Raw genomic sequence first — 110,904 nt, 5'->3', positions numbered from 1 at the left:
CTTCGCACTCGGCCTCGACGCCTATGTCACCGCAGGCCTCCTGCCCTCCATAGCCGCCGACTTCGACTCCTCCGTCTCCGCCACCGGCCAGATGGTCACCGCCTTCACCCTCGCGTACGCCCTCGCCTCCCCGGTCTTCGCGACCCTCCTCCCCGCCTCCCGCGTACGCAGCGGACTGCTCGCCTCCCTGGCGGTCTTCGCCCTCGCCAACGCGGGCTCCGCGCTGGCCACTTCACTGCCCGTGCTCCTGGTCACCCGCGCCTTCGCCGGTGTCGGCGCCGGTCTCTACCTCGCGCTCGCGGCCTCCGCCGCCGCCTCGCTCGTCGACCGCGAGCGACGGGGCCGCGCCCTCGCCGTGATCATGGGCGGGATGAGCTCGGGCACCGTCATCGGCGTGCCCGCCGGGGTCTACATCGCCCAGCACACCGGCTGGCGCGCCACCCTGTGGCTGGTCACCGCCATCGGCCTCGCCGCCCTCGCCGGACTTCTCGTACGGCTGCCGCGCCTCCCGGCCACCGAGACCGTGAGTCTCCGCAGGCGCGCCCAGGTGGTGACCGATCCGCGCGTCGCCTCCGTCGTCGGAGTCTCGCTCCTCGCGGCCGTCGCCAGCCTCGGCCTCTACACGTACTTCGTCCCCGTCATGGCCACCGGCACCATGGGCGGCGTCGAGAACATCACGCCGTACCTCTGGGCCTGGGGCCTCGGCGGCGTCATCGGCTCCATCGCCATCGGCTCGCTCGTCGACCGCGTCCGCCGCCCCGCCACCCTGGTCGTCGGCATCCTCGCGATCCTGGTGGTGTCCCTGCTGGCCTTCCGCCTCGCCGCGCCGATCGCCCCGCTGCTGGCCCTCGTCCCCATCGCCGTCTGGGGTGCGGTCGGCTGGGCCCTCCAAGTACCGCAGCAGAACGACCTGCTGGCGGCGCGCGGCGAACGGGGCGGCCCGGTCGCCGTCGCCCTCAACGAGTCCGCGCTCTACCTCGGCAGCGCCATCGGCTCCGGCCTCGGCGGCGCCGCGTTCGCCTTCGGCTGGAGCGGGTCCGTACTCCCGCTCTGGGCCGCCGGATTCGCGGCGGCGGCGCTGCTGCTCCAGCTCACGGCCGTACGCGCTGCCACCAAGCGGGCGGCCGCAGGCTACTCGGACGCTGCCCGAGTCCCCGTACGGCCTTGAACCAGCAGGCTCCCCAACGGCGTCCGCCGGTGGAGCACCGCCCGCCCGGCGCGGACCGAGGTGATCAGCCCGGCGCCGCGCAGTGCCGTCGCGTGGGCCGAAGCGGTGGCGTTGCTGACGCCCAGCCGCCGGGCGAGCCCGCTGGTGGTGTGCTCCTCCGCGAGCCGGAACAGGATGTCGAGGCGGGTCCGGCCGAGCACCGCCGCCAACGCCTCGTCCGTACGGCCCGCCCCGTCCGGCGCGAGCGGCAGGCCGGGGCCTGCCGGACAGGTCACGACCAGCGGGTGGCCCGGCAGGTCGGCGACGGTGGGCCGGCCGGTCCAGTGGAAGGTGGGCAGCAGCAGCACACCGCGCCCGTGCAGTACGAAGTCACCCGGCGGTCCGTCGAACTCCCAGACGTCGTCGTGCAACCGGGCGCCGGGGACGAGCGCGGTCAGCGCGGCTCCGATGCCGTGTTCGGCGACGGTCACCGCATGGCGGGTGAACTCCGTCTGGTGCAGGTCCTGCACCAGACCCCACACGGGGCGTACGACCGTGTCGAAGGCCGCGCGCTGGGCACGGCGCAGGACCTGCCAGGCATCGGCGTCACCACGGTGGAGGTTCCGCGTCCACAACGGTGCCGGGGCCGCGCTCCGGGAGTACACCCGCTCGATCTCGGTACGGACCAGCTCCGGCCGCGAGGCCCGTACGGTGTCAAGACCCTCTTCCAGGGTGTCGCTGAAGACGTCGAGGAAGAGCGGAGCCTCGGCGGCGGGGACCAGGTCGCCCAGCGGCTCGGCGGTGACGGGCAGGGACCGGAGCACCCGCCGCCTCCAGCGGCCGAAGAGCAGCTCCTGATCGGGGCGGCACATCGTCATCAGCGCCGCGTTCAGCTCTTGCAGCGGGGCCGGCCGGGGTGCGAAACGGACCTGGGCGAAGTCGGCGGCCGTGAAGTGGATCCGGGTCACCGGCTTCCTGCCTTCCCTGAGTTCACCGCGGGCGCCGCGCCATCGTTTCGGGCAGAGCCTCAACCTTCGACTGTTCCCCCGCCGCGCACCAGCATTCAGGGGCGGCATTGAACAGCGCAAGGAGCGGCGTCACAGGACGCCGTGGCGGAGAAGGGAAACACTCATGTCAGCGATGTCCCACAAGAAGACGGATACCGGCGACGAGACCGCAGGAGTGAACCGGCGGGCCGTCATCACCTCGGCCGTGCTGGCCGCCTCGACACTGCTCGTCGGCACCGGCGGCATCAGCACCGGCACCGCACACGCACGGACCGCGGGCGGCGTTGCCGTCCGGCTGCCCGCGCCGACCGGGCCGTACCGGACCGGGGCCGTCGACCTGCACCTGGTCGACCGGCGGCGGCGTGACCCGTGGGACGAGGCCGGATCCGCAAGGGAGTTGATGGTCACGGTCTTCTATCCGGCCCGTGCCGCGCACGGCATTCCGGTGGCGCCGCAGATGACGCCCGGCACGGCGGCGGCGTTCACGGCCTTCGACCCCCTGGTGGGGCACAAGGAGCTGCCGGACAGCGGGGTGGACTGGGCCGCCACCGCGACCCACTCCCGCAGGGCCGTACCCGCGCTACCGGGGCGGCGGCCGGTGCTGCTCTATACACCGGGCGGTGCGGATCCCCGTACCGTCGGGACCTCACTGGCCGAGGACCTGGCGAGTCACGGGTACGTGGTGGTGACGGTCGACCACCCCGGGGAGCCGGGCGGCGTCGAGTTCCCTGATGGGTCGATACGGGAGTACGCGCTGCCGGGGACCCCCGATGTTCCGCAGGTGTTCCGGGCGATGATCGCCGCACGGCTCGCCGATCTCCGCTTCGTACTCGACGAGTTGACGGCGCTGGCGGACGCCGGGCGGAACCCGGACGCCGGGGGCCGACGGCTGCCCGCCGGACTGGGGCAGGCCCTGGACCTGCGGCGGGTGGGCGTGTACGGGCACTCGGCGGGCGGAACCGCAGCGTCCGAGGCGCTGTACGAGGACCGGCGGATCGGTGCCGCGGTCAATCTGGAGGGCTATCTGGACTGGCCCGCGGAGCGGCCCGGCGAGGCGGGGGAGCTGCTTCCGGTCACCCGGCACGGCGTGGACCGTCCCCTGCTGCTGTTCGGGACGGACGGATTCCGCAACGCGCGCTTTGACCGCTCCTGGTCCGCGATGCTCGGCCACCCGCAGGGCCGGACGGCCGTGCGCCGGCTGGTCGGCGCGAACCACTGGGTGTTCACCGACTACGCCTCTCTCGTACCGCAGTTGCAGTCCGCCGGGCTGATGACGGGGGAGGAGCGGCGCGCGATGGTAGGTGCGATCCGGCCGGAGCAGTCGGTTCCGGTGGTGCGGGGCCAGCTGCGCGCGTTCTTCGCCCGGCACGTGCCGATGGGCTGCGAGTAGTTACGATGCCCGGATGTCCGCCGGACAAAAGGTCAGCGGGAGGCGGGAGGGAAGGGAGCCGGGCATGGCAGACCGTTCGGACGGTGGGGGCGGTGCAGTCGGTGGGGGCGGCGGCGCTGATGGCGGGGCCGGGGCGGAGGGCGCGCGTCCGCGTGACCGTCGGCGTGGGCAGGGTGAGCTGGAGACGCAGGTGCTGTCCGTGCTCGGGGCCGCGCCGGGTCCGGTGACGGCCGCGTGGGTACAGGAACAGCTCGGCGGCGGTCTCGCGTACACCACCGTCATCACCATCCTGACCAGGCTGTACGACAAGGGCGCTGTGACCCGTACCCGGTCCGGGCGGTCCTTCGAGTGGACGCCGGTGGCCGACGGGGCCGGGCTGGTCGCGCTGCGGATGCGCAAGCTGCTCGACAAGGAGGACGACCGTGACGCCGTGCTCTCCAGCTTCGTGTCGGCGCTCTCGCCGGACGACGAGCGGCTGTTGCGCAACCTGCTCGGCGAGAGCGGGCTCGGCGGGTCAGACGGGTCAGACGGGTCCGGTGCGTCCGACGGGTCCGGTGGGCTCGGCGGTTCCGGTGAGTCCGAAGGTCCGGAGCGCTGATCGATGGGTGTCTTCGTCTATCTGCCGCTGATTCTTCCGCTCACCGCTCTCCCCATGGCCCGCCTCGCCGAACAGCACCTCCACCCGCGTACCGCCGCCCGGCTCCTCACGGCCGTGGCCGCGATCCTCGCCGTCTGCAGCACGGTCTGCCTCGGACTCCTCGTCGTCGTCGGCACCGCACAGCTCCCCGGCAACCCGCTGCCCGACAGCTGGTCGGACCCGGAGGTGCGCGAGGCGGTTCCCTACGACGAGATCGCGGGAACGGTGTCCATCGGCGCACTCGCGCTGGTCCTGCTGGCCTGCGCGTTCACCGTCCATCGGCACTACCGCTACCGGGCCAGGGCGCACCGGGCCCTGGCCGGGCTTCGTACCTCGTCCGAGGTCGCGGTCCTCACGGACGACGAGCCGTACGCGTACGCGCTTCCCGGCGGGCTCGGTGCGTCCGGTGCGTCCGGTGCGTCCGGTGCGTCCGGTGCGTCCGGCAGGCGGCGCGGCCGCATCCTCGTCTCCACCGGCATGATGGCGGCCCTCACCGACACCGAGCGCCACGCCCTTCTCGCCCACGAACGCGCCCATCTCACCGGACGCCACCACCGGCTGCTGCTCGCCGTCCAGTTGGCCGGGTGTGCGAACCCCCTGCTGCGCCCGCTACGCAGAGCGGTCGGCTACTGCACCGAGCGGTGGGCCGACGAAGAGGCCGCGCAGGCGACAGGGGACCGCCGTGCGACGGCCCGCGCGGTGGGCAAGGCCGCCCTCCTGGCCGTGCGCCCAGCCACCGGGAGCACCGCTTTTCCCGGGCTCGCGGCCTTCGCCGAGGCGGGCCCGGTGCCCCGGCGGGTGGCGGCCCTGCTCGGCCCGGTCCCGCCCGCCAACGGCTGGCCCTCCGCACTCACTTCGGCCGGAGTCGCGGCGATCGTCGCGGCGGCGGGGACGGCGGCGTCCACCCTGTCGGCGCTCAACGCGGCCGTCGGGCTGTTCGTGGTGCTGGAGGCGGCGAGCTTCGGGTGAGGTGCGGGCGGGGAGGGGCTGCGTTCCTCGTGGCAGGCAGAATCGAGGCATGGTTGATTCTCCAGGCCCTGCCGATCTTGCCGATCCTGCCGAGGCGCCCGTCATCCGGTGCGACGAGCCCGGATCCTTCGCCCGCAGCGTGCTCGCCGAGCGGCACCCCGCGCTCATCGAGCGGGTGCGCAAGGCGTTTCCGTACGGGCCGGGGCAGCACCGGGCGCTCGACGCGCTCCCTGAGGAGACGGCGCACGGCGTGATCGAGCCGCCCCCGCCCGGCGACGACCGGGACCGGGAGCAGTGGGAAGTGTGGGGGAAGGGGCATCTGGGGCGGTCGTGGTTCGACGCGCCGTTCCTGTGGGCGGAGAGCTACTTCTACCGGCGGCTGCTGGGGGCCGTCGGGTACTTCGAAGCGGGGCCCTGGCAGGGGGTCGACCCGTTCGGCCCGTTCAAGCGCGCGGAACTCAGCACCCCTGAGACGGAGGGGGAGTTGGCCGCAGTGGGGCAGCTCGCGTCGAAGCCGGAGGCGGAACGTGCGCGGGCACTGCTGCTCGGCTCGCTCTGGGGAAACCGGGCGGACCTGGGCTTCCTGATGGGGGCAGGCGCGGCCGGGCAACGTACCGACGAAGCGCTCGTGGCGGACGACTCCGCAGCACTCTGGGCGCTGCTGCCCGCCGGGATGCCGCACGCCGGTACCGCAAGCACCGCCGGTACCGCAAGCACCGTCGCCCGTACCGCCGGTACCACGCGCACCGTCTGCCTCGTCGCCGACAACGCAGGCCGTGAGCTGCTCCCCGACCTCCTCCTCGTCGACCACCTCCTGCGGTACGGCCACGCCGAGCGCGTCGTCCTGCACGTCAAGCCGTACCCCTACTTCGTCTCCGACGCGACGACCGCCGACGTCGTGGACTGCCTGCGGCACCTGAGGGGAGCCGACGGAGCGGCGGGCGCGGCCGGACACCGGCTGTGGGACGACATGGCGAGCGGCCGGATCGAGGTGCGGGCGCACCCCTTCTCCTGTGCGCCGCTGCCGTACGAGGACATGCCCGACGATCTGCGGCAGGACTTCGCCGAAGCCACCGTGACGCTGATGAAGGGCGACCTGAACTACCGGCGCCTGGTCGGCGACCGGATGTGGCCCGCGACGACCCCGTTCGCGGACCGCACCGCGTACTTCCCCGGCCCGGTGGCCGCGCTGCGCACGCTGAAGTCGGACGTACTGGTGGGGCTGGCGGAGGGCGCCGAGGAGGTGCTCGTGGCGGAGCACGGACAGCGCTGGCGGACCGGCGGTACGCATGCCCTGATCCAGGTCAGGGACTGACCCGCGCGTCCGCCGGACGGCCCCGCGCGTCCGGCGGACGGGGCCGCGCGTCCGGCGGACGGCCCCGCGCGTCCGGCGGACGGGGCCGCGCGTCCGGCGGACGGCCCCGCGCGTCCGGCGGACGGGGCCGCGCGACCGGCCGACGGGGCCGCGCGATGACCGGCAGACGGGGCCGCGCGGCGTCCGTCGGGCGGGGGCGCGCCGCTCCCGACCGCCCCGCCCCCATCCCCGCAGCGACTATCGACGCGGCTTGCCGCGCTTGGCGGCGCCGCCCTTGTTGCTGTTGCTCTTGCTGTTCTTGGCGGTGGCCTTGCCGCCGCCGGTCTTGCTTCCGCCCGCCTTCGCGCCTCCGGCGCCGCCCCTGGTGCTCTTGGCCGCGGGCTTCCGCGCCCCGCCCTTCGCGGCTCCCTTGCCGGCCGCGCCCTTGCCCTTCGGCTGGCCGGTCGGAGGCAGGGCCGGGCCGCGGGTGCTGTTGACCGTTCGGCCTCGTACGATCCCGATGAAGTGCTCGACCAGCTCGGGCGGCTCACCCGAATCGGTCTGTGCCCACGACAGTGCGACACGCGATTCGGGGACGCCCGTGACCGTCCGGTACGTGAGGTCCTTGCGGTGGTGCAGGCGGGCCAGCGACTGCGGCACGACGAGCACGCCGACGCCCGCCGCGACCAGTTCGATCGCGTCCGCGGTGGTCTCGGGACGCTCGTTCGCGGCCCGGCCCGGGAGCTGCTCCCAGTCGAGGGTGTCGTCGAGGGGGTGCAGGACCAGTTCGTCGGCGAGGTCCTCCGCCGCGATCTCCTCGACGGCCGCGATGACGTGGTCCTTGGGGATCACGACGACCGTGGTCTCGGTGTAGAGGGGGATCGCGCTGAGGTCCGTACGGTCCACCGGCAGCCGTACGAAACCGGCGTCGGCCCCGCCGCCGCGCAGTACGTCGAACGCCTCTGCGGGGGACGCCGCGACCAGGGTCAGCGGGATGTAGGGCAGCCGCTCGCGCCAGATCCTCACCCACTTGGTGGGCGTCACGCCCGGGACGTACGCGAGCCGGAACGAGGGCGCGGGGGACGCCGGGGAGGTGGGGGAGGAGGGTGCTTCCGAGCCTGTCACGCGGGCCAGGTTACCGGCCGTGGTCAGCGGTAGCGCACATGCTCGATACCCTTGGGCTCATGACGTCGCACCAGAGCACCCAGACCATGAAGCCCGCCACCGCGGCGAAGAAGCTGGGTGTGTACCTTGAGGCCACCCCCGCCGAGTTCCAGGAGGGCGTCGTCTCGCGCGCCGAGCTGAACACGCTCCAGACCGAGCCGCCCCAGTGGCTCCAGGACCTGCGCGCCAACGGCCCGCACCCCCGCCCGGTCGTTGCGAACAAGCTCGGCATCTCCATCTCCGGCCTCGCCCGCGGCGGAGTCACCGACGCGCTCACCACCGAGCAGATCGACGCGCTCAAGGACGAGAACCCCGAGTGGCTCCAGAAGGAGCGCGCCACGCAGGCCGAGGTCCGCAAGGAGACGGTGCGGATCAAGGAGATGAAGGCCGAGAAGGGCAAGTAGGAACCTCTCGCTGTACGAAGCCCTCGGCGCACGGTCCTCGGCGCCCGAGGGCTTCGGCGTTACTGGGCTTCGGCGCACCGGCTCCAGCGCACCGGCTCCAGCGCACCGGGCTCCAGCGCCCGAGGGCTTCGGCGTACCAGGACGAGGGCTTCGGTGCACTGGGCGTACGAAGTGCCTGGTCAGAGCTGATCCGGCAGCCAGTCGGCACGGCGACCTGTCGACGCCAGCAGCTCCTCGAAGGGCGTCGCCCCCTCCACCACCGGGCACGGCTCGGCGAGCACCTTCATCTGCCTGGCCGTCGGGCCCATCTGCGTCACCAGCGCGCCGAGCGCCCGGAGGCCCTCCTCGTCGGGTGTGAAGTCCTGGCCGGTCGCGCGGGCGAGGTCCCAGGCGTGCACGGTCAGGTCGAGGAGCGCCATCGAGCCGACCGTACGGGCCGGGAGGTTCATGCTGCCCTTGGTGCCCTCGTCGGCGCCGGGCGCCGCCCAGGCCGTGACGAGCAGCGCGGTCTCCGCGCCGAAGCGGTCGCGCCAGTTCCCCTTCAGGTAGTCCGGGGTGGTGGAGAAGTCCGCTTCCTTTCCGGCCGCGAGCGACTGGAAGCCGACCACGACATGGAACAGGTGGTTGAGCAGGTCCCGTACGTCGTAGTCGGCGCACGGTGTACGGGCGCCGAGCTGTCCGTCGGCCACGCCGCGCACCACGGGTTCCGCACGTGCGGCGGCCACTGCGAGCATGTCGCTGATCTTGTCGTTCATGCGTCTGACGGTAGAGCTGCCGGGCCCCCGGTGGCTTGAAGAAACGCGACATAGGATCGGGCCCATGCCAGGGCCACGTCGCGACACCCGGGGCATCGTCGCCGCCTCGGAACTCTTCACGCACGTCCGCTTCCGCCGCCGGGAGCCCGCCGAGCCGCTGCGACCGTACGTCGAGCACTACTGGCTGATCGACTGGGACCTGGCGGAGCCGTACCTGACGCATGTCGTCCCGCACCCCTCCGTGAACATCGTCTTCCAGCGGTACGGGCAGACCGAGGACTCCGCTGCCATGGGCTTCGGCGAGGTCGCAGGCATCGGGCTGGAACTCTTCACCCAGAAGCTGGAGGGGTGCGGCCGGGTGTGCGGGATCCAGTTCAGGCCGGGCGGCTTCCGGCCGTTCCTGCCGGGCCGGCCGGTGTCGGAGCTGACCGGCCGACGGGTGCCACTCGCCGAAACGTTCCCGGGTTTCGCCGCCACACCTCCCGCGGTTCTCGGGCCGCAGGAGGAGGACGCCCGTGTTGCCGCGCTCGACGACTTCCTCCTCGCCCTCGGCCCGGCAGCCGACCCGCAGGCCGAACGGGCCATGGCGCTGGCCGACCGCATCCGCAGGGACCGGTCGATCCGCCGCGTCGACGAGGTCGCCGGGACGGCGGGCGTATCGGTGCGCCAGGTCCAGCGGCTGTTCGCCGCGTACGTGGGCGTCAGCCCGAAGTGGGTCATCCTGCGCCACCGCATCCACGAAGCCCTGGAACGGGCGGGCACCGGTGCCACGACGGACTGGGCCGGCCTGGCAGCCGAACTCGGCTACAGCGACCAGGCCCATCTCGTCCGCGATTTCACGACCCGGATCGGGGTGCCGCCCACGGCGTACGCAGCCGCTACTTCTGCAGCACCGCCTCCATCACCGCCTTCGCGATAGGCGCCCCCAGCCGGCCGCCCGCGATGTCCGCCCTGGAGATGTCCATATCCTCCGGGTCGACCAGCACCGCGACCGCCACCGGTGACGTGCCGTCCGGCTGTTTCGCGTACGACACGAACCATGCGTACGGGCGCTCGTCGCGCACATCCGCGCCGTGCTGTGCCGTGCCGGGCTTGCCGCCGACCGTGACTCCTTCGACGGCGACCTTGCTGCCGGTGCCGTCGGTGACCGTGTACTCCATCATTTCCTGCACCTTCTTCGCGGTGGCGGCGGAGACCGCCTGGTGGAGGACCTCGGGCTCGTACTTCTGCAGTGTCGACTGGTCGGCGCCGCGCAACTCGTCGACCAGGTACGGCTTCATCACCTTGCCGTCGTTGGCGAGGCCCGCCGTCACCATGGCCATCTGGAGCGGTGTCGTCGTCACGCTGCCCTGGCCCATGCCGGTCAGCGCGGTCTGGGGCTTGTCCAGCGCGCTCGGGTAACCGCTCGCGGCGGTGCGTACCGGCGTGAACTGCTCCTTGTTGAAGCCGAACTTCTCGGCCGTCTCCCGCATCTTGTCCTTCCCGGTGCGCAGTGCCGCGTCGAGGAAGACGTTGTTGCAGGACCACTGCATGGCGGTCCGCATCGAGACCTTGTCGCACTGGGAGTCGGGGACGACATTGCCGATCTCGGTGGTGCTGAGCGGGAGGCGGTAGGGCGCCGGGGCGTCGGAGGGGGTGTCGATGTTGGTCACCGTGCCGTGTTCGATGGCCGCTGCCGCCGTGAGGATCTTGAAGGTGGAGCCGGGCGGATAGATCTCCCGGATCGCCCGGTTGCTGAGCGGCTTGCGCTTGTCCTCGGCCAGTCTCTGGAACTCCCGGCCCTCCTTGTGGGAGATCCCGGCGAAGCGGGACGGGTCGTACGAGGGCGTGCTCGCCATCGCGAGGATCCTGCCGGTGCGCGGGTCGAGCGCGACCACCGCGCCCGTGGCCTTCAGGTCGGTCAGGCCCTTGTACGCGGCCTTCTGCGCGGCGGGGTTGATGGTCGTGAGCACATCACCGCCGTCCGGGCGCTTGCCGGTCAGCGGGGCGAGCGGGCCGGACAGGAGACGGCTGTCCTTGCCGGAGAGCACGTCGTTGTGCACGCCCTCCAGCAGGGTCGACCCCTGGGCCTGGGAGAAGTAGCCGGTGACCGGGGCGTACATCGGGCCGTCCTGGAGGACGCGCTTGTACTTGAGGTCAGAGCCGGGCGTCGCGACGGAACCGGTGATCGGCTTGCCGCCGACGATGATGTCGCCGCGCGGCTGCGCGAAGTTCTTGACGGTCACGCGGCGGTTGTCGGGGTGCTCGGCGAGGGTCTCGGCCTGGTGGAACTGGACCCAGGTCACCTGGCCGAGCAGGGCCGTCATCAGCACTCCGCAGAAGACGGCTATGTGGCGGAGGGGCTTGTTCATGGGGTCCCGCTTCCGGTTCCGGTTCCGGTCCCGATTCCGGTTTTGCTGAGGAAGTCGAGGACGGTGTTCGTCGCGTTCAGTGAGGTGCTGGTGCGGCCGAAGTGGGGCGGCGGGGAGGCGGTCGAACCGGGCCAGGTGTGGCCGGCGCCGTGCATGACGAGGAGTTCCACGGGGGCGTTGCCCGGTGTGCCCGGTGCCCAGAGAGTGCGGTCGTAGCCCGACCGCTTTTCCGTGACGGGCGGCTTCGCCCTGGCCGCCCGTGCGAACGCCTCGGCACTGGCCCGCGTCGAGACGGTCGCGGTCATGGGCTCCTGGCCCGGCGCGGGCGGGGGCGGGTTCGGTACGCCCGCCATGGGACGGACCCGGTCGTCCGCCCCGTAAACGATCATCACGGGGACTGGCCCGGACGGTCCCGTCCGCGCGGATCCGGCCGCCAGTTGGCCGGCGACGGAGGCCGCCCCGGCCACCGTGCGGGGGCGTTCCGCCGCGAGCCGCAGCGCCATCGAACCGCCGTTGGAGAAGCCGACTGCGTACACCCGCTTCGGATCGGCCGCACCGTCTCGTACGAGCGTGGAGATCAGCTGCTCGGCGAAGCGGAGGTCCACGTTCGGGTCGGGGCGCTGCGCGGTGGGGGCGGTGTCGGCGCTCCACATCTTGCGTACGGCTTCGAGATGCGCGACGAGCATGCCGCGCGCGCCCGCCGCCTTGTCGAGGTGAGCACGCTCCCGCATGTCCTCGGCGGTCTCGCCACGGCCGTGGAACGCGAGGAGGAGGGGGCGGGGGCGATCCGGCTTGTCTCCTTTGTCACCACCCGGGCGGTGCAGGAGGTACGAGCGGGTGGTGGAGCCGACGCGGAGGCGTTCGTGGGTGTCGGAGGCGGGAGCCTGGGTGGTGGTGGAGGTGGTGGCAGCGGGTGCGGCGGCGGCACTGGTGGGGGCGGGCCGCTCCGGTGGCGTACTGCCGCAGCCCGCGAGGGACAGGGCGAGCAATGTGGTCAGAACTACCGGCGCCGTGCGCCTGCCTGAGGTGTGCCTGCTTGGTGAGCGAGGGAGGGAGGACATGCGGGGAGGAGACCAGCACTCCGCCTCGTATGTCCAAGATGGATATCGATCTGAGATCAATGCATCTGCGATATCGTTGCTGGCTGTGGACCTGATCCGGCACCTGGAGTGCTTCGTGGCTGTTGCAGAAGAGTCACACTTCGGGCGGGCGGCCATCCGCCTGGGCATGGCTCAGCCACCCCTCTCGCAGCGCGTCCAGCGGCTGGAGCGCGAGCTGGGGGTGCGACTCTTCGAGCGCACCAGCCGGCAGGTGACGATCACCCGGGCCGGGGCACTGCTCCTCGACGACGCCCGCGAACTGCTCGCCCGCTCCGAAGCGCTGAGGGCCACCGCCCGCCGGGTCAGGGACGGCGAGAGCGGGCTGCTGCGGGCGGCGCTGCCGCCCGACATCGCGGGCGGGACCCTGGCCGCGATCCTGGCGGGCTTCCGCGCGAGCCACGCCGACGTGGAACTCGAACTCCACGAGGTGTCCACCACCCAGCAGCTCGCCCAGTTCGCCACGCACGATCTGGACGTCGGGCTCATCCACCACCCCTGCGACGTCTCCGGTCTTGAACTGGGCCCGGTGCTCCGCCGCGAACTGGGCGTGCTGCTGCCGCGCGACGCACCGGCGGCGGCGCTGGACGAGGTCCCGCTGTCGGCGCTCGGCGGCTACGACCTGGTCATGTTCCACCGGGCCGACGCGCCGGCCCTCTTCGACGACCTGCTGACGACCTGCGCGCGCAACGGCTACACCCCGCCCGCCGTCCGGCACGGGCAGGGTGTCACCTTCGTGCACGGCCTGATCATGGCGGCGAGGGCCGTCGCCTTCAGCCCGAAGGACGTCGCTCCCGCTCAGGGCCCGGACGGGGAAGGCCGGTTGGTGTGGCGTCCGCTGGCCGGGTCCCCGCTCGCCTGGCGGCACTCGGTCGCCTGGCCACGGGGGCGCAGTGACAAGGCGGTCGCGACGTTCGCCGACGTGGTGACGCGGGCGCTGCGGAGCAGTGAGACCGTGAGCGCGGACCTGCCGGCGCGTCCGCTGCACCTGCGACCGGCGGCGGAGTACTGGCTGTGACCGCTGCGACGACGACCGCCGTGACTACGACTACGACAACCGGCATGACTACGACTACGACGACCGCCGTGACCACGACTACGGAGAATTCCCTGTGAGCACCACTCCTCATCGGCGCCGCATCGAGGCCGCCTTCGCCGAGGCGGGTGTCACCGGCAGGCTGCACGCCCTCGACATCGACTCCGGTGCGGAGGTCGACGTGGGCGCGGACGACCCCGTCGTCACCGCCAGTGTGCACAAGCTCTGCCTGCTCGTCGCCCTCCACGACCTTGCCGCGGCAGGGGATCTGGTGCTCACCGAGCCGATCGAGTGCGCCCCGGCCGACCGGGTGGCGGGCCCCACCGGACTCGCCGCGATGCTCGACCCGGTCCGCATGTCGGTGCGGGACCTCGCGTACCTGATGATGTCGGTGAGCGACAACACCGCCGCCGACGTCCTCCTGCAGCGCGTGGGCCTGGCCGCCGTCAACCGGACCACCGGCCGCCTCGGCCTCCGGCACACCCACGCCGTGCACACCTTCGGCCAACTCCTCGCCACCGTACGGGAGGACGCGGGCCCGGACGGGGCGCAGGCGCTGGCCGACCCGTACGTCACCCGGCGGCTGCGCGCCCTCGACCCGGCCCGTACCAACCGCAGCACCCCCCGCGACATGACCCGTCTCCTGGCCGCGCTCTGGCGCGACGAGGCGAGCACCCCGGCACACGGGGCCGCGATGCGCCGCCTCCTCGGCCTGCAGGTCTGGCCGCACCGGATGGCCTCCGGCTTCCCCTTCGACGACGTCCACGTGGCCGGCAAGACGGGCAGCCTCCCGACCGTGCGCAACGAGGTCGGCGTCATCGAGTACCCGGACGGCGGCCGCTACGCCGTCGCCGTCTTCACCCGCGCCGCCAGTACGGCGGCGACGCTGCCCCCGGCGGACGCGGTGATCGGAACGGCTGCACGGTTCGCGGTGGACGCGCTACGGGCGGGCTGACGGCCCCTGCCGGAGGGATGCGGGCCCGGTCCCGATGCGGTCGAGGACCACCACCGGAATGGTCCGCCGGCTCCTGGCCTCGTACGTGCGGTAAACGGGGGCCAGTTCGGTCATCAGCAGCCACAGCCGCTCCCGCTCCGCACCTTCGGCGGTGCGCGCTCGGGCGTCGAACCGGTCGGCGAGGATCTGGATCTGCACCTCCGGATCGGCCGCCAGGTTCAGGTACCACTGGGGGTGGGTGTGGGTGATGACCGAGCCCGAGGCGACGAGGACGTAGCGCCCGGCGTCTTCCCCGTAGAAGAGGCCGGTTCGGTGGCGCCTGCCGGTCTTCCGGCCCCGATGGGTGAGGACGAGATTGGTCATCCCGCCTTCCCGGTGGCCGCTGGCGCCGTCGGTTGCGACATACCGGCGTACGTGCTCAGCCACCGAGGGGTCGGAGCTCTCGATCACCGCGTCCTGCGCCGAGAGGGGACTCTCCGGGTGCATGGGACTCTTCAGGGGCATGGGGCTCTCCAGATGAGGGGCCGGGCAGGGGCCGGGCAAGGGCACGGGCTGGGGCAGGGGCAGGGCTGTTCAGTGGGGGGCGGGGACGGCTCAGTGAGCGGCGACGAGGCCCTGGGCGAAGCCGCCGTCGACGGCGAACTCGACATTGGTGGTGAAGGTCGCGTCGGCCGCCAGGAAGAGCGAGGCCGCGGCGACCTCCTCGACCGTGCCGTTGCGCTTGAGCGGCGTGGTCTCGTCGCCCTGCCGCTCGAATTCCCTGCGCTGCTCCTCCGTCAGACCGGGCACTCCCATCGTCGGCGTCTTGATGAACCCCGGAGCGACCGAGTTCACCCGGATCCTCCGGGGCAGCAACTCGGCGGCCAGTACGTGCGCGAGGGCGCGCATGGCCTCCTTCGACGCGGAGTACGCGCTCAGTCCGGGGAAGACGACGTCGTTGGCGACCGTGGTGAAGACGATCGAACCGCCGTCCTCGATCAGCGGTGCCAGCGCCTGGACGGTGAAGAAGGAACCCTTGGCGTTGACGGCGAACTGCCGGTCCCAGGACGCCTCGGTGACCTCCGCCAGCTCGGCGAACTCCGCGATGCCGTGGTTGACGAAGAGATGGTCGATGCGGCCGAGCTTCTCCTGTGCGAGGTCGGCGAGGGCGGAGATGTCCGCCATGCTGGCGGCGTCGGAGCGTACGACGTGTGCTGCCTCGCCCTTCAGCTCCGACCGCGCCTCTTCGAGGGTCTTCTCGCTGCGGCCCGTCAGGACGACCTCCGCGCCTTCGGCCAGCAGTGCCTTGACGATGGCAAGGCCCATGCCGTGCGTTCCACCGGTGACGAGGGCCTTCTTGCCCGTGAACCTGCTCATGATGACTCCCTGTTGGGTGATGGTGCGACTGGTTGCTGGTGCTGGTTGCGGTGGCGAGAACGACTCTGCGGGAGGGGGCTTTCGGTCTGCCCGCGGTCCGCATTCGGTCCGTACTCGGTCCGCCGACAGGCGCTTTCGGTCCCCTGACGGGCGCCCGCTGCCGGTGACGGGCGCCCGCTGCCGGCCCGCGTGCTGCCCGTACGCTGAACCGATGCGCTTCGGGGTACTGGGACCACTGGCCGTATGGACGGCGGACGGCGAACTCACGGCCGTACCCGAGGCCAAGGTGCGCTTCCTGCTCGCCGACCTGCTGGTCACACCAGGACAGGTCGTTCCGGCGGACCGGCTGGTTGAGGACCTCTGGGGCGAGACGCCGCCGGTCCGCCCGGCCGCAGCGCTGCAGACCCTGGTGTCCCGGCTGCGCAAGGCCCTGCTGGCGGCAGGGGGAGACGGGACGGTGGTGCACCGCCCGCCCGGGTACCAACTGCGGGTGACCGGCGACGCGGTGGACGCGGAGCGATTCCTCGCGCTGGCCGACCGGGCCCGTCGCGCCGCCGACCCCCGCGAGCGGGCCACTGGGTTCGCCGGGGCGCTCGCCCAGTGGCGGGGGCCCGCCTTCGCCGGTTTCGCGGACGAGCCGTTCGCCCGGGCGGCGGCAGCACTGCTTGAAGAACAGCGGCTCCTCGTCCGGGAGGAACAGGCCGAGGCCCGGATCCAACTCGGCGAACACGGCCCGCTGGCCGGCGAGCTCGGGGAACTGACCGAACGTCACCCCTTGCGCGAACGGCTGCGCGCGGCCCACATGCGCGCTCTGTACGGGGCCGGTCGGCCGAGCGAAGCGCTAGAGGTCTACCAGGAGGTACGTCGCCTGCTGGCAGAGGATCTGGGCCTGGAGCCGGGCCCCGAACTGGTCGCACTCCAGCGGGAGATCCTCAGCCGGACCGGCCACACTGGCCCTACCAGCCACGCCGGCCTTACCCGCCATGCCAGCTCTACCCGCCATGCCAGCCCTACCCGCCACACCGGCCGGACTCCGCCTGTCGCCGCCAAGCTGCCCGTCCCGGTCACCGGTCTGATCGGCCGGTCGCGGTCCGTCGCCGAGGTACGGGCGCTGCTTGCGGCTGAGCGCCTGGTGACGTTGACCGGGCCCGGCGGGGTCGGGAAGACCCGCCTCGCGCTGGAGATCGCGGGTGGGGAGACCGCGGTGCTGTTCCCGGACGGCGTACGGCTGGTGGAACTCGCCGGTACGGCACGTTCGGCCGGGGCGTCCGGTGAAGCGGTGGACGAGCTGGCGGAAGTGGCGGCCGTGGCGCTGGGCATCAGGGACGACGCCCGTCCCGGCTCACTGCCGCCGTCGGCGGCCGGTGGCCCGCACCCCCTGGCGGACCGGTTGGCCGATGCGTTGCGGGACCGGCGGCTCCTGCTCGTCCTGGACAACTGCGAGCACGTGATCGAGGCGGTGGCGGCCCTGGCGCGGCTGTTGTTGCAGGCCGCGCCAGGAGTACGGTTGCTGGCCACCAGCCGCGAACCGTTGGGCATCGCGGGCGAACAGCTGTGGCCGGTACCGCCGTTGGACGTTCCGAAGCCGGGAGCAGCGCCCGCGGAGGTGATGCGGTCGGGCGCGGTCCGGCTCTTCGTGGCGCGGGCCGTTGCCGCCTCGCCCGGCTTCACCCTCTCCGAGGGCAACGCCGAGACGGTCGCCACCATCTGCCGCCGTATGGACGGCATTCCGCTGGCCGTCGAGCTGGCGGCCACCCGGCTCCGCGTCCTGGGCCCGGCAGCGCTGGCCGAGCGGCTCGACGACCGGTTCGGGCTCCTGACGAGCGGGCGGCGGGACGCCCCGGCGCGCCAGCAGACGCTGCGAGCGGTGATCGACTGGAGCTGGGAGCTGCTGACCGCCGCCGAGCGCGCGGTGCTGCGGCGCTTGGCCGTCCACTCCGACGGCTGCACCCTGGACTCCGCCGAGGCGCTCTGCTCCGGGAGCGGTGTGAAGCCCGGCGAGGTCGTCGACCTGCTGGCCCGTCTGGTGGACCGGTCGCTGGTCGTGGTCACCGACGGCGCGGTCCTTACCGAGGGCGCGGTTCTCTCCGACGGTCCGGACGGCCCCGGGGCCTTCGAAGGACAGCATCCGCGCTATCGGTTGCTGGAGTCGGTGGCGGCGTACTGCCTCGAACAGCTGCGGGCGACGAGGGCGGACCTGGCGCACGGACCCGCGACCGAGTACGACCACCTCCGCCGTGCCCACCTCCGCCACTACACCCAGCTCGCCGAGCAGGCCGAAAGCCGGCTGCGCGGCGGCGACCAGCAGCGTTGGCTGCGCCGTCTCGACGCCGAGGCGGCCAACATGCGTACCGCACTCGACACCGCGGCCGCCACGGGCGAAGCCCCGCTCGCCCGGCGCCTCGTACGGGCCATGGCCTGGTACTGGTTCCTGCGCGGCCGGCTCACGGAGGCGAAGCGCTCGATGGCCACGGCGCTGGCCGTCGCGGAGTCACCCGCGGCGGACCGGCGGGCCGGGACGTCCGGCGGCGACCGCGCCCATGTGGCCGCGTGGCACGCGGGAATGACCCTGCTGTCGGGGGATCCGCTGGGTACCCGGGAGGTGAGCCGCTTGCCGCTGCGGCTGTACGAGGGCATGGCCGGGCCCGGGCCCGAGGACATGGCCGGACCCGGGCCCGAGGAGACGGCCGGACCCGGGCCCGAGGAGACGGCCGGGGCCGATGAGACCGGCGGTCGGGGCCGCCCGGGTTGGTTCCTCGCCCATGCCGCGACGATGTTCGGCGCCATGGAGGTCGGTGCGGAGCTGGTGCGCCGGACTCTGGCCGACGTCCGGACGCAGGGCGACCGCTGGGGCGTCGCGGCGGCTCTGAGCGTACGGGGCGTGCAGCGGTACGTACGTGGCGATCTGGTGGCCTCCCGGTCCGACGCCGAGGAGAGCCTCGCCCTCTTTCGCGAACTCGGCGACCGATGGGGCCAGTTGCAGGCCTTCGGTGTACTGGGCAGGCTGGCGGAGATCGAGGGCGACTACCGGTCCGCGGAGGCCGCGCACCGCAACGGCCTGCGCATCGCCGAGGACCTGGGCCTGTGGACCGAGGCATCCGTCCGCTGGTCCGAACTGGGCCGGATCGCCCTCCTCGAAGGCGACCACGCGAGAGCCGAGCGACTGCACCACAACGGTCGGCGGCTCGCCGTCGAGCATGCCGACCGCCGCGCCCAGGAGTTCGCCGAGGTCGGTCTCGCTCTCGGTGCCCGGCAGCAGGGACGACTGGAGGAGGCCGAGCCCCACCTGCGTACCTGGCTCACCTGGAACCGCCGCTTCGAGGCCGCGAACGGCGCCGCCCTCATCCTCGCCGAACTCGGCTTCATCGCCGAACTCCGCGGCGACCACGACGCTGCCCTGACCCTCCACACCGAGGGACTGACGGCCGCCCGTACCACCGGAGACCCGCGAGCGGTCGCCCTCGCCCTGGAGGGTCTGGCCGGCGCCCACCAGCTGGCCGGCCGCCCCGAACTCGCCGCCCGACTCCTCGGCACCGCCACCCGCTCCCGCACGTCCGTACAAGCACCCCTGCCACCGGCCGAACGCGGCGACGTCGACCGCATCACGTCCGCCGTCCGTGCGGCCCTGGGCGATCCCGGCTTCGCCGCGGAGTTCGCGCGGGACGAGTCGCCGCGTCATGACCCAGCCTGAGGAATCGCCCCGGGCGCGCAGCTCCCCGACACACCCACGGGCTCCCCTGCACCCCCGCTGGCTCCGCTACGTCCCCGTCCACCTGTTGGGACGACGGCTGTACGAGACGATGCCGTACTGGGAGACCGCCGACCAGGATCCCTCGCTCAGCGACGCGGACCGGGAGTGGACTGCGCTCTGGAAGCCGCTTCCCAAGGTGGTGTTCTCCACGACGCTGTCGGCGGTGCAGGGCAATGCCCGCCTGGCCTCCGGCGGCCTGGCGGAGGAGATCGAGCGGTTGCGGGCCGAGCCGGGTGAGGGCGATATCGCGATCGGCGGCGCGACTCTCGCCGCCGAGGCGGCCGCGCTGGGTCTGATCGACGAGTACCGCGCCGTGGTCCACCCGGTGCTGGTTGGCGGTGGCATTCCGTTCTTTCCCCGGCACGAGCGCCGGGTGGATCTCGAACTCGTCGAGACCCGCACCTTTGCCTCCAAGGTCGTCTACCTCCGCCACCGCGTGGCGCGTTAGCCCCGGGCAGAAGGGGAGCAGGCTCACCCAGACAGCCGGAGCGAGCCGTTCCCACCCATGCCTCGTGCCGGTGATCGTGCCGGGGCCTCAGCCCAGGAAGCACGCCGAGACGTAGCCGACCACGCCGGTGCGCTTGTTCTGGACGAGCTGCCAGGCGACGGTGTTGCCGCCGCCCGGGCACTGGACGCGCGGACCTGAGTCGGTCTGGTACCAGTACGCGCAGTCGCCCTGATTGGCCCAGCCGACGTGGTTGCCGCCTGGCTTGTTGCGCATGTGGATGCTGGTGCCCTTGAAGTCGGTGTGGGGACCGCCGATCTCGCAGGCGGCGGGGGCCTGGGCGGCGGCCGGGGCGGTGGGTGCCGCTGCGGCCGCGTGCCCGGTGGCGAACGGGGACATGAGCAGCGCGGTACCGGCCACTGCCAGGGCGGCCGTCCGCTTGGTTCGCTTCATCATGAACGCAAGGATTCCGAACCGGGGCGAGCCCGACAAGAGGGCGTGGCCCCGCACCCACCTGCCCGTGGGAGCGACCCGCCGCCGCGCGCCCCCGTCCGGCCCGTCCGGCCCGTCCGTACTCCCGCGCCCCGCGCCCCTAGTTCCGGGTGCTCCGATGGTGTTCGGCGATCTCGTCCGACGTGGTCACCCACACCCCCGGGTGGTTCACCACGTACTCCAGGGCCTGGTCCAGGTACTTGGCGCGGAACGCCTGGCCGATGACGAAGGGGTGCAGGGCCAGGGCCATCACCCGGCCGCTGTCCGCCGCCTCCGCGTCGGCGTGCAGCTGGTCGAGCTGGTCCTTGACGATCTGCACGAAGTCGGGGCCGGTCATGCTGTGGCCGACGAAGAGGTTGATGTCGTTGAGCTCGACGGAGTACGGGACACCGAACATGCCGGGGACGTTCAGGTCGAAGGGCTGGTCGTCGTTGGTCCAGTCCAGGACGTAGTCGAGGCCGAGTTCCTTGATCAGGTGCGGGGTACGGAAGGTCTCCGTGAGGGCGGGCCCCATCCAGCCGCGCGGCCGGGTCCCCGTCGTCCGCTCGATCGTCTCGACGACGTCCGTCAGGTACTTCCGCTCCTCGTCCTCCGTCATGTCGGCCTGGAAGATCGAGTTGTTCTTGCCGTGCGCGAGCCACGCCCAGTCGCGCTCCCGGCCCGCCTGGACGATCTGCGGGTAGCGGTCGCCCACATCGGAGTTGAGCAGCACGCTGGCCCGGACCCGGTGCCGGTCGAGGGTCTCCAGCGTGCGCCAGAAGCCCACGCGCGGGCCGTAGTCCCGCCAGCCGTAGTTCAGCGGGTCAGGGGTGAGGTGCGCGGTGCCGGGGAACGTCGACGTCGACGGCCGGTCGACCTCGTAGTGCTCGATGTTGAGACCCACGTAGAACGCGACCTTCGCACCGCCCGGCCACTGGATCGGCTCGCGCCCGACTATGGGGCTGTAGTCGTAGAGTCGGTTGTCCATCACACTCACCTCGGAACTCTCGCGGCGGTCTGTTGTCCGCCGTGTGCGGGGGTGTCCCGCCCACGGCACACATCCTCGAACATTCACACTGGTGTGAGGGTCAAGTGGCCGCCGCCGATTGCCTTGCGCATTGCCTTCCGCGCCTGCGCGTGACCCCTCAATCACCCCGGAGGTCCCGGTCGAGGCGCAGCCTTGGAAGAGCTGCGCCCGCCGGGCGAGCTGTGCCCGTTGCCCGCTGGCTACTTCTTGCAGAAGGCGGTGTCCAGCAGTGCCTGTGTGTTCTCCGGGCCCTGCACGGTGGGTGCCGCGTTCGCGGTGGCGGCGATTGCGGCCGCGCGGCCGTCGTCCGTGACGCCGGTGCGGGTGGCGTGGCCCGGGATGTCGCCGCCGTGGCCCCACATCCGGCCGCCGCAGCTCAGCGGGACGCTCGTCACGCCGAGTCCGTAGCGGGACCCGGGCTTCATGCTCCACGAGTCGGGCACCGGGACGGTGGTGCGCAGTTGGGCCACCTGTGCGGGCTTGAGGAGCTTGCCGTCGAACAGGGCCTTGAAGAAGCGGTTCAGGTCGCTCGGGGTGGAGACGATCTGTCCGGCGGCCCAGCCCCAGGACGGGTCCATCTCGGTGACGTCGACCAGCGGCGCCCCGGGCTTCGGCGCGTGGTACGCCTTGGGGTGCACGCCCCGGATGCGCTCCTCGCCCACGGCCGGGAAGTAGGTCTTCTTCAGCCCGGCGGGCTCGATGACGCGGCGGGTGATCTGCTCGTCCAGCGGGCGGCCGGTGACCTTCTCGATGAGCAGGCCCGCGAGTACGTAATTGGTGTTGCTGTACGCCCAGCCGGCACCGGGAGCGAACTGCGCCTTGTGCTCCAGGGCGATGTCGAGGAGGGTGCGGGGCTGGTAGTAGGTGTGGGGGGATTCGAACAGATCCTTCATCATGAACTCGGTGTAGTTGGGCAGCCCGCTGGTGTGGTTGAGGAGCTGACGGACCTTGATCTTGTTGCCGTCGATGCCCTCGCCGCGCACCAGATTCGGCAGGTACTTCTCTATGGGGGCGTCGAGGTCGACCTTGCCCTCGCCGACCAGTTGCAGGACGACGGCGGCCGTGAACGTCTTGGTGTTGCTCCCCGCCCGTACCTGCCCGTCGACCGGGACCTTCTTCCCGGTCTTCAAGTCGGCCACGCCGGCTGCGTAGTTACGGGTACGGCCGTCGCGGTCGACGGTGGCGGCCAGGGCGGCGGGGTACTTGTCGTCCGTCACGAGACGGTTCAGGCCCTTGCGCAGGGCGGCGTTCTCGCGGGCGCCGGAGGCCTTCTGCGGGGTGGACGCGTGGGCGGCGGCTTCTGCGTCGAGAGCCGTGGTGGGGGTGGCCGACGCGGGCAGTGTGCTGCCCACGGCCAGGGTGGCGGCCAGGGCGGCCACCGCGATGAGACCCCGCTTCGGCTTGAGCGACGAGGAGACGGTCATGAAGGCCCTCCTTGGGCGACGTGCCGATTGCACCCGACAACCGGACGTCTCCAGCCTGCTCGTCCAAGATCCACCGGCCCATCCGGGCAGCAGGCGCATGCGGTGTGGGGCCAGCCCCCCGGGCAGGGTGTGGTCAGCTGCACCCGTGCTTGTCCGGGGCGCTTGTCCGTGGCCGGTGGCAGGTATTCTCCGATTTCGGGCAGTGCGGAAGGACAGTGCGGAAAGGGTGGGGGCGGGAAACAGGGTGGGGGAAATATCCGTAGAACGGCATTTGCGTGCCGAGGAGTTGGACACGCGGCCCGACAGCGGGGGCATCGGGGGCATCGGGGGCATTGACGGTGCTGAAGCACCGGGCCGTTCTGCGCGTACAACGCAGCGGCGTGGAACGCGCAGAAGAGGAGGGGCGGTCCTCGCCCTCACCTTCCTCTGTTTCGCCGTGGGACTGGCCCTGTCGCTCCAGCAGTACGAGCGGCTGAGACTCGGCGGATTCGACTTCGGCCTCTTCGACCAGGCGATGCGCGCCTACTCACGATTCGAATTGCCACGCTCCCCGATCAAGAGCGTGCACCACGAATACCCCCCGGAATTCTCCCTCCTGGGCGACCACTTCTCCCCGCTCATCGCGCTCGCCGCCCCCTTCTACTGGCTGTGGAACGACCCGAGAGTTCTTCTCCTCGTGCAAGCGGTGCTCTTCGCGCTGGGCGTTCCGCTGGTCGCCCGACTTGCCAGGGCGGAAGTGGCTCCCTTGCTTTCCCCGCGCTTCGCCCGCCGATTCACCTGGGCGGCCTGTCTCGTCTACGCCCTCGGTGCTCCGCTGCTCTTCGCAGCCAGGGCCGGATTCCACGAAGTGGCCTTTGCCGTACCGCTGTTCCTGCTGCTCTTCGAACGCGCACGGGCACGCGCGTACCACCACATGCTCTGGGCGGGAGCGCTGCTCTGCCTCACCAAGGAGGACCTGGGGCTCGTGGTGGGAGTCTTCGGGGCGGTCGTGGCCGCCCGCGCGCGAAGATCCGGCGACAGTACGGGCTTCCGCGCGGGCCTCGTGCTCTTCTTCGCCGGATTCCTGGCCTCGCTGCTGGCCGTATCGGTGGCGATTCCCGCGATGGGCGGAAGCGCCGGATTCTATTGGCAGTACAGCCGACTTGGCGACGGTCCCGTGGAAGCGCTCCGTTTCGTCGTACTCCATCCTCTCGACACCCTTGTGGTCGCACTCACTCCGGTGACCAAGTCCTATCTCCTCCTGTGGACATTCGGCAGTCTGCTGTTCCTGCCGCTGGGTTCACCGCTCGCCCTGTGCGCTCTCCCGCTCCTCGCCGAACGCCTCTTCTCGGACAACGAGAACCACTGGCAGGCGGTGCACCACTACGGCGCGTTCCTGTGGCCCATTCTCGTCGCGGCCTCCCTCGAAACGACCGGCTCCCTCCTGCGCCGTACGAGAAGGGAGAAGGGGAGAGACCCCCTCTCTCCTTCCCTCTTCCTTTTCCCCTTCCTCGCGTCGCGTCGGACGGCCATGGCGGGAATCATCGGGGTGGCCGGAATTACCCTGGCCGGATTCGTACTCGCCGGGGCGTGCGACCTCTTCGACATACGGAAATGGAAACCGGACGAACCGTCCCGGGCACTCGTCCGCGCCGCCGAGAAAATACCCGACCGCTCCACGGTCGAGGCGGACAACTACGCGGCACCCCGCCTCACCGGCCGTACGCACGTCATGCTCCTGGACCGGGTGCCGCGCAATGCGGAATGGGTGCTCATCAGCACCGGGAAGCGCGTGTTCCCGTTCGGCGACGTCCAGCAACAGCGCGACCGCGTCTCGCTGTTGGAGTCCTCCGGCTACCAGAAGGTGTACGAGGAGCAGGGCGTGCACCTGATGCGGCGGACCTCACCGCACACGACGGTCCCCGGCAGCCGAATACCCGGCCCCGACAGCACCCCGGTCAACGACGACGTACCCAAGGGGATCGGTCGCAGGCTCTTCGGCTGATCGCAGCCGTGGCTGACCGTACCCGTGGCTGGCCGTACCCGCGGCTGACCGCATCTGCGGCCGGGCGAGTCAGGCCCGGTGGTGCTTGAGGGTCTTTCGGATCCAGTCCGCGTACGCGGGCACATTGCTGTAGAGGCCCGGTCCCGCCGAGCACGCGACCCCCGGGGCGCCGGGGCCCGAGGTGGTCCCGACGAGTTCCCACCGCCCGTGCCTGCCCTTCTGGAGCTGGGGCCCGCCGGAGTCCCCGAAGCACGCCATCGCCTGCGGCACGCGGCTGATCGTGCACAGCCGGGTCCGGTCGGCGTAGCCCGGGGCGCACTCGGTGGCGGCACCCCTGCGCGTGTTGAGCTCCTGCAGCCGCTCCGCGAACCTCAGCTCGGTGTCGAGGGTGGTGCCGAAGCCCAGGATCCGGGTGGGAGTGCCGGGGCGCGCGGTCCGCTCCGCGATGCGGATGGGCTTCTCGGTGACCGGGCGGTCGAGGCGGACCAGGGCGATGTCGTCCTTGTTGGCGGCGCTCCCCGCGCCGTTCACATAGCCGGGGTGGACGAAGGTCCGGTCGATGTTCCGGACGGTTCCCCCGGACTTGCGGTGGCTGCTGCCGATCCGGACGGTCCCTTCCAGTTCAAGGCCGTCGCCCTGTACGCAGTGGGCCGCCGTGAGCACCCACTGCGGATCGATCAGCGACGCCCCGCAGGTGCCGTCGTACAGCCCCTGGCTCGGGGCCGACTCCGGGATCGTCGCCATGAACGGGTAGTGCGCGGTGGATTCGGTCCCGTTGACGATCGCTCCGGCGCTGCCGGTCATCAGGGTGGCGCACGCCGCGACGGCGAGGGCGCCGACGGCAGTGGTGCGTGAGGCGCGGCGGCGCACCGACTTCAAGCACATGGACCTGAGGCGCACCGACTTCAAGCTGAGCACAGAGAGTTCCTTTCGCGGAACGCGGAGAACTGGACGTGCTCAGCCTGCTCGTTCAAGATCCACCGGGCCATCCGGGCAGCAGGCCCGAGCACGGTGGGGCTAGCCTCACGCGGCCGGGCGCAGCACCGGCAGTTCGACCCGTACCGTGAGGCCGCCGCCCGGGTTCGCGGTGGCCGTGACCGTGCCGTGGTGGGCCGAGACGATCGACCGGACGATGGCCAGGCCGAGACCGTGGCCGGAGAGGTCGCTGCCGACCCGGGGCTGCGCCCGGTAGAAGGGCTCGAAGAGCCGGTCCGCCACAGCGGCTTCGACGTGCGGTCCGGTGTTCTCGATCTCCAGGACCACCGCCTTCTCCCGGAAGACGGCCAGCTGGACCGAGCCCGCCACCGGCACGTTGTGGGCGAGGGCGTTGTCGAGGAGGTTGAGGACCAGCTGCCGCAGCAGGGTGGCGTTTCCGGCGATGTCGCAGTCGAGTTCGGTCTCGGTGTCCACGTCGAGGCGGATGCCGTACGTCAGGGCCTGCCCGGCGCGTTCGGCGACGGCCCGTTCCGCGAGCTCGGCGAGGTCCACCGGGTTGGGGTCGAAGGGGGTGTGCTCCGCACTCGCCAGGTCGAGCAGGGCCCGTACGACGCTGATGTTGCGCTCGTTGATCTCCCGCAGCATCGGGGTGAGTTCCGCGAACTCCTCACCCGTGGGGTCGGCGGCGGCGACCTGGAGGACGGCCCGGGTGGTGGCCAGCGGGGTGAGCAGCTCGTGCGAGGCGTTCGCGGCGAACCGCTGGTGCGCGGCGAAGGACTCCTCCAGCCGGGCCAGCATCGTGTCGAAGGTGTCGGCGAGCCGCTTGAGCTCGTCCTCGGGGCCCTCGGCTTCGATACGTTCCCCCAGATTGCCCTCGGCGGCCTTCGCCGCGGCGGCGCTGATGGTGTGCAGGGGCGCGAGCAACCGTTGGGAGAGGAGCCAGCCGGCGCCGAGGCCGACCGCCATCACCAGGAGCACACCGCCGACGGACACCGCCAGGACGGTGCTCCAGACGTCTTCCTTGGTGGAGATGCCACGGGAGGAATCGGCCTCCTCGCCGCGCAGCAACTCCGGTTCCACTGCATGAGGGAACTGCCCTGCGGGCTCCGAAGCGGACGCGGACGGAACAGGGTGTCCGGGCCGGAAGGAGCCCTCGGGTGCGATCACGGTCGTACTGAAGTCGTACGTCGGCAGGAAGCGCATCCCGACGTAGATGATCGCGACCATCAGCGCCGCGCACACTCCGAGCGCGGCACCGAAACCGAGGAAGAGACGGCCGTGGATGCTCAGCGTCCGCCGCCGCGGCGCACGCAACCGGAACGGCGACCCGGGCCGGAACCAGACCCGCGACCCGGGCCGGAACCAGACCCGCGACCCGGGCCGGAACCGGAACCACGGCCGGAACCATGACCGGACCCGCGACACGCCCGCGGGCCGCTTCACTCGGTGCCCAGGTAGTAGCCCGCGCTGATCGCCGTCCGCACCAGCGGCGGTTCGCCGAGCTTCTTGCGCAGGGTGTGCACCACCAGACGTACCGCGTTGGTGAAGGGGTCCGTGTGCGCGTCCCAGGCCTTGTCCAGGAGGTACTCGGCGCTCAGCACCCCGCCGTCGGCGCGCATCAGGAGTTCCAGGACGGCGAGTTCCTTGGGCGTGAGCCGGATCTCGGTGCCCGCCCGGTCGACCCGGCGGCGGTGCGTGTCGAAGGTGACGTCGGCGAAGGTGAGGACGGGGGAGTGGGCCATGGGGCTGCGGCGGTACAGGGCCCGCAGCCGGGCGACCAGTTCGGGGAAGTCGAAGGGTTTGGGGAGGTAGTCGTCGGCGCCGAGGCCGAGCCCCTCGACCTTGTCGCCGAGCCGTCCCGCGGCGGTCAGCATGAGGATGCGGCAGCCGAGGTCCATGGCGACGATCCGGCGGCACACCTCGTCGCCGTGCACACCGGGCAGGTCCCGGTCGAGGACCACCGCGTCGTAGTCGTGGACGGCGACCCGCTCCAGGGCCGTCGCCCCGTCGTGCACGACGTCGACCGCGATGGCCTCCCGGCGCAGCCCGATCTCCAGGACCCGCGCCATGTACTGCTCGTCCTCGACCACCAGTACGCGCACGCCCGACAACCTTTTCTTTTCATTAATTCGCTGGGTATTTCCGGTACGCCGCCACCGGAATCGGGCACGTACCGGAACCGTCTTATCAAACGGCGCATTTGAACCGTGTATGAGACGCCCGGTGCGGGCGCCATTCGCAAACGTCCCGCAAAAGTCCGCCCTCCTAGCGTGGCGTTCATGAATCTCTTCAAACGAGCCTGGTGGCGGCTGCGCGGCCACCTCGGCAAAACAGTGATGCTCGTCGGCCTGTTCTTCGTCATCTGCGCCCTGGTCCTGTCCGGCTTCCTGATCCAGTCCGCGGCGGCCCGTGCCGCTGAGACGGCCAAGCACAGCGTGGGCGTCGTGGCCACGATGCAGCTGGATCTGAACGCGCTGATCAGCTCGGGAAAGATGAAGAAGCCGGAAGGGGGCCAGGGCGGCATGATCGGTGCCGAGGCCGATCTGTCCCGCGGCCTGGTGGACAAGGTCTGCGAATCGTCCGTCGTGGAGAAGTGCAATTACACGAAGGACGGTGTCGCGGCCCCCACGGATCAGGTCAAGCTCCATCAGCCGGTTCCGCCGCCCGCCGGCCAGGACAGTGGCGGTGTGGACTTCTTCAAGGCCGACGGCATCCGCGACCTGAACGCCGTCTCGGCATTCCGCAACGGCGAATCGAAGCTCGTTTCAGGCTCGGCGATCAAGCCGGACAGCAAGAGCGACATGGTCGTCATCGAGGAGCGGGTGGCCAAGGACAACGGACTGAAGGTCGGCGACAAGATCAAGCTGAACGCCAACATCCAGCAGCCCGACGGCAGGCTTGGCACCAAGGAGACCGGCTTCACCGTCGGTGGCATCTACCGGAGCAGCAGCGCCGATCCCGGCTCGTACGTCCCGCCGATGGCAGCGCCCTCGAACCAGATCTACGTCACCCCGGACGGCGCGACCCGCCTCGACGGCAAGGAGCTGAAGGCCGGCGGCGGGGTCGTCAAGCAGGCCACCTTCACCCTGCGCGACCCCTCCGACCTGGGCCGGCTCAAGAAGGACGCCGAGGCGGCCGGGATCGACCTCAAGATCTTCCCGCTGGCCGTCAACGACAAGCAGTACCAGGCCCTGGTCGGACCGATCAGCAAGACGGCCGACTTCGCCTCCGTCACGGTCTGGCTGGTCGCCGTGGCCGGCACCGTCATCCTCGCCCTGATCATCGCCTCGAACATGCGCGAACGCCGCAAGGAGCTGGGCATTCTGCTCTCGCTCGGCGAGAAGAAGCCCAGACTGCTCGGCCAGCACCTGGTGGAGGTGGTCGCCTGCGCGGTCCTGGCGGTCGGTTTCGCCGCCGCGGGGAGCCAGTTGCTCTCCCAGGCCATCGGCAACCAGCTGCTCGCGGGAGAGGTTTCCGCCGCCAACGAGTCCGCCGCGAACGAGGCCAACAAGCCCGACCCCTCCGACCCCACCGGCGGTGCCAACAAGGAGAACACCCCGAAGGTCGCCCCGATCGACGAGATGGACATCCGGCTGGGCGCGGCGGACATCACCAAGGTCGGCCTCACCGGCCTCGGCATCGCGGCCCTGGCCACGATCGTCCCCGGCACCCGGATCCTCCGCCTCAATCCGCGCGACATCCTCACGAAGGGCGAGTGACGTGAGTACTCCGATACGAAGGACGAGTGACGTGAGCACCCCGACCGCTCCCGGAACGACCACCAACACCGCCAACACCGCCAACACCACCACCACTCCGATCCTCCAGCTCACCGGCCTCAGCCGCACTTACCCGTCGGGCAGTGGCCGCCGCACCGTGCTCAAGGACGTCAACCACTCCTTCGAGGAGGGCCGGATGTACTCCGTCATCGGCCCCTCCGGCAGCGGCAAGACCACCCTCCTCTCGCTCGCCAGCGGACTCGACTCGCCGACCAGCGGCAGTGTCCGCTTCCGTGGCGCCGACGTCGCCGAGATCGGCCTCGGCCGGTACCGCAACCGCCATGTGGCCACGGTCTTCCAGTCGTTGAACCTGCTCACGTACATGACGGCCGTCCAGAACATCACCTCCGCGATGGAGATCACCGGCGTGCGGGGCGTCCACAGGAAGCAGCGCGCCGTGGAACTCCTCGGCCTGCTCGGCGTGGACGAGGAGGACCGGCACCGCAAGACGCTGGAACTCTCCGGCGGCCAGCAGCAGCGCGTCGCGATCGCCCGCGCCCTCGCCTGCGAGGTCGACATCCTCTTCGCCGACGAGCCCACCGGCAGCCTCGACCAGGACACCGCCGACGGAATCATCGAGGTGTTCCGCAAGCTGGCGCACGACGAGGGCAAGTGCGTGATCCTGGTGACCCACTCGCGCGAGGTGGCGGACGCGTCGGACGAAGTGGTCCGCCTCAAGCGGGGCAGGCTCATGACGACATAGGCGGCGACACGGTCAATCCGGGCGGGAACGGCGGTACGAGCGGTAAGGGCGAGGGCGCTTGAGTCTCCAGTAGGTGGAGACACCAAGCTGATCCGCATGAACAGCCACAGCCACAGCCACAGTCACGGCAACGGCCACAGCAACGGCACGACGACCGCCGCTCCCGCCCTCTACCCGATCGGCGAACTGGCCCGCCGCACCGGGCTCTCGGTCAGGACCATCCGGTTCTACTCCGACGCCGGGATCGTCACGCCCACCAGCCGCAGCCCGAGCGGCTACCGGCTCTACGGAACCGACGCCGTCGCCCGTCTCGACCTCGTACGGACCCTGCGCGAACTGGGCCTCGATCTGCCGACCGTCCGCAAGGTCGTGGACCGGGAAGTCGCGTTGCCCGAGGTCGCGGCGGCGCACGTGGAAGCACTCGACGTACAGATCCGCGCCCTGCGCCTGCGCCGGGCGGTGCTCACCGCCGTGGCCAGGCGCGGGCCGTCACCCGAGGAGTTGGATCTCATGCACCGGCTGGCCAAGCTCTCCGAGGACGAACGCCGCCGCCTGATCGGCGAGTTCCTCGACACCGTCTTCGACGGTCTGCACGCCCACCCCGCCTTCACGGCCGTCATCCGTTCGATGACCCCGGAACTGCCCGACGACCCCTCCACGGAGCAGGTCGAGGCCTGGGTGGAACTCGCCGAGCTGTTCCAGGACCCCGCCTTCCGCACCAGCGTCCAGGGCATGGCCCAGGACCTGGCGGTCGACCGCGCGCCCGACGACGCCACGGGCCTGCCCCGCATCCTCGCCGAAGCCGTACGCTCGCTGGCCGAACCTGCCCTGGCGGACGGCGTCGACCCGGCATCCCCGCAGGCCGCCCGGATCGTCGACGCCCTCGCCGCCCACTACGCGCGCATGGTCGCCCGCCCCGACGACGCGGCCCTGCGCACCCGGTTGATCGACCGGCTGACCAGCATGAACGACCCCCGCAGGGACCGCTATCTGCACCTTCTCGCGATCGTGAACGGCTGGATCGCCCCGGAAAGCCTCACTCCTGCCCTCGCCTGGACCGTCCGCGCGATGCATGCACAAGGCGGCGGTGACGGTGACGGCGAGGCCGAGACCGGGAGCAGCAGCACCTCCACCGGCTGACCGACTGCCTGACCGCCACTGCCATGCCCTCCTCCCGGACCGAGGAAGCGAACCCATGCCCACCACTCCGCCGTTCCGGCCCCCCGCCCACCACTCCGCCCAGCCCTCTGCCCCGCCCTCGCCACCTCGCGTGCGCTCCCGTCAACTCCCCGCGACGTACCGGCATTTGATGAGCATCCCCGGCTTCTGGCGGATCGCCCTCCTCGGCCTCGCCTCCAAGCTGCCCGCCGGGATGCTGAGCCTGAGCCTTCTGCTGCTGGTCGTCCGCCACTATTCGTACGGCACCGCAGGGCTGGCGGTGGGCGGCCTCGCGGTCGGGCAGAGCCTGACCGGACCTCTGCGTGGGCGTCTCGTCGACCGGCATTCCCCGCGTACCGTCCTGCTGAGCTGCCTCGGCGGCCACCTGGCCGCCCTCGCCCTCCTGCTCCTGGCGGTGTACGGACGCGGCGCCGTGCTCACGGTCCTGGCCCTGGCCACGCTGGCCGGGGCCACCGCGCCTCCCGTCGCCGTCATGATGCGTACGGTCTGGCACCCCCTGACCGGCCCCCGCACGCTGGCGACCGCGATGGCGCTGGACTCGGCCATGATGGGCGCCGCGCTCATCGCCGGGCCCGTGCTGGCGAGTTGGCTCAGTCTGTCCTTCTCGGCTGCCGTGCCGTTCCTCGTCGTCGCGGTGCTGTCCACCTGCGTCGTCGTACGCCTGGGCAACGTGCCTCTGGGGCAAGGGAGTTCACGCAGCTCCAGCACCGAAAGCGGACGTCGATCCGGTCGGCTCCCCTCCGGTCGGCTTCCCTCCGGTCCGCTCCGACGCCTCCTCGCCGCGAACGGCCTCTTCGTCGCGGCCGTGACCGCCGTCGACGTCGTCCTGCCGATGTACGCGAAGGAGCACGGCGCGGCCCCGTACACCGGCCTCTACCTGGCGACCCTCTCCGTGGGGAGCGTCCTCGGCAGCCTCCTTCTGGGCGCGGTGCCCCGGCTGCTGTCCCGGAGACGCCAGATTCCCTTACTGCTCTGTGCCTTCGCCGTCGGAACGGGCGTGGTCGCAGCGGCCTCCCTCCTCTCCCCGCTCGCGGTCCTGCTGCTCTGCCCACTGGCCGGCCTGGCCATCGGTTCTGCCTTCGGAGCGCTGCGCACGGTCGGCGGAGAGCTCGCGCCGCCGGGGCGCAGCACCGAGACGATGTCCTGGCTCGCGAGCTTCGACACGGCCGGGGGCGCGGTGGGCGCGGCGGTGTTCGCGCAACTCGCCGATACGGGCGGAAGCCGGACGGCACTCGGGCTGGTGCCGCTGGTCGTGGTACTGGCGGGCGTGATCGGATGGAGCGTTGTCCGCACAGGCACTGCCACGAGCTGAAGGCCAGGCGTCGACCGGCTGCGCCTACTTCTCCGTCCCCCGCCCGAACGAGATCTCCACCCGTCGGTTCTTCTTCCGGCCCTCCTCGGTGGAGTTGTCCGCGATGGGGTCGTCCTCGCTCTTGCCGACCACCTCGTAGGCGATCCCGGACGCACCCAACTCCGCGGCGAGCGCCTTGTGCACGGCCTCGGCGCGCTGTGTGGAGAGGGTCTTGCCGTGGGCGTACGTCCCGAGGTTGTCGGTGAAGCCGCGGACCGTGACCTTTCGGGGGGCGTTCTCCCCGATCTCCTTGGCGACCTCGGTGATCCGGGCGTCGGCGCGGACGTTCAGTTTCGCGCTGTCCTTGGCGAAGAGGACCTCGGACTGGAGGGTCAGTTTGATGTCGTCGTTCGATTCCTGGCGCCCCGAGTCGCCGGACAGGTCCTCGGAGACCGAGAGGATGTCGACCACCACCGGAGGGGCCAGTTCCGCGCCCTCCTTCAGTTCCAGGACCTCGGCGTGCGGATCGACCGGGACCGGCGGCGGCTCGGGCGAGGCGCTGGGAGAGGGGGCGGCGCTGGGCGAGGGGGCGGCGCGGGCCGCGGGGGCGTCGTGCAGGCCGAGGTAAGTCGTCAGGCACACGGCGGTGAGTGCGCAGGCCGTGAGTCGGGCGGCAGCGGTGCGTGCCGTCGTCGCCGGCCTCACTGCGCGGCCGTGATCTTGACGGGGACGGTGCCGAAGGTCGGCATGGCGAAGTCGACCTCCGTGGTGCCCTCCGGCGGCGCCGGGAACTGGACGAAGACCGGGGCCTTGTCGCCGGGCTGGAAGACCGTGTGGAACTGGTTGCACAGGCAGTTGCCCTGGGTGTCCCGGAGCGGGTAGTAGCGCTTCTTGCCCTTGAGGTCCGCCAGGGAGGCGCCCGACGAGGAGTAGCCGTTCTTCAACGACAGATCATTGCCGCCGGTCCAGTGGTCGGTGTTCAGCGCCGTCTTGCCGTCGTTGCGCATCTCGCCGCGGACGGTCACCACACCGCCCTCGTACCGCTGTACGGAGTCGATGGTGAGCACCGCGCCGTTCGCGCCCTTCATCTCCAGGCCCATGCTCTTGGGGTTCGCGGCGGCCGGCTTTCCGGCACCGGACTCTTCGGTACCCGCCTTCTCGGTACCCGCCTTTTCGGCGGCCGGGTTCTTGCCGTTCGGCGCACCACCCGGGTCGCCAGCCCCGCATGCGCTCAGCGAAAGCGTTACGACCGCAACGAGACCGACGGCGGCCACCTTCGCCCCGACTTGCGCCATACCGTGCCGACTTCGGTGCCCACGGGCGGTCCAGGCCTGTATCTCACGCATCATGCTTCCCCCTTGTTCCCCGTTCACTGCAACGCGTTGCACAGTAGCGTATGCGAACGCTCTGGGGCAGGGGAGTTGGACCATCAGTGCTCTCAGTGCTCTCAGTGCTCTCAGTACCGTCAGTTCCCTCAGCGCCGTCAGTGCCCTCAGAGCTCACAGGCCTAGTACGCCCCACCTCGGAAGTACAGGTTCCGCTGTGGCTGCGGCCGTTCCCCCTGTTCGTACGCCGCATCCGAGCGGTCCGCCGGAGCCGACCGTTCCGCCAGTTCCCGCAAGCGCTCAAGACCGGCCAGTACCTCCGACCGGTTCTCGGCCCGTTTCAGCCAGGCCGCCAGGCGCGGAACCATCGCGCTCGTCGAACCACCTGCCCGGCCCCGCTCGCGCAGCCGCGCCCCCACGTAGGCGGTCAGCTCTGCCACGTGCTCCTCGTTGTACGCCCACAGCACCCGCCCCGCGCAGCGGGTCTGCAACCACAACGGCCGCCGGAAGAACGGATCCTCGGTGCCGCCCACATCCACCCCGCGCAGCGCCCTTCCCTCCGTCTCCGCCTCCCACTCGGCGACCGTTCCGCATCCGGCGCAGGCCAGTCGGCGCGGCCGGAACAGCAGCTCGGTGGAGTACTTCAGTACGGGCAGGCCCGGCCGGGGCACGACGGCCGCACGCCCGCCGCAGCCCGGACACACCACGTACAACCGCTCCGTGAACCGCACCAGCCACACGCCGGATTCGCGATGACGGACGGGACCGGCGGCGGAGGGGGTGTCAATCCCCGTAGGGGTGCTGGAATCGGAGTTCATCCGGCACACGATGCCAGCCGCAACCAAAGAGACACCTGCCCGTATCCATCGGAGGATGTGCCCGCGCGACCCGGAGTCCAGGCTGCTGGTCATGCCCATACGCACTCGGATACGCACGCAGAACACGTCCGCTTCCACGCACGGCTCGTCGCAGACTCCTGCCCACGTCCACCGCAACGCCTGGTTCCCGGGAAGGAGCATCGGAGGAGCGAGTCTCGTTCTCGGCTCCCTCGTGTGGTGCGCCGGGCTGCTGCTGCGGTACCTGGCCTTCAGGACCGCGGGCTTCACACCGGAGCAACTGGCGTGGTTCGACCAGCAGCCGTTCGCCGCTCCCGGCCAACTGGCGGCGTACGAAGCCAATCCCGCTCTGGTCACGGCCGGTTACGGCTGCTTCGCCGCGGGAGCCGTCCTGCTGTGCCCCGCCTTCGTCACACTCGCCCGGATCGTCGCCGTACGTGCCCCGAAGCTCGCGTGCGTCGGTGGCACGCTCGTCGTGGTGGGCCTGTTCTCCCGCCTGTACTGGGCCGGGGTCGACCACACCGCCTTCCAGCTGGTCGAACAGCTGGGGCTCGACCGGGCCACCACGATGGTGATGGACACCTACGCGGACATCTCCTACGGGCCCTGGCGGGTCCCCATCACGGCCGCCTTCGGCCTGTACATCGGCACGTTCGTACTCGTCGTCGGGGCCTACCGGTCGGGAACGTTCGGTACGGGTCGGCTGTTGCTGTTCCTCCTCGCGGGAACGCTGTGGACCGGCGCGCTCAAGGAGAGCCACCTCTTCGGCGTCGCCGTGTCCGGTCTGCTGTGCCTGGTGTTCGTACCCCTGGGTGTGCGGGTGCTCCGTGGCACCGTGCCCGAGCTGCTCGCTCAGGGGCCGCCCGCGACCGGCCGCAGGCCGTTGGGGATCCTGAGCTGGTGAGACAACGCGCTTGTGACCGTGGCCGTCCGCCATCGGTACTGACCTGGCTGTTCGGGCCGACCTGGCTGTTCGGGCCGACCTGGCTGTTCGGGCCGACCCGGCTGCCGCGCCGCCTGCACGTCTGGCTGGCTCCCGCCGTCGCGTTCGGCAGTGCCTTCCTCCCGGCGGCTCTCCCCGGTTCGTACGGATCGTACGGGCCCGAGTGGTCGGGGCTCGCCGCGGTGCCCGGCCCTGTCCAGGCCACCGTGGTGGGCGCGTTGGCCGCGGTGGCGATCAGGAGTGTGCCGAAGCGGCTCTGGCCGCTGCTCCTGGTCGCGGCAGTCGATTCCGTGCTCCGGTCGCCGGGGCTGCTGGTCGTGGTCACCTCCTTCGTCGCCGCGACCACGTGTCGACGCCCCCGCCACCTGGTGGTCTTCACCCTGGCCGCGAGCCTGCTGGTCGCGGTGCCGCGGCCGGGCGTCGAGGTCGTCTCCGCGCTCGGCGGCGTGGCGCTGTTCGTCTGGCTTCCGGTCATGGGCGCGCTGTGGAGGGGCGCCCGCAAGCAGGTGGTGGCCGGGCTGCGCGAGCGGGCCGAGCGGCTGGAGCGTGAGCAGGCCGTACGGACCGAGCAGGCCCGTGCCCAGGAACGCGCCCGCATCGCCCGGGACATGCACGACGTGGTGGCCCACCGGGTCTCGCTGATGGTGCTGCGCGCAGGAGCGTTGGAGATCACCGCCACCGAGGAGAAGACCGCGGCGGAGGCGGAGCTCATCCGGACCACGGGCAAGGAGGTGCTCACCCAACTCCGGGCTGTACTGGGAGTATTGACCGAGACGGACGGGGAGGAGCCCTTCCAGCCACGACCGACGCTCGCCGACCTCGAACGGCTGCTCGACCAGTCGAGGTCCGCGGGCGTCCCCGTCGAACGGCGGGACGAGGGCACCGCGAGCGGCGTTCCCACCATGGTGGAGCACGCCGCCTACCGGGTCGTACAGGAAGCACTCACCAACATCCACAAACATGCCGGCCGGGCCGCCACCCAGGTCGTGGTCCGGTACCTGCCCTCGGCGTTGGAGGTCACGATCAGAAACACCGCTGCGAGCGCCGCTTCGAGCAGCCACGCCCCGTCCATGCCCGGCAGCGGACTGGGACTCATCGGCCTGCGGGAGCGTGTCGAGCTGCTCGGCGGGCGCTTCACGGCCGCCCCGGACCCGGCCGGTGGCTTCGTCGTGTCCGCGAAACTGCCGACATGATCCGAGACCTGGCCGACATGATCCGCGTACTGATCGTCGACGACGAAGCCCTCGTCAGGACCGGGCTGCGCATGATCCTCGAAGCCGCCGACGACATCGAGGTGGTCGCCGAGGCGGAGACCGGGGCGGCGGCCGTCACCGCCGTCACCGCACACCGGCCGCGTGTGGTCCTGATGGATGTACGGATGCCAGGCATCGACGGCGTGGCCGCGCTGAAGGAGATCAACCGGCTGTCCGACCCGCCGGCCGTGATCATGCTCACCACCTTCGACCGCGACGAGTACGTGCACAGCGCCCTGCGTGCGAGGGCCGCCGGCTTCCTGCTGAAGGACACCGCACCACGCGACCTGATCGCTGCGGTCCGCGCGGTCGCCGACGGCAGCGCCATGCTCTCGCCGACGGTGACCAGGCGGCTGATCGACGCCTACGCCGAGCAACAGTCCCCGGACTCCCACGCGGCCAGGGAACGGCTGTCGGTACTCACCGAACGCGAACGCACGGTCGTCGACGCGGTCGCCCGCGGACTGGCCAATGCCGAGATCGGCCGCGAGCTGGGCATGGCCGAGACGACCGTCAAAGTCCATGTGAGCCGTTCGCTCACCAAGCTCGGGCTGTCCAACCGGGTGCAGATCGCACTCCTGGTACGCGACTCAGGCTGATGGGGGGTGGACGGCCGGAGCTCCCGCTTCCCGTCCCCACTTCCCGTCCCCACTTCCCGTCCCCACCTCCCGTCCCCGCTTCCCGCCTCCTGTCCCCGCCCCGCTCCTGCTCAACGGACTCAGACGACCCACTGCCCGTCGCCCATCACGTTCCGCCCCCGCAGTTCGTGCTCCCCGTGCCAGGCCTGCACGGCCCGGGGCAGCACCCTGAAGTACGCGTACGGCTTGGCGCTCCGGGCGCTGCGGCGCGGGTCCCACCCCCACTTCGCCGCATAGGCGTCCGCAGCCTCGACGGGCACCTCGTCGGCGCTGAAGGTCTCCACCGCCCCGTCGAAGATCACCACGTCGTCGGTGTTCCCGAACGAGAGTCGGGCCCGCCCGAGCCGGCTCAGATTGCGGCCGGTGGGATTGGTGATCCGGGTCGCCAGCCAGATCGCCTCCCCGTCCCAGCGGAACCACAGCGGCACGAGGTAGGGGATCCCGTCCGCGTCCGCCGTGGCGACCCAGATGTCCGACTCCTTCTCCAGCCGTGCCAGTACGTCGTGCTTGCGCTGCCCCGCGGTTCGGGGCGAGTTGTCGATCTTCATGCCACGGACGCTACCGACCCCCGGAACCCCGCAGGGCGGGACGCCTGGAGTCGCCAGTGCTTCTTGGCCTTCAGCGCTTCTTGGTCTTCTTCTGCTGCGGACGTGTCCACTCGCCACGGTGCAGCTGACACCGCGAATACCCGACCATCGCGGGGTTCTGGCACGGCTTCCCCGTCTTGGTCCTGGTCGACTTGCACTTGACCTGCTTGCCCATGTGTCCTCCCACGGCGCCGGTACGGCGAACGCACCACATGGTCGGGGCAGGGCGGGCGCGGCGCTACGGAATCCGCTTATTTCGACCGATTCACGGCCCGGAGCGGCCGAATCCGTACAGGAGTCGTTGGGCGTCGGCGAAGTACGGCGGCTCGCGGCCGGGCTCGTCGAGGCACTGCGCGGACAGGCGGGAGTTGCGCGGACCGGCGGGAGTTGCGCTGGCAGGCGGGAGCTGCGCTAGCCGGCGGACGCTTCCGTCAGAGCGAGCGCGAGCGAGGCGGCGGCCAGTCCGAAGTAGGTCCCCGGGAAAGCGATGTTGTGGAAGACCCGGGCCCTGACGTGGGCGATCAGTGCGCCGGTGAAGAAGAGCGTGAGGCCGGCCGCGGCGGCGATGCCCAGCGGGCGTACGCCCACCAGGCCGAGCACCAGTCCCACGGCCCCCGCGGCCTTCAGCGTGGCGAGCCAGGGGATCCAGGACCCGGGAACGTGTACCGATGCCGCGTTGGCCTGCACGGACTTCGCCCCGGAGAGGTCGAAGGCCGCCACGCAGACGTTCGCGACGATCGTGAGGACGGTGACGATGACGTAGGCGGTGGACATGGTGGTGGACATGGCGGTGCCTCCGAGCGTGAGCAGGGGAGAGGAGTAGGTCCAACCACCTTCCACCCCAGCTGAGTTGGCGTCCAATACCTGCATCTATAACCTCGTGGAATGGTGATGACCGATGTGGACACCCGCCTGCTGCGCTGTTTCGTCGCCGTGGCGGAGGAGGGCACGCTCACCCGGGCCGCCGAGCGGCTGTACGTCTCGCAGCCCGCGCTGACCAAGCAGGTCAAGCAGCTGGAGGCGCAGCTGGGAGTGGTGCTGTTCGTCCGGTCCCGGGCCGGGATGGCGCTCACCGATGCGGGCCGGGCGCTGGCCGGGCGGGCGCCCGGTCTGCTGGGCGAGTGGGACGAGGTGGTGCGCGCGACCAGGGCCGCGGCGGGCCGGTCGGCGCGGGTGCTGCGGGTCGGATTCGTCGCCAGCGCGGCCAACGAGGCCACGGAGGGGATCGTCGCGGAGTTCGCCCGGCTGCGGCCGGGCTGGCGGGTCGACCTGCGGCAGGCCGGGTGGTCCCGGCCTGCCGCGGGGCTCGCCGAGGGAGAGGTGGACGTGGCGCTGCTGCGACTGCCATTCCCCGGGCAGGAGTCGCTGCGGGTGGAGGAGCTGTTCAGCGAGGACCGGTGGGTCGTGCTCGCGGCCGGTCATCCGCTCGCCGTACGGGACGAGATCGCGTTCCGGGAGCTGTGGGACGAGCCGTTCGTGGCGGCACCGGCCGAGACGGGGGCCTGGCGGGACCACTGGCTGGGCGCCGACGAGCGGGACGGGCGGCCGGTCCGCATCGGCGCGGTCACCGACCAGCCCGACGAATGGCTCAGCGCGATCGCCAACGGTTACGGAATCGCCCTCGCCCCCGAATCCGCCGCCCGCTACTACGCCCGCCCCGGCATCGTCTACCGCCCGGTCAGCGGGGTGGGGCCCACGCGGGTGGGGGTCGTGTGGGCGCCGTCCGACGACGACAACCCGGTGGTCCGGGACTTCGTACGGTGCTGCCTGGCCAGCCGCACGTAGCCGAGGTCGGCACCCCTTCCCTTTCGCTGTAGTGACACTCTAAAGTGTGACTCCAGCGAAAGAGAGAAGGGAGCGGTCATGTCGGCGACCGTGCTGAACGGCAAGAGAGGTGTGCTCCTCCTGCTCACCTCGGTGGAACTCGTGGTCTTCCTGGACGTCTCGATCGTCAACGTCGCCCTGCCCGCCATGGGTGCGGCCCTGGGCCTCGGCGTCGTCGGCCTCGCCTGGATCGGTACGGCCTACCAAGTCACCTTCGGCGGCTTCCAGTTGGGCGCGGGCAGGGCGACCGATCTGCTGGGACGGCGTCGGCTGTTCCGGGCCGGGCTGCTGCTGTTCACCCTCGGGTCGCTACTCGCGGGGCTCGCCGCCTGGCCGTGGCTGCTCATCGCGGCCCGCGCCCTGCAAGGTGTCGGCGCCGCCATCCTCGTACCCGCCGAACTCTCCCTCCTCACCAGCGTGTTCAGCGAACCGGCGGCCTACCGCAGGGCGATGGGCTGGTGGAGCGCGATGGGTGCGGTCGGTGCCGCGGGCGGGGTCGTGCTGGGCGGGTTCATCGTCTCCGTCCTCACCTGGCACTGGATCTTCCTCATCAACGTGCCGATCGGGATCGCCGCCCTGCTGCTCAGCGGTCGGCTGCTGCCGGCCGACGGGCCCCTCGATCCGGCTGCCCGGTCCCGGATGGACCTGCCCGGCATCGCTACCGGCACCGGCGCGCTGCTCCTCGTCGTGTACGCCGTCACGGTGGCGGCGGAGGGCGACACCGGTCCGCGCATGCTCGGCACCGGTGCGGCGGGACTGCTGCTCGCCGCCGCTTTCGTACGGAGGGAGATGCGCACGCGCGAGCCGCTGCTGCCCTTCCGTCTCTTCCGCGACCCGGACGTCACCGGGTCCACCCTGGCCAGCTTCGTCGTGGGCGCCGCGCACGTTCCCGCGTTCGTCTTCCTCGCCCTCTACTTCCAGGAAGTACGCGGCTACAGCCCGCTGGCGAGCGGTCTCGCCGTCCTTCCCGTGGCCGTCGTGAACCTCGTCGTCTCACGTACGGTCATCCCGCCCGCGCTGGCGAAATGGGGGCCACGGGCCGTCCTGACCGGTGGCATGGCCCTGCTCTGCGCCGGGTTGCTGCTGCTCGGCAGGCTGCCCGTGGACGCCTCGTTCGCCGTCGACTACCTCCCGGGTGCGGTGATCTTCGCCGCCGGTCTGCCCGCCGTGTTCGTCGGAGCGACGATGCCCGCGGTGAAGGCGGTCGCCGCACACGAGACCGGGGTGATGTCCGCGGTCGTCAACACCGCTCAACGCATCGGCGCGGGCCTGGGGGTCGCGGTCCTCGCCGCCCTGGCCGCCGACCGTACGGACGCGTCGAGCGCGGGCGGCGCCGCCCACCGGGTCGCCCTCAACGAGGGCTACCGGCTCACCTTCCTCGGCGCGGCAGGACTCGCCGCCCTCGGCGTCCTCGTCGGCATCTGGCTGATCCGGCGCGGCCGCCGGGCCGACGAGGCAGCGGAGCCGGCCGACCGCCGGGGCCACGCACCGCATCCCGGGCGCACGGACCGTACCGACGGCAAGGGCCGCCCGCGCCGCACCGCCGACGACCTCAGCGAGTGAGCACGAGGCTCACGTTGTGCCCGCCGAAGCCGAAGGAATTGGCCAGTACGGCATCCCAGTGGCCCGTCCTGTTCTCACCCCGCACCACGTCCAACTCCACTCGCGGGTCGAGCTGTTCGAGGTTGCGCACGGCGGGCGCGACCCCGTCCCGCAGCGCGAGGAGCGCGGCCATCGCGCCCACCGCGCCGGACGCGCCCAGCATGTGGCCGGTCATCGACTTGGTCGCGGTGACCGACGCGTGCGTACCGACGGCCCGGCGGATCGCCTCCGCCTCCGCCAGGTCGCCGGACTCGGTGGACGTGGCGTGCGCGTGGACGTGCCCGATGTCCCGCGCCGCCACCCCCGCGTCCCGCAACGCCCCCTCGATCGCCTGCACTTGACCGTCCGCGTCCGACGCGGTGATGTGCTCGGCGCTGGACGTCACCGCGCTGCCCGCGAGTGTTCCGTACGTACGGGGGTTACGGCGCGCCCGCGCGAAGTCGGCCCGCTCAAGCACCGCGATCCCCACCCCCTCGCCCATCACGAACCCGCTGCGGTCCACGTCGAACGGCCGGGACACCGCCTCGGGGTCGTCGGAACGCGTCGACAGCGCCTTCATCTGCGCGAACGCGGCCAGTGTGAACGGGTGCAGACACGCCTCCGTGCCGCCCGCCACCACCACGTCCGCCCGGCCCGCCCGGATCAGATCGAGCCCCATCGACAGTGCCTCCGCGCCCGAGGCGCAGGCGCTGACGGGCGTCCTGGCCCCGCCCTTCGCGCCCAGGTCCATGCTGACCCAGGCGGCCGGACCGTTCGGCATCAGCATCGGCACCGTGAACGGAGACAGCCGCCGCGGCCCCGACTCCTCGAACACGTCGTCCTGCCCGAGGGTGGTGAGCACCCCGCCGGTCCCCGTACCGATCACCACCGCCAGCCGCTCGGGCTCCACCTCGGGCGCCCCCGCGTCCTGCCATGCCTCCCGCGCGCCGAGCAGCGCCAACTGCTCGCCCCGGTCCAGCTTCCGTGCCTGCGGGCGCGGCAGCAGCGTGGCCGGATCCACGGTCAGCCCGGCCGCTATCCCTACGGGAAGGTCCGCGGCCCACTTCTCCTCCAGCGCCCGCACCCCCGACCGGCCGGCCAGCATGCCGGCCCAGGTCGACCCGGCGTCCGCGCCCAGCGGTGTCATCGCCCCGATTCCGGTCACCCACACCTGGCTGTCCATTTCGTGCTCCCTCGGCATTGCGTCGTTCACGTCGTTGGAACCGCACAAGATTCCCTGTGGGCTCACGACGATCCTTTCAATGATGTGCCTGAGAGGCATGGGTCATGCCTGTCGATTCACCTCCGGCTCTTTTGTTGGGTGTTCACAAAGTTGGGCGAAGGGGGGAGTGGCTGCCGTCACCTGACGCGCCACTGGTGGTCGGGCAGGAAGCGCACGTCGAACCGGTCCGGCACGGCCTTGAACCTGTGCGGCTCCGGTATCACCGGCTCGCGCGGCAGGCCCAGTTCCTCGGCCGGTGCGCCGAGGTTCTCGAAGAACCGCTCGAAGGTCCCGCCGGGTCCGGCCGCGACGCCGACGACCTGGCTGTGGTTGCGCTCCATGCGGTACGCGTGCTTGCAGTTCTTCGGTACGAAGCCGAAGTCGCCCGGCGTGAGGAGCTTCTCCTGCTGCTCGCCCGCCGTGTCCTCGACGAACAGTCGGACCGCGCCCTGCGTGATGTAGAAGACCTCGTGGGTGTCGGCGTGCAGGTGCGCCGGGATGATGTCGCCCTTGGGGCCCTCGACCGTGAAGAAGTTGAAGGTGTTCTCGGTCTGCTCGCCGCCCGCGTAGACGGTGATCAGATCGCCGAAGAGATGGGCCCGGTCCCCCTCGCCCTTCTCGATGAAGTACGGCTTCGTGGGGTCGGGGGGTATCCGCGAGGTGGTGCGGTAGCGGGTGGCGTACTCGATGGTCATGGGTGCCTTCCGTCCGTGGAGCGTCTGAGAAACGTCAGGCAGCCTGACATGGGGACTGGGTGACGGGCAACCCACGGGCAGGAGTCGATACGATTCGGGCCTGCCGCCCCCGCTCTCCCGAGGCCTCCCATGTACCCGCACCCCACCCGCCGCCGCGCCTTCCCCCAGCTCCTCGGCGACGCCCGGCGCTGGTTCGAGGAAGGGCTGCTGGTCGCGCTGGAGGAGGCCGGTGTCGCGCCCGTATCCCCGGCCCAGCTCCAGCTCTTCGCCGTACTCGACGAGAACGGGACGACGGTCTCGGAGCTGGCCCGCCGGATGGGCGTCACCCGGCAGACCGCCCACCAGGCGGTGCACGGCCTGATCGCCGCCGGCCTGCTCGAACAGCTCCCCGACCCCGCCTCCGCCCGGCAGCGGCTGGTGCGGCGCACGGAGGAGGGCGAGCGCACGCACCGCAGGGCCGAGGCAGTCCTCGCCCGGCTGGAGGACCGGCTCGCCGAACGCATCGGACGGGACGCGGTCGGCGCGCTGCGGACCGCGCTGGAGATGCCGTGGGGCCGACCGCCGGGCCTTGCCGGTGAGCAGCCGGGTTCCGCCGGTGAGCAGCCGGATTCCGACAGCGGGCGCCAGTAGCGGCCGCGGCGGCCTCGGCCTTCCGGCTCACCTGTCCGCGGGGCCGATTTGGCCTGCCCTGCCCGGGTACGGTCCGGGCATGACCACCTACGTCGTGACGCTCCCCGGCACCCTTCTCGGCAGGCTCGACACCGCCGCGCACGCGGAACTCCTGCGCGAGCTCAGCCCCGCCGACCCCCGGCACACCACCCTCGGAGAGGTCGAGCAGCTGGACCGTCTCACGCTCGACGACGAGAACTCGACCTTCGTCATCCGCCTCGAAGTGCACGCGGCCACCAGCAAGGAGGCCGAGGCCCAGGCCCGCCGGATCGCCGTCGCGGCACTGCGCTCGGTGGGCCTGGGCGAGGCCGACGCGCCGATCGGGCCCGCCGCGATCTCCGGAATCGACACCGCGTGAACAGGGGTTCGGCGAAGGGGAGCGCCGGATTCGACCCCACCGTGCGCGACATGATGCGGGCCAACCAGTCCAACTGGGACGCCCGTACCCCCGTCCACCTCGCCAGCCGCTTCTACGACGTGGACTCGCCCGAGGCCCGCCCCGAGCGCTGGTTCGCCGACTACGAATGGGCGGACCTCGGCGACCTCGCGGGCCGCGACGTACTGCACCTCCAGTGCCACCTCGGTACGGAGACCATGGCGTTCGCCACCAAGGGCGCCCGCACGGTCGGCCTCGACCTGTCCGGCGAGTCGGTGGCCGCGGCGAGGCGGCTGGCGGCCAGGGCCGGGCTGCCGGTGACGTACGTACAGGCAAACGTCTACGACGCCCAACAGGCCCTCGGCAAGCGCCGGTTCGACGTCGTCTACACCGGAAAGGGAGCCCTCTGCTACCTCCCCGACCTGGACCGCTGGGCACACACGGTGGCCGCGCTGCTGCGCCCCGGCGGACACCTCTACCTGGCCGAGTTCCACCCTCTCCTCAACGCCCTCGGTCCTTCCCCCGCACCTGGCGAAGGCCCCGAACTCCTGCTCCGCCACGACTACTTGGCGGGACGGGGTGCGGTGGCGAGGGACGCCACCCGTACCTACACCGACGGCCCGCCCGTGCAGGGCGCGACCGACTGCTACGAGTGGATGCACGGCCTGGCCGAAGTCCTCAACGCCTTGACCGGCGCCGGACTCCGCCTCACCCGCCTGCGCGAGAGCGACGAACTGCCCTGGCCCCGCTGGCCGGACATGGTCCGCACCCCGGGCGGCTGGTGGCGCCTGCCCGACACCGCGCCACGCATCCCGCTGCTGTACGCGCTGCTCGCCGAGAAGTAGGGAGTTGGCGCATCGGTCCTGACGTCGTCCTGGAGGTGTCGTGCCCGCGGATCCCGTGCGCGACCTTCCAGGGCCGGCCGGGGCGTGCCGGCTGACTCAAGCTGCCCCGGTCCGCAGGCGTACGGCCGCAGCCGATCGCTCACGAGCACCGGGGTAATCTCCCCGGGTGGATCTGCGACTTGCGGCGTACGCCGTGTGCATCGAGGGCGGGCGGGTGCTGCTCGCCCATGCCGTGGAGCCGGACGGCGACCGGACCTGGACCCTGCCGGGCGGCCGGGTCGAGGACGCCGAAGACCCCTTCGACGCGGTGGTCCGGGAGGTCGCCGAGGAGACCGGGCTGGCCGCCGTGGTCGAACGCCTGCTGGGTGTGGACTCAAGGGTCGTCCCCGCCGCCGAGCGCTGGGTGCCCGGCCGGCCCGCGCTCCAGAACGTCGGCGTCTTCTACCGGGTCCGCATCACCGGCGGCCGGCTCCGCCCCGAGCCGAACGGCGCGACCGCCGGGGCGGTCTGGACCCCGGTCCCCGACGTCACCCGCCTCGGCCGGTCCTCCCTGGTCGACATCGGCCTCGCCCTGGCACTGACCACCCCGGCAACCGGCCACGTCCCCACGGTACCGACCGGCGGCCTGATCCGGCACTGAAGCATCCGGCACTGAGGCATCCGGCACTGAAGCCTCCGGCACTGAGGCGCCTCGAACCGTTCCGGACCGTTCCGGACCGTCGTGTGCACGGCTATGGGAACCGTGCGCCCGCCGCGCTACCCTCCGCCGCATGATTTCCACGGTCGTCTGGGGAACCGGGAACGTCGGCCGCGCGGCCATCCGTGCCGTAGCGGCCCACCCGGCGCTGAAGCTCACCGCCGTACTCGTCCACGACCCGCGCAAGGTCGGTCGTGACGCGGCTCAACTGGCAGGGATCGAAGGGGAGTTGGGGGTACGTGCCACCGACGACATCGGTGCCGTGCTGGCCGCCCGGCCCCGTGCCGTCGTGTACGCCGCCTCCGGCGACCTCCGTCCCGACGAGGCCCATGCGGACGTCGCGCGGGCACTGAGGGCCGGAGCCGTGGTCGTCACCCCCGCCCTCTACGCGCTCTACGACCCGCCGAGCGCCCCGCCCGAACTCCGCGAGCCCCTCCTCACCGCCATCGCGGACGGCGGCGGCTCGCTCTTCGTCTCCGGCGTCGACCCGGGCTGGGGCAACGACGTCCTGCCGCTTCTCGTCAGCGGCCTCGGCTCCACCGTCGACACCATCCGCTGCCAGGAGATCTTCGACTACTCGACGTACGACCAGCCGGAGGCCGTCCGCGATCTGATCGGCATGGGACACCCCATGGAGTACCAGGCACCGATGCTGCTGGAGACCGTGCCGACGATGGTGTGGGGCGGTCAGATACGGCTGCTGGCACGGGCCCTCGGCGTCCCGCTGGACGACATCCGCGAGACGTTGGAGCGCCGGCCGCTCGACGACACGGTCACCACCCGCACCATGGGCAAGTTCGAGGCGGGCACCCAGGGTGCGGTCCGCTTCGAGGTCCAGGGCATCGTCGGCGGCGTTCCCCGGCTGGTCATCGAGCACGTCACCCGCATCCACCCGTCCTGTGCCCCGGACTGGCCCACGCCGCCCGACGGCACCGGCGCACACCGCGTGATCGTCGAGGGCAGACCCCGCATCGAGGTCACCGTCGAGGCGAGCGACGAGGACGAGAACCGGTCTGCGGGCGGCAACGCCACCGCCGTCGGCCGCCTGGTCAACGCCATCGACTGGCTGACGGAAGCGGAACCCGGCCTCTACGACGCCCTCGACGTCCCCCTGCGCCCGGCAGCGGGCAAGCTCGGAAGGAACCAGTCGTGCACCTAGAGATCCCCGAAGGCAAGAACCCCATCGAGTACGTCTGGGGCGACATGGTCCCCGGCATCGGCCCCGCCGCCGCGAACTTCTCCCTCGCCGTCTACGCCCACACCACCCTCGGCCTGCGCGAGTTCGAGGCGGCGCGGCTGCGGATCGCGCAGCTCAACGGGTGCCTGTTCTGCCTGGACTGGCGGACCGACCGGGACGGCGAGAAGGTCGAGGAGGGGTTCGCCGACGCCGTGGACCACTGGCGCACCGCCGACGACTTCGACGACCGTACGAAACTGGCCGCCGAGTACGCCGAGCGGTACGCCCTGGACCACCACGGCCTCGAAGGGGACGAGGACTTCTGGGCCCGGATGTCCGCGCACTACACCCAGACCGAGATCGTCGAGCTGACCATGAGCCTCGGCTCCTGGCTCGCCTTCGGCCGCCTCAACCGCGTACTGGGTCTTGACGCGCGGTGCGTACTGCCGGGGCACTGACCCGGTCCCGTACCGCGCCGACCGAGGCCCTGCGCGATGCGGTCAGGGGAAGTGCAACGGGCAACCACCCCGCGGCAATTGCTGTGAAGCACCTGTGAAATTATCCCGGTGATCTTCGGCACGAACGCAGTCGTGCCGGTCGGCACCACACCGGGGGGATCTCCCATGACCTTCAACAAGCCCATGACCTCCAAGAAGCGCGGCCTCACGCGCACCGCGCTCACCGCCACCGCGCTCGTCGCCGCGATGGCGGTCACGGCCGGTACCGCCACCGCCGCGGGCACGCCCGCCGATTCCGAGAAGGCGCGTGCCGCAGCCGTCTCCGCGCACCAGCCCAAGGCCCCGAAGGCGCCCTCGGGCGCCGGTGCGAAGTTCCGCGCCGCCGCGCCCGGCGCGGTGGAGACGCCCACCTTCTCGATGACGGGCGTCCGCAAGCAGACCGGGCTCCTCGACCTGTTCTTCGCGGACGGGCAGGGCGGCTTCCGTGCCGCCTACGAGGTCGGCGTGGGCTACGACTGGGCCGCCGTCAGCATGGACGTCGACAACGACAAGGACGGTTACAGCGACGGCTCCTGGAGCATCTCCAAGGAAGGGATGATGAGCTACACCTGGACCGAGGACATGATCGCGCAGACCAAGGACATCGGTGGCGGCTGGCAGATATACAACAAGGTCCTGTCCCCCGGAAACCTCGGCGGCGCCGCGGAGGCCGACGTCATGGCCGTCGACAAGGCCGGTGTGATGTGGGTGTACCTGGCCTACCCGGACGGCCGGGTCGCCCAGCGCGTGCAGATCGGCGGCGGCTGGCAGCAGTACTCCGAGATCGCCGGACAGGCCGACCTGACCGGCGACGGCAAGGCCGACATCGTCGCCCGCGACAAGTCCGGCACGCTCTGGCTCTACCAGGGCACCGGCAACTACAAGGCCCCCTTCCAGGCGCGCACCCAGATCGGCGGCGGCTGGAACACGTACGACCGCCTGCTGTCCATCGGTGACCTCGACGGCGACGGAAAGTCCGACCTCGTCGCCCGCAAGGCCTCGGGCGAGCTGTTCCGCTACTCCGGTACGGGCTCGGCGAGCGCTCCGTACGCCAAGCCGGTCAAGATCGGCTGGGGATTCCAGTCGTACAACCTGCTGTAGTCCTGCTGCAGTCCTGCTGCAGTCCTGCTGTACTCAGGTGCCGTCCGGTGTGACCCAGCCCTGACGCCCATGCCCGTACGGTCGTACAACTGCCGTACGGGCATGGCCGGTTCGGCCACCCGGGAGCCGGAAACCCCCTAAGCTCACGTACCGAAAATGGCATGCTCACGCCTGCCGCTTCGGTCGTCGGTCTCCAGGGGGAACCACCCGTGCACTCTTCGCTCCACAGACGCCTCGCCACCTTCGCCACCGCGCTCGCGGTCGCCGCCGCCGGTCTCGTCCTCGGCCCCGTCCCGCAGGCCGGTGCGGCGGATGCGGCGGTTGCGGCGGACGCGGCGGTTCCGCCGATGGGGCCGGTCTTCAACCGGCCCACCGGCGACGCCGCCCAGCAGAACGCGATCCGAGACCGGGCGCGTGCGATGATCGCCGCCGCCGACCGCGGCTCGACCATCCAGATGGCGCTCTACCACTTCTGGGACAAGGCCTTCGCCCAGGAACTCGCCGCCGCGCACACCGACCGCGACATCAACGTCCAGGTCGTCCTCGACGAGACGACGGTCAGCACCGAGGACGTCGACGACGCCTCGTACGACACCCTCAGGACGGCACTCGGCACGGACATGTCGAAGCCGTCGTACGTGAAGCTGTGCGCCGCGGGCCGCTCCTGCCTCGGCCCGACCGCAGGAACGGGCATCAACCACAACAAGTTCCTGCTCTTCAGCAGCCTGGGCGGCGGTACGGCCAAGCAGGTCGTCCTCCAGATGACCTCCAACCTCACGCCCTCCAACTACCTCCGCTACTGGAACAGCGCCGTCGGTGTCGCGGGCAACGCGGAGCTCTACACCGCGTACACCGGCTACTTCGGGAAGCTCGGCAAGCAGGACCGCGCCAACTGGAAGTACACGTCCGCCAACGCGGGTGCGTACAAGGTCTACTTCTTCCCGCGCGCGGGCTCGGGCAATGACACCGACACCGTCGTGAACGCCCTCGACAACGTCGCCTGTACGTGGACCGACTCGGCCGGCACCCACCGCACCGCGATCCGCGCCGCCATGCTCAAGATCACCCGCCAGGGCGTCGCGGACAAGCTCCGCTCGCTGGCCGCCGCCGGCTGCACCGTCGACCTCGTCTACAGCGAGACCGACAGCGGCACCTGGAGCGCCCTGCACGGCCAGACCCGCCTCACCACCCGCTGCTACCAGCACGACGACGACGGGGACGCCAACGCCCCGAAGCCGACCCCGAACCGCATCGTGCACTCCAAGAACCTGATGATCGACGGCATGTACGCGGGCGCCCGCGAGAAGCTCGTCTTCACCGGGAGCCACAACTGGAGCGGCCCGGCCCTGCGCGACAACGACGAATCCATGGTCCGCATCAACGAGGCCGCGACCTACAACGCCTTCGTGACCAACTTCAACGACACCCGGGCGGCAGCGGTGCCCGGCACGGCGGACGACGTGGCGGCCTGCAAGTAGCGGCCCGTCGTCCTTCGCGGCCCGCCGTAGCCCGCCGTCAGTCGTGGAAGCGCGCGGGGGTGTGGCGGGTGCGGTCGACCCGCACGTCGAAGACGTCGCCGCGCGAGTAGTGGCCGACCGGGTCGAAGTTGTGGCGTTCGGCCCGGACGGCTGCGGGGTCGATGTCGGCGGTGAGGAGCAGCTCCTGCCCGGAGACCGGCGCGACGATCCATTCGCCGTCGGGACCCGCGAGGGCCGAACCGCCGTCGCAGCGGGAGACGCGGTCGGCGAGCCGGTCCCGGAAGGGGAAGTCCGAAGGGATGTCCGCGTACGAGAACAGGGCGCCGGCGGCGAGGGAGTAGACGCGGCCCTCCTGGGCGATGAACCGGGTGATGTCCCTGGTGTTGCGGGTGGAGCCCGGCCAGACCGACACATGGAGGTCCTCACCCTGGGAGTAGAGGGCGTGCCGGGCGAGCGGCATCCAATTTTCCCAGCAGTTCAGGCCGCCCACCCGGATGTCGTCGACCTGGTGGACGCGCAGCCCGTGGCCGTCGCCTGCTCCCCACACGAGGCGTTCCTCGAACGTCGGCATGAGCTTGCGGTGGGCGCTGACGATGCCGTGTGCGGGGGAGACGGCGAGCAGCGTGCAGTAGACGGTGCCGTGCACGCGCTCCGTGATGCCGAGATAGGTGAAGACACCGAGGTCGCGGACGGCCTCGGTGATCCTGGCGAGGTGCGGTCCGGTCAGCTCGACCGCGGCGTCGAGGTAGGCGGCGTACGCCCGTTTCTGCTCGGGATCGTTGAACCGCGCGCCGTCGGTGTGCTTCAGCCAGAACGGATAGCCCGACAGGAACGTCTCGGGGAACGCCACCAGGCCGACGTCGTCCGCGGCTGCCTTCTCCAGGTACTCGACCACCTTGGCCGTACCGGCGTCGGGATCCAGCCAGGGGCAACGGAGTTGAGCTGCGGCGACACGCATGGGGCGAGTCTGGCACACGCGAACATGCGTCCGTGTGTTCCTCTGAGAGGTACCGCATCTGCCATGGAGCTTCGCATCAAACCTTTGTAGATGCGAGCTTGGAGCGCATATTGTGCGGCACATGCAGTCCTACACCATCGGTCAGGCCGCGCGTCTGCTCGGCGTCAGTCCCGACACGGCCCGGCGCTGGGCGGACGCCGGGCGGGTCGCAACCCATCGCGACGAGAGCGGGCGTCGGCTCGTCGACGGCCGGGACCTCGCCGCGTTCTCCGTCGAGGTAGCCCAGAGCGGCACCGGCGAGGAGGACGCCTCGTACACCTCGGCCCGCAACGCGTTCCCCGGCATCGTCACCGCGGTCAAGCTCGGCGACGTGGCGGCCCAGGTGGAGATCCAGGCCGGGCCGCACCGGCTCGTCTCGCTCCTGACCCGGGAGGCCGTCGAGGAGCTGGGTCTTGAGGTCGGCATGCAGGCCACGGCCCGCGTGAAGTCGACCAGTGTGCACATCGACCGCGCCTGATCCCTCGCCAACGCGCCTGATCCCTCGTTAAGGAGTCCCACCCTCATGTCCCTCGCGCTCCCTTTCACCGGATTCACCCGACGCCGTACCGCAGCCGCGATCGTCACAGCGGCTCTCCTCGTTCCGCTGGCCGCGTGCGGCAGTGGTGGCGACAGTGACAAGAAGGGCGCGGTCGGCCAGGCCCCGGCAGCGGCCGACGGAGCCCCGAAGGCCGATCTGACGGTGCTGGCCGCAGCCTCCCTCACCGACGTCTTCAAGACCGCGGGCGCCGCGTACGAGAAGGCGCACCCGGGTACGAAGGTGAAGTTCTCCTTCGCCGGATCGCAGGAGCTGGCGACCCAGGTCAAGCAGGGCTCGCCCGCGGACGCCCTGGTCACCGCCGACACGAAGACGATGGACGGGCTGAAGTCCGATACCGGCGCCCCGACCGTCATCGCCAAGAACCGCCTCGTCATCGCGACGGGCAAGGGCAACCCGGAGAAGGTCGGCAGTCTGGGGGACCTCGCCGACACCAAGCTGAAGGTCGTCCTCGCTGCGCCCGAGGTGCCGGTCGGCCGGTACAGCAAGAAGATCCTGGACGCCCAGAAGATCGTCGTGAAGCCGGTCTCGCAGGAGCCCAGCGTGCGCGCCGTGCTCAGCAAGGTCGAGCTGGGCGAGGCCGACGCCGGTCTCGTCTACAGGACCGACGCCGCCACGGCCACCGACAAGGTCGAAGCCATCGACATCCCGGACGCGCAGAACGCGGTCGCCTCCTACCCGGCCGCCACGCTCAAGACGTCCAAGAACTCGGCCGCCGCGGCCGAGTTCGTGAAGTGGCTCTCCGCCCCCGAGGCGCAGAAGATCCTGCAGGGCGCGGGCTTCCAGAAGCCGTAACCCGGTGGACACTCGTGCGGGCGGCCTACGTACTTGTGCGGAGGCCGCCCGCACGGCACTTTCCGACCCCAGCTTCAGGAACCTCGATGAAACACCTCCGCAGCCGCACGACCGGTACCCGCAGCACCACCACCGGCAGCCGCGGCCGCACCACCGGCACCCGCGCCCCGATCGCCCTCGCCGTTCCCGCGCTCGTGGCCGTCGCCTTCCTGCTGCTGCCGCTGATCGGGATCCTCGCCCGCACCTCGTGGGGCGAGCTGGGTACGCATCTGACCAGCCCCGGGACCACCGAGGCGCTCACCCTGTCGCTGGTCGTCTCCGCCTGGGCGCTGGGGTTCTCCGTCGTCCTCGGCGTCCCGCTGGCCTGGCTGCTGGCCCGCGTCGACTTCCCGGGCAAGGCGTTCGTCCGCTCCCTCGTGCTCCTGCCGATGGTGCTGCCACCCACTGTCGGCGGTGTCGCGCTCCTCCTCGCCTTCGGCCGCCGCGGGCTGCTCGGACCGTGGCTGGAGGACACGTTCGGCATCACGCTGCCCTTCAACACGGCGGGGGCGGTGGTCGCCGCGACCTTCGTCGCGATGCCGTTCCTGGTCATCAGCCTCGAAGGCGCGCTCGGCGGGCTGCGACCCCGGTACGAGGAGACGGCGGCATCCCTGGGCGCCTCGCCGCTGCGGGTCTTCTTCACCGTCACTCTGCCGATGGTCGCCCCTGGGCTCGCGGCGGGCGCCGCGCTCACCTGGGCACGCGCGCTCGGGGAGTTCGGCGCGACCATCACCTTCGCCGGGAACCTCCCCGGCACCACCCAGACCCTGCCCCTCCAGGTCTACCTGCTGCTCCAGGAGAGCCCGGAGGCCGCCACCTCGGTCTCGCTGCTCCTGCTCGCGGTCGCCATGGCCGTACTCATCGCGCTGCGCGGACGCTGGACGGGCACCCCGAACACCACCGCGAAGGCGGCACGGGACCGGACGGACGAGCCGGAGCCCGGTCCCGTGCAGGACGCCGACTCCGCTCCGCCCGTCCGCTCCAGCCCCGATGCCGTACGGGAGAACTGGCCGCTGCACGCCGAAGTCACCGGCTTCAACCAGCTCACCCTCGACGCGGAACCCGGCACCACCATCGCCGTCGTCGGCCCCAACGGCGCGGGCAAGACCACCCTCCTGCGCGCCCTCCTCGGCCTCACCCCCCGCGCCCACGCCGAGCTCCGGCTCGGCGGCACCGACGTCAGCGCGCTGCCCCCGCACCGGCGCGGCGTCGCCTGGGTGCCGCAGGACGGCGCACTGTTCCCGCACCTCAGCGCACTGGCCAACACCGCTTACGGACTGCGCGCCCACAAGGTCCCGCGGGCCGAGGCCCGCCGCAGCGCCCAGGAGTGGCTCGACCGCCTCGGCGTCGGCCACCTGGCCGCCCGCAAACCCTCCCAGCTCTCCGGCGGTCAGGCCCAACGCGTCGCCCTGGCAAGGGCGTTGGCGGCCCGCCCCCGCCTGCTCCTCCTCGACGAACCCCTCGCCGCCCTCGACCAGACCACCCGCGGAAACGTGCGCCACACCCTGCGAACCCACCTCGCCGACTTCGGCGGCGTCTGCCTGATCGTCACCCACGACCCGGTCGAAGCGGTCTCCCTCGCCGACCGCGTCCTCGTCCTCGAAGACGGCCGGGCCCTCCAGGACGCGGCACCCGCCGAAGTCACCCGCCACCCGCGTTCCCCCTGGGTCGCCCGCATGCTCGGCCGCAACGCCTGGCCCGGCACCGCCACCCCGGACGGACTCCGGCTCCAGGACGGCGGCAGCCTCGTCATCGCCGATCCCCTGCCCGCCGGCACACCCGCCCTCGCCGTGATCGCCCCGGAAGCGGTCTCCGTGCACCGCGACAAGCCGGGCGGCAGCCCGCGCAACATCTGGGCGGGCACCGTCCGGGAGATCACCACCAGCGGCAGCCGCCTCCGCGTCCTCATCACCTCGCCGCACGCCCCCGACCTCGTCGCCGAAATCACCCCGCAGGCCGCCGCCGAACTCGGCCTGGCCGACGGGTCCCCGGTGTGGACCAGCATCAAGGCGACGGAAGCGACCGTCGTGCGTCTCTAAGGTCAGTCGTGCGTCTCTAAGATCATGGGATGGCACGGAATCGGACCCGCGTACGGACAGGGGCGGGGGCAGGGGCGCGGACGCGAACGGCGGGCGTCGCGGTGGCCGTCGCCCTGCTGACGGCAGCAGGCTCCGCGTGCCAGGCACCCCCGGCCGTCTCCGTACCGCGCCAGGTCGTCACCGTACGGTACGAGGATCCGGCGCCGGCCGATCAGCGGGACGCCGCGTTCCTGCGCGAGCGGAAGACGGCGGAGGAGGCCGCATCCGCCCTGGCCGGATTCCTGGACTGGGGAGACCGGGCGCCGGTTCCGCTCGTCGTCAAGTCCTGTGCGGGGGAGGGGTCTTCGTACGATCCGGAGGCCCGGCGCATCGAGATCTGCTACGACGAGGTCACCGAGACGCGCGAGCTCTTCCGGGAGGGCGGCCACCGGCGGGCCACCGCGGACGACGTCCGCGCCGTACTCATCGAAACGCTCTTCCACGAGTCCGCCCACGCCCTCGTCGACGTCCTCGGGCTCAGGCTGCCGGGCAGCGAGGAGGACCTGGCGGACCAGTTCGCGGCCCTGATGCTGCTGCGCGAGGGGGAGCCGGGCGCGCGGCGGCTGCGCGCGGCGGCCGAGGCGTGGCGGATGTCCGCCGAGGTGTACGAGGACGACGAGGAAGCGGCGACGGACGGGGAGGCGACGGCTGACGAGCACGCCCCGGACCAGGAACGTGCCGTCAACCAGCTGTGCTACGCCTACGGGTCCGCGCGCGAGGGACACCGGGACCCGGCGGGCACGGGCGGCCTTCCCGCCGCCAGGGCCGCCGGGTGCGAGAAGGAGTGGTCCGCGGTGCGCACGAAGTGGACGAACGCGCTCCAAGAGGTCCTGGCCGGTCCCGGAAGCGGCGGCAACCGGCCCTGACTGCCGTGCGGCGTCCAGCCGTGGGCCGGTGGCTTTCGGTCATCCGGCCAAGTGCAGGAAGAGCCGCGGGCGGTCGCCCGTACGGCCGGTATCGTGCGATCCGGCCCGTGCCGGGCAGCGTGTTCACTCCCCCTCGGAGGCCGAGACCGTATGACCGACATGAGCACCGATACGAGCAGCGACACGAGCACCGATACGAGCAGTGATACGAGCGGGGTGAGCCCGGTCGGGGCCGACGTGCCCCGCCGGGACACCGAACTCCCCGCCCCAGTAAGGCACTTCAGCATCGACTGCGACGGCGAGACCCTCAGCTGTGCGGAGGTCGTCCCGCGCGCCTCGCGCGCCCCGTCGCCCCTCGCCGCCGTGGTACTCCACGGCGCCGGCAACGGCGACAAGCAGAGCCCCACCGTCCTCGCCACGCACCTCGCCGCCCGCGGCCACCACGCCCTCGCCTTCGACTTCTCCGGCCACGGCGCCAGTACCGGCCTGCTCCGCGAGCTCAGCCTGCGGCGTCGTTTCGAGCAGGCCCGTACCGTCATCGACTCCCAACTCCCCGCTGCCCGAGGCCTGTTGCTGATCGGATTCAGCATGAGCGGCCAGACCGTCGCCGACCTGGCCGCGCACTACGGGCCCCGGGTCGCGGCCGTCGGGCTCGGCGCACCGGCGGTGTACGCGGCCGAGGCGTGGCCGGTCCCGTTCGGGGCGGGCTTCACCGGGATCATCCGTACGCCGGACAGCTGGCGCACTTCCCCCGCCCTGGACGCCCTGCGGGACCTGCCGGGCACCGCACGCGCCGTACTCGCCACCCCTGCGGTCGACGCGGTGATCCCGCCGACGGTCACCGAGGCCGTTGACAAGGCGCTCGACTCCTCCGACGCGTACTACAGCCGACTCGTGTTCCCGGCCGCCGACCACCGGATGAGCATGTGGTTCGCGAGCGACGGGACTTCGCGCACAGCCTTCCTCGACGCACTGCTCGGAGCAGGGGACACGTGCCGCAGCCGTACGTGACGTCGCATCACGCGACGGCGGTCCCCTCCAGCTCGACCAGCAGGCTCGGGACCGCCAGCCGGGCCACCCCGAGCATCGTGGAGGCCGGCGCCACCCCGGCAGCGCCCAACCGCGCCGTCAGCGCGCCGTAGTGCGGGAGGAGCCGATCGACGTCGGTCGTGTAAATGGTGAGCCGGACGAGGTTCGCGAGAGACATACCGGCCTCGCCGAGCACGGCCTCCAGGTTGTCGATGCTCAGCGCCAACTGCGCCGCCATGTCGCCGTCGTGCTGGGGCTTGCCGTCGCCGTCCGTCGCGGTCTGCCCCGAGGTGTACAGGGTCCGGGTGTGCCCGGAGACGACCTCACCCTGGTTGAACCCGAGCTCCGTCGACCACGTCACCGGGTTGACCGCCGTTCGTTCCACTGTCATGTCAGCTCCATTCGATCCATGGGGAGTGCGTGCGTACGTCCGTCCGTCGGCTCGGTGGCCACCGGCTGCGACGGTGTGTTGAGGAGCCTCGCAGCAAATCACGACATCCTTGGTCACGTATTCCGATAAATTCTTCGCATGTGTGCCGACCGGTTGATATCGCTGATGCTGCTGCTGCGTCAGCGCGGTCGGCTGACCGCGGACACGCTGGCCCGGGAGCTGGAGGTGTCCACCCGTACGGTGCTGCGCGACATCGAGGCGCTGTCCGCGGCCGGCGTCCCGGTCTACGCCGAACGCGGCAGGCACGGCGGGTTCGCGTTGTTGCCCGGCTTCCGGACCGAGTTCACCGGACTGAACCATGACACCGAGTTCACCGGACTGAACCACGACGAGGCCCTCGCCCTGCTGACCGCGGGGTCGGTCCGCGGTCAGCAGGTGCTAGGCCTCGGCCCGGCGCTCGCTTCGGCCATGCGCAAGGTGGTCGACGCGCTGCCCGAAAGTCATCGCGCCTCCGCGAGCGATGCCGCTCGGCGATTTCTCGTCGACCCGGAGACCGACCTGCTCGCACGCCGGCGGGTCACCGAGGAGGTGCCCGGCACGACGATGACCGAGGTCAGGCGCGCGGTGCTCGCCGGGCACAGGCTCCGCATCCACTACGCGGCCACCGGCCGGCCGCCACAGTGGCGGACGGTGGATCCGATCGGCCTGGTCACCGCACGGGACCGGGGCTACTTGCTGGCCACGAGATCCGGCGCGGACCGCACCTATCGGCTGTCGCGGGTGCTGGCAGCCGAGGAACTCCCCGAACCGGCACAGCGGCCGGACCGGGTCGATCTGGACCGGATCTGGCGGGAGCGCAGCGCGCGGTTCCTCTCCGGCGGCGACCACCTCACCGTGCTGGTACGGGTGGACCCGGCGCGGCGGGAGGAGCTGCTGGACACCGCGCTTGCCGTCCGCGCGGAAGAGCCCGATGCGGACGGCCGGCTGCGGCTGGAGGTGACCTTCCAGGATTCACGGCACGCCGAATGGGCGCTGTGGCAGCTCGGCACGGACGCGGAAGCCCTGGCCCCGCAGTCGTTGCGCACCTCCCTGCGCGACCGCGCCGCCGCGATCGTCACCCGCTACGGGGACTCGTAGGGGCGGTTCAGCGGTGGATCCTGCGCTTCACCACTTCGCCCGCGTCGTCGTACGTGACCCACTCGCCGGTCCTCCTGCCGAGGGCGTACGTTCCCTCGTCCAGCAGGGCGCCCGTGCTGTGCCACCGTCGCCAGGGTCCGTCCTGCTGGCCGGCCACGAAGGCGCCCTGCTGAAGGGGGCCGCCGTCGGACCGGTACCAGGCCCACTCGCCGTCCAGCCGGCCCGCCGCGTAGCTGCCGGTCGCCTTCGTACGGCCGTTGCGGAAGTAGAACGTCCATGGGCCCACCCGTCGGCCGTCCGCGCTGTCGCCCCGGCCCGACACGGTTCCGTCCTTGAAACGCTCCACTGCCATGGGGGCATCGTCGCCGATTTCCCCATACCGGTCCACCGGTTCGCTGCTCCGGGGAGACGGCTCGCGGGGCCGGCGGTGCGGGCGGCTCACTCCCGGGCCGCGAGCCCCGCGTCCACCAGTACTTCCCCGATGACGTGCCGCGAGTTGGCCGCGAGCGCCGGGTTCGTGGTCCGGTAGTACGGGAGCTGGATGAGCGAGATGCTCAGTGCCCACGCCCGCCCGAGCTCCCACGTGGCGTCGTCCACCCGGAGCTGGGTACGGAAGGCGGTCCTGGCCTCGGCGGGGAGGAGGTTCCAGGCCGGGATCAGGTCGACGGTGGGACTGCCGACGCCCACGGTGCCGAAGTCGATGACGGCGGAGAGCCGGCCGTCGTGCAGCAGGACGTTGCCGGGCGAGAGGTCGCCGTGCACCCAGTGCACCTCACCGGTGCCCGCACTCCCGGGAAGCGCGAGCGCCGAGTCCCACACCGCGGTCACCGCGTCGACGTCCACGCCCTCCTCCGGAAGGCCGCGCAACTCCTCGATGGCCCGGCGGGTCCCCGCGTCCCGGCCCGGCGAGGCGAGCGGCCCGCCCCGCCCGCAGACGGGTGCGTCAGGAACGGGCGCGATCCGCCGCAGGGCCGTCACGAACTCCGCCAACTCCTTTGCCAGCAAGGCGGGTTCGGGTACGTTCCCGGCCTCGGGGTTGCTCCCCTCCAGCCACCGGTAGACCGACCAGGCCCACGGAAAGCCTTCGCCCGCCGCCCCCACCCCGACGGGCGCGGGAATCGGCACCGGGAGCCGGGCCCCCAGCTCGGGCAGCCACCGCTGCTCCCGCTCCACGTCGTCGACGGCCCTGGCGATCCGGGGCAGCCGCACGGCCAGGTCAGGACCGAGCCGGAACATCGCGTTCTCCGTACCCGACGACGCGACAGCCTCGACCGGAAGCCCGGCCCACTGCGGGAACTGGGCAGCGACCAGGCGTCGTACGAGAGGAACGTCGATGTCGGCCTCGTCGGCATGCATCTTGCTACTGGCGGCACACATGGCCCCGATCATCCCCGCAGCGGCCCCCGGGCGCGCGCGAATTTCCGCGCGCGCCCACATCCGTGCCTGCTACGCCTGCGCCCGCTGCTACGCCTGCGCCCGCCGCCTGCCAAGACCCGGCAGGCTCCGCAGCTCCTCGACCCGCATGGCCTTCGCGAGGAGCACGAAGACCAGCAGCATCGCCGCACCCCCGGCCACCAGACTCACGGCCGGTGCCCAGCCCGCCGGCACGGCGTCGGAGCAGACGCGGGCCACGGCCCACCCGGCGGCCCCGGCCACGAGCGAGGCCGCGGTCAGCTTGCCGTAGGTGACGGCCACTTGCCGCCCGTCGAGCCGCCCCTCCAGCCGGCGGCGCAGACGCCACGCGGTGAGCAGGAGCCCGAGGGCGTACGAGAGCGCGTACGCACCCGCGAGGCCGACGACCGACCAGCGCGGGGGCAGCAGCAGATGGCAGCCGGTGGCCAGGGCGATGTTCGCGGCGCTGATCCACAGCGCCATCCAGAACGGCGTCCGCGTGTCCTCGAAGGCGTAGAAGCCGCGCAGCAGCATGTACTGCGCGGAGAACGGGATCAGGCCGAGCCCGAACGCCTGCAGCATCTGGCCGAGGGGCACGACGCTCTGCGGGTCGGCGGCCGGCCCGTGGGTGAAGATCACCTGCGCGAGCTCCGGGCCCAGCGCGGCGAAGAAGAACGCCGCGGGGACGATGATCACGCCGCTGGTGCGCAGCGCCCGGGAGAGGTCGCCGCGCAGGTCGTCCAGCCGGTGCTCGGCGACGGCCCGGCTCATCTGCGGCAGCAGGGCCGTCACGAGGGACACGGTGACGACCGACTGGGGGAGGGAGAAGATGGTGTTCGCGTAGGTGTAGGAGGAGAATCCGACGCCCGCGGTGGGGAGTTCGGTGTCGGCCGCGGAGGCGTAACGCGTCACGACCGTGCTCGCCGCCAGGTTCGCCAGGACGAACAGCAGTGTCCACCGCGCCGCGCTGATGCTCTTGCCGAGCCCGGTCCCGCGCCAGTCGAAGCGCGGCCGGAACCGGAAACCGGCCGCCCGCGCGAAGGGGACCAGCGACAGTGCCTGCACGGCGAGCGCCAGCGTCGTACCCGCGCCGAGCAGGGTGACCTGCGTCGACGTGATGTCCTGCACCGTGTCCGGCACGGCCATCAGGCCGACGTACGCCCCGAACATCCCGATCAGGATGATGTTGTTGAGGACGGGCGTCCACATCATCGCCCCGAACTTGCCGCGCGCGTTGAGCACTTGGCCCAGGATGCTGAACAGCCCGTAGAAGAAGATCTGCGGGAGGAGGAACCTGGCGAAGACGACGGTCAGTTGGAACGCCTCGTGGGTTTCCGGCGTGTCGCTCTGGTAGACGCTGATGATCTGCGGCGCCGCCCACACCGCCAGCAGCGTGCCGACGCCGAGCACCGACATCGTCAGGGTGACGAGCCGCTGCTCGAACGCCCGCCCGCCGTCGGCGTGTTCCAGCCGGGCCCGTACCAGCTGCGGTACGAGGACGGAGTTGAGCGCACCGCCGATGAGGAGGAAGTACAGGCTCGCGGGGACGACGTTGGCCTGGTTGTACGTGGTCGCGAGGAGGCCGGTGCCGAGCGCCCCGGCCTGAAGGACCGTCCGCAGCAGCCCCGTCGCCCGGGACACGACGGTCCCAGCGGCCATGAGTACGGACGGCCGTACTCGCGAGATCCCTGGTATGCGTGTCTGTTTCGGCTTGCGCCTCCGGCCGCCCCGTTTTTGCTTCTCCTGCGGCCGCGTTCCTGCTGTGGCCTGCGTACTCTCCGTCATGGGACCAATTTACGGAGGCGACTTCAGCCTTCTGCGGGCGGGAGGTCGCCCCGCAGTGTCCCGTCCCGCAGTGTCTCGTCCAGGAGGGTCTCGTCCCGCAGTGTCTCGTCCAGGAGGGTGCGGACGCGGGCTTCGATCGCGTCCCGGATCGGCCGGACCGCTTCGACGCCCTGTCCTGCCGGGTCGTCGAGCTTCCAGTCGAGGTACCGCTTGCCGGGGAAGACGGGGCAGGCGTCCCCGCAGCCCATGGTGATGACCACGTCGGACGCCCGGACGGCCTCGGTCGTCAGCAGCTTGGGGGTCTGGGCGGCGAGGTCGATGCCGACCTCGTGCATCGCCTCGACGACCGCCGGGTTCACCGAGTCCGCGGGGGCGGAACCCGCTGAGCGGACTTCGACCCGCCCCTGGGCGAGGTGGGTGAGGAAGGCGGCGGCCATCTGGGAACGGCCCGCGTTGTGGACGCAGACGAACAGGACGGAGGGCCTCGCGGACAGGGGTTCAGGCACGGGGGGAACCTTCCTCAGTGACGGCGACGGTCGCAGGGGCCGACAGGGACTCAAGGGACTCAAGGGACTCAGCGGCGGGAAACCAGCGGCGGGCCGCGAGGGCCACATGGACCAGGCCGATCAGTACGGGCACTTCGATGAGCGGGCCCACGACTCCGGCCAGGGCCTGCCCCGAGGAGGCGCCGAAAGTGGCGATGGCGACCGCGATGGCGAGCTCGAAGTTGTTGCCCGCCGCGGTGAACGCGAGCGTCGTGGCCTTCGGGTAATTGAGGCCGACGGCCTTGCCCAGCGCCATGGATCCGGCCCACATCACGGCGAAGTACACCAGCAGCGGCAGCGCGATCCGCAGTACGTCCACCGGCTGCGAGGTGATCGCGTCGCCCTGCAGGGCGAACAGCACGACGATCGTGAACAGCAGCCCGTAGAGCGCGAACGGGCCGATCCGCGGGATCAGCTTCGCCTCGTACCAGACCCGCCCCTTGGCCTTCTCGCCCAGCTTGCGGGTCAGGAATCCGGCGGCGAGGGGGATGCCGAGGAAGATGAGGACGCTGCGGGCGATCTCCCACACCGACACGTGCAGCCCGGTGGTCTCAAGACCGAGCCAGCCCGGCAGTACGGAGAGGTAGAACCAGCCCAGCAGGCCGAACGCGAACACCTGGAACACGGAGTTGAGGGCGACGAGGACGGCCGCGGCCTCCCGGTCGCCGCACGCCAGGTCGTTCCAGATGATCACCATGGCGATGCACCGGGCGAGGCCGACGACGATCAGCCCGGTCCGGTACTCGGGGAGATCCGGCAGGAAGAGCCAGGCCAGGGCGAACATCAGGGCAGGGCCCAGTACCCAGTTCAGGACCAGGGAGGGGAGAAGCAGGCGGCGATCGCGGGTGACCGAGTCGAGCCGGTCGTAGCGGACCTTGGCCAGCACCGGATACATCATCACCAGCAGGCCCAGCGCGATCGGCAGGGAGACGCCGGTGACGGTGACCTTCGCCAGCGCGTCCCCGAGGCCGGGCACGAGACGGCCGAGGCCGAGACCGGCGGCCATCGCGAGCAGGATCCACACTGCGAGGAAGCGGTCCAGGAAGGAGAGGCGGGCCGCGACCGGCGCGGTGGGGGCGGTCGCGGCGGTCGTCGTCCCGCTCATGACGCGGCCCCGGACGGCACTTCCGACTGAGGGTTCGCGAGGACTGCCGAGAGCCGGTCGGTCGTCGCGGGAAGCAGCCGGTAGTACACCCACGTCCCACGCCGCTCGGAGGCGATCAGCCCGGCCTGCTTCAGCAGCTTCAGATGATGGGAGATCGTCGGCTGGGACAGGTCGAACGCCGGAGTCAGGTCGCAGACGCAGATCTCCCCGCCCTCCCGCGACGCGATCATCGACAGCAGCCGCAGCCGGACCGGGTCGCCCAGGGCCTTGAACACCTTCGCCAGCTCGACGGCCCGGTCCTCGGCCATGGGGGCGCTCAGCAGGGTCGGACAGCATCCTCCGGCGCCGTCCTGGCCGAGCACCGGCAGTTCTTGATTCGACATGCTTCTATGTTGACGTTCTTCGATCCAGCGCGCAAGGTTGCATCGAGAAGTATCAATGCAGCCCGTTGGGGGCACCACTGCCGAGGAGTGAGGGTCATGACAGAGCAGCACACGGAGCAGCCCACCGTGCAGTCCGCCGAGCAGCACACCGACCTCCGCGAAACCGTCCGCCGCCGCTATGCGGCCGCCGCGCTCCAGGTCGCCGAGGGCGGCACCGCCTGCTGCGGACCGGCCGCGATCGAGGTCGACGAGAACTTCGGCGGAACCCTCTACGCCGCCACCGAGCGCGACGAACTGCCCGCCGAAGCCGTCGCCGCCTCGCTCGGCTGCGGAAACCCCACCGCGGTCGCCGACCTCAACGAGGGCGAGAGGGTCCTGGACCTCGGTTCCGGCGGCGGCATCGACGTCCTCCTCTCCGCCCGCCGGGTCGGCCCCACCGGCAAGGCGTACGGCCTCGACATGACCGAGGAAATGCTCGCCCTCGCCCTCGCCAACCAGAAGAAGGCCGGCGCCACCAACGTCGAGTTCCTCAAGGGCGCCATCGAGGCGGTCCCGCTGCCCGCGAACACCATCGACGTCGTCATCTCCAACTGCGTCGTGAACCTCTCCACCGACAAGCCCGCCGTCTTCGCCGAGACCTACCGGGTCCTCACCCCCGGCGGCCGGATCGGCATCTCCGACGTCGTCGCCGACGACACCCTCAGCCCCGAACAGCGGGCGGAACGCGGCGACCACGTCGGCTGCATCGCCGGAGCGCTCTCCTTCGCCGAGTACCGCCGGGGCCTCGCAGCCGCCGGATTCACCGGCATCGAGATCACCCCCACCCACTCCGTCGCCGACGGCATGCACTCCGCGATCATCCGCGCCACCAAGCCCGCTACTGCCCCGACCAGCGCTTCGGCCACCGCCTCCGGCACCGCCCCGTCGGCGGAGGGAGAGGCTGAGGCGTGATAGCTGGATCACATGCGGGCTCCGGCGGGGCCCGCATGTTGCATCCTGACGGGATGACGATCACCGACCGCGAGCGAGACCGCGACCCCGGGTCCGGTCCCACCCCCGACGCCGCGACCGCCCACGCCTGGTCGGCGCTCGGGGGGCCGCCGGGGCTCGTCGAGAAGGTCGCGTACGTGCGCGACGCGGGCGACGTGCTGTCCGCCCGGTTGCCGGTACGGGAGTTGGCACGGACATCGGTCGGCGTCTGCTCGCTTGCCGCCGCGGAACTGGCTGCGGCGCGCAACGGCGGGGAGGTGCCCGCGGTACGGGTCTCCGAAGGGGCCGTCGCCACGGCGTTCCACAGCGAGCGGGTGCTGCGGATGGACGGGCGCGCCCCGGTCAACTTCGCACCGCTGTCCGGCTTCTGGCGCACCGCCGACGGGTGGGTGCGCACGCATGCCAACTACCCGCACCACCGGGCCCGGCTGCTCGCCGCACTGGGCATCCCGGACGGCGGAGACGGCTCTCGGGACGACCGGGAGCTTGCGGAGGTGCTGGCGGGGGAGCTGGCGAAGCGTTCCGCGCGGCAGGTGCAGGAGGCGGTGTACGAGGCGGGCGGGCTCGCGGTGGCGTTGGCCCCGGCTCCGGCCGCGCCCGGCGACGTACCTCTGGTAGAGACGCGGCGGGCGGTCGGCGGTGCTGCCGTCGGTGGTACTGCTGTCGCCGGTGCCGCCGTCGCCGGTGCCGGGCGGCTGGCGGAGGCGCCGCTTCCGGCCGAGGGGGTACGGGTGCTGGACCTGACCCGGGTCCTCGCGGGACCGGTGGCCGCACGGACCCTCGGACTGCTCGGCGCGGACGTACTGCGCATCGACTCGCCGCACCTGCCGGAGGAGGCCGACACGTACGCCGACACCGGCATGGGCAAGCGCTCGACCCTGCTCGACCTCGCCGACGAGGACGACCGGCACACCTTCGATGCGCTCCTGGCCTCGGCCGACGTCGTCCTGTCCGGATACCGGCCCGGCGCCCTGGACTCCCTCGGGCTGGCCCCCGACGAGCTGCGGGAACGGCATCCCGGCCTGATCGTCGCCCAGCTCTGCGCCTGGGGCTGGACCGGACCGTGGGCCGGGCGGCGCGGCTTCGACAGCCTCGTACAGGTGGGGACCGGCATCGCGGCGATCGAGTCGGAGGGGAGGGAAGCGGGGACGGGAGCGGAGGCCGGTGACCGGCCGGGCGCCCTGCCCGCGCAGGCGCTGGACCACGGCACCGGGTACCTCATCGCGGCGGGCGTACTGCGTGCGTTGACGGAGCGTCAGAAGGACGGGCACGGCAGCCACTTGCGGTACTCGCTCGTCGGCACGGCGGCCTGGCTGATGCATGGGGACCTGCGGGCGGCGGAGGAGGATTCCGTCGTGGGCGGCGATTCGTACGATCCCCGGCAGTGGATGGGCGTCACCGAATCGCCGTACGGCAGGCTCGAACACGCGCTGCCTCCGGTGAGCTACGAGGGATCGCCGCACAACTGGGCGCGTTCGGTGAGTAGTTGGGGCACCGACCAGCCGGAGTGGCTGTGAGTTCTGTGAGTTCTGTGAGCGCTGTGAGTGATGTGAGTGCTGTGAGCGGTGTGAGCGAGGAACGGGGCACGTTCCCGCCCCGGCCGGTGCCGGGCGTGCGGGCGACGTACGCCCGTCAGGCCGGGTGTCCGGGCGACTTCGCGGCGGTCACGGTGGACTTCGAGCCCTGGGAGGAGGGCCTCGCCTTCGAGGTCGGCACAGGGGCCCGCGTACCGGACCTGCCGGAGGTGCCCGGGTACCTCGCGGCGCTGGAGGCGGGACTGCGGGAGGAACTCGAAGCAGGGGGAGCGGCTGCGGCCGTCGCCGTCATCCTCCAGGAACTGCGCGTTCACGAAATGGACTCGCGCGACGGCTCGTTCCGCGAGGCGGGCCGGATCGCCGTCCGAAACGCCTTCGGCAGGCTGTACGGCCCGCCGCCGTGCCCCGCGCGCAGGCCCGGAGGCTGACGGCTCCTACCCGTGTGATCCGCGCAGGCCGAAACGGTCTGCGCAGGCTGAAATGATCTACGCGGACCGAAGCGTGAAATGCTGCACCGGTCCCCGGTCCCCGGTCCAGGTCCAGGTCCAGTTCAAGTCCCGAGCCCCCGCCCCGACTACCCTGCGAGGCCCTGATGTTCGACTCTTCCGCAAGCTCTGCGAGCGAGGGACGCCCCTTGCGGGGCGCTCCGGTGGCAAGTGCGCTCCTCGCGCCGCGCACGCTGCTTCCCGGACCCCTCACGGGTGGCGTGTTCCTGCGTCCCCAAGAGGTCCCGGACATCTGGCAGTTGAGGGTTTCCGAGTACGACGCGGGGGCGGGCGCCGGAGCGTACGACATGTTCGACGCCGTCGAGCGCAAGCGTCACGCGGCCTTCCGCAGGGACATCGACCGGGAGCGCTACGCCGCCGCCCACGTCGGTCTCCGTCGGCTGCTCGGCGCGTACCTCGGTGAGGACCCGGCCGCGGTCGTACTCGGCCGTGAGGACTGCCCTCTCTGCCCGGAGCCCCACGGGCGCCCCTGCGTCCCCGGATCGGACCTCCACTTCTCGCTCTCGCACAGCGGTGACCTGGTCCTCTTCGCTTTCGGTCCGACTCCGGTCGGGATCGACGTCGAGCTCGTCCCCGATGTCGCCCAGACCGACGAGGTCGCCACCACCCTGCACCCCCGCGAGCGTGCCGAACTGGGCGCCCTCAGCGCGGACGACGCCGCGCGGCAGGCCGCGTTCGGCCGCTGCTGGTGCCGGAAGGAGGCGTACCTCAAGGGGACCGGGACGGGGATCGCCGTACCGATCGACGGTACGTACGTCGGCACCGGCCCCCGGCCGGGCGACATCCCCGGCTGGCGGCTGACGGACATCACCGTGGCACAGGGGTACGCCGCCGCGGTGGCCTACGCGGACGGCGAGTAACGGGTACGCCTGCCCGTGAATCCTGTGGTGGACGCGTTCACCCTCCTCCGTCGGGCGGCCGACCTCCTGCCGGACGGGGCCGTGTCCGCGAGCGGTGTCACGGCGGGGGACGTGCGCGAGGAGATCGGCTGCCGGGAGTGGGAGCTGGCGCTGTACCTCCTCGTCGACCTGGGCGACAGCCGCTCGGTCCGCGCCCCTCTGGCCTTCTGGGAGCTTCTCGCCGAGGCCGCGCGGCAGATGATGCTCGACCGCAGCAGCCGCTGGTGCCGGTGGCGGGCCCGCGAGACCGAGCACGGCGTCTTCCGCGCGACGCTGACGCTGCTGACGCCGGAAGAGGGCGGAACCCGCCGGAGCGCCTTCGACGGGGACGGCCGGCTCGTGCCCGTGTGGGACATCGGCCTCCGTACCGCCGACGGCGAACGGTCCACGAGCATCGCCAGGCTGTGGGTGGAATCGGCGGAGACCCTCGGGCCGGGCGAAACCGCCGACGTACGGCTGGCGCCCCTCACCCCCGAGCACTGGACGCACCTCGCACGCGGCGACGTGCTCATCATGCACGAGGGCAGGCCCGTCGTCGGCACGGCCACGGTGACCGAGGCCTCGCGCCCCGCACTTGGGTAGGTGCGGGGTGACCGAGGCCTCGCGCCCCGTACCCGGTTAGGTGCGCATACAGGGACGACGCGATTCGGCCGTCTCACCCCCGTACCGCCGACACCTCCGAAGCCGTTTCGATCACCTCGTCCAGGACCTCCTTCGACCGTGCCAGGTCCGCCATCATGCGGTCGATGCGGTCGCGTTCCGCCGTGAGTTCGGCGAGCAGGCGCGGGGTGGCGATGTCGGAGGGGCCGCCGTCGGTGTCGCGCATGCAGGGCAGCAGTTCGGCGATCTTCTTGCTGTGCAGGCCCGCCGCGTAGAGCTGCTGGATGAGTACGACCCGGTCCACGGCGCGCTCGGGATAGTCGCGGTGCCCGCCGGGCGTACGTTCCGAGGCCAGCAGCAGCTGCTTCTCGTAATAGCGCAGCGACCGCTCGCTCACTCCGGTCCGCGCCGACAGTTCCCCGATCCGCATTCCCGAACCCGTCTCTCACTCGCCGGACTTGAATCTGACACTGGTGTCAACTTCTACCGTACGGACATGACGAACACGACAGCAGCCACCCTCACACGGCCCGCCACCTCTCCCTCCTCCCTCTCCTCCCTCTCTCCCCTTTCTTCCCGCCTCTTCGAGCCCACCCGCCTCGGCCCCCTCGCCCTCCCCAACCGCCTCGTCATGGCCCCCCTGACCCGCAACCGCGCAGCCGCCGACGGCACCCCGCTCCCGCTGATGGCCACCTACTACGCCCAGCGGGCCACCGCGGGCCTGATCATCGCCGAGGCCTCCCGGCCGAACGCGGTGAGCCAGACGTACGCCAACACCGCCGGCATCCACACCGCCTCCCATGTCGAGGGCTGGCGTCGCGTGACGGACGCGGTACGGGCCGAGGGCGGCCGGATGTTCCTCCAGATCCAGCACGGCGGACGGGTCGGCCACCCCGAGAACAGCGGCCACACCCCGCTCGCCCCCTCTGCCGTCCCGCTCCCGGACACCATCCACACGGCCACCGGCCACCAACCGGCCGTCGTACCGCGGGAGATGACCCCCGCCGACATCCGCACCACCGTCGCCGACTTCGCCGAAGCGGCCCGCAAGGCGATCGAAGCGGGCTTCGAAGGGGTCGAGGTGCACGGCGCCAACGGCTACCTCCTGCACCAGTTCCTCAGCCGGAACACCAACCTCCGCACCGACGAGTACGGCGGCCCCGCAGCCCACCGCATCCGCTTCGTCGTGGAGGTCGTCCGGGCCGTGGCCGAGGCGATCGGCCCCGAGCGGGTCGGCGTACGGCTGTCCCCAGGCCTCACCGTCAACGGCATCGTCGAGGGCGACACCGACGACATCTACCCGCCCCTCGTCGCCGCCCTCGCGGACCTGGGCGGCCTCGCGTACCTCCACCTCGTGTACGCCGACCCCGACGCACCCCTCTTCCAGCACATCCGCGCCAACTGGCCCGGAACCCTGATCGCCAACCCGATGCTCCCGGCCGACCGGATCCCGGCCGACGGCGGCCGCCGCGAGGCCGAACGCCTCCTGGCAGCGGGCGCCGATCTGATCGCCCTGGGCCGCCCGTTCCTGGCCAACCCCGACCTGGTCGAGCGCCTGCGCACCGCCGCGCCCGTCAATCCCGTACGGGACAAGGGTCTGATGTACGTGGGCGGAGAGCTGGGCTACACGGACTATCCGACGCTGGCGGCCCCCGCGGTGGATGCGGCAGGTGCGGCAGGTGCGGCAGGCGCGGCGGGTGCGGCACTTCTTACGGTGCGGTGACGTGCGCGCGTGCCCGGTGGGCGGGGCGGCCCGCGGGCCCTAGCGTCGGTGCCATGCGTGTACTTGTGACTGGCGGAGCGGGCTTCATCGGCTCGCACATCGTCGAACGACTGATCTCCGAAGGCCACGACCCGGTGGTGCTGGACGCCCTGCTTCCGGCCGCACACCCCACCCGGCCGGTACCGCCCGATGGCGTCGAGTGGGTGCACGCGGACGTGCGGGACGCGGCGGCCGTGCGGCGGGTGCTGCGCGGTGCGGACGCGGTGTGCCACCAGGCGGCGATGGTGGGACTCGGCAAGGACTTCGCGGACGCGCCCGCCTACGTGGGCTGCAACGACCTGGGGACGGCGGTGCTGTTCGCCGAGATGGCCGGGGCCGGGGTGGACCGGCTGGTGCTGGCCGGGTCGATGGTCGTGTACGGGGAGGGGCGCTACGACTGCCCCCTGCACGGCACGGTACGCCCCGGACCGCGCGCGGCGGACCAGCTGGAGGCCGGGCGGTTCGAGCCGCAGTGCCCCAGCTGCGGAGCGGAGTTGGCACCGGGGCTCGTGGCGGAGGACGCGCCGACCGATCCGCGCAACGTGTACGCCACCACCAAGCTGGCCCAGGAACATCTGGCGGCGGCCTGGGCGCGTGCGACCGGCGGCCGGGCCGTGTCCCTGCGCTACCACAACGTGTACGGCCCCGGCATGCCCCGCGACACCCCCTACGCGGGCGTGGCCTCCCTCTTCCGCTCGGCGCTGGCCAGGGGCGAGGCGCCCCGGGTCTTCGAGGACGGCGGCCAGCGGCGGGACTTCGTCCACGTGAGGGACGTGGCCGCGGCCAACGCCCTGGCCCTGGAGTCGCTCGGCGCACGTGCCCCGGCCGCGCTCACGGCGTACAACGTGGGCAGCGGCGACCCGCACACGGTCGGCGAGATGGCCACGGCCCTCGCGGCGGCGCACGGAGGCAAACAGCCGGTCGTCACGGGGGAGTTCAGACTGGGGGACGTACGCCACATCACGGCGGACTCGGCGCGGCTGCGGGCGGAACTGGGCTGGCGGCCCGAGACGGACTTCGCGGCGGGGATGGCGGGCTTCGCGCTGAGCGGACTGCGCGGGGAGTGAGGCGGGGCCCCGGCTCGGTCCCGGCCCCGGTCCCGGCCCCGGTCCTGGCCCCGTTACGCGGTCGCGGCCGGGAGGGTGACCTCGAAGCGGCAGCCGCCCGCCACGTTGTGGACCTCAGCCCGGCCCGAGTGCGCCTCGACGATGCCCCGCACGATGGCCAGGCCGAGCCCCGCCCCGGCCGGCGGGGTCCTGGCCGCCGAGCCGCGCCAGCCGGTGTCGAAGACCCGGGGCAGATCCTCCTGCGGGATGCCGCCGCAGCCGTCGGTGACGGAGAGGACCACGGTGTCGGCGAGGCGTTCGGCGGCGACGGCCACGGTGCCGTCGGCCGGAGTGTGCCGGATCGCGTTGACCAGGAGGTTGGCCAGCACCCTGGTCATCTCCTTGCCGTCCACCTCGACCGGGACGGCGTCGACCCGGTCCCCGACCAGATGCACCCCGTGCTCCCTGGCGAGCGGGTCCGCGCCTTCGAGCACGTCCCCGACCAGGTCGTACACCGAGATGCGGGCGCGTACCAGGGCGAGCGCCCCGGCGTGGATGCGGGAGAGCTCGAACAGGTCGCCGACCATCGCGTTGAGCCGGTCCACCTCGGTGCGGATCTGCCGGTGGTAGCGGGCCGTGTCCTGTACGACCCCGTCCTCCAGCGCCTCCGACATGGCGCGCAGTCCGGCCAGCGGAGTGCGCAGGTCGTGCGAGATCCAGGCGACCAGCTCGCGTCTGGACGCCTCCAGGGCGCGTTCGCGCTGCCGGGACGCGGCCAGCCGCTCGCCGGTGGCTGCCAGCTCCGCGCTGAGCGCGGCCAGTTCGGCGGGGGACGGACCCGGGGGTGCGACGAAGCTGCCGCCGTTCCCGAACTCCCTTGCGGCCAGGGCCAGTCGGCGGGTGTGCACGACGAGGCGGCGGCCGAGCAGGAGTGCGGTGGGCAGGGACACCACCGCCGTCATCGCGACGACCAGGGTGACCACGGAGAGGTCGTGGGCGGACAGGAACATCGCCTGGGCGACGGCGAGGGTCCCCGCGAGCATCGCGGTGACCGCCACCGCGGCGACGACGGTGAGCGAGACGGCGATCGAGCGGCGCCGCAGCAGATGCAGGACGACGGCGCCCAGCAGCCCGGCCCCGGCCGCGCCGAGGAAGGCGTAGAGGGCGATGAGCAGGATGTCGTTCACGGCGTCAGTCCTCGGGAAGTGGGTCTTCTGGAGCGGGAAGCGGGTCTTCTGGACCGGGAATCGGGTCGAAGCGGTATCCGGCGCCCCAGACGGTCTGAATGAGCCGGGGCCTGGCCGGATCGTCCTCCACCTTGCTCCGCAGTCGCCGCACGTGGACGGTGACCGTGGAGAGGTCGCCGAACTCCCACCCCCACACCTCCTGCATCAGCTGCTCCCGGCCGCAGACCTGCCCCGGATGCCGGAGGAAGTGCACGAGCAGGTCGAACTCCCGCAGGGTGAGGGCGAGTTCACGGCCGTCCTTGGCGGCGCGGCGGGCCACCGGGTCCACCTCAAGGCCCGAGACCCGCAGCGGCGGTCCCGGCGTCGGCGCGTGGGCCGCCCGGCGCAGCACCGACTCGACGCGGAGCACCAGCTCCCGCGGGCTGAACGGCTTGGTGACGTAGTCGTCCGCGCCGACCTCCAGACCGAGGATCCGCTCCTCCTCGCCGCTGCGCGCGGTCAGCATGATCACCGGAACGGGCCCGCGGGCCCGCAGCCTCCGGCAGACCTGGAGACCGTCCATGCCGGGCAGCATCAGGTCGAGGACGACCAGGTCGGGCCAGTGCCGCTCGGCCGCCCCGAGCGCGCCGGGGCCGTCGGCGGCCCGGTCCACCGTGAAACCCGCACGCTCCAGGTAGCCCGTGACCACCTCGGCCACCGTCGGGTCGTCGTCCACGACCAGGACCCTCCGCGCGTTCTGCCTGTGCTCCCGCATGTGCTCCTGCCTGTGCTCCTGCATGTCCTCAGCCTCGCACTCCGGCCCGCCGCAGCGGCACCCGCGCACCCTGGGACGGGGCCGACGTCCGCGTTTCGTAAGGTCTCGGAGCCCCGATCGGCCGCCCCTGGTTCATACGGTGGACGGCGTGACCGACTTGAACCCCTCAGCGGCGGAGCGGACGGCCCTCACGGGCTCCGTGGACGTCGTACTGCCCTGCCTGGACGAAGCGGGCGCCCTGCCCTGGGTGCTGGAACGCGTTCCGCCGCTCTGGCGCGCGATCGTCGTCGACAACGGCTCCACCGACGGCTCGGCGGAACTCGCCCGCTCGCTCGGCGCCACCGTGGTGACCGAAACCCGGCGGGGCTTCGGCGCCGCCTGCCACGCCGGGCTGCTCGCGGCGACCGCCGACGTCGTCTGCTTCTGCGACTGCGACGCCTCGCTCGACCCGGGGCTGCTGCTCCCCTTCGCCGCCCAAGTGGCCTCGGGGGAAGCCGACCTGGTACTCGGACGGCGGCGCCCGCAGGGACGGGGGGCCTGGCCGCCGCACGCCCGGGCGGGAAACCTGGCCCTCGCCCGGATGCTCCGCCGCAGGACCGGGCTGCGGCTGCACGACCTGGGGCCGATGCGTGCCGCACGGCGCGCGGAACTGCTGGCCCTCGGCCTCACCGACCGGCGCAGCGGATACCCGCTCCAGATGGTGGTGCGGGCGGCGGACGCGGGCTGGCGGGTGCGGGAGCGGGACGTGCCGTATCTGCCGCGGTCCGGGAAGTCGAAGGTCACGGGCACCTGGCGGGGCACGTGGCAGGCGGTACGGGACATGCGCAAGGTCCTCGCGGAGGCACCGGCGGCCGTGCGGGAGGCCGATGCTGCGGCCGGGCGGGAGGGGTCGCGATGAATGGCGCGACGAACGGCGCGATGAACGGCGCGATGAACGGCCCGCTCACCCTGCTCGTCATCGCCAAGGAGCCGCTGCCCGGCCGGGTGAAGACCCGGCTCACCCCGCCGTTCACCTCCGTCGAGGCGGCCCGGCTGGCCGAGGCGTCCCTCGCCGACACCCTCCAGGCGGTACGTGACACCCCGGCCGACCGTCGGGTGCTGGTCCTCGACGGCAGCCCCGGACCCTGGCTGCCGCCCGGCTTCGAGGTGAGACCGCAGTGCGCGGGCGGCCTCGACGCCCGGCTGGCCGACGCCTTCGCCGGATGCACGGGGCCCGCGCTGCTGATCGGCATGGACACTCCGCAGGTGACACCCCAACTCCTGGCACAGGCAAGCGAGTTCGCCGACGCGGACGCGTGGTTCGGGCCCGCCGACGACGGCGGGTTCTGGGCGCTGGGGCTGGCCGAGCCCGACCCGGAACTGCTGCGCGGAGTGCCCATGTCCGTACCGCACACCGGTGCGGTCCAGCGGCGCAGGCTGAGCGGAGCGGGGCTCCGCGTGCGCGACCTTCCCGTGCTCCGGGACGTGGACACCGCGGCCGACGCGCGGGCGGTGGCCGCCATGGTTCCCCGCAGCCGCTTCGGCCGCCTGCACGCGGAACTCGCCACCACCGCGGCGGGCTCCCGGTGAGCGTGCCGGCCTGGCGGGCCGAACCGTACCGGGACGCGCTGCTCGCCGGTCGCGGACCGCTCTTCCTGCGCCGCGACGACGGGTGGCTGCTGCCGCTGGAGGTGGAGCGCTGGTGCGCGCCGCCCGACAGCGCCGACACCACCGTGCTGGCCCGCTGCCGAGGAACGGTGCTCGACGTCGGCTGCGGCCCGGGGCGCTTGGTGGTGGCCCTCGCAGAGCTGGGCCGGGTCGCTCTCGGCCTCGACGTGAGCCGGGAGGCGGTCGCCCGCACGGAACGGGAGGGCGGGGCCGCGCTGTGCCGCTCCGTCTTCGACCCGCTGCCGGGCGGCGGACGCTGGGACACCGTCCTGCTGATGGACGGCAACATCGGCATCGGCGGCGACCCCGCCGCCCTGCTGGCCCGGATCGCCGAACTGACAGGGCCGAGCGGCATGTTGATCGTTGAAGTGGCCGAGCAGGACCTCGACGAGCGGGTAGAAGTACGGGTCGGCGACGGCCGAGGGGCGCTGGGGGAGTCGTTCCCCTGGGCGAGGATCGGCGACCGGGCCCTCCTCCGGTACGCCGGGGCGACGGGCTGGACGGCCGGAGACCACTGGCGGACGGCGGGCCGCCGGTTCCGCCAGCTGCACCACGGCTAGCGGGCTTGGCGGGCTGCACCGGGGCTGACGGCCCCGTCGACGGCTCAGTCGCCCCGTCGGCGCTTCAGAAGCTCTCGTGCACCTCGTGCACCTCGTGCACCTCGCATGCGTCGCACGTGGCGTACGTGTCGTACGCCGACAAGTACGCCCGTCGTGACCGCCACCGCTGCCAGGGCGACCAGCCAGCCCCGTACGTAATTCAACGGCAGCACCGATGAGTTGGCCGGGGTTCCGGGGCGCAGCAGCACCGGCAGGGCGACCAGGGTCAGACACCCCGCCACGATCAGGGCGCCGCGCACCGCCCCGTACGCCCGCAGGCGCGGTTCGCCAAGTCCGCCAAGTCGGCCCAGTCCGCCCAGTCGGCCCTGTCCACCGAGCCCGCCCAGCCCGCCGAGCAGCAGTCCGACGCCCAACACCACCGGTGCGATCAGTCCGTCGTGCGCCACGATCGCCCCGCCCACCCACAGCGCGACGCTCACGACGTCACCGGTGCCGACGGCCAGCGCCGCTCCGATCGCCATCAGGGCCACGCCCACGGCCCCGGCCGCCGTACGCCCGTATCCGGTGCGCATCACCGCACCTCCAGCCGGGCCACCCATTTGGTCTGCAGTACGCCCGGCCGGTTCGGCGCGATGATGCGTGCCGGGTAGCCGTGATCGGCGGACAGTACCTGCCCGTTGAGCGCGAGCGCGAGGAGGGTCAGGGGATCGTGGGCGTACTCGCTGCCCATGTCCATCACCCGGTAGGCGCCCTGCCGCTCCAGGGACTCCACCCGCAGCCGGGCACCGGGCGGCGCCCCGGCCCGCTCCAGCAGGTCCTTGATACGTACGCCGGTCCAGCGCGCGTTCTTGCTCCAGCCCTCGACGCAGGCGATCGGCAGCTCGACCTCGGTCTGCGGCAGGGCGCGCAGCTCGTCCAGACTCAGCCGGAAGGGGCGGGGCCCTGCGACCTCCAGCCGCCAGTCGGCCACTGCACGCACGGCGGGCAGTACCCCTGCCGCTGCGGCTGTCCGGTTCACCGGCAGGCCCTGCGGGCCGTGGTCGGGGTGGCGCGGCGCGAGCAGGTCGAGACCCTTGAGCGGGGTGAAGGACTGACCGACGGTGGTCACGGTGACCGCTCCGACCGCCGCCGCGAGCCCCAGTAGGAGCGACCGCCGGTCGGGCCCGGCGCCGTCGGCCGACAGGGCGACCGTCGCCTCCGCGCCGCGCCGCCAATGCGCCCTGATCCGGGGCCACTTGACCGCCAGGTGCAGCAGCAGCGCACCCGCCAGCAGCCAGGCCACCGCGAAGTGCACGGGCACGAAGGAGAACGGCCACGGATACCACTGCACCGTGTTCAGCAACCCGCTGAACAGCTGGAACGCCGTCGCTCCGACCAGCACCGCCACCGAGGCGCGCTCCAGCGCGTGCCGCACCGAGCGCACCGGCGGCCATACGAACAGCCGGGGATACACCGTCCACAGCTTCACCAGCAGCAGCGGAATCGCGGCGATGCCGCTCGCGACATGCAGCCCTTGGCTGAACCGGTACCCCCACACCGGCCGGCTCGGAGCGAGGTCCACCGCCCAGCCGGGCGGGTGCTGGAGGTAGTGGCTGACCAGCCCGGTGACGAAGCAGACGGCGACCGCGACGCCCAGCAGACGGCCCACGGAGACGGCCGTACGCGCGTCGTGCAGCCGCCCCGAGAACACGGGCGGAAACCGGCCGGCGAGCGCGGCGGGCAGCCGGACGGCGGGGAACCGGACGGCGGGGAACCGGCTTGTGGCGCGGCGACTCGGGCGCTCGGGAAGCGACGGTACGTTCATGCCTCCCATGACACCGCCGTCCCGCCCCGAACGGGCTCTGCGACTCCTTACGAATCGCGGACGTCGGGGGCGGCGGCAGGCCCCGGAGCCGTCCCCGCTGCCAGGCTGAACCGTGTGATCAGCCCCCGTACCCCGCTCGGTTCGCACGGTTCCGCCGCCGGACCGCCCCCTGTCCGCGCACGCACTGTGGCCCGCGCACGCACCGTGCTCGCGGCCGTCCTGCTGGCGGCCCTCACGACCGTCCTCGCGTTCACCGTTCGACACGACGGCTATCACGCAGATCCCGCGGGCCTGTCCTGGTGGTACGCGGCGTCCTGGCTGCTCTTCGCCGCCGCAGCCTGGGCCCTGCGCAAGGTCCCGGTCCGGCAGGCCGTCGTCCTCGTCCTGGTGGGTTCGGCAGCGGTGGCCGCCACCGGACTGGTCGCGCAGCCGCGCACCAGCACCGATGCCTACCGCTACGCCTGGGACGGCCGGGTGCAGGCGGCGGGCATCTCCCCGTACGACCACACCCCGGCCGACCCGGCGCTCGTCCCGCTCCGCGACGACTGGCTCTTCCCCACCGGCAGCGCGTGCGCGGGCCCCGACCGCGCACGCGTCCCGGCACCGGACGCGCCGGATGCACCGGACGCATCAGGCGTACCGGACAGGCCGACCGGACAGACCCACTGCACCCGCCTCAACCGCCCCACCGTGCACACGATCTACCCCCCGGTCGCCGAGGCGTACTTCTACGGCATCGAACAGCTCTCCCCGCCCGGCTCCCGCCTCAAGGTCTTCCAGATCGCGGGCGCCGCGCTCTCGGTCGCCGTCACGGCAGCCGCCCTGCGCATCCTGGCCCGCACCAGGTCCGGCCGCGGCGATCCCCGTACCGCCGTGTACTGGGCCTGGTGCCCTGCGGTCCCCGTCGAGGCGGTGAACAACGCTCATGTCGACGTCCTGGGCGTGCTGTTCACCGTGCTGGGCCTCGGCCTGGTGGCATCCCGCTCATCCCGGCCGTCCCGCTCATCCCGGCCGTCCCGCTCATCCCGGCCGTCCCGCTCATCCCGCTCGCCCCGCTCGTCCTGGCACCGGATCGGCGGGGGCGCGCTGCTCGGCGCGGCCGTCGCCACCAAGCTGATGCCCGCCATCGTCCTGCCGGGCGCGCTGTCGGGGGTGCGCCGGCTACGGGACGCGGCGGCGGTGCTGGTGCCGGCCGCCGTCGTCACTCTCCTCGCGTACCTCCCGTACGTCCTGGCCTCCGAGGCCTCGGTCCTCGGCTATCTGAGCGGCTACGTGGAGGAGGAGGGGTACGGAGACGCGGCGTCCCGCAACCGCTACGCGCTGCTGCGCCTGCTGCTGCCCGACGCGTGGGCGGTGCCCGCCCTGGTGCTGGGCATGCTGCTGGTGACCGCCCACGTGCTCTGGCGCGGCGACCCCGATCGCCCGTGGAACGGCGCCCTGTACGTGACCGGCACCGCCTTCCTCCTCCTCACCCCCGGCTACTCCTGGTACGCGCTGCTGCTTGTCGCACTGGTGGCCCTGAGCGGACGCTGGGAGTGGCTGACGGTTGCCGCGGCGGGAGCGGCCGCCTATGTGGCGGGCCGGGCAGTCGCCTCCCCGGGAACGGTGAGCACGACCGCCTACGCGTGCGCGGCCGCAGCCGTGCTGGTGGGCTGGGCATGGCGCCACAGATCCGTCCGCCCGTCAGCCGGGCCCTACGCCCCCGGCCGGTCGTGAACAGCGGGCCGTATTCGTACCACCTTCGCGTCCAGGTCCAGGTGGAAGGGAGGTTCTTCGGCCGGCCTGACGTTCTTGCGCACCCGTTCCTGCTCCAGGGCGCGCTTCTGGGCCTGCGCCGCGGGCGAGCCCTCCTGCAGTAAGTCCACACCGATGGACGAGAGGCCCTTGCGCCTGCGCCAGTAGATCCACCCCCGCTCCTCCGCCCACAACAGAACGCGATCCGCGAGAAACAGGACCGCGCCCACCACGCCGACGCCGACGACGACCTGCCACACCGTGCTCATCATGCTTGGTGAACTCCCAAGACCCGCCCGAACGTTCCCCTCCGGAAGCCGCTTCCCGACGTTCCCGCCAAGATCCCGATCAGGGTCCCGACCAAGGTCCCGATCTCCGGACAAGCGGAGGATGCCTCCGTTAATGTGGCGGGTGTCCATGAACGGCTTCTCGGATCCTGCGGGGGAACAGATGATTCTTGTGACGGGCGCGGCCGGCACCATCGGCCGGCACTTGATACAGGCGCTCACGGCGGCCGGCGCACCCTTCCGCGCCCTGGTGCGGGACGCGGCCAAGGGCAGGGAACTGGACTGCGACTTCGTGGTCGGGGACCTCGACGAACCAGCATCCGTGGCCGCTGCGTTGACCGGCGCGGACCGCCTCCTGCTCAACAGCGGTGGCGCGCTGCCCGTGGCGGGACAGCAGCCGATGGTCCGTCAGCAGATCGCGGCCGTGGACGCGGCACGGGCCGCCGGGGTCGCGCAGGTGGTGAAGGTGTCGGCGTGGCGGCCCGCCCCGCACGCGAAGCTGTCCGTGCGTGCGCACTGGGAGATCGAGCAGTACCTCAAGGCCTCCGGTCCGGGATGGGCGACGCTTCAGCCCACCGGCTACATGCAGAACTTCTTCACCGGCCAGGGCGGCTTCTCCCACGACACCACCCTGACCGGCCCGTACGGCACGGGCCGGGTGTCCTACATCGACGCCTACGACATCGCCGCCTGCGCCGCCGCACTGCTGACGGGCCCGCGGACCGTCGGCGGAACCTACCCGCTCACCGGTCCTGAGGCCCTGACGCACGAGGAGATCGCCGCGAAACTCGCCGTCCCGTTCCGCGACCAGCCGCCGCAGGAGGCGGCCGAGGGACTGCGGGCCCAGGGCCTGCCCGAATGGTTCGTGGACGACCTGCTGTGGCTCTACGCGGACTTGGCGTCCGGCGGTGTGTCCGAGGTGACGACGACGGTCCGGGACCTGACCGGACGCGAACCCCGCACGTTCGACGAATTCCTGACGGCGAACGACCGGACCGGTCACCACCCGGAGCGGTGACCGCCGGACCGGTCACCCCCACCCCGGACCGGGTGAACCGGCGCGATTGCGTTCCGCCGATACCGGCAAGGATCGCCCCGTGCTGAGAATCGGATCCGTAGTGATGGGCGTCTCGGACGTACCGCGCGCCACCGCCTTCTGGACGGCCGCGCTGGGGTACGTACCGCTGGAGGAGACGGAGGACGACTGGGTGGTCCTCGTGCCGGAGAAGGGCGGAGCGGGTGCGGCTGCCGGGCCGCAGCTGGCGCTGGGGCTCAGTGAGACGCCGGTGCAGGAGCATCCGCGCATTCATCTCGACCTCTACGCGGGCGATGCGGCCGCGCAGGCGGCCGAGGTCGAGCGGCTGATCGGGCTGGGGGCGCAGCGCGTCGAGTGGGACGCGTACCCGCCCGACGCCGACTTCGTCGTGCTCGCCGACACAGAGGGCAATCGCTTCTGCGTCATCGACACCGGGCGGGGGTGAGGCTGGGGGTGGGGATTTTCCTGCGGCGGGGGCGCCGTCGGGCGTGTTGAGGGTGTTGCGGAGAATGCCCGTACCCCCGTCCCACAGCCGTACCGTGCCATCGTCACCGGCGGTGGCCACCGTACGCCCGTCGCGTGTGAAGGACGAGGCGTCGTACTTCACACGGCCTTCCGCCAGCAGGGGTGGTGCCAGCGGCGACGGCCGGGCCGACGGAAGCACCGGCCGTGGCTTCCCGTGCATCGGCACTCACCTCCGAGAGAGGTATGCCGCATCGAGAGAGGCATGCGGCACGGTGTGCCGCAAACAGGCTGACGGTGCTACCCCCGGGGACTGTCACCCGGGCCCGGGTCCGTCGCCAGGCGGGCGTGGAGGTGTTCGTCGTGGTACTGGCCGTCGCCGAAGCGGTACGAGGCGCGGAGGGTTCCCTCGGCGGGGAAGCCGCAGCGTTGGGCGACCCGGCAGGAGGCCTCGTTCTCGACGGCGTGGGCGACTTCGAGGCGGCGGACGTCGGCGGTACGGAAGGCCCAGTCGGTGGCGGCGAGGGTCGCCTTGGTGGCCAGGCCCCGGCCGCGGGCGGCGGGCAGGAGCCAGTAACCGATCATTCCCAGGCCGTCCGAGCGGTCGGTCCAGCGGACGGTGAGGGCGCCGAGGAGGGTGGGGGAGGCGGCGTCGGTGGTTGTGTTGTTCGTGTTCGTGCTGGCTGTGCTGTCCGAGGCTTTCGTGCTGTCCGAGTTGTTCGTGCTGTCAGGGTCGCCTTCGAGGAGCGCGAAGGTGGCGAGGGTGCCTGCCGACCAGGCCTTGGCGCGCGTTTCGAGCCACTTGGTGGCGGCTTCGTGGTCTGCTGTGGGCAGAGGGTTCCAGAGGGCTATCTGCGGGTCCGCAGCAGCGGCGAGCAGCCCGTCGAGCAGGGTCGGCGAGTCGAGGTCCTGGAGGCTCCACGGGCGCAGCCGTGCGTCGCCGAGGCCGAGCGTGGTGGGGACGAAGGCGCGTGGGTCGGCAGCCGCCGACGGCGTGGCGGGCACGGTGGACGCGGCAGGTGTGGAGGTGCTCATGCAGCCCATTCTTAGCGGGAGTTAGAAACTCGGCGCCAGTGATTTTCCGGCGAAGGACCTGCTCAGGGGATGGGGGAGAGGGGGGAGGCGGGGTGGGTGGGGTGGTGGGCCGGTGTTTCTGGGGCTGCCGTGGCGATCACGATGAACTCTCCGTCCCCCGCACCCACCGGTTCGCGTCGCCAACCGCCGTGGATGCGGTCGACGGTGAAGCCCGCCGTGCGGAGGGAGTCGCGGATCTCGGTTTCGGTGCGGAAGCGGAGCGTGGCGGTGCTCAGCAGTTCCTCGCGGGGGACTGTCGCACGGTCCACGTGCTGGGATTCTCGTTGTTCTGCCGGGGGCGGGAAGGCGTAGTGGTGGGTGAAGGTCACCGTGCAGCCGCCATTGCGAAACTCGGTCACTTCAGTCCCTTCGGTCCAGACTTCGACCGTGCGGCCGTCCGGCAGCGTGACGTGGTGCCGCGAGTCGACCGGGTTCCAGCGCTCCCAGCGGCGGTCCGCCGGATCGCGGGATTCGAAGACGAGCCGGCCGCCGGGGACGAGTGCGCGGCGCAGGTCGGCGAGGGTCCTGGCCCACTCGTCGTCCTCGACGAAGAACTGCGCGACATGGGCCGTCATGACCGCCACGTCGTAGGAAGCGTCGGGGCCCGGCGGGTTGTCCGAGAGGTCAGAGGACGTGCCTTCGACCCAACTCACCCTCTCCGCACCCGGCTTGGCGCGCGCTGCGGCGAGTGATGCCCGTGCCGGGTCGACGCCCGTGACCGTGTGCCCGGCCGCTGCGAGGGCGAGGGTGAGTCTTCCCGTACCGCAGCCGAGGTCGAGTACGCGTGCGCCGCCCGGGGTCTCGGCCGGGGCCTCGTCGACGAGAGTGAGGAAGAGGTCGTCGTCGCGGCCCCAGGTGCTCTCGGCGTCGTAGATCTGGACGAGGAGGGGGTGGCGGAATTCCGCCTGCAGGGACGCGTTCGGCAGGGACGCGTCCGGCAGGGACGCGTCCGGCAGGGACGCGCTCGGCAGGGACGAGTTCGGCAGGGACGCGTCCGGCATTACCGCCTCCGGCAGGGCCCTGTCCGGCACTGCAGGTCTCGCTGTCGGCATCAGAGGAAGCGTCCGCTCGGCAGGTACGGGGCCGGGGTCTCCATCCCGCGCAGGGCCAGATAGCCGTCCTGGCCCAGGTCGAGGCGGGCGGTGAGGCCGACGTCCACCGCCCATTGGTTGGAGGCGGTGATGGCGTAGGTGACGAGGGTGCGTTGCGGGGCGAGGGGCGCCGAGGCCAGTGTCTCCCAGAGCAACTTCTGTGCCGTGGCGGGGTGTTGGGCGGCGAGGAGATGGGCTCGGCCGCCTGCCTCCGTGTAGACGTACCCCCGCCTGCCGTTCTGGCCGGTGGACACGATCAGACGCAGTGTCTCCAGCATGTGGAGGTGGTCGGGCCCTCGTCCGGCCCCGCGTACCTCCCGGTCGAGGCGGTCCATCCACTCGATGTCGTCGGCCCCGCCCTCCCGCAGCCCTGTGACGGCGGGGAGCGTCGTACGGTCGACCGTGCCGGACAGGCCCATCAGGGGTTGCAGCGTGAACCCCGCCTGCCAGTAGCGGCGGGTCGCACCGGGGTGCACGGTCGAGATGAAGATGCCCCGGCGGTCGCCGGCGTGCGCCAGTACGGCGTCCATCAGGCGCTTTCCGACGCCCTTGCCCTGGAGGTCGGGCAGTACGCCGTACGTCAGCAGGAACCACAGGTCCTCGCGGTTCTGCGAGAGGGCGAAGCCGACGACCCGTTCCTCGGCGGGGCCGTCCACCGCCACCCAGCAGCCCTCCGGGTCCGTGGCGAGGAAGTGGCCCATCCGGACGATCCACTCCGCGGACTCCACCGGTGAACGGGGCTTTGGCTCCGGCTCGTTGGCCCGCCGGGAGCTCCGGTTGCCCTCCAGGAACGTCACCGCCGACGCGCGCTCCGCGGACGGGAGGTCGCTCTCCCGCATGCGCCTTACTCGTACAGAATCAGAATCCCTGGGCTCCATCGGCCGAAGGTATCCATGCAGGCCCTTCCCCGGCACGCGAGTTTCCCCGGTTCCGGTCCGGCCGGTGGCAGGCCGTCATCAGCGCGTCAGGGAAGTGCGGGAGTTCTTGCCGGGGCGTGGGCGGGCCGGTTTCATGAGGGCATGAACAGCGCGTGGCTCCTTCTCGATCGGCCGCCCCATCCGGGGTACGGCCGGTCGCCCCGCTGCTCGTAGGTGAGAACACCGCGCCCTTACCAGGTCGGCGCGCTGTTGCTCCCTCGCTCACGCCCAGGGATGCCGTGAAGAGTTCCGGCATCCCTGGGCCGGGTGTTTTCTCCTGGTATTTCCACCCCGGCTATCGACAGTTCCTCGCTCGATAGTTCTCGACAGTTCCTCGACAACCTCTGGATGAATCATGGCTGTTGCCACGCTCGCCTCCCGTACCGTTCTTGTGACCGGCGCCACCTCGGGCATCGGTCTGGAGACCGCCCGACAGCTCGCCGAACGCGGAGCGGTGGTGCTGGTGCACGGCCGTACGGCCGAAGAGGCACGGGCCGCTGTCGACCGCGTCATCGCCCTGTCGGCCGATGTGCAGGGCGCTCAACTCCGCGCCGTGTCCGCCGACTTCGCCCACCTCGACGAGGTCGCCGAGCTGGCCCACACCGTCGTCGCGGAGTATCCGCGCCTCGACGTGCTCGTCAACAACGCCGCGACCGCCGCACCGGAGCGGTACACCCTCACCGACGACGGCAACGAGATCGCCTTCCAGGTCAACTTCCTCGCCCACTACCTGCTGACCTGCCTGCTCGAACCCGTCCTCACCGCCGCCCCGGACGGTGGGCGGGTCGTCAACGTCTCGTCCTCCCTGCACCGCACGGCCGCCATCCAGTGGGCGGACCCCAACCGGGCCCGCCGCTACTCCCGGCTCGCCGCGTACGCGCAGTCGCAGCTGGCGCTGACGGTGTTCGCCGCGGACCCCCGGGTCTCCGCGGTCTCCGTCCACCCGGGCGTGTGCGAGACGGAGTTGCTGCCGCTGTACGCACACGACGGGGCAACCGCCGCGGAGGGCGCCACCCACGTCGTACGCCTCTGTGACCCGGCGACCGAGATCGTCAACGGGGCCTACTACGAGCGGGCCGAACGGGTCCAGCCGGCCGCTGCGGCCACCGAGGAGCGCACCGTCAAGCGGCTCAACAAGCTCGCGGACCGCATGGTCGGCATGAGTGGCACAGCCGGCGTGAACGGCATGGGTGGGATGAGTGGCATGAGCGGAAACGGTGCGGAAGGCGCGGAGGGCGGGGCGCGGTGATCGAGCTGAAAGCACATCAACTTCCTTCGCTCACCCCGTGGTTCCCCGCAGGGGTGCCCGGTCCCACCAGCGTCGGCGAGCACGCCCTCGCCACCGGGGTCGGCGAGTGGTGGGCCGACCGGGTGAGAGAGCCGCAGGCGCTCGCGGTGTCCGTCGCCGGGCACGTCCTGCTGCGGGGGCAGCCCGCCGCCCTGACCCCGGAGGAACTGGCGCCGCTCGCCGGTTCGTACGTCGACGCCCCGGCCCGCTTCCTGCCGCTGCTCGGCGCCGCGTTCCCGAAGCTGTGTCCGTGGGAGCGGATGGTCTGGACGCAGCAGACCGCACCGGCTCCCACGGTGCTTCCCCGTGGCGTGCGGATCCGCAGGCTGGAGCCTGCCGACACCGAAGCCGTGGCTGACCTCGGTGTCAACGCCGCCTGGATTCACGCCAGTTGGGGAGGACCCTTCGGGCTGTGCGCCTCCGGGCACGGTTGGGCCGCGGTCGACCGGGGCGGCACGGTGCTGACCATCGCCTGCTCGTACTTCCGGGGGCAGCGGTACGAGGACGTCGCCGCGCTCACCACGCCTGACTACCGTCGGCACCGCCTGGCCCTGGCCTGCGTCACCGCGCTGTGCGCCGACATCCGGGCGCGCGGGCGGACCCCGGCCTGGAACTGCTCGACCCTCAACAAGCCGAGCCGCCTGCTCGCCTGGAGCGCGGGATTCCGGCTGGTCCACGAGTACGTGCACTACGCGACCGGGGCACCGGCACCGGCACCGGCTCCAGCACCAGCACCGACACCGGCCGGGGCGTCGCGGTCAGGAGTGCTGCAGTCCTGACCGGGCGACCCCGACCGGACGACGGACGCGGCCGGTGCACCCACCCCCCACGGGGCAGGTGCACCGGCCGTTCTGCGTTCCCGGGCTGCTGCTCTCAACCCAGGCCGGGGATCTGGGAGACGACCAGATCGATGACCTTGATTCCGACGAAGGGGAGGACCAGGCCGCCGAGCCCGTAGATCATCAGGTTGCGGCGCAGCAGGTCGTGCGCGGAGGCCGGGGTGTAGCGCACGCCGCGCAGCGCGAGCGGGATCAGCGCGATGATGATCAGTGCGTTGAAGATGATGGCGGACGCGATCGCCGAGGTCGGGCTGTGCAGGCCCATGATGTTGAGCGCGTCCAGGCCGGGGTAGGCCGACGTGAACATCGCGGGGATGATCGCGAAGTACTTCGCCACGTCGTTCGTGATGGAGAAGGTGGTCAGCGCGCCCCGGGTGATGAGGAGTTGCTTGCCGATCTCGACGATCTCGATGAGTTTGGTGGGGTTGGAGTCGAGGTCCACCATGTTCCCGGCCTCCTTGGCGGCCGAGGTGCCGGTGTTCATGGCCACGCCGACGTCGGCCTGGGCGAGGGCGGGCGCGTCGTTCGTACCGTCGCCGGTCATCGCGACGAGTTTGCCGCCCGCCTGCTCGCGCTTGATGAGCGCCATCTTGTCCTCGGGCGTCGCCTCGGCCAGGAAGTCGTCGACCCCGGCCTCCTCCGCGATCGCCTTGGCGGTCAGCGGGTTGTCACCCGTGATCATCACGGTCCGGATGCCCATCCGGCGCAGCTGCGCGAACCGCTCCCGGATGCCGTCCTTGACGACGTCCTTGAGGTGGATGATGCCCAGTACCCGGGGCCCGTACGTGTCGTGCACCGAGACCAGCAGCGGAGTGCCGCCGCTCGCCGAGACCTCCGAAGACCAGGCCAGGGCCTCCGGCGGCACCGTACCCCCGTACATCCGCACCCACTCCACCACCTGCGCGGACGCGCCCTTGCGGATCGAGCACACGGATCCGTCAGGACGGCGCAGGTCGATGCCGCTCATCCGGCTCCTGGCGCTGAACTCCACGAACCGCACCTGCCCCAACTCGCCCTCGGCGGGCTCCCGCAGGCCGTACCCGCGCTTGGCCAGGACGACCACCGAGCGCCCTTCCGGCGTCTCGTCGGCGAGCGAGGCCAACTGGGCGGCGTCGGCCAGGGCCCGTGCGTCGATGCCCGGCATCGGGACGAAGGCCGCGGCCTCGCGGTTGCCGAGGGTGATGGTGCCCGTCTTGTCGAGGAGGAGGGTGTCGACGTCGCCGGCGGCCTCGACCGCCCTGCCCGACATGGCCAGTACGTTGCGCTGGACCAGCCGGTCCATGCCCGCGATGCCGATCGCGGAGAGCAGTGCGCCGATCGTCGTCGGGATGAGGGTGACGAGGAGCGCCACGAGGACGGTGGTGGACTGGGCGGCGCCCGCGTAACCGGCCATCGGGGCGATCGCCACGACCACCAGGACGAAGGTGATGGTGAGCGCGGCCAGAAGGATGTTGAGGGCGATCTCGTTCGGGGTCTTCTGCCGCGACGCACCCTCCACGAGGGCGATCATCCGGTCCAGGAAGGAGTGCCCCGGGCGGGAGGTGACCCGAATGACGACGCGGTCGGAGAGGACCGTGGTGCCGCCCGTGACGCCGGAGCGGTCGCCGCCCGACTCCCGTATGACGGGGGCCGATTCACCGGTCACCGCCGACTCGTCGACCGCGGCGACACCGGCGACGACATCGCCGTCCGCCGGGATCGTCTCGCCCGCCCGCACCACCACGAAGTCGAAGAGCTGGAGGTCGGTGGCGGCGACCCGTTCGGTCTCGGCGCGGTCGGGGTCGGTTCCGTAGGTCCAGTGCCGCAGCCGGACCGCCACGGTGTCCGTACGGGCCCTGCGCAGGGAATCGGCCTGCGCCCTGCCCCGGCCCTCGGCGACCGCCTCGGCCAGCTGCGCGAAGATCACGGTCAGCCACAGCCAGACGCTGATCACCCAGGCGAACACCGACGGATGGATCAGCGCGGACAGTGTGGTGAGGACCGACCCGGTGGCGACGACGAACAGCACCGGGTTCTTGAGGAGGGTCCGCGGGTGCAGCTTGCGCAGTGCCTCCGGGAACGCCTTGAGCAGTTGTACGGGGTCGAGGAACCCGGCACGGCGGGCACGCGGCCTGGACGGCCGGCGGCCGGGAGCGCGGGGCGGGGTCTGCGGGGCGGGAGGTGTCTGCGGGGGAGCAGCGGACAGCATGACGGACGACCTTCTCGGAGGTGCGGGGAAATGTGCGGGAAACGTGCGGGGAAACGTGCGGGGAAATGTGCGGGGAACGGCGTCGGCAGGAAGGGACCCGCGAGGCAGTGGCGACGAGGAAGGGGAGGTGTCGCCAGGTGCCCGCCGGGCGGGCCGCGCCGAGGCGGACCCACGCTGGGAATCTAAGGTTCCGGCGGCCCCCGGTCGGCCTGCGGGCCACGGAATTTGCGCGTCCCATACGCGGACCCCCGCGCCTTGCCAGGAACGCGTACGGATTCGACGCCGCGCTGTCAATACGGCGTCAACACCGCCCACCGCCCGAACGATCCGGTTCCAGGATGAAGCAGCACCGCCCCATACGACCGCGCCGCACGGAAGTTGAGACGAGATGGCCATCGAGAAGATCGTCGGGATCATCATCGCCGCCGCCCTGGTGGGCTATCTGTTCGCCGCCCGCACCAACCCGGACAAGTTCTGAAGACCGACGGCACGGGGGCGCGCGGGGATCTGGACGGTACGGGGATACGCACGGACCGCATGGACCATGTGGACGGCACCGACCGCATGGACCAGCACCAGCCCCGCGAGCATGGAACCGCCCCGCGCGAAACGCGGGAACGCGGCAGGCTCAAGGTCTACCTGGGCGCCGCCCCCGGCGTCGGCACGACGTACCGGATGCTCGACGAGGCCCGTCGCAGGGCCGCCCGCGGCACCGCGGTGGTGATCGGTTCCGTACGGTGCCACGGCCGTCCGCACACCGAAGCGCTCCTCGAAGCCCTGGTGCGCGAGGGGGCGGAACGGATCCCCCTCGCCGACGTGCTCGCCAGGCGCCCGTACGAGGCCCAGCGCCCGTACGAGGTCCAGCGTCCGTACGAGGTCCAGCGTTCGTACGAGGCCCAGCGCCCGCACGAGGTCCGGCCTTCGTACGAGGTCCTGGTCGACGACCTCGCCCGCCCCGCCGAGCCCGACGGCTCCCGCCCCGCGCACCGGCAGTTCGTGGAGGAGTTCCTGGCGGCCGGGATCGACGTCGCCACGACGCTCAACGTGGACCGGCTGGAGTCCCTCAAGGACGTCGTCGAGAAGATCACCGGAATCCCGCAGTACGACACCGTCCCCGACGAAGTCGTCCGCCGCGCCGAGCAGATCGAACTCGTCGACATGTCCCCGCAGGCCCTGCGCCGCCGTCTGGCGCACGGCCACGTCCACCCGCCCGAGAAGATCGACGCCGCCCTGGGCCACTACTTCCGCGAGGGCAACCTCACCGCCCTGCGCGAAATCGCCCTGCTCTGGGTCGCCGACCGGGTCGACGAGAAGCTCCGTGCGTACCGGGCCGAGCACCGCATAGAGGGGGTCTGGGAGACCCGGGAGCGCGTCGTCGTCGCCCTTCCCGGCGGTCCCGAGGGCGAGACCCTCATCCGGCGGGCGGCCAGGATCGCCGACCGGGCCGCGCACGCCGCGCTGCTCGCCGTCCACGTCGTACGCAGCGACGGTCTCGCGGCCGGTTCCTCGCACGGTGCGCTGGCCCGCCAGCGGCAGCTCGTGGAGAGCCTGGGCGGTACGTACCACTCGGTCGTCGGCGCCCATGTGCCGTCCGCGCTCGTGCAGTTCGCACACGCAGAGAACGCCACCCTGCTGGTCGTCGGCACCAGCAGACGCGGCCGCCTGGAGCGCTTCCTCACCGGACGCGGCATCGGGGACACCACGCTCGCGCTGTGCGCGGACGACGACATCGACGTGCGCGTCGTCACCCACGAGCGGGCCGGGCGCGGCAGGCTGCTGCCGTCGCGCCGCCGGACCCTGCCCTTCTCGCGGCTGGTCGCCGGGCCGGTCGCGGGCTTCGTACTGCCGGTGCTGCTGACCTTCGTACTGGACAGCTGCCGGGGCACGCTCAACCTGACCAGCGAGGCACTGCTGTACCTGGTGACCGTGCTCGGGGTGGCCTGCATCGGCGGGGTCGCATCGGCGGTGGTCGGCGCGGTCACCGCGTCGCTGCTGCTGAACTACTGGTTCATACCGCCGGTCGGCGAGTTCACCGTCGCGCAGCCCGACAACCTGCTGGCGCTCGCGGTGTTCGTGGCTGTGGCCGGAACGGCGGCGGCCATGGCTGACCGCTCGCTGCGGCTGTCGCGGCGGGCCGCGCGCGCGACGGCGGAGGCCGAGACGATGTCGGCGCTCGCCGGGAGCATCGTCCGCGGCGACCGGGCGATCGAGGCGCTGCTGACCAGGGCCAGGGAGACCTTCGCCGTGACGTCGGCGGAGCTGCGGGAGGGGCGGACGGATGAGGACGACGCGGCCCTCGACGTCACTCAAGTCCCCGTGGGCGAAGGCCTGTTCCTCGTCCTGCACGGCCGTACCCTCGATGCCGCCGAACGGCGGGTGCTCACCGCCTTCGCCTCCCACGTGGCCGCCGCCGTCGAACGGGACCGCCTTGCCGAGGCCGCCGCCGAGGCCGAACCGATACGTGCCGCCGACCGGATGCGCACCGCCCTGCTGGCCGCCGTCAGCCACGACCTGCGCACCCCGCTCGCCATCGGCTGGGCGGCCGTCGGCTCGCTGCGCAGCCCCGACGTGGAGTTCAGCCGCGAGGAACAGGACGAACTCCTCGCCACCGCCGAGGAGTCGATGGCCCGCCTCGGCCGCCTCATCGACAACCTCCTCGACATGAGCAGGCTCCAGGCCGGCGCGCTCACCCTCGCGCTGCGGCCCACCGCCTTCGAGGAGGTCCTGCCCGCCGCCCTGGACGGGCTGCCGGAGGACGGGCCCGAGGTCGTGGTCGCGGGTGCGGAACGGGCCCCGGCAGTGCTCTGCGACCCGCCGCTGCTGGAGCGGGTGATCGCCAACCTGGTGAGCAACGCCGTACGGCACTCCCCGCCCGACCGGCCGGTACTGGTCTCGGCGAGCGCGCTGGCCGACCGGGTGGAGCTGCGCGTCGTGGACCGGGGCCCCGGACTTCCCGCCGAGGACCGGGACCGGGTGTTCGTGCCCTTCCAGCGTCTCGGGGACACCGACAACACCCGCGGGGTCGGCCTCGGCCTGGCCCTCGCCCGGGGCCTGACCGAGGCGATGGGCGGCGCGCTCACCCCCGAGGACACCCCTGGCGGGGGCCTCACCATGGTGGTGTCGCTGCCTGCCGCAGAGGGGGCAGGGCAGGCAGGCGGCAGCGACACCACCATGGGGTCTCCTTGGTCGCTTACCGGGAACACATCGCCCGTTCTGTAGGTATATGGGGCTTATACGGGTCGTAAGATGTCGGCGATCGCCGTGATCCGGCGGCACGGACATCGGAGATGTAAGGGATCGAATGAACCGTCCCCCCGGCCGCAGGCCGCGCTCCGTCCGGTACGCCCCCCTCGGTCTGATCCTGGTCGCGGTCGGTTTCGACGTACTGACGCCGGTCGACTTCCAGGGCGGCCCACTGCTCGCGGCGGCCTGCGTGCTGGCAGGCGCGACGCTCTCGCTGCGGGCGACCCTGGGGGTCGGGGCCCTGGCGGTGGCCACCGCCGTCCTCCTCAGCCTGCTGCGCGGCTCGCTCGGCCATGTCGCGGGCGGCCTCGAAGCGGGAAACGTCCTGATGGTGGCCCTCATCAGCGTCGTCGTGAACCGGGTGATCGCCCGCTACGGACGCCGTCTCGACGCGGTGCGCACCGTGGCGGAGACCGCCCAGCGGGCGGTGCTACCCACCCCGCCGGAGACCGTCGGACCGCTGCGGATCGCCGCCCGCTACCAGGCGGCCCTGCGGGAGACGGAGATCGGCGGTGATCTCTACGCCGTCCAGGAGACCCCGCACGGCACGCGGGTGCTGATCGGTGACGTCCGGGGCAAGGGGCTGGAGGCCGTTTCCGTGGTCGCGATGCTGACCGGAGTCTTCCGGGAAGCCGCGGACCAGTCGCCCGACCTGCACACGCTGGCCGAGCGCCTGGAACACCATCTGACCCACCACATCGCCCGGCGGGTGGGCGAAGTGCGGTGGGAGGGGTTCGCCACGGCGCTGCTCGCCGAGTTCTCCCCGGACGGCACCACCGTGCGGCTGCTGAACCGGGGCCACCCCGCTCCGTACCTGCTGCACGGCGGTGCGGTGCGCACCCTGGAGGCCACGGAGGCGGACCTCCCGTTGGGCATGGGGGCCCTCAGCGGCCACCGCTCGGCGCTCGACACCCACGCGTTCCCGGCCGACAGCACGCTGCTGCTGGTCACGGACGGGGTGACCGAGGCCCGGGACGCCCGGGGAGAGTTCTACGACCCCGCCGTGGGCCTCGGCGGGCACGCCTCTTTCCCGTCGCCGCAGGCCGTGATCGACCTGCTGGTGCGGGACGTCGAGCGCTGGTCCCTCGGACGGATCACGGACGACCTGGCCGTCCTGGCCGTCGCCCGGCCCGCCACGTAGCCGTCGCTGTCGCCCGGCCCGCCACGTAGCCGTCGCTGTCGCCCGGCCCGCCACGTAGCCGTCGCTGTCGCCCGGCCCGCCGCGTAGCCGTCGCCCGGTCCGCCGCGCGGTCGATGCCCGTCCGGCGCGGTCCGGATCCGCAGGTGAGACGGCTTTCTCGCCCGTACGGACGTACGTCCCCGTATGGAGCGCGTCAAGGCCCGTACGGGCCGCGTCAAGAGCGGGCTTGCGCGCGTCAGGAGAGCGTTAACGCAGGTCAAGGGGTGGCTGGAAGCTGCTTGTCTCTTCAACGGGACGCACGGCTCGGGCCGTACGACCCGGGTCGTGAGACCCGCATCCACCCACCCACTGCATCCAGGAGCTCGCGATGGCCGATCTGGCCTTCGTCGTCACCACACTCGCGGTTTTCGCGCTGGTGGCACTCGTCGCCAAGGGGGTGACGAAGCTGTGACTGCCGAGAACATCGTCGGCCTGATCGTGGCCGTCTCCCTGCTGGGATATCTGATCCTCGCCCTTGTGTACCCGGAGAGGTTCTGAGCCAGATTATGTCTCCCGTCCTCGCCGGAGTGCTGCAGCTCCTCGCACTCGTCGCCGCGCTCGCGCTGGCGTACCGCCCCCTCGGCGACTACATGGCCGGTGTCTACTCCTCGCCCAAGCACTTGCGGGTGGAGAAGTGGATCTACAAGGCGATAGGCGCCAATCCCAGTACCGAGATGCGGTGGCCCGCGTATCTGCGCGGCGTCCTCGGCTTCTCCCTGGTGAGCGTCCTCTTCCTCTACCTGATGCAGCGGGTGCAGGGCAGTCTGCCCGGCTCGCTCGGCTTCTCCTCGATCGACCCGGACCAGGCGTTCAACACCGCCGCGTCCTTCGTCGCGAACACCAACTGGCAGTCGTACTCGGGCGAACAGGCCATGGGCCACGTCGTCCAGACCGGCGGCCTCGCGGTGCAGAACTTCGTGTCGGCGGCCGTGGGCATGGCCGTCGCCGCCGCGCTGGTACGGGGCTTCGCACGCTCCCGCACCGGTGAACTCGGCAACTTCTGGGCCGACCTGGTGCGCGGCACCGTCCGCATCCTGCTCCCGATCTCCGTCGTCGGCGCGCTCGTGCTCGTCGCCTGCGGTGCCATCCAGAACTTCTCCGGCATCCACGAGGTCGGCCAGTTCAGCGGTGGTACGCAAGCGTGGAACGGCGGCGCGGTCGCCTCGCAGGAAGTCATCAAGGAGCTGGGCACCAACGGCGGCGGCTACTTCAACGCCAACTCCGCCCACCCCTTCGAGAACCCCAACGCGCTCTCGAACCTCTTCGAGGTCTTCCTCATCCTGGTCATCCCGTTCGCACTGACCCGCACCTTCGGCAAGATGGTCGGCTCGGTCAAGCAGGGTTACGCGATCCTCGCCACCATGGCGACCATCTGGCTCGGCTTCACCGCGCTGATGATGTGGACCGAATCCGCCCACCACGGCCCGGCGTTCGACCTCGCCGGCGGCGCCATGGAGGGCAAGGAGAACCGCTTCGGCATCGGCGGCTCCGCGATCTTCTCGGTCGCCACGACGCTGACCTCGACCGGTGCGGTCAACTCCTTCCACTCCTCCAACACCGGACTCGGCGGCGGCATCAACCTCCTGGGCATGCAGCTCGGTGAGATCGCCCCCGGCGGTGTCGGTTCCGGGCTGTACGGAATGCTCATCATGGCGATCATCGCGGTGTTCATCGCCGGTCTGATGGTCGGCCGTACACCGGAGTACCTGGGCAAGAAGATCGGTACGCGGCAGATCAAGTTCGCCGCCTGCTACATCCTCGTCACCCCGGCGCTCGTGCTCTGCTTCACCGCCGCCGCGCTGGCCCTGCCGACACCCGGCGACTCGATGCTGAACTCCGGGGCGCACGGCTTCTCCGAGATCCTGTACGCCTACACCTCGGGTGCCAACAACAACGGCTCCGCCTTCGGCGGACTGAGCGCGGACACCGAGTGGTTCAACAGCACCATCGGCATCGCGATGCTGCTGGGCCGCTTCCTGCCGATGGTGTTCGTGCTCGCCCTGGCGGGGTCGCTCGCCGAGCAGACCCCCGTACCGGAGACGGCGGGCACGCTGCGTACGCAGAAGCCGCTGTTCACCGGCCTGCTGGTCGGCACGATCATGATCATCACCGGTCTCACCTACTTCCCCGCGCTCGCGCTGGGACCGCTTGCCGAAGGGCTCGCATCATGAGCACACCTACCGTGACCACCGGGAATTCCGGGTCCCGCGCACCGCACCCGGACGTGCCCACCGGGCACAAGCCCGAGAGCGGCGGTCAAGGACGGGTCGGCGGGGGTCTCTTCGACCCCAAGCAGCTCCTCAAGTCCTTCCCCGACGCGATGCGCAAGCTGGACCCCCGGGTGATGATCAAGTCGCCCGTGATGTTCGTGGTCGAGATCGGCTCCGTGCTGACGACGGTCTTCGCGATTCTGAATCCCGGCGACTGGTTCGGCTGGGCGATCACCGCCTGGCTGTGGCTGACCACGATCTTCGCCAACCTGGCGGAGGCGGTCGCGGAGGGCCGCGGCAAGGCGCAGGCCGACACCCTGCGCAAGGCCAAGACGGACACCGTCGCGCGCCGCATCATCGGCAGCAACGAGGAGCGGGTGCCCGGCACCGACCTCCGCATCGGCGACCTGGTCGTCTGCGAGGCGGGGGACATCATCCCCGGCGACGGTGACGTGGTCGAGGGTGTCGCCTCGGTCGACGAGTCGGCCATCACCGGCGAGTCCGCCCCGGTCATCCGGGAGTCGGGCGGTGACCGGTGTGCGGTCACCGGCGGTACGAAGGTCCTCTCCGACCGCGTCGTCATCAAGATCACGACGAAGCCCGGCGAGACGTTCATCGACCGGATGATCAACCTGGTCGAGGGTGCGGCCCGGCAGAAGACGCCCAACGAGATCGCCCTCAACATCCTGCTGGCGTCCCTCACCATCGTGTTCCTGCTGGCCGTCGTCACCCTCCAGCCGTTCGCCACGTACGCCGGCGCCGAGCAGTCGATGATCGTGCTCGTCGCGCTCCTCGTCTGCCTGATCCCGACGACGATCGGCGCGCTGCTCTCCGCGATCGGCATCGCGGGCATGGACCGCCTCGTCCAGCGCAACGTACTGGCCATGTCGGGCAGGGCAGTCGAGGCGGCGGGCGACGTGTCCACCCTCCTCCTCGACAAGACCGGCACGATCACGCTGGGCAACCGGCAGGCCGCCGAGTTCCTTCCGGTACGAGGCGTGACCGAGGCGCAGGTGGCGGACGCCGCCCAGCTCTCCTCGCTCTCCGACGAGACTCCCGAAGGCCGCTCCATCGTCGTACTGGCGAAGGAGAAGTACGGGCTGCGCGAGCGTCACCAGGGAGAGCTGGTCGGAGCCGAGTGGGTGGCCTTCACCGCCCAGACCCGGATGTCGGGTGTGGACGTGGACGGACGCAAGGTGCGCAAGGGCGCGACCGGATCGGTCGTGAACTGGGTCAAGGAGCAGGGCGGCAGTGTCGCGGAAGACGCCCAGGAACTCACCGAGCGGATTTCCCAGGCTGGTGGTACGCCGCTGCTTGTGGCTGTGGAAGACGCTGACGGTGCACGGGTCCTCGGGGTCATCCACCTCAAGGACGTCGTCAAGGAAGGCATGCGCGAGCGGTTCGACGAGCTCCGTCGGATGGGCATCAAGACGGTCATGATCACGGGTGACAACCCGCTGACCGCCAAGGCGATCGCCGAGGAGGCCGGGGTCGACGACTTCCTGGCCGAGGCGACGCCCGAGGACAAGATGGCCCTCATCAAGCGCGAGCAGGCGGGCGGCAAGCTCGTCGCGATGACCGGCGACGGTACGAACGACGCGCCCGCCCTCGCCCAGGCCGACGTCGGCGTGGCCATGAACACCGGCACCTCGGCCGCCAAGGAGGCCGGGAACATGGTGGACCTGGACTCCAACCCCACCAAGCTCATCGAGATCGTCGAGATCGGCAAGCAACTCCTCATCACCCGGGGCGCGCTGACCACCTTCTCGATCGCCAACGACGTCGCGAAGTACTTCGCGATCATCCCCGCGATGTTCGCGGTGGTCTACCCGGGCCTCGACAAGCTCAACATCATGGGCCTGTCCTCGCCGGAGTCCGCGATCCTCTCCGCGGTCATCTTCAACGCGCTGATCATCATCGCGCTCGTGCCGCTCGCCCTGAAGGGCGTCCAGTACCGGCCGATGAGCGCCGACAGGATGCTCCGCAGGAACATCGGGATCTACGGAATCGGCGGCCTGGTCGCCCCGTTCATCGGCATCAAGATCATCGACCTGCTCCTCTCCCTCATTCCCGGAATCGGCTGATCACGTCATGAACAACTCCGTAGGAAACACCGGCCGGTTGCTGTGGGCGGGACTGCGCGCGCTGATCGTCCTGACGGTCGTGTGCGGCGTGATCTACCCGCTCGCCATCACCGGCATCGCCCAGGTCGCCTTCTCCGACCAGGCCAACGGCTCCGAGGTCAAGGACCCCACGACCGGCAAGGTCGTCGGCTCCGAGTTGATCGGCCAGAGCTACAACCTGCCGAAGAAGAACCCCGACGACGCGGACGAGGCGGCCGTCGCCGACCTCAAGTGGTTCCAGCCGCGTCCCTCCAACGGCCTGGGCTCCAACAGCATCAACACCCAGTACTCGCTGATCATCTCCGGCGCGACCAACCTGTCGGGCGACAGCGGCGCGGTCGACGGCAAGTGCCCGGCGAAGCTGTCCGACTACAAGACGGAGGACGAGCAGGCCACCCTCTGCTACAAGGTGCTCTCCGCCCAGCAGGCCGTCATCAAGGACAACTCCACCGCCGACTACAAGGTCAAGCCGTCCGACGTGCCGGCCGAGGCCGTCACCTCCTCCGGCTCGGGGCTCGACCCGCACATCTCGCCCGAGTACGCGAAGCTCCAGACGCACCGGGTCGCCGAGAAGAACCACCTCGACGTCGCCGCGGTCGACAAGCTCGTCGCCGAGCACACGGACGGCCGCACCCTCGGCTTCATGGGGGAGCCCAGGGTGAACGTCCTCCAGCTCAACATCGCCCTCAAGTCCCTGGTGAGCAAGGGCTGATGGGCTTAACCGCACCGCGCGGCAGCCGGCGGGCCACCGATCGTCCACTGGACGGCCGAGGCCCGTCGGCTCCGGCGCACCGACAGGAAGGCCGCACACCGATGAGTCGGGTGCTGGTGGTGGAGGACGACCCGCAGCTCGTCCGCGCCCTCGTGATCAACCTGCAGGCCCGTGAGTTCGGGGTCGACGCGGCACCGGACGGCGCCAGCGCGCTCCGGATAGCCGCCGCACGCCAGCCGGACGCCATACTCCTCGATCTCGGGCTGCCCGACATGGACGGCATCGACGTGATCAAGGCGCTGCGCAGCTGGACCCGGGTACCGATCCTGGTGCTCTCCGCACGCTCCGGTTCGCCGGAGAAGATAGCGGCGTTCGAGGCGGGCGCGGACGACTACCTCACCAAACCGTTCAGCATGGACGAACTGCTGGCCCGGCTCAGGGCCGCGCTGCGCAGGACGGCCCCGGCCGCCGAGACCCCGGATGCGGCGGCGGTCGTCGACACCGGGGAGTTCACGGTCAACCTCTTCGCCAAGAAGGTCAGTCGGGCGGGTCACGACGTGCGCCTCACCCCCACGGAGTGGCAGCTCCTGGAGATACTGATCTGCAACCCCGGCCGGCTCATCACCCAGCGCCGCCTCCTCCAGGACGTCTGGGGCCCCGCCCACAGCAAGAAGTCCAACTACCTCCGGGTCTACATGGCCCAGCTCCGGCGCAAGCTGGAACCCGACCCCGCACATCCCCGGTACCTCATCACCGAACCCGGTATGGGCTACCGCTTCGAGGCATGAGAAAGCACTGATGGCACGCGGCACACGCGGAAAACTGAGGATCTACCTCGGTGCGGCACCGGGCGTCGGCAAGACGTACGCGATGCTCTCCGAGGCCCACCGGCGGGTGGAGCGCGGCACCGACTGCGTCGTCGCCTTCGTCGAGCACCACAACAGGGCTCGTACGGAGACGATGCTGCACGGTCTGGAGCAGGTGGAGAGGCGCGAACTCACCTACCGCGGTGCGGTGTTCTCAGAGATGGACGTCGACGAGGTGCTGCTGCGCCGACCGGCCGTCGCCCTCGTCGACGAGCTCGCCCACACCAACGTCCCCGGCTCGCGCAACGCCAAGCGCTGGCAGGACGTCGAGGAACTCCTCGCCGCCGGAATCGACGTCGTCTCCGCCGTCAACATCCAGCACCTGGAGTCCCTCGGGGACGTCGTCGAGTCGATCACGGGGGTGCGCCAGCGCGAGACCGTCCCCGACGAGATCGTCCGGCGCGCCGACCAGATCGAACTCGTCGACATGTCCCCACAGGCCCTGCGTCGCCGCATGGCGCACGGCAACATCTACAAGCCCGACAAGATCGACGCGGCGCTCTCGAACTACTTCCGGCCCGGAAACCTCACCGCCCTGCGGGAGTTGGCGCTGCTGTGGACCGCCGACCGGGTCGACGAGTACCTCCAGGAGTACCGGACCGACCACAAGGTCTCCACGATCTGGGGCTCCCGCGAACGCATCGTCGTCGGCCTCACCGGCGGCCCCGAGGGCCGCACCCTGGTGCGCCGCGCCGTCCGGCTCGCCGAGAAGGGAGCGGGCGGCGAGGTCCTCGCCGTCTACATCAGCCGCAGCGACGGCCTCACCGCCGCATCCCCGAAGGAACTCGCCGTCCAGCGCACCCTGGTGGAGGAGCTCGGCGGCACCTTCCACCACGTCATCGGCGACGACATACCGGCCGCCCTGCTGGAGTTCTCGCGCGGCGTCAACGCGACCCAGATCATCCTCGGCGTCAGCCGTCGCAGATCCTGGCAGTACGTCCTGGGCCCCGGCGTCAGCTCCACGGTCGCCCGGGAGTCAGGACCCGACCTGGACGTGCACATCGTCACCCACGACGAGGCCGGCACGGGCCGCCGACGCAGCCTGCCCGCCGCCCGCGGCGCCCGCCTCGGCAAGCACCGCACCCTCTGGGGCTGGCTCACCGGCCTGGCGGGACCCGCCCTCCTCACCGTCCTCCTCAGCGGCTTCGCGCCCGAGGTCGGGCTCGCCAACGACATGCTGCTGTACCTGACCCTGACGATCGCCGCCGCCCTGCTCGGCGGACTGCTGCCCGCCCTCGCCTCCGCGGTCGTCGGCTCGGTCCTGCTGAACTGGTTCTTCGCGCCGCCCCTCGGGGAGCTGACCATCAGCGACCCCAAGAACATCGTCGCCCTCGCGGTCTTCGTCACGATCGCCGTCGCGGTCGCGTCCGTCGTCGACCTCGCCGCCCGCCGCACCCACCAGGCGGCCAGGCTGCGCGCCGAGTCGGAGATCCTCTCCTTCCTCGCGGGCAGCATCCTGCGCGGCGAGACCACCCTCGACGCCCTCCTGGAACGGGTCCGCGAGACCTTCGCCATGGAGTCCGTGGCCCTCCTGGAACGGCAGAGCGACGTCGAACCGTGGACCTGCGTCGGCAGCGTCGGCCCCGCCCCGGCCGGCTGCCCCGAGGACGCCGACGTGGAGATGCCCGTCGGTGACCACCTCGCCCTCGCCCTGTCGGGGCGGGTACTGCCGGCCGAGGACCGCCGGGTGCTCGCCGCGTTCGCCACCCAGGCCGTGGTCGTACTGGACCGCCAACGCCTGGTGGGCCAGGCCGAGCAGGCCAGGCGCCTCGCCCAGGACAACAAGATCCGCACCTCCCTGCTCGCCGCGGTCAGCCACGACCTGCGCACCCCGCTCGCCGCCATCAAGGCCGCCGTCACCTCCCTGCGCTCCGACGACGTCGCCTGGTCCGAGGCGGACGAGGCGGAACTCCTCGCCGGCATCGAAGCGGGCGCCGACCGCCTCGACCACCTCATCGACAACCTCCTCGACATGTCCCGCCTCCAGACCGGCACCGTCACACCGCTCGTACGCCCCGTGGACCTGGACGAGGTCGTGCCGCTGGCGCTCGTCGGCATAGCGGACGGAAGGGTCCGCTCCGACGTGCCGGAGACCCTGCCCATGGTCGAGATCGACAAGGGCCTGCTGGAGCGCGCCGTCGCCAACGTGGTGGAGAACGCGGTCAAGTACAGCCCCGACGACACCCCCGTACTCGTGTCCGCCAGCGCCCTCGCCGACCGCGTCGAACTGCGCGTCATCGACCGCGGCCCGGGCGTCCCCGACGAGGCCAAGGAACGCATCTTCGAACCCTTCCAACGGTACGGAGACGCCCCGCGCGGCGCCGGAGTCGGCCTCGGTCTCGCGGTCGCCAAGGGCTTCGTCGAGGCGATGGACGGCACCCTCACCGCCGAGGACACCCCGGGCGGCGGCCTCACCATGGTCCTCACCCTCCGCGTCGAATCCGGCCGCTCACCGGTCTGCCCGGACCTCCCGGCGGCTGCGACGTCGTGAGGTTGCCGGGTGGGACGCGCACGCCGCATCGCCGGTGACCGGCCGGTGCCGTGAGCTCCCGGCACCGGCCGGCCCGGCGGGCGGACTCTGCTCGCGGGGAGGTGCCGCCACGCACCACCCGCCGAACGGTTCCGGTCCACTGGCTGTGGCACCGCAACCGTTCCTCCGATGTCCGCGACCTGAGCGGCCACCACCGAATCTAGCCCCGCCCCCACCTCCAACTGCCGCTCTCCGCACGGAATTTACGGCTGCCTGACGGGCCCGACAGCGCACCCCGTCAAGTACGCGTCAGAGACCGCCGGGACGCCGTCAGAGCGCCGTCAACGACCCGTGCTCCGGCCCCGGGACCGGTGGAGAATCGATCACTAGGGGGAGCGGACGGCCGCCCGCCGCGAGAGGTGGGGGGGAGGGCGCGTGCTCGTCACCGCCGATGAATCGCAGAGTGCGGGAGCGAGGGCCCGCACCGAAGCGGACACACGCGGCGAGACGGCCATACGCACCGTGGGCCTGCCCGGCCCGAAGCCACCAGGAAGGCCAAGGCCGGGCGGCCCGCACCCCTCAGAAGGCCTGGCTGCCCGGCTCCGCCGGAGAGGGGCGACGCTCCCGGCCCGCCTGCGCCTCCTCCGTACCGCGATCCTGGTCCTGGCAGCCGCGCTGCTGGTCCTCCTCGGGACCGGCGGACTCGCGCTCTCGGCCTCGCTGGACGCGGTCGAGACCCGGCACGTCCCCCGTACGACCAGTGCCGCAGGGCTGAACCTCGCCCTCAACGACATGGACGCGCAGGCCGCCAACACCCTGCTCGCCAACGGCGACGCGGGCGCCGGCCGGCTGGCGGTCCCGTACCGGAAGGCCATCGAGCTGTACGTCGCCGCGCGCCGCACCCTCAGCCGCGAACTCCGTACGCTCGCCGTCGCCGCCGACGGCGACCCGCGCGCCGAACGGACCGTCGAAGCCCTCACCGAGAACTTCGCCCGTTACCAGGAGCTGATCGGTCGCGCCCTGGAGAACGACGGCCACAAGGGCGGCAAACAGGCGGCCCGCGACGACTACCGCACCGCCACCACCCTCCTGCGAGAGAAACTCCTTCCGGAGTCAGGGGAGTTGACCGCGGCGAACAACGAGGCCTACGCGGCCGATGTCACCGCCGCCCGCGACCGGATCACCGTGGAGTTCGCCGTCGCGCTCCTCCTGGGCCTCGCGCTCCTGGTCCTCCTCGTGGGCCTCCAGCGGTACGTCACCCGGAACTTCCGGCGCATCCTCAACCCGCCGCTGCTCGCCGCTACTCTCGGGACGCTGCTCGCGCTGGTCGTCGGCGGACAGTTCCTGCTCTCGTCGTCCGAGCAGCTGCGGATCGCCCGCCACGACGCCTTCGACTCGGTCGTCGCCCTCTCCCGGGCCCGCGCGACCGCGTACGACCTGAACGCCGACGAGAGCCGCTACCTCCTCTTCGCCGACCGCAGGGACGAGTACGAGGTGTCCTACTTCGAGAAGTCGCAGGACCTGTACGCCATCAAGGACACCACCTTCGACACGTACCCCAACGACCTCGACAGGACCTGGTCCGCCTACCGCGCCGACCACACCGACCTGCGCTTCGGCGGCGAGTTCCGGCGCGAGCTCGACAACATCACCTTCCCAGGCGAACGCGAGGCCGCCGAGCGTACGGTGCAGGCGTACGCCGTCTACCAGCGCGACGACCGCACCCTGCGCCGCCTGGTGGCCCGGGGCGAGGAGCGCGAAGCCGTCGCCTTCGGCATCGGCTGGCAACAGGGCCAGTCCAACGCCCACTTCGGCGCCTGGATGGCCGCCCTCGCCCGGACCACCGAGATCAACCGCGCCCACTACGCCCAGGCCACCGCCGAAGGCCGCAGCGTCCTCACCGGGCTTCTTCCGCTCTCGGGCGGAGCACTCGTCGCGACGGCGGGCCTCACGGTGCTGGGCCTGCGGCCGCGGCTGCGGGAGTTCAGCAGCCCGTGACCACGGCTGGGGGAAACCCGGTCCGTCTCACGGAGAGGTTCACGGAGAGCTTCACGGCGAGAAGGTGAATTCGAGCAGGAAGGCCGCCATCAGGGCCCAGACGCCGACACCCAGGAGCCAGAACCAGCCGGTGAGAGAGCCCGCGGTGATCAACGCCGCCGCGAGGACGAGCAGGGCGGCGATGATGCGCTTCAGATCGCGCGCCGGATGCCGGAACGCGCTCATCGCGCGGACGCCCCCTGCCGCGCGGGCCGTCCGGCTGCCCGCAGGACGTGCTGGCCGGGTATCCGCGGGGCGTGCTGGCCGGGCCGGGAAAACCGCTGGTCGACAGACATGAAGGCAGCCTAACGAGGCTCGTGCCGGAACGGACCTGGTCGGACGGGCGTGCGGCATCAAGGATGCGTGAAAACGCCGGGTCAGGTCGCCAAGAGAGCGCTAGGGGCGCGGAGGGACGCCGGAATCGCGCTGATTCTGGGTGCACTTGAAGCAAAGGAGCAGATCACCATGCACACCACCCCCACCTCCACCCCCGCTCTGGACGGCCCCTCCCCGGCAGGCGCCGAGGAACCTCCCGACACGGGTACGGCAGAGACCGCCGGGAGCACGGAGCGCGTCGGGACGGCCGGGGCTACTGGGGCCACCGGAACGGCCGGGGCTACCGGGATCGCCAGGACGGCCGGGAGCACGGAGGCCATGGGGACGGCCAGGGCTACCGGGACCGCCAGGGCCGTCGGGGCCGTGGGGACTGCCGGGACTGTCGGAAGCACGGAGGCCGTCGGGACGATCGGGACTACCCGGGCTGTTGGGACGGCCGGGCTCGTTGGGACGGTCGGGGATACCGGGAGTGCCAGGATCGTAGGGACTACTGGGACTGTCGGGAGCGCGGAGAACGTCGGGACGGCCGGGGCTACCAGGAGTGCCGGGACTGTCGGGACCGTGGGGACTGTCGGGATCGCCGGGACCGCGGAGGCCGATCGCGGTTCGCGGCACAAGTTGACCACCCTCACCGGTCTTGCCGCCCTCTCCCTCGACGCGATGGCCTCGGTGGCGTACGGGCCGGAGGCGATCGTCCTGGTCCTGGCCGCCGCAGGCGGGTACGGGCTCGGCTTCACGCTCCCCGTCACCCTCGGCATCGCCGCGCTCCTGGCCGTGCTCGTCGCCTCGTACCGGCAGGTGATCGCCGCCTTCCCGGACGGCGGCGGAAGCTACGCGGTGGCCAAGACGCATCTGGGAGCGCGTACGAGCCTGGTCGCCGCGGCCTCCCTCGTCCTGGACTACGTACTGAACGTGGCCGTCGCCGTGACCGCGGGCGTCGCCGCCCTCACCTCCGCCTTCCCCTCCCTCTACGCGGACCGGGTGTGGCTGTGCCTGGCCGTCCTCGTCCTGGTCACCGCCGTGAACCTGCGCGGAATCGTCGACTCCGCCCGTGCGTTCATCGTGCCGACCGCCGTCTTCGTCGGTTCGATCCTGACCATGGTCGTGGTCGGGCTCTTCCGCGACGCCCCGGCTTCCGTCGAGGCCTCGGCAGGCCACGCCTCCGTGCTCGCCGACAACGCCACGACCGTCGGCGCGCTGCTCCTGCTGAAGGCCTTCGCGTCCGGCTGCTCCGCCCTCACCGGCGTCGAAGCGATAGCCAACGCGGTTCCCTCCTTCCGCGCCCCCGCGGCCCGCCGTGCCCAGCGCGCGGAGGTCGCACTCGGCGTGCTGCTCGGGGTGATGCTGATCGGGCTGTCCGTCCTCATCTCCCGCTTCGGTCTCCAGCCGGTCGAGGGCGTCACCGTCCTGGCGCAGCTGGCCGATGCCTCGCTCGGCCACAACTGGGCCTTCTACCTGGTCCAGTTCGCGACCATGGCCCTGCTCGCGCTCTCCGCCAACACCTCCTTCGGCGGCCTCCCCGTACTCCTCAAACTCCTCGCCCGCGACAACTACCTCCCGCACGTCTTCGGACTCAAGGCCGACCGCCAGGTCCACCGGCACGGCGTGCTCACCCTCGCCGCCGTGTCCGCCGCCCTCCTCCTCTTCTCCGGCGGCGACACCAACACCCTCGTCCCGCTCTTCGCGATCGGCGTCTTCATCGGCTTCACCGTCGCGCAGGTCGGCATGGTCCTGCACTGGCGCAAGGCGCGCGGCCCGCGCTGGGCGGGCAAGGCGGTCCTCAACGGCTTCGGCGCGCTCCTCACCGGCGTGAGCGCGGTCGTCGTCACGGCGACGAAGTTCCATGACGGCGCCTGGCTGATCGTGGTCGCGCTGCCGCTGCTGATGGTGCTGTTCGAGCAGGTGCACCGTGCGTACGGGCGGATCGGTGCCCGCCTCGAAGTCGGCCGCATCCCGCAAGTGCCGTGCCGTACGCGCTCGTTGGTACTGGTGCCCGTCTCCTCCCTGAACCGGCTCACCGGCGAGGCGCTGGGGGCGGCGGTCTCGCTCGGCGACGAGGTGCACGCGGTCACCGTCTGCCACTCCGACCCCGAGGACCACGCCCAGATCGAGGCGCTGGAACGCGACTGGGCCCTGTGGAACCCGGGCGTCCCCCTGGTCAGGATCGCCTCCGAGCGCCGTACGCTCGGCCGGCCCCTCGCCTCGTACGCGAACAAGCTCGCCGAGGCCGAACCCGGTACCCGTATCACCGTCCTCATCCCGGAGGTCGAGCCCGCCCACCTGTGGCAGCGCCTCCTGCAGAACCAGCGCGGCGCGGTCGTCGCGCACGCGGTGCGCCGGGACACCGACGCGGTGATCTGCCGGCTCCGTTTCCGGCTGAACGGCTGAACGGCTGAACGGCTGAACGGCTGAACGACTGAACGGCTCAGCGGCTGAGCGCGCGGAGACCTTCAACGCGGCGGGGGCGACGGCCCCCGCCGCGTTGACGCTTGTCGTGGGACTGGTGTCACCGGCGCCGGCGACTGTCCTCCGCCGGGCCGCTCAGCTCCGCTGCTGGCGGGCGCGGTGGTTGGCGACGTGCTGGCGGTTGCCGCACAGGCCCGGCATGCAGTAGCGGCGGCGGCCAGCCTTGCTGGTGTCGACGAACATTCCCTCGCACACCGGTGAGGCGCAGTACCGGAACCGTTCGTGGCTGAGGGTGTGCAGCACGCCGAGCAGCCCGGTGCCCACGAGGACGGCGAGTTCGTCGGCGACGGAGGCGTTCGGCGCGGTGGTGACGTACCACTGAAGGTCTCCCTCCCCTTTCCCTTCTCCGGCCCCCTCTCCGTCCCGGAGCAGGGCCAGGCCTGCTGATGCCCGGCGGACGAGCCTGTTCGCACCCTCAACCACCTCGTCCTCACTGGTGAGTTCGAGCAGTGCGCGCGTCTCCTGACGGAGTTCGAGCACCTGGGCGAGGTCGTCGTCCGTCGGCAGGCCGCCCGCGGGCAGCGCGTCGAGCCGTACGTCGTGTTCGGCGAGGAACGCCGCCAACTCGGCCGGTCCTGTGAGGACTTCTCCCGCAGTGCGCCACACGAGGGCTGAGGTGTTGACGAGGTCGGTGGCCACACCCGCACCCATTGCGTAATTCGAAAAAAGTACCTTCACGCCTTACTCCATGCTAGCGTAATGAGAGAAAGTCAAGTATACCCATTAGCACCCCCTCCCTGCTGGACACCCAGGAAGGAACCGTTGCTCATGCATGCTCCCCTCCGCCGTGCGGCCCTGGTCATCAAGGACTTGCTGTACGGGGTCAACGCCGGCCACGCGATCAGGCACGGCGCGCTGCCGCACTCCGACTCCGTCACTCTGGCGTGCCCCAACCCCCCTGCCCCGAAGCCGAGTTACTCGCCGACTCCTTCGCCGACGTCTTCGCAGGCCCACGGAGGCCCCGTGAACACTGCAGCGTTCCTCGCCTACCTCGACGGCCGCCAGACGCGGTGGCGGCTCACGCTCGACGCGCGTACGGAGACGGCGGGCCCGGATCCGCGCGCCCAGTTGCTGGCCGTCTTCGACGCCCTTCGGGACTGGGCCGATGCCGCTGCGGGCGGGATGCGCAGCAACGCCTTCGTCCAGGCCCAGTTCGAACTCGCCGGTCCGACGAGCCTCGCCCGTACGGTCGTCACCCAGCACAAGCGCGCCCTGCGCCGCCGGATGCTCGCCCTCGCCGAGGCGACGGGCACGCCCGACCCCGGCTTCCTGGTGGACCAACTGCTCCTGATCTACGAGGGAGCCGTGGCCAACCACTCGCTGGGCAACGTCACCGAACCCGCCGACAAGGCACACCGTACGGCCCGCCGCCTCATCGCCGCCGCCACGCCGCAACCCCTCGACGCCTTCTGGGTCGGATGCGGCGGGCGTGACGGAAATGGCGGGAGCGACGGGAACGGCGGGAGCGATGGGCTCTGAGCCGCTGCGTACGCTCGCGTCATGACGACGAACCCAGATCCGGCACACACTTGCGTACACACCTGCGCACACGCCTACGCCGTACTGACCACGACCACCGACGCCGAGGACAAGGCGCACGCCCTGGCCGCCGACATCATCGAGGACCAACTGGCCGCCTGTGCGCAGGTGTTCACCGTCTCGTCGGTGTACCGGTGGCAGGGCGCGGTCGAGCGGGCGCAGGAGTGGCGGATCGACTTCAAGACGCGCGGCGACCTGGTGGAGGAGCTCGCACGACGCATCGGGGAGCTGCACGACTACGACACCCCGGAGGTCATCGCCGTACCCGTGACGGCGGGCAGCCCGGCGTACCTGGAGTGGGTGTCGGCGGAGACGCGGGGGAAGACGCCTGGGACCGAAGGGGTTTCGTAAGCGTCCCCATCGGCCTAGGGTTATTACATGATGCGGACGGAGCGGGTGCAGACGCAGGTGCGGCAGGCGGCGGCGGACGACGTTCCGGAGCTCGTACGGCTGCGAGCGCTGCTCTTCGAGGACCTCGGCGGCGAGTTCTTCAACCCCCCGTCCGCAGACGGGGATTGGCGGCACGCGCTGGCTGCCGTACTGAAGGAGCAGATGACGTCGGACACCGTACGGATCCTGGTCGTGCAACCCCACCCCGGCGGTCGTCTCGCCGCCTGTGGCATCGGCACCATCGAGCAGCGGCTCCCCGGGCCGCACCTGCACAACGGCCGGACCGGGCACGTCCTCGGCGTCGTCACCGACCCCGAACACCGTCGGCGCGGTCACAGCCGGGCGGTCATGCGGGGGCTGCTCGACTGGTTCCGGGAACAGGACGCGGCCCGGGTCGATCTGTACGCTTCGGCCGAGGGTGAGCCGCTCTACCGTGCCCTCGGCTTCGACAACCTTCCTGATCCGGCGCTGTACTGGCGCCCGTAGCCCCCGCTCCACCCGGACACTGCGGCGTTCGCGACTGACTCTGGCCTCCGCAGGAACTCCCGCTGCCGGTCCAGGAATCCGTCCGCGAAGAGCGCCCTGGGTGCGAAGAGGGCGGTGAGGGCGGTCCTGGTGTCCGACTGCTCGATTGACTGCTTGACGAGGGTGTGTGCCGCGTCGGGATACCGGTCGACCGTCAGTCCGCCTCCTGCGGTCAGTCCGCCTCCTGCGGTCACTCCGCCTCCCGCGGTCAGCTCCCTGCGGTAGACGGCCTCGGTCTCGGCGGTGTCCACGTTGAGGTCCTGGTCCGCGAGGGTCAGCAGCACCGGTATGCCGCGCAGGGCGCGCAGGTCCCGGGTGGCGTCGGCCGTGTGGTTCCTGGTGACGAAGCCCCAACGGGCCGCCGTCATCGTGTCGTTGGTGCCGAGATCCCTCATCGTGTCCGCGTACTCCTCGAAGGTCGCACGGCGCGCCAGCAGTCGGCGGACGGCGTCGCTCCGTTCGACCTCGGTCCTGGTGCGGGCGGCCGAAGCGCCGTCGGCGCGCAGTTCGGCGAGGAGGTGGTAGCGGCCCTGTCGCAGCCAGTTGACCGCGGGCGAGACGGCGAGTGCGAAGGCGATCCGCGTCCGTGCGGCGACCTTGGGCAGCACCCACCCCGCCTGGCTGGCACCCCACAGGCCGATGCGGTCGCCGTCGACATCAGGGCGGGTACGGGCCCAGGCGATCGCGGCGGCGGTCTCGTCGGCCCGGTCGTCCATGGACTGGCCGAGCCAGTCGCCAGGCGCACCCGCGACGCCGGGTTTGTCCCAGGAGAGGGAGGCGTAACCGGCCTTGGCATGCGCCTCCCACAGGGGTCGATAGCCGTCGTCGTGGGTGGCGTCGACCGGCCCGTCGCCGTGCACGAACACCACCAGGCCGTGCCGTGCGCGACCGTCCCGGGGCGTGGCCAGCACGCCGTGCAGGGTGTGCCCGCCGTGGCGGACGGTCACGCGCTGTTCGTCCATGTCGTACGAGTGCTGCCGGAGCACCACTCCGCCGAGCACGGCGGCGGCGACCAGAAGCACGGCGAGCGACCAGGCGGCGAGGCGGAGGGGGCGGAAGTGAGGGCGGAAGTGAGGGCGGAGGCGGGGTCGTTGCATGGGGCGGATTCCTTCCCGAAGGTGGACCGAACCCAAGAACTATCGCATCTAGAACGGTCGACGAGAAGGTGATAGTTTCACTGTCATGGATACAGCGGACCTCAACCTCCGGCGCAGCCTCCCCGCCGGTGCCGAGCGGCGGGCTGCCGAGCTCTACTGGGAGGCCTTCGGACGCAAGCTCGGACCGGCGCTGAACCCGCCGGCCGAGGCGATCCCCTTCCTCGCCGCCCGTCTCGACACCGACCGCGCCGTCTGTGCGCTCCTCGACGGACAGCTCGTCGGCCTCGCCGGGTACCAGCTCGGCGGCCGGGCGCTGATCGGGGGTTCCGCCTCCGACGTGCTGCGTACGTACGGCTGGGTGCGCGGGTTGCACCGGGTCGTACTGCTCGCGCTGTTCACGCGCCGTCCCGCCGCCGGGCAGCTGGTGATGGACGGCATCGCCGTGGACGCCCGGGTGCGGGGCAGGGGTGTCGGCAGCCTGCTCATCGAGGAGGTGGCGGCCGTCGCGGCGGAGCACGGCTGCCGGGAGATCCGGCTCGACGTGATCGACGTGAACCCGCGTGCCCGAGTGCTGTACGAGAGGCGCGGCTTCACGGCCGTACGGACGGAGCGGACGCCGTACCTCCGTAGGCTGCTGGGGTTCGGCGCGGTGACGACGATGCACCGGGCCGTGCCGCAGGAACCCCGGAGAGGACACTGACCGACATGCCCACGCCCGCCCCCGCCGACCACGTCGCCCCCGCCGAGCACATCGAAGTCCCCACCCGCCTGCTCGTCCACGCCCTGATCCGCGAGGACGGCACGGTCGACGCGGGGGAGCTGTACGCGGTGGCCGACGTGCTCGGCATGAGCGACCAGCAGGTGCGGCTGTGCATCAAACGGCTCGTCGCCGAAGGCCGGTTCAGTCACGAGGGACGAGGCCGCAAGGCGCGCCTGCACGCCACCGAGGACACGGTCCGCGCCCTCGCGCCCAACGCCGACTTCCTCCGGCACGCCTTCCGGCAGGACGCCGGGCTCGCCCCCTGGGACGGCAGCTGGCACCTGGTCGCGTTCGCGGTGCCCGAGGCGGACCGGGCGGCCCGCGACACCCTGCGCGACACCCTCGTACGGCTCGGCGGTGCACCGCTCCAGGGCGGGCTGTACGTCTGCGCCAACGCCTGGGAGCCGTATGTCGAGGACGCGGCCCGCAGGCTCGGCGTACTCGACGCGCTCACCCTCCTCACCACGACGGACCTGCGCAGAGGCACCACGCCCCGCGACCCCGTCGAACTGGCCCGCGCCCTCTGGCCCCAGCAGGAGATCGCCGACCGCTACCACCGCCTGGCCCGCCTCACCCGCCCCCGCCTCGCCCGTCTCACCGGCCCCGCCGACCTCACCCCGGCCGAACTCCTCACGACCGCCGTCGAGCTGGCAGCCGAGCTGTCCCGCGCGACGGAACCCGACCCGCTGCTCCCGCCCGAACTGCTGCCCACCCCCTGGCCGGGCACCGAGGCCCGCAGTCTTGTCGCCCGCTGCTGGGCGGCCCTGGACGCACGCGAACACGACGCGGCCCGCCCCGTCCTCTTCCGTCAGTACGCGACCCTCGCCAGGGAAGCGGCGGAACAGACAAAAAAGGGCAAATAGCCCTGCTCGGCAGGTCTGTTGTCCGCACTTTTGTTGTCCGCGGACAACAACACCTCACCCGGCGTGAGTTCCAGACGAGCAGAGGCGATGGGTCACGCGCGCTCACCCCCGGACGTGGCGGCCCCGGGCACGAGCAGCCTGGACCTGCACAGGCACACCGAGCACATGGAACTCTCCAAGTGCACCGGCATGATGGGGTCATGACTGATGATCTCTCGACCGGTTCCCCTTCTCCCGCTCTCACCGTCCAGCGGCTCGATCGCTATGCGAAGGCCGAGTTGGCGCAGATACTCGGCGACGGCGCCGATCCGTTCGGCGTCGCCGACGCCGGGCTGACCTGGCTTCCCAAGGAAGAGCACTTCGGCCTCGTGCAGGCCGACGGGCGTCTCGTCGCGCACGCCGGGCTGCGCAGGCTGCCGCTCTCGGTCGGCAGCCTGGACACGGAGGTGGTCGGCGTCGGCGGGGTGGCCGTGGCGGCCGACGTACG

109 protein-coding genes (2 of these 109 running past the window's edge) are annotated in these 110,904 nt (G+C 71.5%); 67 read left to right on the top strand and 42 right to left on the bottom strand.

The features are described 5' to 3' along the window. Nucleotides 1–1,168, top strand: the 3' portion of a protein-coding gene (locus tag ACH4SP_RS01820) for an MFS transporter (protein WP_398408203.1). It extends 32 nt beyond the left edge of the window; only the last 1,168 of its 1,200 coding nucleotides appear in the window; its start codon lies off the left edge, out of view; the stop codon is at nt 1,166–1,168. Here the strand turns inward: ACH4SP_RS01820 and ACH4SP_RS01815 are convergent. Next, on the bottom strand, nt 1,132–2,115 hold the full coding sequence (locus ACH4SP_RS01815) for an ArsR/SmtB family transcription factor (RefSeq protein ID WP_398408202.1): 984 nt from the start codon (nt 2,113–2,115) through the stop codon (nt 1,132–1,134). The two genes, ACH4SP_RS01820 and ACH4SP_RS01815, sit on opposite strands and share 37 nt — an antisense overlap. Nucleotides 2,116–2,278: 163 nt before the next feature. On the opposite strand from ACH4SP_RS01815, the gene ACH4SP_RS01810 reads away from it, so the two are divergent. The 4 genes from ACH4SP_RS01810 (at nt 2,279) to ACH4SP_RS01795 (ending at nt 6,465) form a co-directional block, all read left to right on the top strand. After that, nucleotides 2,279–3,544: an alpha/beta hydrolase family protein gene (locus ACH4SP_RS01810; RefSeq protein WP_398408201.1), complete on the top strand. Its 1,266-nt coding sequence runs from the start codon at nt 2,279–2,281 to the stop codon at nt 3,542–3,544. A 64-nt stretch (nt 3,545–3,608) separates the two neighbouring features. Next, nucleotides 3,609–4,142: a BlaI/MecI/CopY family transcriptional regulator gene (locus ACH4SP_RS01805; RefSeq protein ID WP_398408200.1), complete on the top strand. Its 534-nt coding sequence runs from the start codon at nt 3,609–3,611 to the stop codon at nt 4,140–4,142. A 3-nt stretch (nt 4,143–4,145) separates the two neighbouring features. Continuing rightward, on the top strand, nt 4,146–5,150 hold the full coding sequence (locus tag ACH4SP_RS01800; RefSeq protein WP_398408199.1) for a M56 family metallopeptidase: 1,005 nt from the start codon (nt 4,146–4,148) through the stop codon (nt 5,148–5,150). 49 nt (nt 5,151–5,199) lie between these two features. Then, nucleotides 5,200–6,465, top strand: coding sequence for a damage-control phosphatase ARMT1 family protein (locus ACH4SP_RS01795; protein WP_398408198.1), 1,266 nt, complete (start codon nt 5,200–5,202; stop codon nt 6,463–6,465). Between the two features lie 237 nt (nt 6,466–6,702). On the opposite strand, the gene ACH4SP_RS01790 is transcribed toward ACH4SP_RS01795, so the two are convergent. After that, on the bottom strand, nt 6,703–7,569 hold the full coding sequence (locus tag ACH4SP_RS01790; RefSeq protein WP_398408197.1) for a LysR substrate-binding domain-containing protein: 867 nt from the start codon (nt 7,567–7,569) through the stop codon (nt 6,703–6,705). Between the two features lie 59 nt (nt 7,570–7,628). On the opposite strand from ACH4SP_RS01790, the gene ACH4SP_RS01785 reads away from it, so the two are divergent. Beyond that, the gene (locus ACH4SP_RS01785) at nt 7,629–8,012 is read left to right on the top strand and encodes a DUF5997 family protein (RefSeq protein WP_398408196.1); all 384 of its coding nucleotides are present in this window, start codon (nt 7,629–7,631) and stop codon (nt 8,010–8,012) included. Nucleotides 8,013–8,191: 179 nt separating this feature from the next. Here ACH4SP_RS01785 and ACH4SP_RS01780 read toward each other — a convergent pair whose 3' ends face one another. Continuing rightward, on the bottom strand, nt 8,192–8,767 hold the full coding sequence (locus tag ACH4SP_RS01780) for a TIGR03086 family metal-binding protein (RefSeq protein ID WP_398408195.1): 576 nt from the start codon (nt 8,765–8,767) through the stop codon (nt 8,192–8,194). A gap of 64 nt (nt 8,768–8,831) precedes the next feature. Between ACH4SP_RS01780 and ACH4SP_RS01775 the strand changes: the two genes are divergently transcribed. Then, the gene (locus ACH4SP_RS01775; RefSeq protein ID WP_398408194.1) at nt 8,832–9,686 is read left to right on the top strand and encodes a DUF6597 domain-containing transcriptional factor; all 855 of its coding nucleotides are present in this window, start codon (nt 8,832–8,834) and stop codon (nt 9,684–9,686) included. Here the strand turns inward: ACH4SP_RS01775 and ACH4SP_RS01770 are convergent. Together ACH4SP_RS01770 and ACH4SP_RS01765 are read right to left on the bottom strand one after the other, a co-directional pair. After that, a complete protein-coding gene (locus ACH4SP_RS01770; RefSeq protein WP_398408193.1) occupies nt 9,646–11,118 on the bottom strand; it encodes a peptidoglycan D,D-transpeptidase FtsI family protein in 1,473 nt (490 codons plus the stop codon). The two genes, ACH4SP_RS01775 and ACH4SP_RS01770, sit on opposite strands and share 41 nt — an antisense overlap. Beyond that, the gene (locus ACH4SP_RS01765; RefSeq protein WP_398408192.1) at nt 11,115–12,107 is read right to left on the bottom strand and encodes an alpha/beta hydrolase family esterase; all 993 of its coding nucleotides are present in this window, start codon (nt 12,105–12,107) and stop codon (nt 11,115–11,117) included. Before ACH4SP_RS01765 ends, ACH4SP_RS01770 begins: the two co-directional genes overlap by 4 nt. A gap of 157 nt (nt 12,108–12,264) precedes the next feature. Here ACH4SP_RS01765 and ACH4SP_RS01760 point away from each other — a divergent pair, with 157 nt between their 5' ends. Both ACH4SP_RS01760 and ACH4SP_RS01755 read left to right on the top strand, forming a co-directional pair. Beyond that, nucleotides 12,265–13,233 carry a LysR family transcriptional regulator gene (locus ACH4SP_RS01760; protein WP_398408191.1) on the top strand — a complete coding sequence of 323 codons (969 nt, stop codon included), beginning with the start codon at nt 12,265–12,267 and terminating at the stop codon, nt 13,231–13,233. A gap of 94 nt (nt 13,234–13,327) precedes the next feature. Next, entirely contained in the window at nt 13,328–14,206 is an 879-nt protein-coding gene (locus ACH4SP_RS01755) for a serine hydrolase (RefSeq protein WP_398408190.1), read from the top strand. Here the strand turns inward: ACH4SP_RS01755 and ACH4SP_RS01750 are convergent. Further along, entirely contained in the window at nt 14,192–14,710 is a 519-nt protein-coding gene (locus ACH4SP_RS01750; RefSeq protein ID WP_398408189.1) for a nitroreductase/quinone reductase family protein, read from the bottom strand. The genes ACH4SP_RS01755 and ACH4SP_RS01750 overlap by 15 nt on opposite strands. A 90-nt stretch (nt 14,711–14,800) precedes the next feature. Next, complete coding sequence (locus ACH4SP_RS01745) at nt 14,801–15,562, bottom strand: SDR family oxidoreductase (RefSeq protein WP_398408188.1); 762 nt, start codon at nt 15,560–15,562, stop codon at nt 14,801–14,803. Between the two features lie 211 nt (nt 15,563–15,773). Here ACH4SP_RS01745 and ACH4SP_RS01740 point away from each other — a divergent pair, with 211 nt between their 5' ends. Together ACH4SP_RS01740 and ACH4SP_RS01735 are read left to right on the top strand one after the other, a co-directional pair. Continuing rightward, nucleotides 15,774–19,253 (top strand): AfsR/SARP family transcriptional regulator, encoded by a 3,480-nt coding sequence (locus ACH4SP_RS01740; protein ID WP_398408187.1) that lies wholly within the window; start codon nt 15,774–15,776, stop codon nt 19,251–19,253. Next, a complete protein-coding gene (locus ACH4SP_RS01735; RefSeq protein ID WP_398408186.1) occupies nt 19,240–19,761 on the top strand; it encodes a dihydrofolate reductase family protein in 522 nt (173 codons plus the stop codon). Before ACH4SP_RS01740 ends, ACH4SP_RS01735 begins: the two co-directional genes overlap by 14 nt. An 87-nt stretch (nt 19,762–19,848) precedes the next feature. On the opposite strand, the gene ACH4SP_RS01730 is transcribed toward ACH4SP_RS01735, so the two are convergent. The 3 genes from ACH4SP_RS01730 to ACH4SP_RS01720 all read right to left on the bottom strand — a co-directional run bounded on the left by ACH4SP_RS01730 (nt 19,849) and on the right by ACH4SP_RS01720 (nt 22,680). Next, a complete protein-coding gene (locus tag ACH4SP_RS01730) occupies nt 19,849–20,214 on the bottom strand; it encodes a hypothetical protein (RefSeq protein WP_398408185.1) in 366 nt (121 codons plus the stop codon). Nucleotides 20,215–20,350: 136 nt separating this feature from the next. Continuing rightward, complete coding sequence (locus ACH4SP_RS01725; RefSeq protein ID WP_398408184.1) at nt 20,351–21,217, bottom strand: polysaccharide deacetylase family protein; 867 nt, start codon at nt 21,215–21,217, stop codon at nt 20,351–20,353. Nucleotides 21,218–21,456: 239 nt separating this feature from the next. Further along, on the bottom strand, nt 21,457–22,680 hold the full coding sequence (locus tag ACH4SP_RS01720; RefSeq protein ID WP_398408183.1) for a serine hydrolase domain-containing protein: 1,224 nt from the start codon (nt 22,678–22,680) through the stop codon (nt 21,457–21,459). A 436-nt stretch (nt 22,681–23,116) separates the two neighbouring features. Here ACH4SP_RS01720 and ACH4SP_RS01715 point away from each other — a divergent pair, with 436 nt between their 5' ends. Next, on the top strand, nt 23,117–24,664 hold the full coding sequence (locus ACH4SP_RS01715) for a DUF2079 domain-containing protein (RefSeq protein WP_398408182.1): 1,548 nt from the start codon (nt 23,117–23,119) through the stop codon (nt 24,662–24,664). A gap of 69 nt (nt 24,665–24,733) precedes the next feature. Here the strand turns inward: ACH4SP_RS01715 and ACH4SP_RS01710 are convergent, their stop codons facing one another. The 3 genes from ACH4SP_RS01710 to ACH4SP_RS01700 all read right to left on the bottom strand — a co-directional run bounded on the left by ACH4SP_RS01710 (nt 24,734) and on the right by ACH4SP_RS01700 (nt 27,702). After that, on the bottom strand, nt 24,734–25,549 hold the full coding sequence (locus tag ACH4SP_RS01710) for a S1 family peptidase (protein WP_398409490.1): 816 nt from the start codon (nt 25,547–25,549) through the stop codon (nt 24,734–24,736). A 138-nt stretch (nt 25,550–25,687) separates the two neighbouring features. Then, nucleotides 25,688–26,914, bottom strand: coding sequence for a sensor histidine kinase (locus ACH4SP_RS01705; protein WP_398408181.1), 1,227 nt, complete (start codon nt 26,912–26,914; stop codon nt 25,688–25,690). A gap of 125 nt (nt 26,915–27,039) precedes the next feature. Next, nucleotides 27,040–27,702: a response regulator transcription factor gene (locus tag ACH4SP_RS01700; protein WP_398408180.1), complete on the bottom strand. Its 663-nt coding sequence runs from the start codon at nt 27,700–27,702 to the stop codon at nt 27,040–27,042. A gap of 177 nt (nt 27,703–27,879) precedes the next feature. Between ACH4SP_RS01700 and ACH4SP_RS01695 the strand changes: the two genes are divergently transcribed. From ACH4SP_RS01695 to ACH4SP_RS01680, 4 genes are all read left to right on the top strand, one after another. Then, complete coding sequence (locus ACH4SP_RS01695; RefSeq protein WP_398408179.1) at nt 27,880–29,319, top strand: ABC transporter permease; 1,440 nt, start codon at nt 27,880–27,882, stop codon at nt 29,317–29,319. Nucleotides 29,320–29,419: 100 nt separating this feature from the next. Further along, nucleotides 29,420–30,082, top strand: a complete 663-nt coding sequence (locus ACH4SP_RS01690) for an ABC transporter ATP-binding protein (RefSeq protein ID WP_398409488.1) — start codon at nt 29,420–29,422, stop codon at nt 30,080–30,082. A 96-nt stretch (nt 30,083–30,178) separates the two neighbouring features. After that, the gene (locus ACH4SP_RS01685) at nt 30,179–31,222 is read left to right on the top strand and encodes a MerR family transcriptional regulator (RefSeq protein WP_398408178.1); all 1,044 of its coding nucleotides are present in this window, start codon (nt 30,179–30,181) and stop codon (nt 31,220–31,222) included. Nucleotides 31,223–31,277: 55 nt separating this feature from the next. Further along, nucleotides 31,278–32,573 carry an MFS transporter gene (locus ACH4SP_RS01680; RefSeq protein WP_398408177.1) on the top strand — a complete coding sequence of 432 codons (1,296 nt, stop codon included), beginning with the start codon at nt 31,278–31,280 and terminating at the stop codon, nt 32,571–32,573. Between the two features lie 24 nt (nt 32,574–32,597). Here the strand turns inward: ACH4SP_RS01680 and ACH4SP_RS01675 are convergent, their stop codons facing one another. The 3 genes from ACH4SP_RS01675 to ACH4SP_RS01665 form a co-directional block, all read right to left on the bottom strand. Continuing rightward, a complete protein-coding gene (locus ACH4SP_RS01675) occupies nt 32,598–33,257 on the bottom strand; it encodes an OmpA family protein (protein WP_398408176.1) in 660 nt (219 codons plus the stop codon). Further along, complete coding sequence (locus ACH4SP_RS01670; RefSeq protein ID WP_398408175.1) at nt 33,254–33,847, bottom strand: hypothetical protein; 594 nt, start codon at nt 33,845–33,847, stop codon at nt 33,254–33,256. The genes ACH4SP_RS01675 and ACH4SP_RS01670 overlap by 4 nt, the downstream gene beginning before the upstream one ends. Before the next feature lie 212 nt (nt 33,848–34,059). Then, a complete protein-coding gene (locus ACH4SP_RS01665) occupies nt 34,060–34,695 on the bottom strand; it encodes a hypothetical protein (protein ID WP_398408174.1) in 636 nt (211 codons plus the stop codon). Nucleotides 34,696–34,786: 91 nt separating this feature from the next. Between ACH4SP_RS01665 and ACH4SP_RS01660 the strand changes: the two genes are divergently transcribed. From ACH4SP_RS01660 to ACH4SP_RS01650, 3 genes are read left to right on the top strand one after another with little or no spacing between them, the layout of a single operon-like run. After that, the gene (locus ACH4SP_RS01660; protein ID WP_398408173.1) at nt 34,787–35,617 is read left to right on the top strand and encodes a hypothetical protein; all 831 of its coding nucleotides are present in this window, start codon (nt 34,787–34,789) and stop codon (nt 35,615–35,617) included. Beyond that, complete coding sequence (locus tag ACH4SP_RS01655; RefSeq protein ID WP_398408172.1) at nt 35,614–36,849, top strand: sensor histidine kinase; 1,236 nt, start codon at nt 35,614–35,616, stop codon at nt 36,847–36,849. The genes ACH4SP_RS01660 and ACH4SP_RS01655 overlap by 4 nt, the downstream gene beginning before the upstream one ends. A gap of 17 nt (nt 36,850–36,866) precedes the next feature. After that, nucleotides 36,867–37,508, top strand: a complete 642-nt coding sequence (locus ACH4SP_RS01650) for a response regulator (RefSeq protein WP_398409486.1) — start codon at nt 36,867–36,869, stop codon at nt 37,506–37,508. Between the two features lie 119 nt (nt 37,509–37,627). Here ACH4SP_RS01650 and ACH4SP_RS01645 read toward each other — a convergent pair whose 3' ends face one another. From ACH4SP_RS01645 to ACH4SP_RS01635, 3 genes are all read right to left on the bottom strand, one after another. Further along, on the bottom strand, nt 37,628–38,095 hold the full coding sequence (locus tag ACH4SP_RS01645; RefSeq protein WP_398408171.1) for a pyridoxamine 5'-phosphate oxidase family protein: 468 nt from the start codon (nt 38,093–38,095) through the stop codon (nt 37,628–37,630). A 70-nt stretch (nt 38,096–38,165) separates the two neighbouring features. Then, nucleotides 38,166–38,309, bottom strand: coding sequence for a hypothetical protein (locus ACH4SP_RS01640; protein ID WP_398408170.1), 144 nt, complete (start codon nt 38,307–38,309; stop codon nt 38,166–38,168). Between the two features lie 236 nt (nt 38,310–38,545). Further along, nucleotides 38,546–38,920, bottom strand: coding sequence for a DoxX family protein (locus ACH4SP_RS01635; RefSeq protein WP_398408169.1), 375 nt, complete (start codon nt 38,918–38,920; stop codon nt 38,546–38,548). A gap of 99 nt (nt 38,921–39,019) precedes the next feature. Between ACH4SP_RS01635 and ACH4SP_RS01630 the strand changes: the two genes are divergently transcribed. Together ACH4SP_RS01630 and ACH4SP_RS01625 are read left to right on the top strand one after the other, a co-directional pair. Then, entirely contained in the window at nt 39,020–39,919 is a 900-nt protein-coding gene (locus ACH4SP_RS01630) for a LysR family transcriptional regulator (protein ID WP_398408168.1), read from the top strand. Nucleotides 39,920–39,997: 78 nt separating this feature from the next. Then, a complete protein-coding gene (locus ACH4SP_RS01625; protein ID WP_398408167.1) occupies nt 39,998–41,521 on the top strand; it encodes an MFS transporter in 1,524 nt (507 codons plus the stop codon). Here ACH4SP_RS01625 and ACH4SP_RS01620 read toward each other — a convergent pair. Beyond that, nucleotides 41,511–42,722 (bottom strand): beta-ketoacyl-[acyl-carrier-protein] synthase family protein, encoded by a 1,212-nt coding sequence (locus ACH4SP_RS01620; RefSeq protein ID WP_398408166.1) that lies wholly within the window; start codon nt 42,720–42,722, stop codon nt 41,511–41,513. The two genes, ACH4SP_RS01625 and ACH4SP_RS01620, sit on opposite strands and share 11 nt — an antisense overlap. A gap of 176 nt (nt 42,723–42,898) precedes the next feature. Then, the gene (locus ACH4SP_RS01615; RefSeq protein WP_398408165.1) at nt 42,899–43,456 is read right to left on the bottom strand and encodes a quercetin 2,3-dioxygenase; all 558 of its coding nucleotides are present in this window, start codon (nt 43,454–43,456) and stop codon (nt 42,899–42,901) included. 129 nt (nt 43,457–43,585) lie between these two features. On the opposite strand from ACH4SP_RS01615, the gene ACH4SP_RS01610 reads away from it, so the two are divergent. The 8 genes from ACH4SP_RS01610 to ACH4SP_RS01575 all read left to right on the top strand — a co-directional run bounded on the left by ACH4SP_RS01610 (nt 43,586) and on the right by ACH4SP_RS01575 (nt 50,296). After that, nucleotides 43,586–44,086, top strand: a complete 501-nt coding sequence (locus ACH4SP_RS01610; RefSeq protein ID WP_398408164.1) for a MarR family winged helix-turn-helix transcriptional regulator — start codon at nt 43,586–43,588, stop codon at nt 44,084–44,086. A gap of 79 nt (nt 44,087–44,165) precedes the next feature. Beyond that, entirely contained in the window at nt 44,166–44,483 is a 318-nt protein-coding gene (locus tag ACH4SP_RS01605; protein ID WP_398408163.1) for a hypothetical protein, read from the top strand. Nucleotides 44,484–44,533: 50 nt separating this feature from the next. After that, on the top strand, nt 44,534–45,346 hold the full coding sequence (locus ACH4SP_RS01600; protein WP_398409484.1) for a class I SAM-dependent methyltransferase: 813 nt from the start codon (nt 44,534–44,536) through the stop codon (nt 45,344–45,346). A gap of 166 nt (nt 45,347–45,512) precedes the next feature. Next, nucleotides 45,513–45,986 (top strand): NUDIX hydrolase, encoded by a 474-nt coding sequence (locus ACH4SP_RS01595; RefSeq protein WP_398408162.1) that lies wholly within the window; start codon nt 45,513–45,515, stop codon nt 45,984–45,986. A 130-nt stretch (nt 45,987–46,116) separates the two neighbouring features. Then, complete coding sequence (locus ACH4SP_RS01590; RefSeq protein ID WP_398408161.1) at nt 46,117–47,202, top strand: dihydrodipicolinate reductase; 1,086 nt, start codon at nt 46,117–46,119, stop codon at nt 47,200–47,202. Then, a complete protein-coding gene (locus ACH4SP_RS01585; protein WP_398408160.1) occupies nt 47,193–47,678 on the top strand; it encodes a carboxymuconolactone decarboxylase family protein in 486 nt (161 codons plus the stop codon). The genes ACH4SP_RS01590 and ACH4SP_RS01585 overlap by 10 nt, the downstream gene beginning before the upstream one ends. Before the next feature lie 165 nt (nt 47,679–47,843). Beyond that, complete coding sequence (locus tag ACH4SP_RS01580; RefSeq protein WP_398408159.1) at nt 47,844–48,818, top strand: FG-GAP repeat domain-containing protein; 975 nt, start codon at nt 47,844–47,846, stop codon at nt 48,816–48,818. Nucleotides 48,819–49,027: 209 nt separating this feature from the next. Then, nucleotides 49,028–50,296, top strand: a complete 1,269-nt coding sequence (locus tag ACH4SP_RS01575; protein WP_398408158.1) for a phospholipase D-like domain-containing protein — start codon at nt 49,028–49,030, stop codon at nt 50,294–50,296. A gap of 37 nt (nt 50,297–50,333) precedes the next feature. Here ACH4SP_RS01575 and ACH4SP_RS01570 read toward each other — a convergent pair whose 3' ends face one another. Further along, nucleotides 50,334–51,254, bottom strand: coding sequence for a carbon-nitrogen hydrolase family protein (locus ACH4SP_RS01570; protein ID WP_398408157.1), 921 nt, complete (start codon nt 51,252–51,254; stop codon nt 50,334–50,336). 121 nt (nt 51,255–51,375) lie between these two features. On the opposite strand from ACH4SP_RS01570, the gene ACH4SP_RS01565 reads away from it, so the two are divergent. From ACH4SP_RS01565 to ACH4SP_RS01545, 5 genes are all read left to right on the top strand, one after another. Next, nucleotides 51,376–51,771, top strand: a complete 396-nt coding sequence (locus ACH4SP_RS01565) for a molybdopterin-binding protein (RefSeq protein ID WP_398408156.1) — start codon at nt 51,376–51,378, stop codon at nt 51,769–51,771. 45 nt (nt 51,772–51,816) lie between these two features. Further along, complete coding sequence (gene modA / locus ACH4SP_RS01560) at nt 51,817–52,644, top strand: molybdate ABC transporter substrate-binding protein (RefSeq protein WP_398408155.1); 828 nt, start codon at nt 51,817–51,819, stop codon at nt 52,642–52,644. A gap of 86 nt (nt 52,645–52,730) precedes the next feature. Then, nucleotides 52,731–54,722 (top strand): ABC transporter permease, encoded by a 1,992-nt coding sequence (locus ACH4SP_RS01555; protein ID WP_398408154.1) that lies wholly within the window; start codon nt 52,731–52,733, stop codon nt 54,720–54,722. A gap of 29 nt (nt 54,723–54,751) precedes the next feature. Next, a complete protein-coding gene (locus ACH4SP_RS01550; RefSeq protein WP_398408153.1) occupies nt 54,752–55,627 on the top strand; it encodes a DUF4344 domain-containing metallopeptidase in 876 nt (291 codons plus the stop codon). Between the two features lie 150 nt (nt 55,628–55,777). After that, on the top strand, nt 55,778–56,638 hold the full coding sequence (locus ACH4SP_RS01545; protein ID WP_398408152.1) for an alpha/beta hydrolase: 861 nt from the start codon (nt 55,778–55,780) through the stop codon (nt 56,636–56,638). A 7-nt stretch (nt 56,639–56,645) separates the two neighbouring features. Here the strand turns inward: ACH4SP_RS01545 and ACH4SP_RS01540 are convergent, their stop codons facing one another. Continuing rightward, the gene (locus tag ACH4SP_RS01540; RefSeq protein WP_398408151.1) at nt 56,646–57,047 is read right to left on the bottom strand and encodes a RidA family protein; all 402 of its coding nucleotides are present in this window, start codon (nt 57,045–57,047) and stop codon (nt 56,646–56,648) included. 138 nt (nt 57,048–57,185) lie between these two features. On the opposite strand from ACH4SP_RS01540, the gene ACH4SP_RS01535 reads away from it, so the two are divergent. Beyond that, complete coding sequence (locus ACH4SP_RS01535; RefSeq protein ID WP_398408150.1) at nt 57,186–58,184, top strand: helix-turn-helix transcriptional regulator; 999 nt, start codon at nt 57,186–57,188, stop codon at nt 58,182–58,184. A 7-nt stretch (nt 58,185–58,191) separates the two neighbouring features. Here the strand turns inward: ACH4SP_RS01535 and ACH4SP_RS01530 are convergent, their stop codons facing one another. From ACH4SP_RS01530 to ACH4SP_RS01505, 6 genes are all read right to left on the bottom strand, one after another. After that, nucleotides 58,192–58,536 (bottom strand): toxin-antitoxin system YwqK family antitoxin, encoded by a 345-nt coding sequence (locus ACH4SP_RS01530; RefSeq protein WP_398408149.1) that lies wholly within the window; start codon nt 58,534–58,536, stop codon nt 58,192–58,194. 86 nt (nt 58,537–58,622) lie between these two features. After that, nucleotides 58,623–59,561, bottom strand: coding sequence for an aminoglycoside phosphotransferase family protein (locus ACH4SP_RS01525; protein WP_398408148.1), 939 nt, complete (start codon nt 59,559–59,561; stop codon nt 58,623–58,625). A gap of 87 nt (nt 59,562–59,648) precedes the next feature. After that, nucleotides 59,649–61,361 (bottom strand): murein biosynthesis integral membrane protein MurJ, encoded by a 1,713-nt coding sequence (murJ, locus tag ACH4SP_RS01520; protein ID WP_398408147.1) that lies wholly within the window; start codon nt 61,359–61,361, stop codon nt 59,649–59,651. A gap of 23 nt (nt 61,362–61,384) precedes the next feature. Next, the gene (locus ACH4SP_RS01515; RefSeq protein WP_398409482.1) at nt 61,385–61,798 is read right to left on the bottom strand and encodes an arsenate reductase ArsC; all 414 of its coding nucleotides are present in this window, start codon (nt 61,796–61,798) and stop codon (nt 61,385–61,387) included. A 61-nt stretch (nt 61,799–61,859) separates the two neighbouring features. After that, nucleotides 61,860–63,011 carry an ACR3 family arsenite efflux transporter gene (gene arsB / locus ACH4SP_RS01510; protein ID WP_398408146.1) on the bottom strand — a complete coding sequence of 384 codons (1,152 nt, stop codon included), beginning with the start codon at nt 63,009–63,011 and terminating at the stop codon, nt 61,860–61,862. Continuing rightward, complete coding sequence (locus ACH4SP_RS01505) at nt 63,008–63,394, bottom strand: ArsR/SmtB family transcription factor (protein WP_398408145.1); 387 nt, start codon at nt 63,392–63,394, stop codon at nt 63,008–63,010. Before ACH4SP_RS01505 ends, arsB begins: the two co-directional genes overlap by 4 nt. Before the next feature lie 96 nt (nt 63,395–63,490). On the opposite strand from ACH4SP_RS01505, the gene arsM reads away from it, so the two are divergent. From arsM to ACH4SP_RS01480, 5 genes are all read left to right on the top strand, one after another. Further along, a complete protein-coding gene (gene arsM, locus ACH4SP_RS01500) occupies nt 63,491–64,345 on the top strand; it encodes an arsenite methyltransferase (RefSeq protein WP_398408144.1) in 855 nt (284 codons plus the stop codon). Nucleotides 64,346–64,398: 53 nt separating this feature from the next. Beyond that, on the top strand, nt 64,399–65,901 hold the full coding sequence (locus ACH4SP_RS01495; RefSeq protein ID WP_398408143.1) for a CoA transferase: 1,503 nt from the start codon (nt 64,399–64,401) through the stop codon (nt 65,899–65,901). Between the two features lie 50 nt (nt 65,902–65,951). Next, nucleotides 65,952–66,347, top strand: a complete 396-nt coding sequence (locus ACH4SP_RS01490; RefSeq protein WP_398408142.1) for a hypothetical protein — start codon at nt 65,952–65,954, stop codon at nt 66,345–66,347. 221 nt (nt 66,348–66,568) lie between these two features. Beyond that, nucleotides 66,569–67,285 (top strand): 4'-phosphopantetheinyl transferase family protein, encoded by a 717-nt coding sequence (locus ACH4SP_RS01485; protein WP_398408141.1) that lies wholly within the window; start codon nt 66,569–66,571, stop codon nt 67,283–67,285. A 15-nt stretch (nt 67,286–67,300) separates the two neighbouring features. Then, entirely contained in the window at nt 67,301–67,906 is a 606-nt protein-coding gene (locus ACH4SP_RS01480) for a hypothetical protein (RefSeq protein ID WP_398408140.1), read from the top strand. A gap of 73 nt (nt 67,907–67,979) precedes the next feature. Here the strand turns inward: ACH4SP_RS01480 and ACH4SP_RS01475 are convergent, their stop codons facing one another. Then, on the bottom strand, nt 67,980–68,354 hold the full coding sequence (locus ACH4SP_RS01475; protein WP_398408139.1) for a MerR family transcriptional regulator: 375 nt from the start codon (nt 68,352–68,354) through the stop codon (nt 67,980–67,982). Nucleotides 68,355–68,420: 66 nt separating this feature from the next. Here ACH4SP_RS01475 and ACH4SP_RS01470 point away from each other — a divergent pair, with 66 nt between their 5' ends. Together ACH4SP_RS01470 and ACH4SP_RS01465 are read left to right on the top strand one after the other, a co-directional pair. Then, nucleotides 68,421–69,647 (top strand): alkene reductase, encoded by a 1,227-nt coding sequence (locus ACH4SP_RS01470; RefSeq protein ID WP_398408138.1) that lies wholly within the window; start codon nt 68,421–68,423, stop codon nt 69,645–69,647. Between the two features lie 53 nt (nt 69,648–69,700). Next, entirely contained in the window at nt 69,701–70,753 is a 1,053-nt protein-coding gene (locus ACH4SP_RS01465) for an NAD-dependent epimerase/dehydratase family protein (protein ID WP_398408137.1), read from the top strand. A gap of 53 nt (nt 70,754–70,806) precedes the next feature. Here ACH4SP_RS01465 and ACH4SP_RS01460 read toward each other — a convergent pair whose 3' ends face one another. Both ACH4SP_RS01460 and ACH4SP_RS01455 read right to left on the bottom strand, forming a co-directional pair. Continuing rightward, nucleotides 70,807–71,919 (bottom strand): sensor histidine kinase, encoded by a 1,113-nt coding sequence (locus ACH4SP_RS01460; protein WP_398408136.1) that lies wholly within the window; start codon nt 71,917–71,919, stop codon nt 70,807–70,809. Between the two features lie 4 nt (nt 71,920–71,923). Further along, nucleotides 71,924–72,697, bottom strand: coding sequence for a response regulator transcription factor (locus ACH4SP_RS01455; protein WP_398408135.1), 774 nt, complete (start codon nt 72,695–72,697; stop codon nt 71,924–71,926). Nucleotides 72,698–72,830: 133 nt separating this feature from the next. On the opposite strand from ACH4SP_RS01455, the gene ACH4SP_RS01450 reads away from it, so the two are divergent. From ACH4SP_RS01450 to ACH4SP_RS01440, 3 genes are read left to right on the top strand one after another with little or no spacing between them, the layout of a single operon-like run. Beyond that, the gene (locus ACH4SP_RS01450; RefSeq protein WP_398409480.1) at nt 72,831–73,571 is read left to right on the top strand and encodes a glycosyltransferase family 2 protein; all 741 of its coding nucleotides are present in this window, start codon (nt 72,831–72,833) and stop codon (nt 73,569–73,571) included. Nucleotides 73,572–73,603: 32 nt separating this feature from the next. Beyond that, the gene (locus ACH4SP_RS01445; protein ID WP_398409477.1) at nt 73,604–74,242 is read left to right on the top strand and encodes a DUF2064 domain-containing protein; all 639 of its coding nucleotides are present in this window, start codon (nt 73,604–73,606) and stop codon (nt 74,240–74,242) included. After that, the gene (locus ACH4SP_RS01440) at nt 74,239–74,880 is read left to right on the top strand and encodes a class I SAM-dependent methyltransferase (protein ID WP_398408134.1); all 642 of its coding nucleotides are present in this window, start codon (nt 74,239–74,241) and stop codon (nt 74,878–74,880) included. Before ACH4SP_RS01445 ends, ACH4SP_RS01440 begins: the two co-directional genes overlap by 4 nt. A 44-nt stretch (nt 74,881–74,924) precedes the next feature. Here the strand turns inward: ACH4SP_RS01440 and ACH4SP_RS01435 are convergent, their stop codons facing one another. Together ACH4SP_RS01435 and ACH4SP_RS01430 are read right to left on the bottom strand one after the other, a co-directional pair. Beyond that, nucleotides 74,925–75,452 carry a hypothetical protein gene (locus tag ACH4SP_RS01435; protein ID WP_398408133.1) on the bottom strand — a complete coding sequence of 176 codons (528 nt, stop codon included), beginning with the start codon at nt 75,450–75,452 and terminating at the stop codon, nt 74,925–74,927. Further along, nucleotides 75,452–76,570, bottom strand: a complete 1,119-nt coding sequence (locus ACH4SP_RS01430; RefSeq protein WP_398409475.1) for a molybdopterin-dependent oxidoreductase — start codon at nt 76,568–76,570, stop codon at nt 75,452–75,454. Before ACH4SP_RS01430 ends, ACH4SP_RS01435 begins: the two co-directional genes overlap by 1 nt. 228 nt (nt 76,571–76,798) lie before the next feature. Between ACH4SP_RS01430 and ACH4SP_RS01425 the strand changes: the two genes are divergently transcribed. Then, complete coding sequence (locus ACH4SP_RS01425; RefSeq protein WP_398408132.1) at nt 76,799–78,400, top strand: glycosyltransferase 87 family protein; 1,602 nt, start codon at nt 76,799–76,801, stop codon at nt 78,398–78,400. Here ACH4SP_RS01425 and ACH4SP_RS01420 read toward each other — a convergent pair. Further along, complete coding sequence (locus ACH4SP_RS01420; protein ID WP_398408131.1) at nt 78,379–78,690, bottom strand: hypothetical protein; 312 nt, start codon at nt 78,688–78,690, stop codon at nt 78,379–78,381. The two genes, ACH4SP_RS01425 and ACH4SP_RS01420, sit on opposite strands and share 22 nt — an antisense overlap. 178 nt (nt 78,691–78,868) lie before the next feature. Here ACH4SP_RS01420 and ACH4SP_RS01415 point away from each other — a divergent pair, with 178 nt between their 5' ends. Then, entirely contained in the window at nt 78,869–79,723 is an 855-nt protein-coding gene (locus tag ACH4SP_RS01415; RefSeq protein WP_398408130.1) for an NmrA family NAD(P)-binding protein, read from the top strand. A gap of 79 nt (nt 79,724–79,802) precedes the next feature. Further along, entirely contained in the window at nt 79,803–80,186 is a 384-nt protein-coding gene (locus ACH4SP_RS01410; RefSeq protein WP_398408129.1) for a VOC family protein, read from the top strand. Nucleotides 80,187–80,503: 317 nt separating this feature from the next. Here the strand turns inward: ACH4SP_RS01410 and ACH4SP_RS01405 are convergent, their stop codons facing one another. The 3 genes from ACH4SP_RS01405 to ACH4SP_RS01395 form a co-directional block, all read right to left on the bottom strand. Further along, nucleotides 80,504–81,238 (bottom strand): GNAT family N-acetyltransferase, encoded by a 735-nt coding sequence (locus tag ACH4SP_RS01405; RefSeq protein ID WP_398408128.1) that lies wholly within the window; start codon nt 81,236–81,238, stop codon nt 80,504–80,506. Nucleotides 81,239–81,300: 62 nt separating this feature from the next. Then, a complete protein-coding gene (locus ACH4SP_RS01400) occupies nt 81,301–82,278 on the bottom strand; it encodes a class I SAM-dependent methyltransferase (RefSeq protein ID WP_398408127.1) in 978 nt (325 codons plus the stop codon). Nucleotides 82,279–82,328: 50 nt separating this feature from the next. After that, nucleotides 82,329–83,207, bottom strand: a complete 879-nt coding sequence (locus ACH4SP_RS01395; protein WP_398408126.1) for a GNAT family N-acetyltransferase — start codon at nt 83,205–83,207, stop codon at nt 82,329–82,331. A gap of 433 nt (nt 83,208–83,640) precedes the next feature. Here ACH4SP_RS01395 and ACH4SP_RS01390 point away from each other — a divergent pair, with 433 nt between their 5' ends. Together ACH4SP_RS01390 and ACH4SP_RS01385 are read left to right on the top strand one after the other, a co-directional pair. Continuing rightward, a complete protein-coding gene (locus ACH4SP_RS01390) occupies nt 83,641–84,534 on the top strand; it encodes an SDR family NAD(P)-dependent oxidoreductase (RefSeq protein ID WP_398408125.1) in 894 nt (297 codons plus the stop codon). After that, nucleotides 84,531–85,352 carry a GNAT family N-acetyltransferase gene (locus ACH4SP_RS01385; RefSeq protein ID WP_398408124.1) on the top strand — a complete coding sequence of 274 codons (822 nt, stop codon included), beginning with the start codon at nt 84,531–84,533 and terminating at the stop codon, nt 85,350–85,352. Before ACH4SP_RS01390 ends, ACH4SP_RS01385 begins: the two co-directional genes overlap by 4 nt. A gap of 94 nt (nt 85,353–85,446) precedes the next feature. Here ACH4SP_RS01385 and kdpB (ACH4SP_RS01380) read toward each other — a convergent pair whose 3' ends face one another. Beyond that, complete coding sequence (gene kdpB / locus ACH4SP_RS01380) at nt 85,447–87,600, bottom strand: potassium-transporting ATPase subunit KdpB (RefSeq protein WP_398408123.1); 2,154 nt, start codon at nt 87,598–87,600, stop codon at nt 85,447–85,449. 388 nt (nt 87,601–87,988) lie between these two features. On the opposite strand from kdpB (ACH4SP_RS01380), the gene kdpF (ACH4SP_RS01375) reads away from it, so the two are divergent. The 10 genes from kdpF (ACH4SP_RS01375) (at nt 87,989) to ACH4SP_RS01330 (ending at nt 102,402) form a co-directional block, all read left to right on the top strand. After that, nucleotides 87,989–88,078 carry a K(+)-transporting ATPase subunit F gene (gene kdpF / locus ACH4SP_RS01375; RefSeq protein WP_398408122.1) on the top strand — a complete coding sequence of 30 codons (90 nt, stop codon included), beginning with the start codon at nt 87,989–87,991 and terminating at the stop codon, nt 88,076–88,078. 86 nt (nt 88,079–88,164) lie between these two features. Continuing rightward, nucleotides 88,165–90,819: an ATP-binding protein gene (locus tag ACH4SP_RS01370; RefSeq protein WP_398409473.1), complete on the top strand. Its 2,655-nt coding sequence runs from the start codon at nt 88,165–88,167 to the stop codon at nt 90,817–90,819. 82 nt (nt 90,820–90,901) lie between these two features. Beyond that, complete coding sequence (locus ACH4SP_RS01365; RefSeq protein ID WP_398408121.1) at nt 90,902–91,984, top strand: PP2C family protein-serine/threonine phosphatase; 1,083 nt, start codon at nt 90,902–90,904, stop codon at nt 91,982–91,984. 447 nt (nt 91,985–92,431) lie between these two features. After that, nucleotides 92,432–92,521, top strand: a complete 90-nt coding sequence (gene kdpF, locus ACH4SP_RS01360; protein ID WP_037647273.1) for a K(+)-transporting ATPase subunit F — start codon at nt 92,432–92,434, stop codon at nt 92,519–92,521. A gap of 8 nt (nt 92,522–92,529) precedes the next feature. Next, nucleotides 92,530–94,194 carry a potassium-transporting ATPase subunit KdpA gene (gene kdpA, locus ACH4SP_RS01355; RefSeq protein WP_398408120.1) on the top strand — a complete coding sequence of 555 codons (1,665 nt, stop codon included), beginning with the start codon at nt 92,530–92,532 and terminating at the stop codon, nt 94,192–94,194. After that, nucleotides 94,191–96,317, top strand: a complete 2,127-nt coding sequence (gene kdpB / locus ACH4SP_RS01350) for a potassium-transporting ATPase subunit KdpB (RefSeq protein WP_398408119.1) — start codon at nt 94,191–94,193, stop codon at nt 96,315–96,317. Before kdpA ends, kdpB (ACH4SP_RS01350) begins: the two co-directional genes overlap by 4 nt. Nucleotides 96,318–96,324: 7 nt before the next feature. Beyond that, on the top strand, nt 96,325–97,068 hold the full coding sequence (locus ACH4SP_RS01345; protein WP_398408118.1) for a potassium-transporting ATPase subunit C: 744 nt from the start codon (nt 96,325–96,327) through the stop codon (nt 97,066–97,068). Between the two features lie 101 nt (nt 97,069–97,169). Next, a complete protein-coding gene (locus ACH4SP_RS01340; protein ID WP_398408117.1) occupies nt 97,170–97,856 on the top strand; it encodes a response regulator in 687 nt (228 codons plus the stop codon). A 10-nt stretch (nt 97,857–97,866) separates the two neighbouring features. Continuing rightward, nucleotides 97,867–100,425 carry an ATP-binding protein gene (locus ACH4SP_RS01335; RefSeq protein WP_398408116.1) on the top strand — a complete coding sequence of 853 codons (2,559 nt, stop codon included), beginning with the start codon at nt 97,867–97,869 and terminating at the stop codon, nt 100,423–100,425. Between the two features lie 414 nt (nt 100,426–100,839). Further along, the gene (locus ACH4SP_RS01330; RefSeq protein WP_398408115.1) at nt 100,840–102,402 is read left to right on the top strand and encodes a hypothetical protein; all 1,563 of its coding nucleotides are present in this window, start codon (nt 100,840–100,842) and stop codon (nt 102,400–102,402) included. 51 nt (nt 102,403–102,453) lie between these two features. On the opposite strand, the gene ACH4SP_RS01325 is transcribed toward ACH4SP_RS01330, so the two are convergent. Then, entirely contained in the window at nt 102,454–102,627 is a 174-nt protein-coding gene (locus tag ACH4SP_RS01325) for a hypothetical protein (protein ID WP_398408114.1), read from the bottom strand. A gap of 711 nt (nt 102,628–103,338) precedes the next feature. On the opposite strand from ACH4SP_RS01325, the gene ACH4SP_RS01320 reads away from it, so the two are divergent. Beyond that, nucleotides 103,339–105,165, top strand: a complete 1,827-nt coding sequence (locus ACH4SP_RS01320) for an APC family permease (RefSeq protein WP_398408113.1) — start codon at nt 103,339–103,341, stop codon at nt 105,163–105,165. Nucleotides 105,166–105,318: 153 nt separating this feature from the next. Here the strand turns inward: ACH4SP_RS01320 and ACH4SP_RS01315 are convergent, their stop codons facing one another. Further along, the gene (locus ACH4SP_RS01315) at nt 105,319–105,894 is read right to left on the bottom strand and encodes a CGNR zinc finger domain-containing protein (RefSeq protein ID WP_398408112.1); all 576 of its coding nucleotides are present in this window, start codon (nt 105,892–105,894) and stop codon (nt 105,319–105,321) included. A 312-nt stretch (nt 105,895–106,206) separates the two neighbouring features. Between ACH4SP_RS01315 and ACH4SP_RS01310 the strand changes: the two genes are divergently transcribed. From ACH4SP_RS01310 to ACH4SP_RS01300, 3 genes are read left to right on the top strand one after another with little or no spacing between them, the layout of a single operon-like run. Then, nucleotides 106,207–106,722, top strand: coding sequence for a hypothetical protein (locus ACH4SP_RS01310; RefSeq protein ID WP_398408111.1), 516 nt, complete (start codon nt 106,207–106,209; stop codon nt 106,720–106,722). 21 nt (nt 106,723–106,743) lie between these two features. Continuing rightward, nucleotides 106,744–107,133: a divalent-cation tolerance protein CutA gene (gene cutA / locus ACH4SP_RS01305; protein ID WP_398408110.1), complete on the top strand. Its 390-nt coding sequence runs from the start codon at nt 106,744–106,746 to the stop codon at nt 107,131–107,133. Between the two features lie 27 nt (nt 107,134–107,160). Continuing rightward, nucleotides 107,161–107,658, top strand: coding sequence for a GNAT family N-acetyltransferase (locus ACH4SP_RS01300; protein WP_398408109.1), 498 nt, complete (start codon nt 107,161–107,163; stop codon nt 107,656–107,658). Here the strand turns inward: ACH4SP_RS01300 and ACH4SP_RS01295 are convergent. Continuing rightward, nucleotides 107,601–108,794: an alpha/beta hydrolase family protein gene (locus tag ACH4SP_RS01295; protein ID WP_398408108.1), complete on the bottom strand. Its 1,194-nt coding sequence runs from the start codon at nt 108,792–108,794 to the stop codon at nt 107,601–107,603. The two genes, ACH4SP_RS01300 and ACH4SP_RS01295, sit on opposite strands and share 58 nt — an antisense overlap. Before the next feature lie 85 nt (nt 108,795–108,879). On the opposite strand from ACH4SP_RS01295, the gene ACH4SP_RS01290 reads away from it, so the two are divergent. The 3 genes from ACH4SP_RS01290 to ACH4SP_RS01280 all read left to right on the top strand — a co-directional run. After that, nucleotides 108,880–109,494: a GNAT family N-acetyltransferase gene (locus tag ACH4SP_RS01290; RefSeq protein ID WP_398408107.1), complete on the top strand. Its 615-nt coding sequence runs from the start codon at nt 108,880–108,882 to the stop codon at nt 109,492–109,494. A 5-nt stretch (nt 109,495–109,499) separates the two neighbouring features. After that, entirely contained in the window at nt 109,500–110,417 is a 918-nt protein-coding gene (locus tag ACH4SP_RS01285; RefSeq protein WP_398408106.1) for a PaaX family transcriptional regulator C-terminal domain-containing protein, read from the top strand. Between the two features lie 200 nt (nt 110,418–110,617). Then, on the top strand, nt 110,618–110,904 hold the 5' portion of the coding sequence (locus ACH4SP_RS01280) for a GNAT family N-acetyltransferase (protein ID WP_398408105.1). Its footprint extends 265 nt past the window's final position; only the first 287 of its 552 coding nucleotides appear in the window; it begins with the start codon at nt 110,618–110,620; its stop codon lies beyond the right edge, outside the window.

The sequence above is a fragment of the Streptomyces sp. NPDC021093 genome, assembly GCF_044333135.1.
Lineage (GTDB): Bacteria > Actinomycetota > Actinomycetes > Streptomycetales > Streptomycetaceae > Streptomyces.
This window is presented reverse-complemented; position numbering and strand designations above follow the sequence as displayed.

Coding starts and splice junctions, on each gene's coding strand:
- ACH4SP_RS01495 (WP_398408143.1), top strand. CDS start 64,399: ATGACGATCACCGACCGCGAGCGAGACCGCGACCCCGGGTCCGGTCCC.
- ACH4SP_RS01515 (WP_398409482.1), bottom strand. CDS start 61,798: ATGGCCGCCGCCTTCCTCACCCACCTCGCCCAGGGGCGGGTCGAAGTC.
- ACH4SP_RS01660 (WP_398408173.1), top strand. CDS start 34,787: ATGCCCATACGCACTCGGATACGCACGCAGAACACGTCCGCTTCCACG.
- ACH4SP_RS01725 (WP_398408184.1), bottom strand. CDS start 21,217: ATGGACAACCGACTCTACGACTACAGCCCCATAGTCGGGCGCGAGCCG.
- ACH4SP_RS01470 (WP_398408138.1), top strand. CDS start 68,421: ATGACGAACACGACAGCAGCCACCCTCACACGGCCCGCCACCTCTCCC.
- ACH4SP_RS01610 (WP_398408164.1), top strand. CDS start 43,586: ATGTACCCGCACCCCACCCGCCGCCGCGCCTTCCCCCAGCTCCTCGGC.
- ACH4SP_RS01625 (WP_398408167.1), top strand. CDS start 39,998: ATGTCGGCGACCGTGCTGAACGGCAAGAGAGGTGTGCTCCTCCTGCTC.
- ACH4SP_RS01670 (WP_398408175.1), bottom strand. CDS start 33,847: ATGGCGCAAGTCGGGGCGAAGGTGGCCGCCGTCGGTCTCGTTGCGGTC.
- ACH4SP_RS01735 (WP_398408186.1), top strand. CDS start 19,240: ATGACCCAGCCTGAGGAATCGCCCCGGGCGCGCAGCTCCCCGACACAC.
- ACH4SP_RS01400 (WP_398408127.1), bottom strand. CDS start 82,278: ATGCCGGACGCGTCCCTGCCGAACTCGTCCCTGCCGAGCGCGTCCCTG.
- ACH4SP_RS01420 (WP_398408131.1), bottom strand. CDS start 78,690: ATGATGAGCACGGTGTGGCAGGTCGTCGTCGGCGTCGGCGTGGTGGGC.
- ACH4SP_RS01290 (WP_398408107.1), top strand. CDS start 108,880: ATGGATACAGCGGACCTCAACCTCCGGCGCAGCCTCCCCGCCGGTGCC.
- ACH4SP_RS01345 (WP_398408118.1), top strand. CDS start 96,325: ATGAACAACTCCGTAGGAAACACCGGCCGGTTGCTGTGGGCGGGACTG.
- ACH4SP_RS01720 (WP_398408183.1), bottom strand. CDS start 22,680: ATGACCGTCTCCTCGTCGCTCAAGCCGAAGCGGGGTCTCATCGCGGTG.
- ACH4SP_RS01365 (WP_398408121.1), top strand. CDS start 90,902: ATGAACCGTCCCCCCGGCCGCAGGCCGCGCTCCGTCCGGTACGCCCCC.
- kdpB (WP_398408123.1), bottom strand. CDS start 87,600: ATGCTGTCCGCTGCTCCCCCGCAGACACCTCCCGCCCCGCAGACCCCG.
- ACH4SP_RS01295 (WP_398408108.1), bottom strand. CDS start 108,794: ATGCAACGACCCCGCCTCCGCCCTCACTTCCGCCCTCACTTCCGCCCC.
- ACH4SP_RS01455 (WP_398408135.1), bottom strand. CDS start 72,697: ATGCAGGAGCACAGGCAGGAGCACATGCGGGAGCACAGGCAGAACGCG.
- ACH4SP_RS01340 (WP_398408117.1), top strand. CDS start 97,170: ATGAGTCGGGTGCTGGTGGTGGAGGACGACCCGCAGCTCGTCCGCGCC.
- ACH4SP_RS01570 (WP_398408157.1), bottom strand. CDS start 51,254: ATGCGTGTCGCCGCAGCTCAACTCCGTTGCCCCTGGCTGGATCCCGAC.
- ACH4SP_RS01370 (WP_398409473.1), top strand. CDS start 88,165: ATGGACCAGCACCAGCCCCGCGAGCATGGAACCGCCCCGCGCGAAACG.
- ACH4SP_RS01550 (WP_398408153.1), top strand. CDS start 54,752: ATGGCACGGAATCGGACCCGCGTACGGACAGGGGCGGGGGCAGGGGCG.
- ACH4SP_RS01740 (WP_398408187.1), top strand. CDS start 15,774: ATGCGCTTCGGGGTACTGGGACCACTGGCCGTATGGACGGCGGACGGC.
- ACH4SP_RS01810 (WP_398408201.1), top strand. CDS start 2,279: ATGTCAGCGATGTCCCACAAGAAGACGGATACCGGCGACGAGACCGCA.
- ACH4SP_RS01590 (WP_398408161.1), top strand. CDS start 46,117: ATGATTTCCACGGTCGTCTGGGGAACCGGGAACGTCGGCCGCGCGGCC.
- ACH4SP_RS01605 (WP_398408163.1), top strand. CDS start 44,166: ATGACCACCTACGTCGTGACGCTCCCCGGCACCCTTCTCGGCAGGCTC.
- arsM (WP_398408144.1), top strand. CDS start 63,491: ATGACAGAGCAGCACACGGAGCAGCCCACCGTGCAGTCCGCCGAGCAG.
- ACH4SP_RS01545 (WP_398408152.1), top strand. CDS start 55,778: ATGACCGACATGAGCACCGATACGAGCAGCGACACGAGCACCGATACG.
- ACH4SP_RS01580 (WP_398408159.1), top strand. CDS start 47,844: ATGACCTTCAACAAGCCCATGACCTCCAAGAAGCGCGGCCTCACGCGC.
- ACH4SP_RS01465 (WP_398408137.1), top strand. CDS start 69,701: ATGCGTGTACTTGTGACTGGCGGAGCGGGCTTCATCGGCTCGCACATC.
- ACH4SP_RS01770 (WP_398408193.1), bottom strand. CDS start 11,118: ATGAACAAGCCCCTCCGCCACATAGCCGTCTTCTGCGGAGTGCTGATG.
- ACH4SP_RS01780 (WP_398408195.1), bottom strand. CDS start 8,767: ATGAACGACAAGATCAGCGACATGCTCGCAGTGGCCGCCGCACGTGCG.
- ACH4SP_RS01315 (WP_398408112.1), bottom strand. CDS start 105,894: ATGGGTGCGGGTGTGGCCACCGACCTCGTCAACACCTCAGCCCTCGTG.
- ACH4SP_RS01635 (WP_398408169.1), bottom strand. CDS start 38,920: ATGTCCACCACCATGTCCACCGCCTACGTCATCGTCACCGTCCTCACG.
- ACH4SP_RS01650 (WP_398409486.1), top strand. CDS start 36,867: ATGATCCGCGTACTGATCGTCGACGACGAAGCCCTCGTCAGGACCGGG.
- kdpF (WP_398408122.1), top strand. CDS start 87,989: ATGGCCATCGAGAAGATCGTCGGGATCATCATCGCCGCCGCCCTGGTG.
- ACH4SP_RS01785 (WP_398408196.1), top strand. CDS start 7,629: ATGACGTCGCACCAGAGCACCCAGACCATGAAGCCCGCCACCGCGGCG.
- ACH4SP_RS01645 (WP_398408171.1), bottom strand. CDS start 38,095: ATGAAGATCGACAACTCGCCCCGAACCGCGGGGCAGCGCAAGCACGAC.
- ACH4SP_RS01615 (WP_398408165.1), bottom strand. CDS start 43,456: ATGACCATCGAGTACGCCACCCGCTACCGCACCACCTCGCGGATACCC.
- ACH4SP_RS01415 (WP_398408130.1), top strand. CDS start 78,869: ATGATTCTTGTGACGGGCGCGGCCGGCACCATCGGCCGGCACTTGATA.
- kdpB (WP_398408119.1), top strand. CDS start 94,191: ATGAGCACACCTACCGTGACCACCGGGAATTCCGGGTCCCGCGCACCG.
- ACH4SP_RS01435 (WP_398408133.1), bottom strand. CDS start 75,452: ATGCGCACCGGATACGGGCGTACGGCGGCCGGGGCCGTGGGCGTGGCC.
- ACH4SP_RS01535 (WP_398408150.1), top strand. CDS start 57,186: ATGTGTGCCGACCGGTTGATATCGCTGATGCTGCTGCTGCGTCAGCGC.
- ACH4SP_RS01445 (WP_398409477.1), top strand. CDS start 73,604: ATGAACGGCCCGCTCACCCTGCTCGTCATCGCCAAGGAGCCGCTGCCC.
- ACH4SP_RS01745 (WP_398408188.1), bottom strand. CDS start 15,562: ATGAGCAGGTTCACGGGCAAGAAGGCCCTCGTCACCGGTGGAACGCAC.
- ACH4SP_RS01730 (WP_398408185.1), bottom strand. CDS start 20,214: ATGATGAAGCGAACCAAGCGGACGGCCGCCCTGGCAGTGGCCGGTACC.
- ACH4SP_RS01695 (WP_398408179.1), top strand. CDS start 27,880: ATGAATCTCTTCAAACGAGCCTGGTGGCGGCTGCGCGGCCACCTCGGC.
- modA (WP_398408155.1), top strand. CDS start 51,817: ATGTCCCTCGCGCTCCCTTTCACCGGATTCACCCGACGCCGTACCGCA.
- ACH4SP_RS01300 (WP_398408109.1), top strand. CDS start 107,161: ATGATGCGGACGGAGCGGGTGCAGACGCAGGTGCGGCAGGCGGCGGCG.
- ACH4SP_RS01800 (WP_398408199.1), top strand. CDS start 4,146: ATGGGTGTCTTCGTCTATCTGCCGCTGATTCTTCCGCTCACCGCTCTC.
- ACH4SP_RS01630 (WP_398408168.1), top strand. CDS start 39,020: ATGGTGATGACCGATGTGGACACCCGCCTGCTGCGCTGTTTCGTCGCC.
- ACH4SP_RS01620 (WP_398408166.1), bottom strand. CDS start 42,722: ATGGACAGCCAGGTGTGGGTGACCGGAATCGGGGCGATGACACCGCTG.
- cutA (WP_398408110.1), top strand. CDS start 106,744: ATGACGACGAACCCAGATCCGGCACACACTTGCGTACACACCTGCGCA.
- ACH4SP_RS01390 (WP_398408125.1), top strand. CDS start 83,641: ATGGCTGTTGCCACGCTCGCCTCCCGTACCGTTCTTGTGACCGGCGCC.
- ACH4SP_RS01475 (WP_398408139.1), bottom strand. CDS start 68,354: ATGCGGATCGGGGAACTGTCGGCGCGGACCGGAGTGAGCGAGCGGTCG.
- ACH4SP_RS01640 (WP_398408170.1), bottom strand. CDS start 38,309: ATGGGCAAGCAGGTCAAGTGCAAGTCGACCAGGACCAAGACGGGGAAG.
- ACH4SP_RS01665 (WP_398408174.1), bottom strand. CDS start 34,695: ATGAACTCCGATTCCAGCACCCCTACGGGGATTGACACCCCCTCCGCC.
- ACH4SP_RS01505 (WP_398408145.1), bottom strand. CDS start 63,394: ATGTCGAATCAAGAACTGCCGGTGCTCGGCCAGGACGGCGCCGGAGGA.
- ACH4SP_RS01795 (WP_398408198.1), top strand. CDS start 5,200: ATGGTTGATTCTCCAGGCCCTGCCGATCTTGCCGATCCTGCCGAGGCG.
- ACH4SP_RS01325 (WP_398408114.1), bottom strand. CDS start 102,627: ATGAGCGCGTTCCGGCATCCGGCGCGCGATCTGAAGCGCATCATCGCC.
- ACH4SP_RS01540 (WP_398408151.1), bottom strand. CDS start 57,047: ATGACAGTGGAACGAACGGCGGTCAACCCGGTGACGTGGTCGACGGAG.
- ACH4SP_RS01405 (WP_398408128.1), bottom strand. CDS start 81,238: ATGAGCACCTCCACACCTGCCGCGTCCACCGTGCCCGCCACGCCGTCG.
- ACH4SP_RS01710 (WP_398409490.1), bottom strand. CDS start 25,549: ATGTGCTTGAAGTCGGTGCGCCGCCGCGCCTCACGCACCACTGCCGTC.
- ACH4SP_RS01805 (WP_398408200.1), top strand. CDS start 3,609: ATGGCAGACCGTTCGGACGGTGGGGGCGGTGCAGTCGGTGGGGGCGGC.
- ACH4SP_RS01685 (WP_398408178.1), top strand. CDS start 30,179: ATGAACAGCCACAGCCACAGCCACAGTCACGGCAACGGCCACAGCAAC.
- arsB (WP_398408146.1), bottom strand. CDS start 63,011: ATGAGCGGGACGACGACCGCCGCGACCGCCCCCACCGCGCCGGTCGCG.
- ACH4SP_RS01555 (WP_398408154.1), top strand. CDS start 52,731: ATGAAACACCTCCGCAGCCGCACGACCGGTACCCGCAGCACCACCACC.
- ACH4SP_RS01775 (WP_398408194.1), top strand. CDS start 8,832: ATGCCAGGGCCACGTCGCGACACCCGGGGCATCGTCGCCGCCTCGGAA.
- ACH4SP_RS01395 (WP_398408126.1), bottom strand. CDS start 83,207: ATGCGGGAGAGCGACCTCCCGTCCGCGGAGCGCGCGTCGGCGGTGACG.
- ACH4SP_RS01600 (WP_398409484.1), top strand. CDS start 44,534: ATGATGCGGGCCAACCAGTCCAACTGGGACGCCCGTACCCCCGTCCAC.
- murJ (WP_398408147.1), bottom strand. CDS start 61,361: ATGACGGAGAGTACGCAGGCCACAGCAGGAACGCGGCCGCAGGAGAAG.
- ACH4SP_RS01750 (WP_398408189.1), bottom strand. CDS start 14,710: ATGCCCCTGAAGAGTCCCATGCACCCGGAGAGTCCCCTCTCGGCGCAG.
- ACH4SP_RS01680 (WP_398408177.1), top strand. CDS start 31,278: ATGCCCACCACTCCGCCGTTCCGGCCCCCCGCCCACCACTCCGCCCAG.
- ACH4SP_RS01335 (WP_398408116.1), top strand. CDS start 97,867: ATGGCACGCGGCACACGCGGAAAACTGAGGATCTACCTCGGTGCGGCA.
- kdpA (WP_398408120.1), top strand. CDS start 92,530: ATGTCTCCCGTCCTCGCCGGAGTGCTGCAGCTCCTCGCACTCGTCGCC.
- ACH4SP_RS01525 (WP_398408148.1), bottom strand. CDS start 59,561: ATGTGTGCCGCCAGTAGCAAGATGCATGCCGACGAGGCCGACATCGAC.
- ACH4SP_RS01565 (WP_398408156.1), top strand. CDS start 51,376: ATGCAGTCCTACACCATCGGTCAGGCCGCGCGTCTGCTCGGCGTCAGT.
- ACH4SP_RS01530 (WP_398408149.1), bottom strand. CDS start 58,536: ATGGCAGTGGAGCGTTTCAAGGACGGAACCGTGTCGGGCCGGGGCGAC.
- ACH4SP_RS01285 (WP_398408106.1), top strand. CDS start 109,500: ATGCCCACGCCCGCCCCCGCCGACCACGTCGCCCCCGCCGAGCACATC.